The sequence below is a fragment of the Burkholderia sp. PU8-34 genome (assembly GCF_053427725.1).
In genome coordinates this window covers 56896-170726 of record NZ_JBSAXC010000003.1, presented here as the reverse complement: position 1 = coordinate 170726, position 113831 = coordinate 56896, and the positions used below count along the sequence as shown (strand labels likewise).

General features: G+C 67.3%; 99 protein-coding genes, 2 tRNA genes and 3 pseudogenes (2 of these 104 only partly in view). 32 read left to right on the top strand and 72 right to left on the bottom strand.

The annotated features are described in order from the left end of the window. Both cysE and ACV22Z_RS09060 read right to left on the bottom strand, forming a co-directional pair. Positions 1 to 376, bottom strand: the beginning of a protein-coding gene (cysE, locus tag ACV22Z_RS09065) for a serine O-acetyltransferase (RefSeq protein ID WP_448075979.1). The gene continues 398 nt to the left of window position 1, outside the view; the window shows 376 of its 774 coding nt (coding positions 1-376); the start codon lies at positions 374 to 376; its stop codon lies off the left edge, out of view. Between the two features lie 187 nt (positions 377 to 563). Further along, a complete protein-coding gene (locus tag ACV22Z_RS09060) occupies positions 564 to 1385 on the bottom strand; it encodes an RNA methyltransferase (protein WP_448076380.1) in 822 nt (273 codons plus the stop codon). Positions 1386 to 1661: 276 nt separating this feature from the next. Here ACV22Z_RS09060 and ACV22Z_RS09055 point away from each other — a divergent pair, with 276 nt between their 5' ends. The 3 genes from ACV22Z_RS09055 (at position 1662) to ACV22Z_RS09045 (ending at position 6813) form a co-directional block, all read left to right on the top strand. Further along, positions 1662 to 2465, top strand: a complete 804-nt coding sequence (locus ACV22Z_RS09055) for an inositol monophosphatase family protein (RefSeq protein ID WP_448075978.1) — start codon at positions 1662 to 1664, stop codon at positions 2463 to 2465. A 453-nt stretch (positions 2466 to 2918) separates the two neighbouring features. Further along, the gene (gene mutS / locus ACV22Z_RS09050) at positions 2919 to 5531 is read left to right on the top strand and encodes a DNA mismatch repair protein MutS (RefSeq protein WP_448076379.1); all 2613 of its coding nucleotides are present in this window, start codon (positions 2919 to 2921) and stop codon (positions 5529 to 5531) included. Next, positions 5512 to 6813: a hypothetical protein gene (locus ACV22Z_RS09045; protein ID WP_448075977.1), complete on the top strand. Its 1302-nt coding sequence runs from the start codon at positions 5512 to 5514 to the stop codon at positions 6811 to 6813. The genes mutS and ACV22Z_RS09045 overlap by 20 nt, the downstream gene beginning before the upstream one ends. On the opposite strand, the gene ACV22Z_RS09040 is transcribed toward ACV22Z_RS09045, so the two are convergent. After that, the gene (locus tag ACV22Z_RS09040) at positions 6793 to 7335 is read right to left on the bottom strand and encodes an FKBP-type peptidyl-prolyl cis-trans isomerase (protein WP_448075976.1); all 543 of its coding nucleotides are present in this window, start codon (positions 7333 to 7335) and stop codon (positions 6793 to 6795) included. The genes ACV22Z_RS09045 and ACV22Z_RS09040 overlap by 21 nt on opposite strands. A 32-nt stretch (positions 7336 to 7367) precedes the next feature. Here ACV22Z_RS09040 and ACV22Z_RS09035 point away from each other — a divergent pair, with 32 nt between their 5' ends. Further along, positions 7368 to 8591 (top strand): JmjC domain-containing protein, encoded by a 1224-nt coding sequence (locus ACV22Z_RS09035; protein ID WP_448075975.1) that lies wholly within the window; start codon positions 7368 to 7370, stop codon positions 8589 to 8591. Positions 8592 to 9195: 604 nt separating this feature from the next. Here the strand turns inward: ACV22Z_RS09035 and ACV22Z_RS09030 are convergent. The 10 genes from ACV22Z_RS09030 to ACV22Z_RS08985 all read right to left on the bottom strand — a co-directional run bounded on the left by ACV22Z_RS09030 (position 9196) and on the right by ACV22Z_RS08985 (position 18191). Beyond that, positions 9196 to 9969, bottom strand: coding sequence for an MBL fold metallo-hydrolase (locus tag ACV22Z_RS09030; RefSeq protein ID WP_448075974.1), 774 nt, complete (start codon positions 9967 to 9969; stop codon positions 9196 to 9198). 4 nt (positions 9970 to 9973) lie between these two features. Beyond that, positions 9974 to 11119: an outer membrane protein assembly factor BamC gene (gene bamC / locus ACV22Z_RS09025; protein WP_448075973.1), complete on the bottom strand. Its 1146-nt coding sequence runs from the start codon at positions 11117 to 11119 to the stop codon at positions 9974 to 9976. 105 nt (positions 11120 to 11224) lie between these two features. Beyond that, positions 11225 to 12130 carry a 4-hydroxy-tetrahydrodipicolinate synthase gene (dapA, locus tag ACV22Z_RS09020; RefSeq protein ID WP_448075972.1) on the bottom strand — a complete coding sequence of 302 codons (906 nt, stop codon included), beginning with the start codon at positions 12128 to 12130 and terminating at the stop codon, positions 11225 to 11227. Between the two features lie 46 nt (positions 12131 to 12176). After that, positions 12177 to 12779 (bottom strand): class I SAM-dependent methyltransferase, encoded by a 603-nt coding sequence (locus tag ACV22Z_RS09015; protein ID WP_448075971.1) that lies wholly within the window; start codon positions 12777 to 12779, stop codon positions 12177 to 12179. A gap of 16 nt (positions 12780 to 12795) precedes the next feature. Further along, complete coding sequence (locus ACV22Z_RS09010) at positions 12796 to 13998, bottom strand: tryptophan--tRNA ligase (protein WP_448075970.1); 1203 nt, start codon at positions 13996 to 13998, stop codon at positions 12796 to 12798. Between the two features lie 8 nt (positions 13999 to 14006). Continuing rightward, on the bottom strand, positions 14007 to 14669 hold the full coding sequence (locus ACV22Z_RS09005) for a site-2 protease family protein (RefSeq protein ID WP_448075969.1): 663 nt from the start codon (positions 14667 to 14669) through the stop codon (positions 14007 to 14009). 50 nt (positions 14670 to 14719) lie between these two features. Continuing rightward, positions 14720 to 15352, bottom strand: coding sequence for an L-threonylcarbamoyladenylate synthase (locus ACV22Z_RS09000; protein ID WP_448075968.1), 633 nt, complete (start codon positions 15350 to 15352; stop codon positions 14720 to 14722). Between the two features lie 67 nt (positions 15353 to 15419). Next, positions 15420 to 16250 carry a 3',5'-nucleoside bisphosphate phosphatase gene (locus tag ACV22Z_RS08995; protein WP_448075967.1) on the bottom strand — a complete coding sequence of 277 codons (831 nt, stop codon included), beginning with the start codon at positions 16248 to 16250 and terminating at the stop codon, positions 15420 to 15422. A 93-nt stretch (positions 16251 to 16343) separates the two neighbouring features. Then, a complete protein-coding gene (locus ACV22Z_RS08990) occupies positions 16344 to 17234 on the bottom strand; it encodes an alpha/beta fold hydrolase (protein ID WP_448075966.1) in 891 nt (296 codons plus the stop codon). Between the two features lie 99 nt (positions 17235 to 17333). Continuing rightward, positions 17334 to 18191, bottom strand: coding sequence for a ferritin-like domain-containing protein (locus ACV22Z_RS08985; protein WP_448076378.1), 858 nt, complete (start codon positions 18189 to 18191; stop codon positions 17334 to 17336). 151 nt (positions 18192 to 18342) lie between these two features. Between ACV22Z_RS08985 and ACV22Z_RS08980 the strand changes: the two genes are divergently transcribed. From ACV22Z_RS08980 to ACV22Z_RS08970, 3 genes are all read left to right on the top strand, one after another. Next, positions 18343 to 18867, top strand: coding sequence for a gamma carbonic anhydrase family protein (locus ACV22Z_RS08980; RefSeq protein ID WP_448075965.1), 525 nt, complete (start codon positions 18343 to 18345; stop codon positions 18865 to 18867). Between the two features lie 25 nt (positions 18868 to 18892). Next, positions 18893 to 19843 (top strand): Hsp33 family molecular chaperone HslO, encoded by a 951-nt coding sequence (hslO, locus tag ACV22Z_RS08975; RefSeq protein WP_448075964.1) that lies wholly within the window; start codon positions 18893 to 18895, stop codon positions 19841 to 19843. Positions 19844 to 19964: 121 nt separating this feature from the next. Then, positions 19965 to 20324 carry a hypothetical protein gene (locus ACV22Z_RS08970; protein WP_448075963.1) on the top strand — a complete coding sequence of 120 codons (360 nt, stop codon included), beginning with the start codon at positions 19965 to 19967 and terminating at the stop codon, positions 20322 to 20324. 89 nt (positions 20325 to 20413) lie between these two features. On the opposite strand, the gene ftsB is transcribed toward ACV22Z_RS08970, so the two are convergent. The 9 genes from ftsB to ACV22Z_RS08925 form a co-directional block, all read right to left on the bottom strand. Next, positions 20414 to 20839 carry a cell division protein FtsB gene (gene ftsB, locus ACV22Z_RS08965; protein WP_448075962.1) on the bottom strand — a complete coding sequence of 142 codons (426 nt, stop codon included), beginning with the start codon at positions 20837 to 20839 and terminating at the stop codon, positions 20414 to 20416. A gap of 80 nt (positions 20840 to 20919) precedes the next feature. Further along, the gene (gene eno, locus ACV22Z_RS08960) at positions 20920 to 22203 is read right to left on the bottom strand and encodes a phosphopyruvate hydratase (protein WP_011885396.1); all 1284 of its coding nucleotides are present in this window, start codon (positions 22201 to 22203) and stop codon (positions 20920 to 20922) included. A 106-nt stretch (positions 22204 to 22309) separates the two neighbouring features. Then, the gene (kdsA, locus tag ACV22Z_RS08955) at positions 22310 to 23164 is read right to left on the bottom strand and encodes a 3-deoxy-8-phosphooctulonate synthase (protein WP_448075961.1); all 855 of its coding nucleotides are present in this window, start codon (positions 23162 to 23164) and stop codon (positions 22310 to 22312) included. Continuing rightward, entirely contained in the window at positions 23161 to 24819 is a 1659-nt protein-coding gene (locus tag ACV22Z_RS08950) for a CTP synthase (RefSeq protein ID WP_448075960.1), read from the bottom strand. The genes kdsA and ACV22Z_RS08950 overlap by 4 nt, the downstream gene beginning before the upstream one ends. Positions 24820 to 25008: 189 nt before the next feature. After that, positions 25009 to 25839, bottom strand: a complete 831-nt coding sequence (locus tag ACV22Z_RS08945) for an alpha/beta fold hydrolase (RefSeq protein WP_448075959.1) — start codon at positions 25837 to 25839, stop codon at positions 25009 to 25011. 84 nt (positions 25840 to 25923) lie between these two features. Then, positions 25924 to 28395: a DNA internalization-related competence protein ComEC/Rec2 gene (locus ACV22Z_RS08940; RefSeq protein ID WP_448075958.1), complete on the bottom strand. Its 2472-nt coding sequence runs from the start codon at positions 28393 to 28395 to the stop codon at positions 25924 to 25926. 58 nt (positions 28396 to 28453) lie between these two features. Further along, positions 28454 to 29242, bottom strand: coding sequence for a TatD family hydrolase (locus ACV22Z_RS08935; protein ID WP_448075957.1), 789 nt, complete (start codon positions 29240 to 29242; stop codon positions 28454 to 28456). 79 nt (positions 29243 to 29321) lie between these two features. Beyond that, positions 29322 to 30080, bottom strand: coding sequence for a lipoprotein-releasing ABC transporter ATP-binding protein LolD (gene lolD, locus ACV22Z_RS08930; RefSeq protein ID WP_448075956.1), 759 nt, complete (start codon positions 30078 to 30080; stop codon positions 29322 to 29324). Further along, on the bottom strand, positions 30073 to 31326 hold the full coding sequence (locus ACV22Z_RS08925; protein WP_448075955.1) for a lipoprotein-releasing ABC transporter permease subunit: 1254 nt from the start codon (positions 31324 to 31326) through the stop codon (positions 30073 to 30075). Before ACV22Z_RS08925 ends, lolD begins: the two co-directional genes overlap by 8 nt. Before the next feature lie 166 nt (positions 31327 to 31492). Between ACV22Z_RS08925 and ACV22Z_RS08920 the strand changes: the two genes are divergently transcribed. The 5 genes from ACV22Z_RS08920 to ACV22Z_RS08900 all read left to right on the top strand — a co-directional run bounded on the left by ACV22Z_RS08920 (position 31493) and on the right by ACV22Z_RS08900 (position 38187). Beyond that, complete coding sequence (locus ACV22Z_RS08920; protein ID WP_448075954.1) at positions 31493 to 32569, top strand: regulator; 1077 nt, start codon at positions 31493 to 31495, stop codon at positions 32567 to 32569. A 21-nt stretch (positions 32570 to 32590) separates the two neighbouring features. Beyond that, positions 32591 to 34288: a single-stranded-DNA-specific exonuclease RecJ gene (gene recJ, locus ACV22Z_RS08915; protein ID WP_448075953.1), complete on the top strand. Its 1698-nt coding sequence runs from the start codon at positions 32591 to 32593 to the stop codon at positions 34286 to 34288. Positions 34289 to 34627: 339 nt separating this feature from the next. After that, on the top strand, positions 34628 to 35524 hold the full coding sequence (prfB, locus tag ACV22Z_RS08910; RefSeq protein ID WP_448075952.1) for a peptide chain release factor 2: 897 nt from the start codon (positions 34628 to 34630) through the stop codon (positions 35522 to 35524). 72 nt (positions 35525 to 35596) lie between these two features. Continuing rightward, a complete protein-coding gene (lysS, locus tag ACV22Z_RS08905) occupies positions 35597 to 37123 on the top strand; it encodes a lysine--tRNA ligase (protein WP_448075951.1) in 1527 nt (508 codons plus the stop codon). 308 nt (positions 37124 to 37431) lie between these two features. After that, positions 37432 to 38187, top strand: a complete 756-nt coding sequence (locus ACV22Z_RS08900) for a glycine zipper 2TM domain-containing protein (protein ID WP_448075950.1) — start codon at positions 37432 to 37434, stop codon at positions 38185 to 38187. Positions 38188 to 38306: 119 nt separating this feature from the next. On the opposite strand, the gene iscX is transcribed toward ACV22Z_RS08900, so the two are convergent. The 12 genes from iscX to ACV22Z_RS08840 form a co-directional block, all read right to left on the bottom strand. After that, positions 38307 to 38516: a Fe-S cluster assembly protein IscX gene (gene iscX / locus ACV22Z_RS08895; RefSeq protein WP_448075949.1), complete on the bottom strand. Its 210-nt coding sequence runs from the start codon at positions 38514 to 38516 to the stop codon at positions 38307 to 38309. Between the two features lie 16 nt (positions 38517 to 38532). After that, positions 38533 to 38874 carry an ISC system 2Fe-2S type ferredoxin gene (fdx, locus tag ACV22Z_RS08890; protein ID WP_448075948.1) on the bottom strand — a complete coding sequence of 114 codons (342 nt, stop codon included), beginning with the start codon at positions 38872 to 38874 and terminating at the stop codon, positions 38533 to 38535. An 88-nt stretch (positions 38875 to 38962) separates the two neighbouring features. Further along, positions 38963 to 40831 (bottom strand): Fe-S protein assembly chaperone HscA, encoded by a 1869-nt coding sequence (gene hscA / locus ACV22Z_RS08885; protein ID WP_448075947.1) that lies wholly within the window; start codon positions 40829 to 40831, stop codon positions 38963 to 38965. Positions 40832 to 40886: 55 nt separating this feature from the next. Beyond that, positions 40887 to 41414 (bottom strand): Fe-S protein assembly co-chaperone HscB, encoded by a 528-nt coding sequence (gene hscB, locus ACV22Z_RS08880; protein ID WP_448075946.1) that lies wholly within the window; start codon positions 41412 to 41414, stop codon positions 40887 to 40889. Positions 41415 to 41502: 88 nt separating this feature from the next. Further along, complete coding sequence (iscA, locus tag ACV22Z_RS08875; protein WP_010091953.1) at positions 41503 to 41826, bottom strand: iron-sulfur cluster assembly protein IscA; 324 nt, start codon at positions 41824 to 41826, stop codon at positions 41503 to 41505. A 66-nt stretch (positions 41827 to 41892) separates the two neighbouring features. Then, positions 41893 to 42300 (bottom strand): Fe-S cluster assembly scaffold IscU, encoded by a 408-nt coding sequence (iscU, locus tag ACV22Z_RS08870; RefSeq protein ID WP_448075945.1) that lies wholly within the window; start codon positions 42298 to 42300, stop codon positions 41893 to 41895. Between the two features lie 56 nt (positions 42301 to 42356). Then, entirely contained in the window at positions 42357 to 43580 is a 1224-nt protein-coding gene (locus tag ACV22Z_RS08865) for an IscS subfamily cysteine desulfurase (protein WP_448075944.1), read from the bottom strand. A gap of 65 nt (positions 43581 to 43645) precedes the next feature. Beyond that, complete coding sequence (gene iscR / locus ACV22Z_RS08860) at positions 43646 to 44185, bottom strand: Fe-S cluster assembly transcriptional regulator IscR (protein ID WP_448075943.1); 540 nt, start codon at positions 44183 to 44185, stop codon at positions 43646 to 43648. Positions 44186 to 44307: 122 nt separating this feature from the next. Next, positions 44308 to 44790, bottom strand: a complete 483-nt coding sequence (locus ACV22Z_RS08855) for a low molecular weight protein-tyrosine-phosphatase (RefSeq protein ID WP_448076377.1) — start codon at positions 44788 to 44790, stop codon at positions 44308 to 44310. A gap of 101 nt (positions 44791 to 44891) precedes the next feature. Then, positions 44892 to 45119, bottom strand: coding sequence for a hypothetical protein (locus tag ACV22Z_RS08850; RefSeq protein ID WP_448075942.1), 228 nt, complete (start codon positions 45117 to 45119; stop codon positions 44892 to 44894). Between the two features lie 135 nt (positions 45120 to 45254). Beyond that, positions 45255 to 46667 (bottom strand): lactate utilization protein B, encoded by a 1413-nt coding sequence (locus tag ACV22Z_RS08845; protein WP_448075941.1) that lies wholly within the window; start codon positions 46665 to 46667, stop codon positions 45255 to 45257. 34 nt (positions 46668 to 46701) lie between these two features. Continuing rightward, on the bottom strand, positions 46702 to 47424 hold the full coding sequence (locus tag ACV22Z_RS08840; protein WP_448075940.1) for a (Fe-S)-binding protein: 723 nt from the start codon (positions 47422 to 47424) through the stop codon (positions 46702 to 46704). A gap of 179 nt (positions 47425 to 47603) precedes the next feature. Between ACV22Z_RS08840 and ACV22Z_RS08835 the strand changes: the two genes are divergently transcribed. After that, entirely contained in the window at positions 47604 to 48413 is an 810-nt protein-coding gene (locus ACV22Z_RS08835) for an IclR family transcriptional regulator (protein WP_448075939.1), read from the top strand. A 101-nt stretch (positions 48414 to 48514) separates the two neighbouring features. On the opposite strand, the gene pbpG is transcribed toward ACV22Z_RS08835, so the two are convergent. After that, positions 48515 to 49657 (bottom strand): D-alanyl-D-alanine endopeptidase, encoded by a 1143-nt coding sequence (gene pbpG, locus ACV22Z_RS08830; protein WP_448075938.1) that lies wholly within the window; start codon positions 49655 to 49657, stop codon positions 48515 to 48517. 378 nt (positions 49658 to 50035) lie between these two features. Further along, positions 50036 to 50287, bottom strand: coding sequence for a hypothetical protein (locus ACV22Z_RS08825; protein ID WP_448075937.1), 252 nt, complete (start codon positions 50285 to 50287; stop codon positions 50036 to 50038). A 24-nt stretch (positions 50288 to 50311) separates the two neighbouring features. Here ACV22Z_RS08825 and ACV22Z_RS08820 point away from each other — a divergent pair, with 24 nt between their 5' ends. Further along, positions 50312 to 50878: a phasin family protein gene (locus tag ACV22Z_RS08820; RefSeq protein WP_448075936.1), complete on the top strand. Its 567-nt coding sequence runs from the start codon at positions 50312 to 50314 to the stop codon at positions 50876 to 50878. 280 nt (positions 50879 to 51158) lie between these two features. On the opposite strand, the gene lpdA is transcribed toward ACV22Z_RS08820, so the two are convergent. The 4 genes and pseudogenes from lpdA to ACV22Z_RS08800 form a co-directional block, all read right to left on the bottom strand. Next, entirely contained in the window at positions 51159 to 52922 is a 1764-nt protein-coding gene (gene lpdA, locus ACV22Z_RS08815) for a dihydrolipoyl dehydrogenase (protein ID WP_448075935.1), read from the bottom strand. 276 nt (positions 52923 to 53198) lie between these two features. Continuing rightward, positions 53199 to 54854, bottom strand: a complete 1656-nt coding sequence (gene aceF / locus ACV22Z_RS08810) for a dihydrolipoyllysine-residue acetyltransferase (protein WP_448075934.1) — start codon at positions 54852 to 54854, stop codon at positions 53199 to 53201. A 70-nt stretch (positions 54855 to 54924) separates the two neighbouring features. After that, positions 54925 to 57621 carry a pyruvate dehydrogenase (acetyl-transferring), homodimeric type gene (aceE, locus tag ACV22Z_RS08805; RefSeq protein WP_448075933.1) on the bottom strand — a complete coding sequence of 899 codons (2697 nt, stop codon included), beginning with the start codon at positions 57619 to 57621 and terminating at the stop codon, positions 54925 to 54927. Positions 57622 to 57757: 136 nt separating this feature from the next. Continuing rightward, positions 57758 to 57975: pseudogene (locus ACV22Z_RS08800) on the bottom strand (hypothetical protein); the annotation flags it as partial. Here ACV22Z_RS08800 and fixL point away from each other — a divergent pair. From fixL to ACV22Z_RS08780, 4 genes are all read left to right on the top strand, one after another. Next, the gene (fixL, locus tag ACV22Z_RS08795) at positions 57895 to 60411 is read left to right on the top strand and encodes an oxygen sensor histidine kinase FixL (protein WP_448075932.1); all 2517 of its coding nucleotides are present in this window, start codon (positions 57895 to 57897) and stop codon (positions 60409 to 60411) included. The pseudogene ACV22Z_RS08800 and the gene fixL sit on opposite strands and share 81 nt — an antisense overlap. Beyond that, complete coding sequence (gene fixJ, locus ACV22Z_RS08790; RefSeq protein ID WP_448075931.1) at positions 60408 to 61046, top strand: oxygen response regulator transcription factor FixJ; 639 nt, start codon at positions 60408 to 60410, stop codon at positions 61044 to 61046. Before fixL ends, fixJ begins: the two co-directional genes overlap by 4 nt. A gap of 260 nt (positions 61047 to 61306) precedes the next feature. Then, on the top strand, positions 61307 to 62164 hold the full coding sequence (gene folD / locus ACV22Z_RS08785) for a bifunctional methylenetetrahydrofolate dehydrogenase/methenyltetrahydrofolate cyclohydrolase FolD (protein WP_448075930.1): 858 nt from the start codon (positions 61307 to 61309) through the stop codon (positions 62162 to 62164). 353 nt (positions 62165 to 62517) lie between these two features. Continuing rightward, positions 62518 to 64605, top strand: a complete 2088-nt coding sequence (locus ACV22Z_RS08780; RefSeq protein ID WP_448075929.1) for a M3 family metallopeptidase — start codon at positions 62518 to 62520, stop codon at positions 64603 to 64605. A 60-nt stretch (positions 64606 to 64665) separates the two neighbouring features. On the opposite strand, the gene dinB is transcribed toward ACV22Z_RS08780, so the two are convergent. Beyond that, a complete protein-coding gene (dinB, locus tag ACV22Z_RS08775; protein ID WP_448075928.1) occupies positions 64666 to 65829 on the bottom strand; it encodes a DNA polymerase IV in 1164 nt (387 codons plus the stop codon). A gap of 135 nt (positions 65830 to 65964) precedes the next feature. Between dinB and ACV22Z_RS08770 the strand changes: the two genes are divergently transcribed. Next, the gene (locus ACV22Z_RS08770; protein WP_448075927.1) at positions 65965 to 66657 is read left to right on the top strand and encodes an aspartate/glutamate racemase family protein; all 693 of its coding nucleotides are present in this window, start codon (positions 65965 to 65967) and stop codon (positions 66655 to 66657) included. Between the two features lie 297 nt (positions 66658 to 66954). Here ACV22Z_RS08770 and ACV22Z_RS08765 read toward each other — a convergent pair. Beyond that, positions 66955 to 67031, bottom strand: a tRNA-Met gene (locus ACV22Z_RS08765). Positions 67032 to 67063: 32 nt separating this feature from the next. Then, positions 67064 to 67192: a hypothetical protein gene (locus ACV22Z_RS08760; protein WP_448075926.1), complete on the bottom strand. Its 129-nt coding sequence runs from the start codon at positions 67190 to 67192 to the stop codon at positions 67064 to 67066. 18 nt (positions 67193 to 67210) lie between these two features. Here ACV22Z_RS08760 and xth point away from each other — a divergent pair, with 18 nt between their 5' ends. Then, on the top strand, positions 67211 to 67999 hold the full coding sequence (xth, locus tag ACV22Z_RS08755) for an exodeoxyribonuclease III (protein WP_448075925.1): 789 nt from the start codon (positions 67211 to 67213) through the stop codon (positions 67997 to 67999). 117 nt (positions 68000 to 68116) lie between these two features. Here the strand turns inward: xth and ntrC are convergent, their stop codons facing one another. The 3 genes from ntrC to glnA form a co-directional block, all read right to left on the bottom strand. Then, positions 68117 to 69634, bottom strand: coding sequence for a nitrogen regulation protein NR(I) (ntrC, locus tag ACV22Z_RS08750; protein WP_448075924.1), 1518 nt, complete (start codon positions 69632 to 69634; stop codon positions 68117 to 68119). 38 nt (positions 69635 to 69672) lie between these two features. Continuing rightward, the gene (gene glnL, locus ACV22Z_RS08745; RefSeq protein ID WP_448075923.1) at positions 69673 to 70815 is read right to left on the bottom strand and encodes a nitrogen regulation protein NR(II); all 1143 of its coding nucleotides are present in this window, start codon (positions 70813 to 70815) and stop codon (positions 69673 to 69675) included. Positions 70816 to 71005: 190 nt separating this feature from the next. Continuing rightward, on the bottom strand, positions 71006 to 72421 hold the full coding sequence (gene glnA / locus ACV22Z_RS08740) for a type I glutamate--ammonia ligase (protein ID WP_448075922.1): 1416 nt from the start codon (positions 72419 to 72421) through the stop codon (positions 71006 to 71008). Between the two features lie 417 nt (positions 72422 to 72838). Between glnA and ACV22Z_RS08735 the strand changes: the two genes are divergently transcribed. Next, positions 72839 to 73303 (top strand): rhodanese-like domain-containing protein, encoded by a 465-nt coding sequence (locus ACV22Z_RS08735; protein ID WP_448075921.1) that lies wholly within the window; start codon positions 72839 to 72841, stop codon positions 73301 to 73303. A gap of 127 nt (positions 73304 to 73430) precedes the next feature. Here ACV22Z_RS08735 and ACV22Z_RS08730 read toward each other — a convergent pair whose 3' ends face one another. The 5 genes from ACV22Z_RS08730 to hrpA form a co-directional block, all read right to left on the bottom strand. Continuing rightward, a complete protein-coding gene (locus ACV22Z_RS08730; protein ID WP_448075920.1) occupies positions 73431 to 74246 on the bottom strand; it encodes a competence/damage-inducible protein A in 816 nt (271 codons plus the stop codon). Then, positions 74243 to 75070, bottom strand: coding sequence for an EI24 domain-containing protein (locus ACV22Z_RS08725; RefSeq protein ID WP_448075919.1), 828 nt, complete (start codon positions 75068 to 75070; stop codon positions 74243 to 74245). Before ACV22Z_RS08725 ends, ACV22Z_RS08730 begins: the two co-directional genes overlap by 4 nt. A gap of 160 nt (positions 75071 to 75230) precedes the next feature. Further along, positions 75231 to 76205 carry a sterol desaturase family protein gene (locus ACV22Z_RS08720; protein WP_448075918.1) on the bottom strand — a complete coding sequence of 325 codons (975 nt, stop codon included), beginning with the start codon at positions 76203 to 76205 and terminating at the stop codon, positions 75231 to 75233. Between the two features lie 17 nt (positions 76206 to 76222). After that, on the bottom strand, positions 76223 to 77212 hold the full coding sequence (locus ACV22Z_RS08715) for a YVTN family beta-propeller repeat protein (RefSeq protein ID WP_448075917.1): 990 nt from the start codon (positions 77210 to 77212) through the stop codon (positions 76223 to 76225). Between the two features lie 301 nt (positions 77213 to 77513). Beyond that, positions 77514 to 81737, bottom strand: coding sequence for an ATP-dependent RNA helicase HrpA (gene hrpA / locus ACV22Z_RS08710; protein ID WP_448075916.1), 4224 nt, complete (start codon positions 81735 to 81737; stop codon positions 77514 to 77516). 23 nt (positions 81738 to 81760) lie between these two features. On the opposite strand from hrpA, the gene argA reads away from it, so the two are divergent. Beyond that, positions 81761 to 83140: an amino-acid N-acetyltransferase gene (gene argA / locus ACV22Z_RS08705; RefSeq protein ID WP_448075915.1), complete on the top strand. Its 1380-nt coding sequence runs from the start codon at positions 81761 to 81763 to the stop codon at positions 83138 to 83140. A gap of 50 nt (positions 83141 to 83190) precedes the next feature. Then, positions 83191 to 83466, top strand: coding sequence for an oxidative damage protection protein (locus tag ACV22Z_RS08700; protein ID WP_009692666.1), 276 nt, complete (start codon positions 83191 to 83193; stop codon positions 83464 to 83466). A gap of 124 nt (positions 83467 to 83590) precedes the next feature. On the opposite strand, the pseudogene ACV22Z_RS08695 reads toward ACV22Z_RS08700, so the two are convergent. Then, positions 83591 to 83980, bottom strand: a pseudogene (locus ACV22Z_RS08695) (MFS transporter); the annotation flags it as partial. Here ACV22Z_RS08695 and ACV22Z_RS08690 point away from each other — a divergent pair. Then, a pseudogene (locus ACV22Z_RS08690) lies at positions 83980 to 84489 on the top strand (LysR substrate-binding domain-containing protein); the annotation flags it as partial. The pseudogenes ACV22Z_RS08695 and ACV22Z_RS08690 overlap by 1 nt on opposite strands. A 29-nt stretch (positions 84490 to 84518) precedes the next feature. Here the strand turns inward: ACV22Z_RS08690 and ACV22Z_RS08685 are convergent. The 4 genes from ACV22Z_RS08685 to ACV22Z_RS08670 form a co-directional block, all read right to left on the bottom strand. Continuing rightward, positions 84519 to 85937 carry an amino acid permease gene (locus ACV22Z_RS08685; RefSeq protein WP_448075914.1) on the bottom strand — a complete coding sequence of 473 codons (1419 nt, stop codon included), beginning with the start codon at positions 85935 to 85937 and terminating at the stop codon, positions 84519 to 84521. Positions 85938 to 86030: 93 nt separating this feature from the next. Further along, positions 86031 to 87071: a porin gene (locus ACV22Z_RS08680; RefSeq protein WP_448076376.1), complete on the bottom strand. Its 1041-nt coding sequence runs from the start codon at positions 87069 to 87071 to the stop codon at positions 86031 to 86033. 89 nt (positions 87072 to 87160) lie between these two features. Beyond that, positions 87161 to 87547 carry a RidA family protein gene (locus ACV22Z_RS08675; RefSeq protein ID WP_448075913.1) on the bottom strand — a complete coding sequence of 129 codons (387 nt, stop codon included), beginning with the start codon at positions 87545 to 87547 and terminating at the stop codon, positions 87161 to 87163. Positions 87548 to 87580: 33 nt separating this feature from the next. Then, complete coding sequence (locus tag ACV22Z_RS08670) at positions 87581 to 88792, bottom strand: amino acid aminotransferase (RefSeq protein WP_448075912.1); 1212 nt, start codon at positions 88790 to 88792, stop codon at positions 87581 to 87583. Positions 88793 to 89018: 226 nt separating this feature from the next. Between ACV22Z_RS08670 and ACV22Z_RS08665 the strand changes: the two genes are divergently transcribed. The 3 genes from ACV22Z_RS08665 (at position 89019) to ACV22Z_RS08655 (ending at position 91333) form a co-directional block, all read left to right on the top strand. Further along, positions 89019 to 89501: an Lrp/AsnC family transcriptional regulator gene (locus tag ACV22Z_RS08665; protein WP_448075911.1), complete on the top strand. Its 483-nt coding sequence runs from the start codon at positions 89019 to 89021 to the stop codon at positions 89499 to 89501. An 83-nt stretch (positions 89502 to 89584) separates the two neighbouring features. Continuing rightward, positions 89585 to 89659, top strand: a tRNA-Val gene (locus ACV22Z_RS08660). 354 nt (positions 89660 to 90013) lie between these two features. Beyond that, positions 90014 to 91333, top strand: a complete 1320-nt coding sequence (locus tag ACV22Z_RS08655; protein ID WP_448075910.1) for an MFS transporter — start codon at positions 90014 to 90016, stop codon at positions 91331 to 91333. 133 nt (positions 91334 to 91466) lie between these two features. Here the strand turns inward: ACV22Z_RS08655 and ACV22Z_RS08650 are convergent, their stop codons facing one another. Further along, positions 91467 to 92354 carry a LysR family transcriptional regulator gene (locus ACV22Z_RS08650; RefSeq protein ID WP_448075909.1) on the bottom strand — a complete coding sequence of 296 codons (888 nt, stop codon included), beginning with the start codon at positions 92352 to 92354 and terminating at the stop codon, positions 91467 to 91469. 100 nt (positions 92355 to 92454) lie between these two features. Between ACV22Z_RS08650 and ACV22Z_RS08645 the strand changes: the two genes are divergently transcribed. Next, positions 92455 to 93675, top strand: a complete 1221-nt coding sequence (locus tag ACV22Z_RS08645; protein ID WP_448075908.1) for an alpha-hydroxy acid oxidase — start codon at positions 92455 to 92457, stop codon at positions 93673 to 93675. Between the two features lie 183 nt (positions 93676 to 93858). Here ACV22Z_RS08645 and ACV22Z_RS08640 read toward each other — a convergent pair whose 3' ends face one another. From ACV22Z_RS08640 to ACV22Z_RS08585, 12 genes are all read right to left on the bottom strand, one after another. Beyond that, positions 93859 to 95253, bottom strand: a complete 1395-nt coding sequence (locus ACV22Z_RS08640) for an aspartate aminotransferase family protein (RefSeq protein ID WP_448075907.1) — start codon at positions 95251 to 95253, stop codon at positions 93859 to 93861. A 51-nt stretch (positions 95254 to 95304) separates the two neighbouring features. Next, positions 95305 to 96642, bottom strand: coding sequence for a glutamine synthetase family protein (locus ACV22Z_RS08635; protein WP_448075906.1), 1338 nt, complete (start codon positions 96640 to 96642; stop codon positions 95305 to 95307). A 12-nt stretch (positions 96643 to 96654) separates the two neighbouring features. Beyond that, positions 96655 to 97464: a gamma-glutamyl-gamma-aminobutyrate hydrolase family protein gene (locus tag ACV22Z_RS08630; protein WP_448076375.1), complete on the bottom strand. Its 810-nt coding sequence runs from the start codon at positions 97462 to 97464 to the stop codon at positions 96655 to 96657. A gap of 615 nt (positions 97465 to 98079) precedes the next feature. Beyond that, positions 98080 to 98877 (bottom strand): N-formylglutamate deformylase, encoded by a 798-nt coding sequence (hutG, locus tag ACV22Z_RS08625; RefSeq protein WP_448075905.1) that lies wholly within the window; start codon positions 98875 to 98877, stop codon positions 98080 to 98082. A 60-nt stretch (positions 98878 to 98937) separates the two neighbouring features. Further along, positions 98938 to 100314, bottom strand: a complete 1377-nt coding sequence (locus ACV22Z_RS08620) for a formimidoylglutamate deiminase (protein WP_448075904.1) — start codon at positions 100312 to 100314, stop codon at positions 98938 to 98940. Positions 100315 to 100465: 151 nt separating this feature from the next. Then, on the bottom strand, positions 100466 to 101689 hold the full coding sequence (gene hutI, locus ACV22Z_RS08615; RefSeq protein ID WP_448075903.1) for an imidazolonepropionase: 1224 nt from the start codon (positions 101687 to 101689) through the stop codon (positions 100466 to 100468). Positions 101690 to 101693: 4 nt separating this feature from the next. Beyond that, the gene (locus ACV22Z_RS08610) at positions 101694 to 102317 is read right to left on the bottom strand and encodes a HutD/Ves family protein (RefSeq protein ID WP_448075902.1); all 624 of its coding nucleotides are present in this window, start codon (positions 102315 to 102317) and stop codon (positions 101694 to 101696) included. Between the two features lie 2 nt (positions 102318 to 102319). Further along, positions 102320 to 104008, bottom strand: a complete 1689-nt coding sequence (gene hutU / locus ACV22Z_RS08605) for a urocanate hydratase (RefSeq protein WP_448075901.1) — start codon at positions 104006 to 104008, stop codon at positions 102320 to 102322. Between the two features lie 39 nt (positions 104009 to 104047). Beyond that, entirely contained in the window at positions 104048 to 104743 is a 696-nt protein-coding gene (gene hutC, locus ACV22Z_RS08600; protein WP_448075900.1) for a histidine utilization repressor, read from the bottom strand. Between the two features lie 4 nt (positions 104744 to 104747). After that, a complete protein-coding gene (gene hutH / locus ACV22Z_RS08595) occupies positions 104748 to 106271 on the bottom strand; it encodes a histidine ammonia-lyase (protein WP_448075899.1) in 1524 nt (507 codons plus the stop codon). A gap of 359 nt (positions 106272 to 106630) precedes the next feature. Then, the gene (locus tag ACV22Z_RS08590) at positions 106631 to 107398 is read right to left on the bottom strand and encodes a 4'-phosphopantetheinyl transferase family protein (RefSeq protein ID WP_448075898.1); all 768 of its coding nucleotides are present in this window, start codon (positions 107396 to 107398) and stop codon (positions 106631 to 106633) included. Between the two features lie 179 nt (positions 107399 to 107577). Further along, positions 107578 to 108609, bottom strand: coding sequence for an alpha/beta hydrolase family protein (locus ACV22Z_RS08585; protein WP_448075897.1), 1032 nt, complete (start codon positions 108607 to 108609; stop codon positions 107578 to 107580). A gap of 144 nt (positions 108610 to 108753) precedes the next feature. Here ACV22Z_RS08585 and ACV22Z_RS08580 point away from each other — a divergent pair, with 144 nt between their 5' ends. From ACV22Z_RS08580 to ACV22Z_RS08570, 3 genes are all read left to right on the top strand, one after another. Next, a complete protein-coding gene (locus ACV22Z_RS08580; protein ID WP_448075896.1) occupies positions 108754 to 109695 on the top strand; it encodes a LysR substrate-binding domain-containing protein in 942 nt (313 codons plus the stop codon). A 142-nt stretch (positions 109696 to 109837) separates the two neighbouring features. After that, the gene (locus ACV22Z_RS08575; RefSeq protein ID WP_448075895.1) at positions 109838 to 111067 is read left to right on the top strand and encodes an MFS transporter; all 1230 of its coding nucleotides are present in this window, start codon (positions 109838 to 109840) and stop codon (positions 111065 to 111067) included. Beyond that, entirely contained in the window at positions 111058 to 111180 is a 123-nt protein-coding gene (locus tag ACV22Z_RS08570) for a hypothetical protein (RefSeq protein ID WP_448075894.1), read from the top strand. The genes ACV22Z_RS08575 and ACV22Z_RS08570 overlap by 10 nt, the downstream gene beginning before the upstream one ends. A gap of 14 nt (positions 111181 to 111194) precedes the next feature. Here the strand turns inward: ACV22Z_RS08570 and ACV22Z_RS08565 are convergent, their stop codons facing one another. Beyond that, positions 111195 to 111323 (bottom strand): hypothetical protein, encoded by a 129-nt coding sequence (locus tag ACV22Z_RS08565; RefSeq protein WP_448076400.1) that lies wholly within the window; start codon positions 111321 to 111323, stop codon positions 111195 to 111197. A 314-nt stretch (positions 111324 to 111637) separates the two neighbouring features. Between ACV22Z_RS08565 and ACV22Z_RS08560 the strand changes: the two genes are divergently transcribed. Next, positions 111638 to 112117 carry an SRPBCC domain-containing protein gene (locus tag ACV22Z_RS08560; protein WP_448075893.1) on the top strand — a complete coding sequence of 160 codons (480 nt, stop codon included), beginning with the start codon at positions 111638 to 111640 and terminating at the stop codon, positions 112115 to 112117. Between the two features lie 251 nt (positions 112118 to 112368). Here the strand turns inward: ACV22Z_RS08560 and ACV22Z_RS08555 are convergent, their stop codons facing one another. Together ACV22Z_RS08555 and ACV22Z_RS08550 are read right to left on the bottom strand one after the other, a co-directional pair. Then, positions 112369 to 113385: an acetyltransferase gene (locus ACV22Z_RS08555; RefSeq protein ID WP_448075892.1), complete on the bottom strand. Its 1017-nt coding sequence runs from the start codon at positions 113383 to 113385 to the stop codon at positions 112369 to 112371. 18 nt (positions 113386 to 113403) lie between these two features. Further along, positions 113404 to 113831: the 3' portion of an SDR family oxidoreductase gene (locus tag ACV22Z_RS08550; protein ID WP_448075891.1), read on the bottom strand. 364 nt of this gene lie beyond the right edge of the window; the window shows 428 of its 792 coding nt (coding positions 365-792); its start codon lies beyond the right edge, outside the window — the gene reads right to left on this strand; it ends in the stop codon at positions 113404 to 113406.

The following is a 113831-nucleotide window of genomic DNA, read 5'->3' as shown; positions in this document are numbered from 1 at the left end:
TCACGCCGGCCTCGAGCGTCGGGTGACGCTTCGCGCCGCGCGTCAGCGACGTGCCGCCGAGCGTCACGCCCTGGTAGATCGTGCAGTCGTCGCCGACGATCGCCGTCTCGCCGATCACGACGCCCATCCCGTGGTCGATGAACACGCGCCGGCCGATCGTCGCGCCCGGATGAATTTCGATGCCGGTCAGGAACCGACCGACCTGCGACGCGAAGCGCGCGACCCAGTAGCGCTTCGCGCGCCAGCATGCATGCGCGAAGCGATGCAGCACGAGCGCATGCAGCCCCGGATAACAGGTCAGCACTTCCCAGGCACTGCGAGCGGCGGGATCCCGCTCGCGAATCGTCGCAACGTCTTCGCGCAGTCTCGTGAACATGATCTGATCTGGGGAAAAGGACCGGCGCGCACCGCCGGCAATGGCCGGCCCTTATCGCGCCGGCTGCTTTGTTTATGACGTTCGGCGATTGTAGGTCGAGTCGCGCGCGCCCGCACGGCGCCGCGCGTTCACCCCGGTGCTGGCGCGGGTATTCGCGCCGGCACCGGCGGTGAATGCGCGGCCTGGGTCACGCGTCGCCGTCGGGCGTGCGCGACTTCAGCAGGATGTGCTTCGCGATCCCGCGCAGGATGTTGACTTCCTCGCGCTCCAGCCCGGTGCGCGAGAACAGGCGCCGCAGCCGAGGCATCAGCTTCTTCGGATTGCGCGGATCGAGAAAATCGAGCGCGATCAGCGCGTTCTCGAGATGCATGTACATCCGCTCGATCTCGTCGCTTTGCGCGAGCGTGCCGGCTTCCGCCTGCGGCAGCGGCACGCTCGCGTCATCGAGAAACGCGATACGCAGTTCATAGGCGAGCACCTGCACCGCCTGCGCAAGGTTCAGCGAGCTGTAGGCCGGGTTCGCCGGGATGTGCGCGAGCGCACTGCATTGCTCGACATGCTCGTTCGACAGGCCGGTGCGCTCGTTGCCGAATACGAGCGCGATGTCGCCGCCTCCGACCTGCCGGCTCGCCTGCTCAGCTGCCGCCCGCGGCGCAAGGCGCGGCGGGCCGTATTCGCGCGTGCGCGCGGTCAGCGCGATCGACCAGTGGACACCGGACAGCGCGTCGCCGAGGGTCGGCACGACGTGCGCGGACGCGAGCACGTCATCGGCGCCGCTGGCCATCGCGATTGCGTCGGGATCGCTCTGCACGTGCGGCACCCGTGGCGCGACCAGCACCAGCCGCGAGAAGCCCATCGTCTTCAGCGCGCGCGCGGCGGCGCCGACGTTGCCGGGGTGGCTCGGCTCGACGAGCACGAAGCGGGTGGACGTAAAGCCGCCGCGCAGCGGCCCGGACGACTGCGCCGCGTCAGACACGGACGGCGCAGCGGTGTTCTGCAAGGTTTCCACTACCATACGACTCGATTACCAGAATGGCCGTATGGTATCGCCAACGCACGGACAAGCCCACCCGTCCCGACGGCCAGTGGGGTTTCCCCGCATTCCGACCACCTAAAACTGCCGAAAGTCGGGTAAAATCATGCCCTTATGCGCGCCGCACCATCTGCGGCGCGAGTCGTTCCCGCTCTTTGTCAATTCGCGTCTCATCTCGCCCGTGCGCGCCGTCCCGGGCGAGTCGTTCCACTTCGTGGCGGCTTGTCGCCGCCGGCTACAGGATCCAGGCTCATGCATCCCATGCTCAACATCGCTGTCAAGGCTGCGCGCCGCGCCGGACAGATCATCAACCGCGCATCCCTCGATCTCGACCTGATCGAAATCCGCAAGAAGCAGCAGAATGACTTCGTCACCGAAGTGGACAAGGCCGCCGAAGACGCGATCATCGAGACGCTGAAGACTGCCTACCCCGATCACGCGATCCTCGCGGAAGAGTCGGGCGCATCCGAGAACGAATCCGAATTCCAGTGGATCATCGATCCGCTCGACGGCACGACCAACTTCATCCACGGCTTCCCGTACTACTGCGTGTCGATCGCGCTCGCGCACAAGGGCGTCGTCACGCAGGCGGTGGTCTACGACCCCAACAAGAACGACCTGTTCACCGCCACGCGCGGCCGCGGCGCGTACCTGAACGACCGCCGCATCCGCGTCGGCCGCCGCGACCGCCTGTCGGAATCGCTGATCGGCACCGGCTTCCCGTTCCGCGAAAAGGACGGCCTGGACGCATACGCGCGCCTCTTCACCGAAATGACCCAGGCCTGCACGGGCCTGCGCCGCCCGGGCGCCGCGGCGCTCGACCTCGCGAACGTCGCGGCGGGCCGCCTCGACGGCTTCTTCGAGCAGGGCATCAACGTGTGGGACATGGCCGCGGGCAGCCTGCTGATCACCGAGGCCGGCGGCCTCGTCGGCAACTACACGGGCGACGCCGACTTCCTGCATCGCCATGAGATCGTCGCGGCGAACCCGAAGGTCTACGCGCAGATGATCCCGATCCTGAACCGCTACAGCCGCGTGCACCCGGCCGCGGAATAAGCCTCCGCGCCGCGTTGCCGCCCCGACGGCCCGTGCCTGCTTCCCGCAGGCCGGGCCGTGTTCTTTTCCGGCGGCCGGGGCCCCGGCGGCCGGCGCTCCGGCGACCGGCGCCGCCTTCTTGCCGGACATGGCCTTGCGTCGCTTCGCGCCGCACCCACATCGTCCTGACGGCTCGCACGCAGCACGGCGGCCTGCTTCCGCCATTGGTCGAACGGATGACGGCGCCCCACTCGCTCGCCCATGTAAACTAGCGGCTGAGACGCGCGCCGGATTTCGCCGCATCCCCGGCGCGGTCAAACTCGATACACCGCATTCAAACAGATGGAAAACACGCCTGTGAGTGAAGAAACGCAAATGAACTCAGCATCGCTCGAACACTCGCCGGCCGCGGGGTCGGGCGATACCCAGGCGTCGGCGTCCCGCATCGCGCGCGGACTCGAAAACCACACGCCGATGATGCAGCAATACCTGCGCATCAAGGCCGACCACCCCGACACGCTCGTCTTCTACCGGATGGGCGATTTCTACGAGCTGTTCTTCGAGGATGCAGAGAAGGCCGCGCGGCTGCTCGACCTGACCCTCACGCAGCGCGGCGCGTCGGCCGGCACGCCGATCAAGATGGCGGGCGTGCCGCATCATGCGGTCGAGCAATACCTCGCGAAGCTCGTCAAGATGGGCGAATCGGCCGCGATCTGCGAGCAGATCGGCGACCCTGCCACGTCGAAGGGCCCGGTCGAACGCAAGGTCGTACGCGTCGTCACGCCGGGTACGCTGACCGACGCCGCGCTGCTGTCCGACAAGAACGATGTCTACCTGCTCGCGATGTGCGCAGGCCACAACAAGCGGGGCGTCGCGGTCAACGTCGGCCTTGCATGGCTCAACCTCGCGAGCGGCGCGCTGCGCCTCGCCGAGATCGAGCCCGACCAGCTCGGTGCGGCGCTCGAGCGTATCCGTCCGGCCGAGATCCTGACCGCCGACGGCGCGGCCGATGGCGTGCCGGCCGCCGCAGGCGCGATCAAGCGCGTGCCGGCATGGCATTTCGATATCGCGTCAGGCATCCAGCGCCTGTGCGACCAGCTCGACGTCGCGGGCCTCGACGGTTTCGGCGCGCATTCGCTGACGAGCGCCTGCGGCGCGGCCGGCGCGCTGCTGCTGTACGCGGCGGCCACGCAGGGCCAGCAGTTGCGGCACGTGCGCAGCCTGAAGGTCGAGAACGAAACCGAATACATCGGGCTCGATCCGTCCACGCGCCGCAACCTCGAATTGACCGAAACGCTGCGCGGCACCGAATCGCCGACGCTGTATTCGCTGCTCGATACCTGCTGCACGACGATGGGCAGCCGCCTGCTGCGCCACTGGCTGCACCATCCGCCACGCGCGTCGGTGGCTGCGCAGTCGCGCCAGCAGGCAATCGGCGCGCTGCTCGACGCGCCCGCCAACGCGAGCCTCGATGCACTGCGCAGCGCACTGCGGCAGATTGCCGACGTCGAACGGATCACCGGGCGCCTTGCGCTGCTGTCCGCGCGGCCGCGCGACCTGTCGAGCCTGCGCGATACGTTCGCCGCGCTGCCGGCGCTGCGCGAGCGCATCGAGCCGATCGTCGGCAACGCGGATGCGCTCGCCCGCCTCGACGCGGCGCTCGTCCCGCCTGCCGAATGCCTGGACCTGCTGACGAACGCGATTGCCCCCGAGCCCGCGGCGATGGTGCGCGACGGCGGCGTGATCGCGCGCGGCTACGACGCGGAGCTCGACGAGCTGCGCGACATCTCGGAAAACTGCGGGCAGTTCCTGATCGACCTCGAAGCACGCGAGCGTACCCGTACCGGCATTGCGAACCTGCGCGTCGAATACAACAAGGTGCACGGCTTCTATATCGAAGTCACGCGCGGGCAGACCGACAAGGTGCCCGACGACTACCGGCGCCGCCAGACGCTGAAGAACGCCGAGCGCTACATCACGCCGGAACTGAAGACCTTCGAGGACAAGGCGCTGTCCGCGCAGGAGCGTGCACTGGCACGCGAGCGCGCGCTGTACGACGCGGTGCTGCAGGCGCTGCTGCCGTTCATTCCGGAGTGCCAGCGCGTCGCGTCCGCACTCGCGGAACTCGACCTGCTCGCCGCGTTCGCCGAGCGCGCACGTGCGCTCGACTGGGTCGCCCCGACGTTTTCCGACGAGATCGGCATCGAGATCGAGCAGGGCCGGCATCCGGTCGTCGAGGCGCAGGTCGAGCAATTCATCGCGAACGACTGCACGCTCGGCGCCGACCGCAAGCTGCTGCTGATCACCGGCCCGAACATGGGCGGTAAGTCGACGTTCATGCGGCAAACCGCGCTGATCGCGCTGATGGCCTACGTCGGCAGCTACGTGCCGGCCCGCTCGGCCCGTTTCGGCCCGATCGACCGGATCTTCACGCGGATCGGCGCAGCGGACGATCTCGCCGGCGGCCGCTCGACGTTCATGGTCGAAATGACCGAGGCCGCAGCGATCCTCAACGACGCGACACCGCAAAGCCTCGTGCTGATGGACGAAATCGGCCGCGGCACGTCGACGTTCGACGGCCTTGCGCTCGCGTGGGCGATCGCGCGGCATCTGCTCGCGCACAACGGCTGCTACACGCTGTTCGCGACGCACTACTTCGAACTGACGCAGTTGCCTGCCGAATTCCCGCATGCGGCCAACGTCCACCTGTCGGCGGTCGAGCATGGTCACGGCATCGTGTTCCTGCACGCGGTCAACGAAGGCCCCGCGAACCAGAGTTACGGGCTGCAGGTTGCACAGCTCGCGGGCGTGCCCGCGCCGGTGATCCGCGCGGCGCGCAAGCACCTCGCGTATCTCGAGCAGCAGTCGGCCGCGCAACACACGCCTCAGCTCGACCTGTTCAGCATGCAGCCGGCCGCCGACGATCTCGAATGTGCCGACGCGCCGACGGCGCCGAGCGCACCGAACCCGGCGCTCGAGCGGCTGCGCGACATCGATCCCGACGACCTGAAACCGCGTGAAGCGCTCGACCTGCTGTACGAACTGCGCACGCTCCTCCAGGCACACGATGCCGACGGGCACGCGTAAGCGCACGGCGTCCGCGCCGCGGACACCGCGGGCACGCGTGGCGGTCGCGCTCGCGATCGCCGCGGCGTTCGCGATATCGCAGCCCGGCGCGCACGCGGCGCCCGAGAAGCGCGCCGGTGCGCCCTATTCGTTCGCGGTCGTCTCTGGCGTGTTCGGCTCACCTGCCGACGAGGCCGCGGCACAGCGGATGCTCGAAGCGATGGCGCGCGAGCGCAACCTCGCGTTCGTCGTGTACGCGGGCGATCTCAAGGGGGCGAAGGAAGCGTGCCGGGACACGCTGTACATGCAACGCGGCGCGATCCTCGACGCGTCGCGCGTGCCGCTCGTGTTCGTTCCCGGCCACGACGACTGGGTCGCATGCAACACCGCCGCGGGTGGCGGCTACGACCCGGTCGAGCGGCTCGACTTCCTGCGCCAGACACTGCTCTCCGACGCAGTATTACCCGGCCCAGGCGCGCTGCCGATCACGCGCGAAAGCGAAATCGCACGCTTTCGGCCCTATCGCGAGAATGCACGCTGGATGCGCGACGACATCGTATTCGTCGCGCTCAACGCACCGGCACCGAACAATCACTTTCTGACGGCCGGCGGCCGCAACGGCGAATTCGAGGATCGGATCATCGCGAACGGCTTCTGGATCGATCATGCGGCCGAATACGCGAAGCGGCGCGACGCGCGCGCCATGGTGCTGATCCTTGAAGGCGACCCGCAGTTCGACCGCTACGAACGCGCGGAACGCTTTGCGTGGCTGCGCTTCAACCGGCCGCGCGTACGCGACGGCTTTCGCGAACTGAAACGCACGCTGATCAAGGCTGCGGCGGCCTTCCGCGGCCCGATACTCGTAATCCATGCGAGCAGCGAACCGCTCGCGAACGGCTTCGTCATCGACCGCCCGCTGCATGCGGATAATGGAGAACTCGTGGGGAACGTGACGCGCGTCGCGATCGGACCGCGCCAGCCTGCCAATCAATGGGTCAGGGTCGGCGTCTCGCCGGCACGGCAGACGCTCTTCAACATCAGCTTGCAGGACGTGCCGAAAAACCTGCCGGTGCCGCCGGCACTGCCGACGCCGTCGCACGACGACGTCCCGGTGCCGCAGATGCCGGAAATCCCGGCGCTGCCGGCGCTGCCCGATTCGTCGTCGGTCGCCCCGCCGCTGCCGGGCGACAATGTGGCGCCGAATGGTGTATCGGGCGCACCGGGTGCTTCGGCGCCCGCGCCGGCACCGTCAATCGGCCCGGCGCCCGACTTTCCCGCCAGCTCAGTGCAGCGTGCGCCCTGACGGTTCGCCGTCTTCGTCGTCCTCATCCTCGTCGACGATTTCGAGCCCTTCCGCGCCATGCGCGTGCTCGTGTTCGATCTCGTCCTCGGTGGCTTCGCGGACGTCCTTCACCGTCAGCGAGAAACGCAGCGCCATGCCGGCGAGCGGATGGTTACCGTCGAGCACGACCTTGTCCTCGGCGATGTCGGTGACCGTGTAGATCAGCGAGTCGACCTCCTCGTCGCCGTCCTCCGGCGTGCCCTCGAACTGCATTCCCACTTCCAGCGGCTCGGGAAAACGATCGCGCGGCTCGATCTTCACGAGCTCCGGGTCGTAGTCGCCGAACGCGTCCTGCGGCTCCAGCTGAATCTGTGCCTGGTAGCCCGGCTCCTGGCCATCGAGCTGTTCCTCGATCTTGGGGAACGTGCCATCATAGCCGCCGTGCAGATAGACCATCGGCTCGTCGCTTTCCTCGATCAGATTGCCTTGCGCATCCGACAGCTTGTAGGTGACCGATACGACGGTGTTTTTTGCGATTTTCATCCAATTCTCCCAAATACAACTCTCATTATACGATGCGCAAACGGTCTCAAGCCGAACCGCAGGACGGCACTGCTGCCGCGTTCGGCGCGCCGCCACCCGATCTTCCCACACCGCTGCTCGGCGGCCTCACGCCGGCGCAATTCATGCGCCGCTACTGGCAGAAGAAACCGCTGCTGATCCGTCAGGCGATCCCTGCCGTCACGTCCCCGGTTTCGCGCGACGCGCTGTTCGAGCTGGCCGGCGACTACGACGCCGAATCGCGGCTGATCACGCATTTTCGTAACAAGTGGCAACTTGCGCACGGTCCGTTCGAGACCGATGCGCTGCCGCCCGTTACGCGCAGCGCATGGACGCTGCTCGTGCAGGGTCTCGACCTGCATGTCGATGCGGCACGCACGCTGCTCGAACGCTTCCGCTTCATCCCCGATGCACGCCTCGACGACCTGATGATTTCGTATGCGACCGACGGCGGCGGCGTCGGCCCGCATTTCGATTCATATGATGTATTCCTGCTGCAGGTCGAAGGCAAGCGCCGCTGGCGGATCGGCGCCCAGAAGGACCTGTCGCTGCAGCCGGGCGTGCCGCTCAAGATCCTCGAACACTTCGAGCCGAGCGAAGAATGGGTGCTGGAGCCAGGCGACATGCTCTACCTGCCGCCGCACATTGCGCACGACGGCATCGCCGAAGGCGAATGCATGACCTGCTCGATCGGCTTCAGAGCCCCGTCGGCCGGGGAATTGAGCGCGCAGTTCCTGTATTACCTCGCGGAACGCGGCGGTGTGGCGAGCGGTGCCCGCAGCGACGACCTCTACCGTGACCCCAAACAGCCTGCAGTCGATGCGCCGGCGCAACTGCCGCCGGCGCTGGTCGAACGGGTCGCCTCAATCGTCAACGGCATCAAGTGGCGCGAACGGGACGTGGCCGAATTCCTCGGCTGCTACCTCAGCGAGCCGAAGCCGAACGTCGTGTTCGACCCGCCCGCACGCACGCTTTCCGAAACGGCGTTCGCCGCGCAGGCGGCCCGCCGCGGCGTGCATCTCGACAGACGCGCCGCATTGTTGTATAACGCGCGCTCGTACTTCATCAACGGCGAGGAAGGGCCGCTCGATCAGGTTGCCAAATGGCTGCCCGAACTGGCCAATCAGCGTCGGATGGAAGCGAAACGGTTTGTAACACTATCCCGGGATCCCTCAATGACAGCATTACTGCACGAATGGTATCGTGCGGGCTGGATACGGGTCGGAAACCGCGATTAACGTGTATGATCCGTACGCCCATGCAAATCAAATTTTGTATGGGAAAGACAACGTATTGACCCCGCATTTGTCGACGGTCGATTGGAAAGTGCATATAATTTCCGCCCAAGCCGTAGGGAAGATTCACGCTCTAGAAGTGCGTCTCCACCAGCGGCCCAGGTCGGTGTTGGAGCACATTACCGGTATTGTTTCGCGCTGTTGCTTACCTTTAACCATAAAAGGACGTGATCATGAAGAAATCCCTCCTCGTAGCTTCCCTGCTGGCTGCTGTTGCACTGGCTGCTTGCAACAAGAGCGCAGACCAAGCTGCTGCGCCGGCTGCTAGCGACGCTGCTGCTGCTGCTTCGTCGGCTGCTTCGGCTGTTGCTGGTGCTGCGAGCGAAGCGACGACCGCTGCTTCGTCGGCTACGGCTGCTGCGAGCGACGCAGCTGCTGCTGTGGCGTCGGCTGCTTCGGCAGCGACGGCTGCTCCGGCTTCGGGCGCAAGCCAGTAAGCCTCAGCATCAGCTGAAAAAAAACCGGCCTGCGGGCCGGTTTTTTTACGTCGGTACCTTTTGCTGCGCCGGTCGGCGCCCGCGACGGGCCCGCAAGGCGGCGAACCGCCTCACACCCCCAGCCAGTCGAAGCCCGCGTCCTGCGTGGCCACGATCACGTCGCTCCCGTCCGTGCCCAGCACGGCCGCCAGCGCCTCGCTGGCCAGTTCCGGCCGGTTGTTCTGCTGGCTCAGGTGGGCCGCCACGAGGTGCCGCAGGCGACTGCGCTCCAGCGACGCGAGGATGTCCGCTGCCGCGTCGTTGCTCAAATGGCCGTGGCTGCCGCCGATCCGCGCCTTCAGAGACTTCGGATAGCGGCTTGCAGCCAGCATCGCGGTATCGTGGTTGGATTCCAGCACCAGCGCGTCGCAGCCGCTCAGAACGGCCGTAATGTGCGGCGTGGACGTCCCGACGTCGGTCAGCACGCCGAGGCGGTGGCAGCCGTCGAGAAAGACGAACTGAAGCGGTTCCCGGGCGTCGTGCGGGACCGTATAGGGCAACACGGCCAGATCGCGGATCTGGACCGTCTCGTCGCCCCACAGCACGTGAAGCTCGACGTCCGCCTCATCCGCGCCGACCGCACGCGCGGTGCCCCAGCTCATGTACAGCGGCAGCGACGCTCGCCTGGCGAGCGTCAACGCGCTGCCGACATGGTCGCTGTGTTCATGGGTAATGAGGATCGCATCGAGATCGTCGATGCCGAGATTCAGGCGGCCGAGCCGACGCTCGACCTCCTTGGCCGAAAAGCCGCAGTCGAGCAGCACGCGGGTCGTGGTCGTGCCGCTCGCGGCCTCGACCACCAGCGCATTGCCCTCGCTGCCGCTTCCGAGGCTGGCGAATCGCACGCGCTCAGTTCAATTGCGCGTGAAGCAGCGAAATGATCCGCTGGGCGTCCGACGAGCTGTCGATCTGGCCGTTTGCGTCGACCACGGCGACCTGCGTGCCGCCGCCGTTCTGCGCGCGCACGTTGACGACGAACTCCTTGCCCGGCTTCGCCGCCGCCGGACCGCCGTAGAACAGCTTGCCGAACAGACCGTCACGCTTGAGTTCTTCCATCGAATTCGCGTAGCGCACGTAGTACAGGCCCTTTTCGCGGTCGCGGTTGTCAACGGTGAAGTTGGTGCGGTCGAGCGCGAGGCCGACGCGCAGCCACGCGCGATCGAACGACTCGGCGAGCTGCAGCGTCGCCGCGCCGCCGTTCGTGTCGCTGATCTTGGCCGGCGCCGTCGCCGGTCGCGCGTCGGTCAGCAGTTGCTTCGCCTGCGCTTCGGTCAGGCCGAACTTCTCCATCAGCTTCGCGAGGAACACGGCTTCCAGCACCGGGTTGCGCGGACGCTCTTCCCAGCGCGACGACGTGCCGCCCTGCGGCCCGACCATCATCTCTTCCATCGCGCTGTGCGTGATCGAAATGTCGGTGTTGCCGTCCGGCGTGCGGTTCACGAGCGTGCGGAAGCTGTCGCGCGTGCCCGACGAGTAGGCAAAGTCGATGACCTTGCCGATCGTGCGGCGGAACCAGTCGTCCGGAATGTTCGCGCGGTTCTCGGCCCAGTCGGTCGTCATGATGCCCGTCGACGGTGCGTCGGTCTTCAGCGAGAAGCCGTTGTCCTGCCAGAAATCCTTCAGCAGCGGCCAGAGCTGCTCCGGCGTGCGGCCGTCGACGACGAGCCAGCGGCGGTCGCCGTCGCGCTCGATGTGCATGCCGAACGGATCCTGCGCGCTCGGCACGCCGTCGGTCGACGTGCCGGCGGCCGTCTGGGCCCGCGGCGGCAGCGTGCCGAGCCCGGCGTTCGACGGCGGCGCGACGAACTGCTGGTTCGTCGGCACCGGCTTCAGGTCGCTCGGCACCGCAAGCGGCGGCGCCGAGCCGGTGTTCTTGTAGTTGACCTTGTCGGGGGCCAGGTAGTCGTTCAGCGTATCGCAGCCGGCGAGCGCGCCCAGCGCCAGCGCCACCACCGAAACCTGGATGGCGCGAGAGGAAAAGGCGAAACGTTTCATGAAATCCTTCGTCTTGCTAAAACGCTCGTCACGAGCGGCGCCGGACGGGCCGGCCGGTGCGGGTTGATCAGGGAATGGCGGCCGCCGGGCGCGGCCGCCGCGACATCAGGCGAGGATGCCGGCTTCGGCGAGTGCCGAGCGCACTGCGTCGTGGCAACGCTCGTCGAGCGGCGTGAGCGGCAGGCGGATGCCGCCCTGCATCTTGCCCATCACCTGCAGTGCCCACTTCACCGGGATCGGATTCGCCTCGATGAACAGGTTCTTGTGCAGCGACAGCAGCTTCATGTGCAGCTCGCGCGCCGTCTTCACGTCGCCCGCGAGGGCCGCGCGGCACAGCGCGCTCATCGCGCGCGGCGCGACGTTCGCCGTCACCGAGATGTTGCCGTGGCCGCCGAGCAGCATCAGCGCGATCGCGGTCGGATCGTCGCCGCTGTAGATCGCGAAGTGCTCCGGCGCGGCCTTGATCAGGTGCGCGGCGCGGTCGATGTTGCCGGTCGCTTCCTTCACACCGACGATGCCCGGCACCTGCGCGAGACGCAGCATCGTCTCGTTCGCCATGTCCGCGACCGTGCGGCCCGGCACGTTGTACAGGATCACCGGCAGGTCGACCGCTTCGGCGATCGCCTTGAAGTGGCGGTACATGCCTTCCTGCGTCGGCTTGTTGTAGTACGGCACGACCTGCAGCGTCGCGTCCGCGCCGACCGCCTTCGCGTGCTTCGTCAGCTCGATCGCTTCGGCGGTCGAGTTGCCGCCCGCGCCCGCGATGATCGGGATGCGCTTCGCCGCGTGTTCGACGGCGGTGCGAATCATCAGGATGTGTTCTTCGACGTTGAGCGTCGCCGATTCGCCGCTCGTACCGACCACGACCAGCGCATCGGTGCCTTCCTCGATGTGCCAGTCGATCAGTTTGCGAAATGCCGGCAGGTCGAGACTGCCGTCTTCGAGCATCGGGGTGACGATCGCGGGGATGCTGCCGCGGATTTGAATGCCGTCTTGAGTGCCGTTAGCCATGAAACGCGATTGATTTAGAACCGGTAAACGTTGAGATTGTAGCGGATTAGCCGCGCAGTTCGTAACGCGAAATTCCCGCCTCCGACCCCGCAGCCGCGCGCTCACGCACCGCGCAGATGCGCTGGATGAATGCCGCGCGCGGCGCAGCGATGAAACCGTCTTCGTACGCCACCACCCGCAGCCGGCCGCGCACGGCGTCCAGCAGCTCGCCCGGCGCGAGCAGGAACGCGGGATTGGACGGCTTGCCGACCGTTTCGTTTCCTTGCGCGAACGTTTCGTACACGAGCACGCCGCCCGGCGCCAGCGCGTCGAGCAGATGGGGCCAGAGCGGCCGGTGCAGATAGTTCGTGACGATCACGGCCGCGAACGGCTCGCCGGCCGGCAGCGGCCACGGCGCGCCCTCGAGGTCGGCCTCGCGGGCGTCCACGCCCGGGATCGCGCGCAACGCGGCGAGCGCGGCCGGATCGCGCTCGAGCGCGACGACCGGATGGCCGCGCGACGCGAACCAGCGCGCATGCCGCCCGCCGCCCGCGGCGACGTCCAGCACCGCGCCGCCTGCCGGCACGAGCCGCGACCAGTCGGCCACCCAGCCCGACGGCTCGGCGAGCCCGACGTGCGCGCCGCTCGCGGCCATGGATGATTCGCGCATGACGATCAGATGCGCATCAGGTGTAAGACAGGCCCATCGCGTCACGCACGTCGCGCATCGTCTCCGTTGCGTACTTGCGTGCCTTGTCGCAGCCGTCGGCGACGATTGCGCGCAGCAGCGACGGATCGTCCATGTACTTCTGCGCGCGCTCGAGCATCGGCTGCTGTTCGCGCAGGATCCCTTCGACCACCGGCTGCTTGCAGTCGAGGCAGCCGATGCCCGCCGAGCGGCAGCCCTTCTGCACCCACTCGTGCGTCTTTTCGTCCGTGTAGACCTGGTGCAGCTGCCATACCGGGCACTTGTCCGGATCGCCCGGATCGGTGCGGCGCACGCGCGCCGGGTCGGTCGGCATCGTGCGGACCTTCTTCGTGATCGTCTCCGCGTCCTCGCGCAGGCCGATCGTATTGCCGTACGACTTCGACATCTTCTGGCCATCGAGGCCCGGCATGCGCGACGCTTCCGTCAACAGCGCCTGCGGCTCGACGAGAATGATCTTGCGCGCGCCTTCGAGATAGCCGAACAGGCGCTCGCGGTCGCTCATCGACAGGCTTTGCGATTCCTGCAGCATCGCGCGCGCCTGCTCGAGCGCCTCGTCGTCGCCTTCCTGCTGGTAGGCGATGCGCAGCTCGTGGTACAGCTTCGCACGCTTGCCGCCGAGCTTCTTCGCCGCGTCGAGTGCCTTCTCCTCGAAGCCCGGCTCGCGGCCGTACAGGTAGTTGAAGCGGCGCGCGATCTCGCGCGTCATCTCGACGTGCGGCACCTGGTCCTCGCCGACCGGCACGAGCGAGCCGCGGTACAGCAGGATGTCCGCCGCCATCAGGACCGGATAGCCGAGGAAGCCGTAGGTCGACAGATCCTTGTCCTTCAGCTTCTCCATCTGCTCCTTGTAGGTCGGCACGCGTTCGAGCCAGCCGAGCGGCGTGCTCATGCCGAGCAGCAGCGCGAGCTCCGCATGCTCGGGCACCTTGCTCTGGATGAACAGCGTCGCCTGTGCCGGGTCGATGCCGGATGCGAGCCAGTCGATCAGCACATCCCACACGTTCTTCTCGATGATCTCGGGCGTTTCGTAGTGCGTCGTCAGCGCGTGCCAGTCGACGACGCAGAAGAAGCACGGGTACTCGGACTGCAGCTTCACCCAGTTTTTCAGCACGCCGTGGTAGTGGCCGAGGTGCAGCGACCCGGTAGGTCGCATGCCGGAGAAAATACGATCTGGGAACATGATTGTCGTTAGAAAAGCGAGGCGAAAGGAGTCAGGATGGCTGCCACGACGCGATAACCCACGTTGACGAGCGGACGCAGCCAGAAATTCGTCAGCACGCCCGTCGTGACCAGCACGAGGACGATGATGAAACCGTACGGCTCGATGCGCGACAGCGCGATCGACTGCTTCGGCGGCAGCAGCGCCGCCAGGATGCGCCCGCCGTCGAGCGGCGGCAGCGGGAACAGGTTCAGCACGCCGAGCACGAGATTCACGCTGATGCCGGCCGCTGCCATGCCCGTGAAGAACGGTTCGTCGACGCCCGCGCCGTGCAGCGCGATGCCGAACACGCCCCACACGAGCGCCTGCACGAAGTTGCAGGCCGGGCCCGCGAGCGACACCCACAGGCTCCCCCAGCGCGGATCGCGCAGGTTGCGGAACGCGACCGGCACCGGCTTCGCATAGCCGAACAGGAACGCGCCGCCAGTCAGGAAATACATCGCCAGCGGAATCGCGATCGTGCCGATCGGGTCGATGTGGCGCATCGGGTTGAACGACACGCGCCCCATCATGTAGGCAGTGTTGTCGCCGAGAAGGCGGGCGGCGTAGCCGTGCGCGGCCTCGTGCAGCGTGATCGCGAAGATCACGGGCAGCGCGTAGACGGCGATGGTCTGTATCAGGGAAGCATCCATATCGCGTTATTGTAACAAGCGCAATCGTGCGGCAACGGAACGATGCCGGCTCAGGCCGCCGTCAGTCCGAATGGCTCGAGCGGCCCGCGCCCGACGCGCACAAGCTGCGGTTCGTCGTCCGTCAGGTCGATCACCGTCGACGGTTCGGCCGGGCACGCGCCGCTGTCGATCACGAGGTCGACCTGCTTTTCGAGCCGCGTGCGGATTTCCTCCGGATCGTTCAGCGGATCCGTGTCCGGCGGCAGGATCAGCGTCGTGCCGAGCAGCGGCTGGCCGAGCGATTCCAGCAGCGCGAGCGTGATCGCATGATCCGGCACCCGCAGCCCGATCGTCTTGCGCGACGGGTGCGACAGCCGCCGCGGCACTTCCTTCGTCGCCTGCAGGATGAACACGTACGGGCCGGGCGTCACCGACTTGATCAGCCGGTACTGCCGGTTGTCCACCATCGCGAAGTTGGCCAGCTCGGACAGGTCGCGCACCAGCAGCGACAGGTGCTGCTTTTCGTCGAGGCCGCGAATGCGGCGCACGCGTTCGACCGCATCCTTGTCGTCGAGGTGGCATGCGAGCGCATAGCTCGAGTCGGTCGGCATCGCGACCACACCGCCCTTGTTGACGATCTCTACCGCCTGCTTGATCAGGCGCGGCTGCGGATTATCCGGATGAATCCTGAAGAACTGGGACATGGGGACAGGTAAAGAGGGAGTGAACGGACGCACGCCGCATCGGCGCACGCACGGCCTGCGGCACGCGTCAGAGCCAGCGTTCCCAGACGGGTTTCAGGTCGGACGGCAGCGGCGGCAAGCTGCCCAGCTCGATGCGGCCTTCACCCGGCGCGTGAAAATCGGAACCGGATGACACTTCGAAGCCGAAACGGCGTGCAACGTCCGCATACTCGCGGTACTGGTCCGGCGTGTGACTGCCGGTCACCACCTCGATCGCCCGGCCGCCGAGATCGATGAATTCACCGAAGAACGCGTCGAACTCGACCGGCGTATAGCGATAGCGGCCCGGATGCGCGACTACCGCCTCGCCGCCCGCGCCGCGGATCCATTGCACTGCGTCGGACAGCTTGGCCCACCGGTGCGGCACGAAGCCGGGCTTGCCGTCGCCGAGCAGGCGGTCGAACACGTCGGAAGTCGATTCGGCGTGGCCGTTCTCGACGAGAAAGCGCGCGAAATGCGTGCGCGAGATCAGGTCGGGGTTCGACACGTACTTCAGCGCGCCGTCGTAGGCGCCCGGGATGCCGAGCTTGTCGAGTTGCGCGGCGATGGCCTGCGCGCGAGCCGCGCGGCCATGGCGCGTGCGGTACAGGCCGTCGACGAGCGCCGGATTCTCCGGATCGATGTGCAGGCCGACGATGTGCACGGTACGCGATGCCCAGGTCACGGAAATCTCGACGCCGTTCAGGTATTGCATGCCGAGCGCCTCCGCCTCGCTGCGCGCCGCCGCCTGGCCGCCGACCTCGTCGTGGTCGGTGAGCGCCCAGAGGGTGACGCCGCCAGCATGGGCTCGGCGCGCAACGTCGACGGGCGACAGCAGCCCGTCGGAAACATTCGAATGGCAGTGGAGATCGGCGTTCATTGTCGGCATCGGAGTGAAGCTTCATTCTACTGCAATGCGGCATTCCGCCGCCGCGCCCCAGCCCTGCCCGTCCGTCCGCGCCCGCCGCGCGCGCTATGCGCAGAACGCCTCGATCAGCGCCGCGATCTGCTCCGGCTGGTCGTGGTGAACCATGTGGCCGGCGTCCTCGACGAGTTTCTCGCGCCAGTCCGGGAACGCGTTGAAGCGCGCCTTGAATTCCGGCAGCGGGATGTCGCCGGCCAGATGCGCGAGCGTCGGCGAATTGACCGCCTCGACGTGCAGCACCTTCGCACGCACCTGCGACCAGGTCGCCATCACCTCGTCCAGGCGGTACAGCAGCGGCCCCATCATCTTGTGCGCGGGATCCGCGAGCAGATGGAAGCGCCCGTCGTCGCCGCGCTTCGACCAGTGCGCGGCCAGGAACGCGGCGCGGCGCGGATCGAGCCGCGGGTTGGTCTTGATCAGGCGGGCGGCCACTTCGTCGAGCGACACATACGGTTTCAGCGCCGGCGGCTCGCGCAGGTCGTCGAGCCAGCCGCGCAGCCGGCGCGGCGCCTGTTCGGCCCGCGCGGGCGCGAGGCCGAAACCTTCGAGGTCGACGACACGCCGCACGCGCTCCGGCCGCGCGCCGGCATACAGGCACACGACGTTCGCGCCCATGCTGTGACCGACCAGGTTGACCTCGCCAGCGGGTGCGTAGTGGTCGATCAGCGCGTCGAGGTCGCCGAGATATTCATGGAACCAGTAATGGCCGCCGCCCTGCCGCGCGACCGGCCAGTCGGACAGCCCGAAGCCGCGCGCGTCCGGCGCGATCACCTGCCAGTCACCCGCGAGCGCGTCGACGACGAACTGGAACGATGCCGCGACGTCCATCCAGCCGTGGAGCATGAACAGGGTCGGCGCATCCCGCCGGCCCCAGCGCCGCACATGCAGCTTGACGCCACGCACCGTGACGAAATCGGAAACAGAACTCGACGCACTCATCGCAGCCGCCCCAAAAAAAGAATGATCGTTCGATTATAGCGATGCTGCGTGTGCTGCGCCGACGTCCCCGGCAATCGGCACGCGTATCGAGGCACTTCTCTACGACGCGGCACCTGCGTCGGCGCCGTCCTGCGCCGCGAGCGCGTCCAATTCGGCCGGCTCGAAGCCGGCGCTGCGGCGCGCGTCGAAATTGAACGGCCCACGCAGACGCGGCGCTTGGTACTGTTCGGCCAGCTGCTGGTAGGTCGGCACCGGATCGCGCCCCGCCTCGCTACACAGATGCCGGAACCAGCGGTTGCCAATCGCGACGTGACCGATTTCGTCGCGCAGGATCACGTCGAGGATCGCGGCCGACGCATGATCGCCCGCCTGCGCGAGCCGCGCGCGGATCGGCGGCGACGCATCGAGCCCGCGCGCCTCGAGCGTACGCGGCACGAGCGCCATGCGCGCGAGCACATCACCCGCGGTGCGCTCGCACATCTCCCACAGGCCGTTGTGCGCCGGGAAATCGCCGTACGCATGCCCGAATTCGTTGAGCCGGCCGGCCAGCAGCGAGAAGTGATACGCCTCCTCGGCCGCGACCTTCAGCCAGTCCGCATAGAAGTCTTCCGGCTGGCCCGCAAAGCGCCACACCGCATCGAGGGCCAGATTTATCGCGTTGAATTCGATATGCGCGAGCGCGTGCAGCAGCACTGCGCGGCCCTCGGGCGAACGCATGCTGCGCCGCTCGAGCTGGCGCGGCTCGACCAGCGCCGGACGTGCGGGGCGCCCGGGCAGACCGGCGGGCTCGGCGAGGACGAGCGGCGCGTCAATCGTCGCCTGGCCGGCCCTCAGCGCCTCGTGCAGCGCGCACACCTGCGCGGCCTTGGCCGCCGGCTCGGGCTCGCGCAGCGCGTCGAGCGCCGCGCGGCGCACGCAGACCGACGCGTCGGAAGAGGAAGGAAACACCATGCTCATAAACGGGGACACCACGGAATACGCGGCGGGAGCCTGCGCCCGCAACGGTTTACAATACGCGTCTGTGCCACGGCGGCGACCGCCGGGCCAAACGCGCCATTTTACCGGCGCGCACCGAACGAGACCCACGAACGAGACCCAAGGAGACTCCGTGACGATCTACAAGCTGGGCGAAACCGCCCCGACGATCCACGAAAGCGTGTTCGTCGCCGATACGGCGGCCATCATCGGCAAAGTCGTGCTCGAGGAAAATTCGAGCGTATGGTTCGGCGCGACGATTCGCGGCGACAACGAGCCGATCACGGTCGGCGCGGGCAGCAACGTGCAGGAAGGCGCGGTGCTGCATACCGATCCCGGCTATCCGCTGACGATCGCGGAGAACGTGACGATCGGTCACCAGGCGATGCTGCACGGCTGCACGATCGGCGAAGGTTCGCTGATCGGCATTCAGGCGGTGGTCTTGAATGGTGCGGTGATCGGCCGCAACTGTCTGGTTGGTGCCGGCGCGGTCGTAACGGAGGGCAAAACGTTCCCGGACAATTCGCTGATTCTCGGCGCACCGGCAAAGGTGGTGCGCGAGCTGTCGGCCGAAGACGTCGCGCGGCTGCGCAAGAACGCCATGACGTACGTCGAGCGGCGTGCGCATTTCAAGGAGCAACTCGTGCGAATCGGCTGATTCGCGCGATTTTCAAGGAAGAAGAGTGAGCGACCAGTTACAGAAATTCATGTTCAATGCGGCGCCCGTGCGCGGCGAGATCGTTTCGCTGCGCAATACGTGGCAGGAAGTGCTCACGCGCCGCGATTATCCGGCCCCCGTCCGCACGGTGCTTGGCGAGATGATGGCCGCATGCGCGCTGCTGTCGGCGAACCTGAAATTTCACGGCACCCTCGTCATGCAGATCTTCGGCGACGGGCCGGTGAAGATGCTGGTCGTGCAATGCAGCTCGGACCTGTCGATGCGCGCAACCGCGAAGTTCTCCGGAGACGTCGCGCAGACGATCGGGGACGACGCGCAGTTCGCCGAACTCGTCAACGCGAGCGGCCACGGCCGCTGCGTGATCACGCTCGATCCGGCCGACAAGCTGCCGGGCCAGCAGCCGTACCAGGGCATCGTGCCGCTGAACGGCGAACACGGCCCGCTGGAATCGGTCGCGCAGGTGCTCGAGCATTACATGCACCACTCGGAGCAGCTCGACACGCGCCTGTGGCTCGCCGCCGATCGCGATCGCGCGGTCGGCATGCTGCTGCAGAAGCTGCCCGGCGACGGCGGCATCGTGCCGCGCGCCGCGGAAACCGATATCGACACGTGGGAACGCGTGTGCACGCTCGGCGGCACGCTGTCCGCGCAGGAGTTGCTCGAGGTGGAGCCGGAAGTCGTGTTCCGGCGGCTGTTCTGGCAGGAAAACGTGCAGCACTTCGAACCGGCCGGCACGCGCTTCCATTGCACGTGTTCGCGCGAGAAGGTCGGCGCGATGCTGCGCATGCTCGGCCGCGACGAAGTCGAAGGCGTGATCGCCGAGCGCGGCCACGTCGAGATCCATTGCGAGTTCTGCAATCAGCGCTACGAATTCGATCCCGTCGACGCCGCGCAACTGTTCGCGACGCCCGAGCATGCGAGCGGAGTGGCGCCTGCCGCCGAGCAGCGTCACTGAGCGTCGCGCGCCCCGCCCGCATGCGCGGGCGCATAATGACGGACGAGCGTCGAGCGCACCGCCCCGGCGCCGAAGGAGGCTGCAACCTTCGGTGCCCGCCGCCGCCCCGCTGGAGAAGGACATGAATCACCTGAAGCGCCTGGTCAGCACCATCGTCACGACGAGCGCCGCAGCCGGCGCGCTCGCCCTCGCCGGCTGCGCGGTGCAGCCGTCCTCCACGATCCTGAGCCGCCTGCCGGAGTCCGGCGCATCGGGTGGCCAGCCGCGTGTGCTGACGCCCGCCGAGCGCAAGCGCTACGACGAAATCGACCGACAGGCATTGCGCGAGCAGAACGATGCAATGGCCGCGGAAGCCGCCGCGCGCGCATGGTCGTACTACGCACCGCCGCCCGTCACGGTGTATGGCGGCTATTACGGCGGCGGCTGGGGGCCGCGCTGGGGAACCGGCGTCACGTACGGCTATCCGGGCTGGTGGTGGTGACGGTGGCGCCCGGTCGATTGACGACCGTCAGGAAATAAAAAAAGCGCGGAATTTTCCGCGCTTTTTCAATGGGTGTCCGTTTTCGGCAATCAGTGGTGAACTGCCTTGCCCTTCTCGCCGCCGTGATGCCGCGACGGCTTCGCGATCGACTGCGGGTTCGGCACGACGCGCACCGGCGCTGCCGACACTTCGCCGCGCGTCGACGTGTTGTTGGCCGTACTGTTGACCGGCGTTACCGGCGCGTTCGGCGACACGAACTGCACGAACACTTCGCCGTCCTTCACCATCCCCATCTCGTAGCGCGCACGCTCCTCGATCGCTGCCGTGCCGCCCTGCAGATCCTGCACTTCACCGGAGATCCGCTCGTTGCGCAGCTTTTCGTCGGTGTTCTTCTGCAGTTGGCCGTCGAGCTGCTGACGCAATTCGTGCACCCGCAACCAGCCGCCATGCCCCCACCATAGGGGATACTGAATGAGCGCCAGCAAGGCAATCAGGACGACAGTAACAAGGCGCATGTACGAGACGCAGATATAAGAAGCGCCGCTCCACGCATCACGCAGAGCGGCGTCGAAGTAACTAACCCGATGGTAGCGCGTTAGCGCAGGTTATAGAAAGCCGATTTGCCCGGGTAGCTCGCGATGTCGCCGAGATCTTCCTCGATGCGCAGCAGCTGGTTGTACTTCGAGATGCGGTCGCTGCGCGACAGCGAACCCGTCTTGATCTGGCCGGCGTTCAGGCCGACCGCGATGTCCGCGATCGTCGAATCTTCCGTTTCGCCCGAGCGGTGCGAGATCACGGCCGTGTAGCCCGCGCGCTTCGCCATCTCGATCGCCGCGAACGTTTCGGTCAGCGTGCCGATCTGGTTGATCTTGATGAGGATCGAGTTCGCGATGCCCTTCTCGATGCCTTCCTTCAGGATGCGCGTGTTCGTGACGAACAGGTCGTCGCCGACGAGCTGCACTTTCTTGCCGAGGCGCTCGGTCAGCAGCTTCCAGCCGTCCCAGTCGCCTTCATGCATGCCGTCTTCGATCGACACGATCGGGAACTTGTCCGCGAGCGTCGCGAGGTAATCGGTGAACTCGGCCGACGACAGCTGCAGGCCTTCGCCCGCGAGCTGGTACTTGCCGTCGTGGTAGAACTCGGATGCCGCGCAGTCGAGCGCGAGCAGCACGTCTTCGCCCGCACGGTAGCCGGCCTTCTCGATCGCCTGCAGGATCGTCGACAGGCACTCGTCGTTGCTGCCGAAGTTCGGCGCGAAGCCGCCTTCGTCGCCGACTGCCGTGCTCATGCCGCGGTCGCTCAGGATCTTCTTCAGTGCGTGGAACACTTCGGCGCCGCAACGCAGGGCTTCACGGAACGTCGGCTGGCTCACCGGAACGATCATGAATTCCTGGATGTCGAGGCTGTTGTTCGCGTGCGCGCCACCGTTGACGATGTTCATCATCGGCACCGGCAGCTGCATCGCGCCCGAACCGCCGAAGTAGCGGTACAGCGGAAGGCCGGCCTCTTCGGCGGCCGCCTTCGCGACGGCCATCGACACGGCCAGCATCGCGTTCGCGCCGAGGCGCGACTTGTTGTCGGTGCCGTCCAGCTCGAGCAGCGTCTTGTCGAGGAACGCCTGTTCCGACGCGTCGAGGCCCATGATGGCTTCGGAGATTTCGGTGTTGATGTGCTCGACTGCCTTCAGCACGCCCTTGCCGTTGTAGCGGCCGGCTTCGCCGTCGCGCAGTTCGATCGCTTCACGCGAGCCGGTGGATGCGCCCGACGGCACCGCCGCGCGGCCCATCGTGCCCGATTCGAGCAGCACGTCGCATTCGACGGTGGGGTTGCCGCGCGAATCCAGAATCTCGCGGCCGATGATATCTACGATTGCACTCATGGGTTTCCTCTGAGAATGACGATGGATTCTTCAAACTGCGACGGCGTACGCGCCGGAGCCGCTTCCGCTACTGACGCGCGAAGCCGCCGCAAGGTTCATTCGGTCTTTAGTTGAAATCGTTTTCCAGGAACGGATTGCGCTTCACCGCCTGGTCGAGCGTGACGAGCGTCTCCAGCAGCGCGCCCATCCGGTTCAGCGGCACCGCGTTCGGGCCGTCCGACTTCGCTTCGGCCGGCTTCGGGTGCGTCTCCATGAACAGCCCCGCGACGCCCGTCGCAACTGCCGCCCGTGCGAGCACCGGCACGAATTCGCGCTGACCGCCCGAGCTCGTACCCTGCCCGCCCGGCAATTGCACCGAGTGGGTCGCGTCGAACACGACCGGCGCATTCGTCTCGCGCATGATCGCGAGCGAACGCATGTCCGACACGAGATTGTTGTAGCCGAACGAGACGCCGCGCTCGCACGCCATGAAACGGTCTTCCGACAGCCCCGCTTCACGCGCCGCGTCGCGCGCCTTGTCGATCACGTTCTTCATGTCGTGCGGCGCGAGGAACTGGCCCTTCTTGATGTTGACGGGCTTGCCCGAGCGCGCGCACGCATGGATGAAATCGGTCTGGCGGCACAGGAACGCGGGCGTCTGCAGCACGTCGACGACCGATGCGACCGGCTCGATCTCTTCGATCGAATGCACGTCGGTCAGCACCGGCAGGCCGAGCTGGCGCTTCACCTCGGACAGGATCCGCAGGCCCTCGTCCATTCCGAGGCCGCGAAACGACTTGCCCGAGCTGCGGTTCGCCTTGTCGTAGGACGACTTGTAGATGAACGGAACGTTCAGCTTCTCGCAGATCTCCTTCAGGCGGCCCGCCGTGTCGATCGTCATTTGCTCCGATTCGACGACGCAGGTACCCGCGATCAGGAAGAAAGGCTTGTCGAGACCGACCTCGAAATCGCACAGCTTCATGCTTTCACTCCGCGCGCTTGCTTGTTGGCCAGCGCGGCTTCGACGAACGACTTGAAGAGGGGGTGACCGTCACGCGGCGTGGACGTGAATTCCGGGTGGAACTGCACGCCGACGAACCACGGGTGCATCGAGCGCGGCAGCTCCATCATTTCCGGCAGATCCTCGCTCGGGGTACGGGCGCTGATGATAAGGCCGCCGGCCTCGAGCTGGGGCACGAAGCGGTTATTGACTTCATAACGGTGGCGATGACGTTCGTTCACGTCCTTGCCATAGATCTCTTCAGCCAGCGTGCCGGGCTTGATCGGGCAGCGCTGCGAGCCGAGACGCATCGTGCCGCCGAGATCGGACTCCTCGGTGCGCTTCTCGACCTTGCCTTCGCGGTCGTACCACTCGGTGATCAGCGCAACGACGCGTTCCGGCGTGTCCTGATCGAACTCGGTGCTGTTTGCGTGCTTGAGGCCGGCGACGTCGCGCGCGAACTCGATCACCGCGAGCTGCATGCCGAGGCAGATGCCGAGATACGGCACCTTCGCCTCGCGTGCATGGCGGATCGCCGCGATCTTGCCTTCCGTGCCGCGACGGCCGAAGCCGCCCGGGACGAGCACCGCATCCAGGTGCTTCAGGCTGTCGACACCGTTCGCCTCGATCTCTTCCGAGTCGATGTACTCGATGTTGACCTTGGTCGACGTGTGCAGCGACGCGTGACGCAGCGCCTCGATCAGCGACTTGTACGATTCGGTCAGTTCGACGTACTTGCCGACCATGCCGATCGTCACTTCGTGCTTCGGGTTCTCCAGCTTCTCGACGAGCTCCGACCACATGCTCAGATCGGCGTCATGCGGCGACAGCTTCAGCTCTTCGCAGATGATCCGGTCGAGGCCCTGGTCGTGCAGCATCTGCGGAATCTTGTAGATGCTGTCGGCGTCCCACACCGAGATCACGGCGTCTTCCGGCACGTTCGAGAACATCGAGATCTTCTTCGATTCGTCGTCCGGAATGCGGCGGTCCGCACGGCACAGCAGCACGTGCGGCAGGATGCCGATCTCGCGCAGCTTCTGCACGCTGTGCTGGGTCGGCTTCGTCTTCAGCTCGCCGGCCGTCGCGATGTACGGCACGAGCGTCAGGTGCACGAAGCACGCGCTGTTGCGGCCGAGGCGCAGGCTCATCTGGCGCGCGGCCTCGAGGAACGGCAGCGACTCGATGTCGCCGACCGTGCCGCCGATCTCGACGATCGCGACGTCCGGCTCGCCGCAGGTGGCCGATGCCGCCCCGCGCTCGATGAACGCCTGGATTTCGTTCGTGATGTGCGGAATGACCTGCACGGTCTTGCCGAGATAGTCGCCGCGGCGCTCCTTGCGGATCACCGATTCGTAGATCTGGCCGGTCGTGAAGTTGTTGGCCTTGCGCATCTTCGTGCTGATGAAGCGCTCATAGTGGCCGAGGTCGAGATCCGTCTCCGCGCCGTCTTCCGTCACGAACACTTCGCCGTGCTGGAACGGGCTCATCGTGCCGGGGTCGACGTTGATGTAGGGATCGAGTTTGAGGAGGGTGACTTTCAGACCGCGCGATTCGAGGATCGCGGCGAGGGAGGCGGCGGCAATCCCCTTGCCAAGGGACGAAACTACGCCGCCGGTGACGAAAACATATTTGGTCATCGCTGGATGCTCGCGGGAAAAACGGATTATACCGTAAAGCCCGCCCTTCTCTCAGCAATTGACGTGATGATAGTGCCCTTCCGTCGGCTGCCCGTGCAGCGCACCGGACGGACGGCGACCGGCCGCCTGGTCGGGTCGCGTCGCGCGACGGGCCGCGGTCATGAGCGGCGTGCGGTCGCGATCGGCGCGTCAGGCGCTCTTCTCGAGCGGTGCCACATCCTCGTGTGCGCGCAGCGTATTCAGCATTCGCTGCAATGCACGGGCTGTCTCGAGCGGCCGCTCCATCGGGAACAGGTGGCTGCCTTCGAGCCACTCGATGCGCCCGTGCGTCGCGCGCCGCGTCGCATCGAGCCCGACCTGGCGCACTTCACGCGAACGCGTGCCGGCGAGGAAGCCGAGCGGCACCGGCGCGCCGTGCGCGAGCCGCGGGCCGAGCGTGTGCGGCAGCGTCCGGTAGATCAGGTATTCGACCTGCCGGTCGAATGCGAGCGCGCGCTCGCCGTCGGCCGCTGCCTGCGGGATGCCGTAGTCGATATAGTCGGCGAGCATCCGTTCGTCCCAGCGCGCGAACGCCGGTTTTTCATGGAAGTGGCGCCATACTTCGTCGCGGCTCGCCCAGTGCGTGCGGCGGTTGCGTGTCGCCGCGGCCGGCGACAGCCGCTCGTCGAGCCCCGCCCACTGGCTCGCGCGCAACGCGCCGCTGCGCCAGCCGGCGATGATCGGCGAATCGAGCATCACGACGCCGCGCACCCACTGCGGCTTCTTCAACGCGGCCATCAGCGACAGGTAGCCGCCGAGCGAATGGCCGACGAGCCACACCGGCCGCTCGTAGCGGCTGCCGATGTCGTCGAGCAATTGCTCGACGAGATGCGGCCAGTCGCGCGTGACGGGATAGCGCCGGTCGTGGCCGATCCGCTCGATGTAGCGCAGTTCGTAGTCGTCGGCCAGTTCGGCGAAGATCGTCCGGTATGTCGATGCCGGAAAACCGTTCGCATGCGAAAAGTGGAGGATGTCCTTCAAACCCCTGTGTCTCCTTTGTCGGCCTGAGTTAGTGCTTCAGCACTTACTCAGGCCCCATGCTTCGCGGTCGGCCCGCGCATCGCGTCATCGATCCATCCAGTAGCGGCGCTGCGCATCGCGATGAGTTTCGAACGTGAACCCGCCTTCCGCCGGCGCGACGTCGAACCGCACGGCGCCGTCGCGATCGGTGCGCGGCAGCGGAATCCCGCGCGCCGCGTAGCGCGCGAGGACGGTCCGGTGCGGGTGCCCGAAACGATTGCGATAGCCTACAGGAAAAGCCGCGACGCGCGGCCCCACCGAATCGAGGAAAGGCTCGACCGACGACGAGCGGCTGCCGTGATGCGGGACGATCAGGATCTGCGCGGCGAGCGCATCGCGGTCCGCGTCGACGAGCTGGCGCTCGACGCGCGCGTCGATGTCCCCCGTCAGCAGCGCGGACGTGCCGCCCGCGTCGACGCGCAGCACGCACGACTGCCCGTTCGTCGCGCCGGCGCCCGGCCCGCCGCGCGGCCATAGCATCGTGAACGTCACGCCGTCCCAGGCCCAGCGCTGCCCGGCCGCACATGGCACGCGGTCGGTCACGCCGGCCGCCTGCGCGTCGCGCCACAGCCGGCTCGCGGCCGGTATCCCGGCCAGCAACTGACGCACGTCGACGGCCGCATAAACCGCGCTTGCCCCGCCCGCATGATCGGCGTCGGCATGGCTGAGCGCGAGCGTATCGAGCGTCCGGATGCCGCGGGCGCGCAAGAACGGCGCGACGATCCGCTCGCCGGCATGGGTCGATTCCGGCCCCGGCCCCGCATCGAACAGCAGCGTCCGCCGCGCGGTTTCGATCAGCACCGCCGCGCCCTGCCCGACGTCGAGCACGGTCAGCCGGAAGCCGCCTTCCGGCGGCCGATCCGGCGCCGGCGCGACGAGCGGCAGCCACGTGAGCGGCGCCGCCCAGCGCAGCGGCCAGCCGCGCGGCAGCAACACCCACACCACGCCCACGCACGCAAGCACCAGCACCGGCCAGCCCGGCATCGGCAGCCAGAACACGCTGCGCGGCCAGCCGGCGAGCCACGCGAGCGCCGCCATCATCGGTTCAAGCAGCGCGTGCGCGAGCCGGAACGCATGGGCGTCGACCGGTGCGGGCAGCGCGATGCCGGCCAGCACGACGGGCGTGACGACGCTGCCGACCCACGGAATCGCAAACGCGTTGGCGAGCGGCCCCGACACGGAGATCTGCGCAAACCACGCGGCCGTCAGCGGTGCAAGCCCGATCGTGACTGCATACTGCACCCGGGACGCTTCCGCCACGCGGCGAGCCGCGAGGCGATACCCCGCACGCAATCGTTCGCCGATCCCGCCATCGGCCGGATCGCCGCGGGGCTCACGCGCCGCGCGCCAGCCCGCCACGGACAGCAGGATCACGGCGACCGCGCCGAACGACAGCCAGAAGCCGGCCGACAGCACGGCCCACGGATCGGCCAGCAGCACGCCGCCCAGCGCCACGCACAGTACCGACGACGAAGGCACGCTGCGCCCCGCCAGATACGCGCTGCCGCCCGCCGCGATCATCCACCACGCGCGCTGCGCCGGCACGTTGAAGCCGGCAAGCGACGCATAGCCCAGCGCCCCCGCCAGGGCTGCGAGCGCGGCGACGTAAGGCGCCGGCACGACGAGCGCGGCCGCCCGATGCCGCCAGCGGATGCGGCGCCAGACGGCCGACGCGAGCCAGCCCGCGATCCCGCCGACCAGGCCGACGTGCAAGCCCGAGATCGCGACGAGATGACTGGTGCCGGTGTCGCGCAACACGCGCCAGTCGCCGATGCCGATGCCGGACTGGTCGCCGATCGCGAGCGCGGCAACGATGCCGCGGTGGCGCGCGTGCGGCCCGAGCGTCCCAGCGATGCGTTCCCGCAACGCGTCGCGCAACCAGTCGACCGATGCCTGCACACCGCGCGCCCGCGCGTCGATCCGTGCGGCCCGCTGCGGCGCGCTCACGTAGCCGAGCGCGCGAATCCCGGCGCCGAGCCACGCGGCCTCGCTGTCGCGCACGCCGGGATTGGCCTCGCCGTGCGGCCGCTTCAGGCGCACTGTCAGGCGCCAGCGTTGCGCGGCACGCAGGTCCGGGATCGCCGCCTCCGGACGAGCGCCGTAAGTGCGCCAGGACAGACGGATCAGCGGGGGGAAATCGGCAAGACCGGCATCGTTCGACTCGACGGCGAACAGGAACCGGGTGCCCGCGTCGTCGGCGACCGGCAACCCCTTGATCGTGCCCGTGACGGTGATGTCGCGCCCTTCCCACGCGGCGGGCAGATGATCGCGCAGCCGCCACTCGGCCCGCGCGGCCGCATACCCGAATCCCGCCACACCGGCCGCGGCCGCACACAACAGCCAACCGAGGGCCATGGTCGCCCGCGTGCGCGGGCGCCGTCGCGCACACGCGATGCCGGCTGCCGTGAACATTGCCAGCGCCGCCGCTCCGCCACACCACCCCACCGCGCCAGGCAACGCCGCCTGCCGCTGCAGCATGACGACGCCGAGCGCGAATGCCACCCACCACACACGCATCCCGCCTCCTCGCCAACCCGGCGCCGCGCTTGGCAGCCGCCGCGCCGTCCGGAAACGATTATGCGGACGAAAGCGCGAGTCGGGGCAGCGCGGCGCGCGCGTTAGCCGAAGTGCATAGGGCCAGCGTGGCCGCGTCGACGCCGCGCAGCTCGGCGAGCACGTCGCCGATGCGAGGCACCTGGTCGGGCGTATTGCGGGATCGGTACGCCCATTCGGGCGCGATGTCCGGCGCATCCGTCTCGACGACGAGCGCGTCGATGGGCAATTGCGCCGCGAGCCGGCGGATCTGCAGCGCGCGCGTGAACGTCACGTTGCCGCCGAAGCCGAGATGCAGGCCCTGCGCGAGGTACGCTTCGGCCTGCTGGAAGCTGCCGTTGAATGCATGCGCGATGCCGCGCTGCACGCCGAAGCGGCGCAGCCCCGCGAGCACGCGATCCTGCGACTTGCGGACATGGCACAGCACCGGCAGGTCGAACTCGCGCGCGAGCTCCAACTGGCCCTGGTAGAACAACTGCTGCCGCGCCTCGTCGAGCCCCGGCACGAAGTAGTCGAGGCCGATCTCGCCGATCGCGACGAAGCGCGGATCGTCCAGGCTCGCCTCGATTTCCATGCGCAGCAGGTCGAGATCGCCATCACGCGCATGCGGCGTATACATCGGATGGATGCCGAGCGCATAGACCGCGCCCGGCGTGCGGTGCGCGAGCTCGCGCACCGTCGCGAAGTTGTCGCGCCCGACGCTCGGGATCACGACGCGCGCCACCCCCGCGTCGCGCGCCGCCTGCGCGACCGCATCGCGGTCGGCATCGAATTCGGCGGCATCGAGATGGCAATGCGTGTCGATCCACATATCAGACCTCGCCGGGCCGCCCCGCCCGCTGCGGCCTCCAATCGGAAGGCTGCCTGCGCGCGGGACGCGGATGGATGTTTCAGACCGGTACGGCCGGCTCTTCGTGCAGCAGGCCGTCGCGCAGCCGCATGATGCGGTCGCAGCGCGCGGCAAGATCCGGGTCGTGCGTGACGATCACGAAGCTCGTGTCCAGCGTTTCCGACAGTTCGAGCATCAGGTTGAACACCGTGTCGGCCGTCGTGCCGTCGAGGTTGCCGGTCGGTTCGTCGGCGAGCACGCACGCGGGCTTCGTCACGAGCGCGCGCGCGATCGCGACACGTTGCCGCTCGCCGCCCGACAGCTCGCCCGGCCGGTGCTTCGCGCGCGGGCCGAGACCGACGCGCGCGAGCATCGCATGCGCCTCTTCACGTGCGGCCTCGGTCGTCATCCGGCGGATGCGCAGCGGCATCGCGACGTTGTCGAGCGCGGTGAACTCGGGCAGCAGGTGGTGGAACTGATAGACGAAGCCCAGCGCACGATTGCGCAGGTCGTTGCGCTCGCGCTCGGCGAGCTGCGTAAACGGCTTGCCGAGCAGCGACACCTCGCCTGCGCTCGGCTCGTCGAGACCGCCCAGCACGTGCAGCAGCGTGCTCTTGCCGGACCCCGACGCGCCGACGACTGCCAGCTTCTCGCCGCGCCGCACCGACAGCTCGGTGTTGTTGAGCACCTGCACGTTGAAGCCGCCCTGCACGAACGCCTTCGTGATTCCGCGCGCCTGAAGCACGTATTCCTGCATACCTGCCGAATCCTGTTTGATGAGTTGTCGTGTATCCGCGAGCGCGGTGGCGCGGTCATTCATAGCGCAGCGCCTCCGCCGGCTTCACCTTCGCACCGCGCCAGCTCGGATAGAGCGTCGCGACCGCCGACAGCGCGAACGCGATCAGGCCGATCCTGATCACGTCGCTCGCGACGAGCTCGGACGGCAGCTCGCTGATGAAATACACCGACGGCGGCAGGAACTGCACGCCGAACAGATGCTCGATCATCGGGATCAGCCACGGGATGCTCCACGCGATCAGGCAGCCGAGCGCGACGCCCGTCGCGGTGCCGACGAAGCCGATCGTCACGCCCTGCACGACGAAGATCTTCATGATCGAGCCCGGCTGCGCGCCGAGCGTGCGCAGGATCGCGATGTCGGCCTGCTTGTTGGTGACGGTCATCACGAGCGACGACACGAGGTTGAACGCCGCCACCGCGATGATCAGCGTGAGGATGATGAACATCATCCGCTTCTCGATCTGGACGGCCGAGAACCAGGTCTTGTTCTGCTGCGTCCAGTCGCGGATATACAGGCTGCCCGACAGCGAATGCGACAGCTCGACGGCCACCTCCGGCGCCTTCTGCATGTCCTTCAGCCGCAGCCGCACGCCGGTCGGCGCGGGCAGGCGGAACAGCGCCTGGGCATCCTGGATGTTGATCATCGCGAGCGTGCTGTCGTACTCGTAATGGCCGGACTCGAACACGCCGACGACCGTGAACTGCTTCAGCCGCGGCATCATCCCGGCCGGCGTGATCGTTCCCTCCGGCGCGACGAGCGTGACCTTGTCGCCGACCGTCACGCCGAGATTGCCGGCAAGCGCGTCGCCGAGCACGATCCCGAACTGGCCCGGCACGAGCGCGGTGAGCTGGCCCGCCTTCATGTCCTTGCCGATTTCCGACACCTGCGGCTCGAGCGTCGGCTCGACGCCGCGCAGCATCACGCCGCTCACCGCGTCCTGGCGCGTGAGCAGCGCCTGCGCGTCGACGTACGGCGCGGCGCCGATCACCGATTGATTGCGGCGCGCTTCCTGCGCGGTCAGTTGCCAGTCGGGCATCGAGCCCGTCGGCGAGAACACTTCGACGTGCGCGAGCACCGACAGCATACGGTCGCGCACTTCCTTCTGGAAGCCGTTCATCACCGACAGCACGACGATCAGCGCCGCGACACCCAACGCGATGCCGAGCATCGAGACGAGCGCGATGAAGGAAATGAAGCCGTTACCGGTCGTGCGTTTGCCGGCGCGCGTGTAGCGCCAGCCGATCTGCCATTCGTACGGAAGTTTCAAGCGAATCCTTTCTGCTGGTTGCGGCATGGGCGGCGGCCTGCGGACGGGATGCCGCCCGACGGTTTGCCGCCCGACGGTTTGCCGCCCACCCGGACGGGGACGAATCCGGTCGCCGGACGCAAGCGGGCCGCCGGCCCGCCCGAATACGCGCGCAGTTTGCCATACAATGCGCACCATCATGCACGACCGACGCCTCCATTTTCTCGTTCCGTTCGCGCTGCCATCGGCGGCCGATGCGGCCTCGTCCCTGCACACGCTGGACAGTCCGGCGCTCGAAAAGTTGCTTTCGCGCGCAAGCCTCGTCGAGCGGGTGGCCGGCGAGGACTTCCAGCGCACGCTGCCGCACGAGCGCTGGCTGGCCCGCCAGTTCGGCGCGACCCACGGCAGCGCCGCCGACGAGGCACCGCTCGCGCCCTACATGCTGCTCGCCGACGGCGGCAACCCGGGCGACCACGCATGGGCCTGCGTCGAACCCGTGCACGTCGAGATCGCGCACGACCATCTCGTGCTCGTCGATCCGGCCACGCTGGCGCTCGAAGACGGCGATGCGGCCGCGCTGCTCGCGGTCGCGCGCCCGCTGATCGAGGAGCTCGGCGTCCGGCTCGAAGCACCTCGCCCGACCCGCTGGTACCTGTCGAGCGAACAGCTCCGCCACCTGGCCGGCGCCGCGCCGTTGCGCGCGAGCGGCCGCAACATCGAGATCTGGCTGCCGCACGAGGCGCACACGGGCGAACGCTCGCGGATGTGGATGAAGCTGCAGAACGAAGTGCAGATGGCGTGGTTCCAGCATCCCGTCAACGAAGCGCGCGAGGCGCGCGGCCTGCCCGCCGTCAACTCGATCTGGTTCCACGCGCAAGGCGCGCTGAAGCCGGTCGGCCAGCCGTTCGCGCGCGTGCTGTCGGCGTCGCCCGCGGCGCTCGGCCTCGCGCGCGCGGCCCGAGCCGACGCCGGCGCGCCGCCCGCCGCATTCGGCCAGCTCGCCGCCGCCGACGGTGCGACGCTCGTCGAACTGTCGGCGCTCACGACCCCATTCATAGAACAGGACTGGGCGCGCTGGCATGACGCGCTCGCCGCGCTGGAGCGCGACTGGTTCGCGCCCGCCCTGGCCGCGCTGCAGCGCGGCGAACTGGCGAGCGTCGACGTCACGCTGTGCGGCGACACCAGCTCCGCGACCCTGCGCGCGACGCGCGGCGACCTGCGCAAGTTCTGGCGCCGCCGCGCGCTCGCCTCACTGTTCGAATAAAGCCGAAAAAAGCGACTCCGCATGACCCACATCGTTACCCGCCCCGCCGCGCCCGCCGACGCCGAAGCGCTCGCGCGGCACGGCCTGCACCCCGTGCTCGCGCGCCTGTATGCCGCACGCGGCGTGCAGTCGCCGTCCGACATCGAGACCGCGCTCGCGCGCCTCGTCCCGCCCACCGAGCTCAAGGGCTGCGCCGACGCGGCCGCGCTGCTCGCCGACGCGATCGCCGACCAGCGGCGCCTGCTCGTCGTCGCCGACTACGACTGCGACGGCGCGACCGCCTGCGCGGTCGCGGTGCGCGGGCTGCGGATGTTCGGCGCGCAGATCGACTATCTGGTGCCGAACCGCTTCGAGTACGGCTACGGCCTCACGCCCGAGATCGTCGAGCTGGCGGCCGCGCGCAAGCCGGACCTGCTGATCACCGTCGACAACGGCATTGCGAGCGTTGCGGGCGTCGAGGCCGCGAACGCGCGTGGCATCGACGTGCTCGTGACCGACCATCACCTGCCCGGCGACGCGCTGCCCGCCGCGCGCGCGATCGTCAACCCGAACCAGCCGGGCTGCGCATTCCCGAGCAAGCACATCGCCGGCGTCGGCGTGATGTTCTACGTGCTGCTCGCGCTGCGCGCCGAGCTGCGCCGCCGCGGCGCGTTCGCGAGCAAGGACGCCGAGCCGCGTCTCGACGGCCTGCTCGACCTCGTCGCGCTCGGCACCGTCGCCGACGTCGTGCGGCTCGACGGCAACAACCGCGTGCTGGTCGCGCAGGGGCTGCAGCGGATCCGCAACGGCCGGATGCAGCCGGGCGTCGCCGCGCTGTTCCGCGCGGCCGCCCGAGAAGCCCGCAGCGCGTCGGGCTTCGACCTCGGCTTCGGGCTCGGCCCGCGGCTGAACGCCGCCGGGCGGCTGTCCGACATGTCGCTCGGAATCGAGTGCCTGATCACCGACGACGTCGGCCGCGCGTGGGAACTCGCGCAGCAGCTCGATACGATGAACCGCGAACGCCGCGAGATCGAGGCCGGCATGCAGCAGCAGGCGCTCGCCGATCTCGCGCAAGTCGATCCGGCCGACGCGTGCACGATCACGCTGTTCAACCCGGAATGGCACCAGGGCGTGATCGGCATCGTCGCCGGGCGCCTGAAGGAGAAATTCCACCGGCCGTCGTTCACGTTCGCGCATGCGGACGAACAAGGCGCACGCGTCAAGGGTTCCGGGCGATCGATCCCCGGTTTCCACCTGCGCGACGCGCTCGATCTCGTGTCGAAGCGCGAACCGGACCTGCTCGTCGCGTTCGGCGGCCATGCGATGGCGGCCGGCGTCACGCTCGACACCGCGAACGTGCCGCGTTTCGCGGCCGCGTTCGAGGCGGTCGCGCGCGAGTGGCTGTCGGACGACGCGCTCGCGCGCGTGATCGAGACCGACGGCGAGCTCGAGGACGCGTACTTCACGCCGCAGTTCGTCGAACTGCTCGACGCGGCGGTGTGGGGCCAGGGCTTTCCGGCGCCGCTCTTCTCCGGCGAATTCGACGTCGTGTCGCAGTCGCTCGTGAAGGACAAGCACCTGAAACTCCAGCTCGCCCGTGGCCGCCAGCGCTTCAACGCGATCTGGTTCAACCACACCGAGCCGCTGCCGCCGCGCGCGCTCGTCGCATACCGCCTCGTCGCCGACACCTGGAACGGCGTGACGCGCGTGCAGCTGATCGTCGAGCACGCGGCCGCCTGAGCCCACCGGGCCGCGCGCCGCCTCGCGCAGGCGGGGCGCCGGCGCGCGTTCGCCCCCGCCGGCGACACCGGGACGCCCCCCCGATCGGCTATAATTCCGCTTTTTTACGAAGCACGAAAAGCGAAACGATCATGGAAGCGGAACGTCTCAACGCGATCGAAAGCTCCCTGCTCGACCTGCGCAACCGCGCGGGCGAGCTTCGGGGGTATCTTTGACTACGACGCCAAAGCTGCGCGTCTGACCGAAGTCAACAAGGAACTCGAGGACCCGAACGTCTGGAACGATTCGAAGAACGCCCAGGCGCTCGGCCGCGAAAAGAAGCTGCTCGAAGGCGTCGTCATGACGCTGACGGCGCTCGATAGCGACCTGCACGACGCGCTCGACCTGTTCGAGCTGGCACGCGAGGAAGGCGACGAAGACACCCTCGTCGCGTCGGAAGACGACGCCGCGAAGCTCGAGGCGCGCGTCGGCGACATCGAGTTCCGCCGGATGTTCTCGAACCCGGCCGACCCGAACAACTGCTTCATCGACATCCAGGCCGGCGCCGGCGGCACCGAGGCGTGCGACTGGGCGTCGATGCTGCTGCGCCAGTACCTGCGCTACTGCGAGCGCAAGGGCTTCAAGGCCGAAGTGCTCGAAGAATCCGACGGCGACGTCGCCGGCATCAAGAACGCGACGATCAAGGTCTCGGGCGAATACGCATACGGCTACCTGCGCACCGAAACCGGCATCCACCGCCTCGTGCGCAAGTCGCCGTTCGACTCGTCGGGCGGCCGCCATACGTCGTTCTCGTCGGTGTTCGTGTATCCGGAAATCGACGACTCGATCGAAGTCGAGGTCAACCCGGCCGACCTGCGGATCGACACGTACCGCGCATCGGGCGCGGGCGGCCAGCACATCAACAAGACCGACTCGGCGGTGCGGATCACGCACATGCCGACCGGCATCGTCGTGCAGTGCCAGAACGACCGCTCGCAGCACCGCAACCGCGCGGAAGCCATGGCGATGCTGAAGTCGCGCCTGTACGAAGCCGAGATGCGCAAGCGCCAGGCCGAGCAGGACAAGCTCGAATCGAGCAAGACCGACGTGGGCTGGGGTCACCAGATCCGCTCGTACGTGCTCGACCAGAGCCGCGTGAAGGACCTGCGTACGAACGTCGAAATGAGCAACACGAAAGCGGTGCTCGACGGCGATCTCGACGACTTCATCAGCGCGAGCCTCAAACAGGGCGTGTAAGCGCCGCGGCGCGGCCTGGCCGCGCCGCCTTCCCCGTTTGCGTTGCCGCACCCACACCGAATCCCGACCATCATGAACGAATCAACCCAAACGCAGCCCGCCGTCGCGGCGGACGAAAACCAGATCATCGCCGAGCGCCGCGAGAAGCTGCGCGCGTTGCGCGAGCAAGGCGTCGCCTACCCGAACGATTTCCGCCCGACGCACCACGCCGCCGATCTGCAGACGCAATTCGCCGACTCGGACAAGGCTGCGCTCGAAGCGAACCCGTTCGAGGTCGCGATCGCCGGCCGCATGATGCTCAAGCGCGTGATGGGCAAGGCGAGCTTCGCGACGGTGCAGGACGGTTCGGGCCAGATCCAGTTCTTCGTGACGCCGAACGACGTCGGCGCGGAAACCTACGACGCGTTCAAGAAATGGGACCTCGGCGACATCGTCGCCGCGCGCGGCGTGCTGTTCCGCACCAACAAGGGCGAGCTGTCGGTCCAGTGCAAGGAGCTGCGCCTGCTGTCGAAGGCGCTGCGTCCGCTGCCGGACAAGTTCCACGGCCTCGCCGACCAGGAAATGCGCTATCGCCAGCGCTACGTCGACCTGATCGTCACGCCGGAAACGCGCGACACGTTCCGCGCGCGCACCAAGACGATCGCGTCGATCCGCAAGTTCATGGACTCGGCCGAGTTCATGGAAGTCGAGACGCCGATGCTGCACCCGATCCCGGGCGGCGCGGCCGCGAAGCCATTCGTCACGCATCACAATGCGCTCGACATGCAGATGTTCCTGCGCATCGCGCCGGAGCTGTACCTGAAGCGCCTGATCGTCGGCGGCTTCGAGCGCGTGTTCGAGATCAACCGGAATTTCCGTAACGAGGGCGTGTCGCCGCGCCACAATCCGGAATTCACGATGATGGAGTTCTACGCCGCGTACACCGACTACCGCTGGCTGATGGACTTCACCGAGCAGCTGATCCGCCAGGCGGCGATCGATGCGCTCGGCACCGCGACGATCCAGTACCAGGGCCGCGAGCTCGACCTCGCGAAGCCGTTCCATCGCCTGACGATCACGCAGGCAATCCAGAAGTACGCGCCGCAATACACGGACGGCCAGCTGTCCGACGACGCGTACCTGCGCAGCGAACTGAAGCGCTTCGGCGTCGACGTCACGCAGCCGGCGTTCCTGAACGCGGGCCTCGGCGCACTGCAGCTCGCGCTGTTCGAGGAAACCGCCGAAGCGCAGCTGTGGGAGCCGACGTACATCATCGACTACCCGGTCGAGGTGTCGCCGCTCGCTCGCGCATCGGACACGGTGCCGGGCATCACCGAACGCTTCGAGCTGTTCATGACCGGCCGCGAGATCGCGAACGGCTTCTCGGAGCTGAACGACCCGGAAGACCAGGCCGCGCGCTTCAAGAAGCAGGTCGAGCAGAAGGACGCCGGCGACGAGGAAGCGATGTTCTTCGACGCCGACTACATCCGCGCGCTCGAGTACGGGATGCCTCCGACGGGCGGCTGCGGGATCGGCATCGACCGTCTCGTGATGCTGCTGACCGACAGCCCGACGATCCGCGACGTGCTGCTGTTCCCGCACCTGCGCCGCGAAGACTGACCCGCATCGCCTGCGCGCCCCCGTGGCGCGCAGGCGTCAGCTTTGTAACCGCGCGTAAATCCCGCCTGCCGGCGTTCGCCGGCAACTGATCATCCCCCGTTATATCTCCTTGTCGAATCGGCCTCCCGCGGGTTTTCCCGGTGTTGCCTGACGTTTTCCCGCTGCGAATCGTTACAACTTGATACGGCGGTTCGCTCGCGCCTGGACGACACTGCCTTTGCAAAATAAACGCACGATTGCGTGCGAGCTTTGCATGGGACCGGAGCAAGCGCTGAAGCGCCCACGCCGGTCGACATAGGAGAGCAAAAATGGATAACCAGAACCAGACCACGCCGCAAAAGCAACGCCTCCACCCGCTCGTCGCCACCGCGGCGGGCGCCGTCATCGTCGCGAGCCTCGCGGCGACCGCCGCCATCACCGGCGTGTTCCCGAAGGCCACCGGCAACAACGAGCAGAACGGCCAGACCCAGGCCGCGCTGATCGCGTCGCAGCCGGCCGTCGACACGGCGGTGGCAGCCAGCGCGGCACGCGCCGCGCAAGCGCAACAGATCGCGGCCGAGCAAGCCGCACAGCAGCAGCAACAGCAGCAGCCGGTCGCCCAGGCCCAGCCGCAACCCGCACCGCGCCCGGCGACGACGCACCATCGCCATCATGCGTCGACGGTGCCGCAGCCGCCTCAATACGCGCAGCAGGGCGGCGGTTATGCTCAACAACCGTCGCCGTCCTACTGCCAGACCTGCGGCACGGTCGTCGCGATCAACCAGATGCGCACGCCCGGCCAGAGCTCGGGTATCGGCGCAGTCGGCGGCGCCGCGGCAGGCGGCCTGCTCGGCAACCAGTTCGGTCGCGGCAATGGCCGTACCGCGATGACGCTGCTCGGCGCGCTGGGCGGCGGCCTCGCCGGCAACCAGGTCGAGAAGCAGGTGCGCGCGGAAACCGACTACCAGGTCCAAGTGCAGATGGAAAACGGCACGACGCGCACGTTCACGTACCACAACAACCCGCCGCCGTTCGGGCAGGGTCAGCGCGTGCGGATCGAGAACGGGACGCTGGTCGGCGCGTGATCGCCCTACTGCCCGCGTACGAAGCGCGGGCAGCCCGACACACAAACGAAAACGGCTCGTGATCGCTCACGAGCCGTGTTTCTTGCGGGGGCCGCGTACGATGCAACGCGCCGCGCCGTTCAGTCTTCTTCGTCGAAGTCGGATTCGTCGATCCAGTGCGCCTGAATCGCTTCGAGAATCTTCTCGCCCGAGTGCTTCGGGTCGTCACTGAACCCGTCGAGTTCGAGCACCCACTGACGCAGATCGACGAAGTTGATCCGCTGCGGATCGATGTCGGGGTGCTTTTCCGCCAGCGCGATCGCGATCTCGCGCGAATCGGTCCATTTCATCGCCTGCCCTCCTCGGTCAGTGACCTTCCTTCGCGTGATTGATCGAGTACTTCGGGATCTCGACCACCAGGTCCGAATCTTCCTGCACGATCGCCTGGCACGACAGACGCGACGTCGGCTCGAGGCCCCACGCCTTGTCGAGCAGGTCGTCCTCGTCCTCCTCGGACGGCTCCAGATCGTTGAAACCCTCGCGGATCACCACGTGGCACGTCGTGCACGCGCACGACTTCTCGCACGCGTGTTCGATGTCGATGCCGTTGTCGAGCAGGTTGTCGCAAATACTCTTGCCGGGCGTCGCGTCGATCACTGCGCCGTCCGGGCACAGTTCGACGTGAGGCAGCACCACCAGTTGAGGCATGTCCGTTCCGTCAGTCCAGGTGCGGCGGCCTGCGCCGCACGATTCATCATAGCGCCGGCCGTCGCCGGCCGGCGCGCACGTCATTCGTTCAGATCTCGTCGAGCCGCCGGCCCGCCAGCGCGCGCTTGATGCTCTTGTCCATCCGGCGCGCGGCGAATTCGTCGGTGCCTTCCGCAAGCGCCTTGGTTGCCGCTTCGATCGCGTCCGTGTCGTCGCCCTGCGCGACCGTACGCAGCGTCGCGACGTGCGCATCGACGTCCGCGCGCTCGGCATCATCCAGCAGTTCGCCGTCGGCAGCGAGCGCCGCTTCCGTCGCCTCGATCATCCGCTCGGCCTCGACCTGCGCCTCGCGCAGCGCACGCGCCCGCATGTCGATCTCGGCGGTCTTGAAGCTTTCCTCGAGCATCTTCGCGATGTCGTCGTCGGCCAGGCCGTACGACGGCTTCACGACGACCGACGCTTCGACACCGGAATGCTGTTCGCGCGCGAACACCGACAGCAGCCCGTCCGCATCGACCTGATAGGTCACGCGGATCCGTGCGGCGCCAGCCGTCATCGGCGGAATGCCGCGCAGCTCGAAGCGCGCGAGCGACCGGCAGTCGGCGACGAGCTCGCGCTCGCCCTGCACGACGTGGATCGCCATCGCGGTCTGGCCGTCCTTGAAGGTCGTGAATTCCTGCGCGCGCGCGATCGGGATCGTCGAATTGCGCGGGATGATCTTCTCGACGAGCCCGCCCATCGTCTCGACGCCGAGCGACAGCGGGATCACGTCGAGCAACAGCCAGTCGTCGCCGCCGCCGCGGTTGCCCGCGAGCAGGTCGGCCTGGATCGCCGCGCCGAGTGCGACGACCTGGTCCGGATCGAGATTCACGAGCGGCGGCTGCCCGAAATGCTTCGCGACGGCGTCGCGGATCACCGGCATACGCGTCGCGCCGCCGACGAGCACGACACCCTTGATGTCGGCCGGCGTCACCTGCGCGTCGCGCAGCGCCTTGCGGGTCGGCGTCAGCGTGCGCTGCACGAGCGGCTCGACGAGCGCGGCGAACGCGTCGTGCGTGACCGTCTGCGCGAGCTGTGCGCCCGTCGACAACATGACGTCGAGCGACGCCTGCGGCGCCGCCGACAGCGCTTCCTTCAGCACGCGCACGCGGTCGAGCAGCAGGCGCACATCTTCGGGCGCGAGCGTCTGCGCGTCGATGCCGGCCTGTGCGAGCACGTGGGCGAACAGCGCGTGATCGAAATCGTCGCCGCCGAGCGCCGAATCGCCGCCCGCGGCGAGCACTTCGAACACGCCCTTCGTCAGTTTCAGGATCGACAGGTCGAACGTGCCGCCGCCGAGGTCATACACCGCATAGAGGCCTTCGGCCGCGTTGTCGAGGCCGTAGGCGATCGCCGCCGCGGTCGGCTCGTTCAGCAGGCGCAGCACGTTCAGGCCGGCGAGCCGCGCGGCGTCCTTCGTCGCCTGGCGTTGCGCGTCGTCGAAATAGGCCGGCACCGTGATCACCGCGCCGACCAGTTCGTCGCCGAGCGTATCTTCCGCGCGCTGGCGCAGCGTCGCGAGAATCTCGGCCGACACCTCGACCGGGCTCTTCACGCCGTCGACGGTGCGGATCTGCACCATGCCCGGCGCGTCGACGAATTCGTACGGCGCATTGGCCGCGCCTTCGACCTCGGCCTTGCCGCGGCCCATGAAGCGCTTGACCGACACGATCGTGTTGCGCGGATCGGTGGCGGCCTGCTCCTTCGCATCGTGGCCGATGCGGCGGCCGCCCTTCTCCAGGTAACGCACCACCGACGGCAGCAGCATGCGGCCCGCGTCGTCCGGCAACACTTCCGGCACGCTGTTGCGCACGGCCGCGACGAGCGAGTTCGTCGTGCCGAGATCGATCCCGACGGCGAGCCGCCGCTGGTGCGGCGCCGGCGCCATGCCCGGTTCGGAAATTTGCAGTAAAGCCATCTTGGTTCGTTCGGGCGTTCGCGCCCGTTTGCTGCGCGTGCCGCGAGGCACGCGGTTAATGTTCGAGCCGCTCGATCTGCGCGCTCACTTCCGACGCAACCCGCTCGATGAACATCAGCTGGCGCACCGCCTCGGCGGCAGCCTGATCGGCGCCGCTGTCGAGCAGCGTGCCGAGGCGCTCGAGCCGCAAGCGCTTCTCGTCGCGCAGTTCGGCGAGCAGCGCGTCGAGCGCATCGATGTTGCGCGCGGCAGCGGCATCCTCGATGCCTTCGCGCCACTCCATCTGCTGCATCAGGAACGCCGGCTCCATCGCGGTGTTGTTTTCCGCGCCGATATCCACGCCGCGCAGCGACAGCAGATAGGTGCCACGCTTCAGCGGATCGCGCAGCGTCCGGTACGCCTCGTTCGCGCGGGTCGCCCATTGCATCGCGATGCGCTTCTGTGCATCGCCGGCCGCCGCGAAGCGGTCCGGATGCACCTGCGTCTGCACGGTCCGGTACGCGGCGTCGAGCGCCGCGTCGTCGATCGCGAACTGCGCCGGCAGGTGGAACAGGTCGAAGTGGCTGTCTTTCAGCGAGACCATCGTCGCGTTCAATCCCAGTTCGTGCGCGGCAATCGCCGCGCATTAAAAAGGCGGCATGTGCCGCCTCTTGCCCGCATCGCGCGGTGCGTCACACGCGGAACGATTCGCCGCAGCCGCACTCGTCCTTCACGTTCGGGTTGTTGAACTTGAACCCTTCGTTCAGGCCTTCGCGCGCGAAATCGAGCTCGGTGCCGTCGATATACGCGAGGCTTTTCGGATCGACGACGACCTTCACGCCATGGCTCTCGAACACCTGATCCTCGGGTGCGAGATCATCGACATACTCGAGCTTGTACGCGAGGCCGGAACACCCGGTCGTGCGAACGCCGAGCCGCAGGCCCAGCCCCTTGCCGCGCCGGACCAGATACTTCTGGACGTGCTGCGCTGCTTTTTCGGTCAGTGTAATTGCCATGATGTCCTTGCCGCGGCGCACCGATCGCGGTGCGTCGCGCGTTCCAGCTTAGTCGCTCGATGCCGCTCAGGCCGCTGCCTGATCGCCTTCCACGCCGTCGTGGCGCTTCTTGTAGTCGGCCACCGCCGCCTTGATTGCGTCTTCCGCGAGGATCGAACAGTGGATCTTCACGGGCGGCAGCGCCAGCTCTTCGGCGATCTGCGTGTTCTTGATCGCGAGCGCCTCGTCGAGCGTCTTGCCCTTCACCCACTCGGTCACGAGCGAGCTCGACGCGATCGCCGAGCCGCAACCGTAGGTCTTGAACTTCGCGTCCTCGATCACGCCGTCCGCACCCACGCGGATCTGCAGCTTCATCACGTCGCCGCACGCCGGCGCGCCGACCATGCCGGTACCGACCGCGTCGTCGTCCTTCGCGAACGAGCCGACGTTACGCGGGTTTTCGTAGTGATCCAGAACCTTGTTGCTGTAAGACATGACTCAGACTCCTTGACTCGTTACGTCTGCGTGCGCCAATCCGCCCGCGAATGTGTTTAGTGCGCGGCCCATTCGATCGTCGACAGATCGATGCCTTCCTGGTGCATTTCCCAAAGCGGCGACAGTTCGCGCAGCTTCGCGATCTTGCTGTTCAGCAGATTGATCACGTAGTCCACCTCCTGCTCCGTCGTGAAGCGGCCGACCGTGAAGCGGATCGAGCTGTGCGCGAGTTCGTCGTTGCGGCCGAGCGCACGCAGCACGTACGACGGTTCCAGCGACGCCGACGTGCACGCGGAGCCTGACGACACCGCGACGTCCTTGATCGCCATGATCAGCGACTCGCCTTCGACGAAGTTGAAGCTGATGTTCAGGTTGTGCGGGATCCGGTGCTCCATGTCGCCGTTCACGTACGTTTCCTCGATCTGCGACAGGCCGCGCAGCAGCTTGTCGCGCAGCATGCGGATCCGCTCGTTCTCGGTCGCCATTTCTTCCCTGGCGATGCGGAACGCTTCGCCCATGCCGACGATCTGATGCGTCGCCAGCGTGCCCGAGCGCATCCCGCGCTCGTGGCCGCCGCCGTGCATCTGCGCTTCGATGCGCACGCGCGGCTTGCGGCGCACGTACAGCGCGCCGATGCCCTTCGGGCCGTAGGTCTTGTGCGCGGAGAACGACATCAGGTCGACCTTCAGCTTCGCGAGGTCGATCTCGACCTTGCCCGTCGACTGTGCCGCGTCCACGTGGAAAATGATGCCCTTCTCGCGGCAGATCTCGCCGATCGTCGCGATGTCCTGGATCACGCCGATCTCATTGTTCACGTGCATCACCGACACGAGGATCGTGTCCGGACGCAGCGCGGCCTTGAGCGCGTCGAGGTCGATCAGGCCGTTGTCCTTCACGTCCAGATAGGTAACTTCGAAGCCGTCGCGTTCGAGCTCGCGGCAGGTGTCGAGCACGGCCTTGTGCTCGGTCTTCACCGTGACGATGTGCTTGCCCTTGCCCTGGTAGAAGTTCGCTGCGCCCTTGATCGCGAGGTTGTCCGACTCGGTCGCGCCCGACGTCCAGATGATCTCGCGCGGATCCGCGTTCACGAGCGCGGCCACCTGCTCGCGCGCCTCTTCGACCGCACGTTCCGCATCCCAGCCGTACGCATGGCTGCGCGACGCCGGATTGCCGAACTGCTCGCGCAGGTACGGCACCATCTTGTCGACCACGCGCGGGTCGACCGGCGTCGTCGCGCTGTAATCCATGTAGATGGGCAGGTGGAGAGTCTCTTGGGTCATCTGTCGCTCCGGGTATTCTGTGCAGGGACTATGCGTTGTTGGATGTCGGCGGGCCGCGTCGGCGCTCACGAACTGGCGATGTTGAACACCGAATTCGGACCGAGCGGCATCGTGCGCATCGGCTCGGCCGGTGCGGCGACGGGCTCCGGCGCGCGCCGGTCGCGCAGCACCGCGGGCGCGCCTTCGCGCGTGCGCTGCTGATCGACGAGATCCTGCAGCGACACCGAATCGAGGTATTCGACCATCTTCTGATTGAGGGTTGCCCACAGCTCGTGCGTCATGCAGTGGCCGTCGGGCTGCTTCGAGCCGTCGCACGTGCCCTTGCCGCCGCATTGCGTGGCATCGAGCGGTTCGTCGACCGCGATGATGATGTCGGCAACGGTCACGTCCTGCGCGCGGCGCGCGAGGTTGTAGCCGCCGCCCGGGCCGCGCACGGATTCGACGATTTCATGTCTGCGCAGCTTGCCGAACAGCTGTTCGAGGTACGAGAGCGAAATCCGCTGGCGCTGGCTGATGCCTGCAAGCGTCACCGGGCCCTGCTCCTGGCGCAGTGCCAAGTCAATCATCGCCGTGACGGCGAAACGACCTTTCGTGGTGAGTCTCATGGTGTTAGGGGACCGCAATCTTGACGATTTTGGTCAAGTATAAAAATATTTGACGATTTTAGTCAAGTATCCCTGTCTTCAACAGGGTATTCGCAAAGCAATTAACAAATCCGCTTCGGAAGTCAGCGAGACACGCGCTCGCGCAGCGTATCCAGAAGGCCGCGGCAGGCGTCCTCGCACTGGTCGAGCACGCGCTCGAAGCCCTGAGCGCCGCCGAAATAAGGGTCGGCGACCTCGGTTTCCGGCACGCCCGGCGCGAACTCCATCAACAGCCGCACCTTGTCGCGGTGCTGCGACGGGCAGCGCCGGCGCAATTCGGCGAGATTGGCCTCGTCCATCGCGAGCAGCAGATCAAAGCGCTCGAAATCCGCTGCGCGCACCTGTCGCGCGCGCAGCGCCGACAGGTCGTAGCCGCGGGCGCTTGCGGCCGCCTGCGCCCGCGTGTCGGGCGGCTCGCCGACATGCCAGTCGCCGGTACCGGCCGAATCGACGTCGACGTGATCCGACAGCCCGGCGGCGTGCACCTGATGGCGCATCACGCCTTCTGCCGTGGGCGAGCGGCAGATGTTGCCGAGACAGACGAAACAGATCGCTACGCGGGTCATCGCACTACCGGAAAGCCGCGGCGGACCGCGCATGGAAAGAACGCGCCATTATATAAAGGCACGCGGATTCGCGCGGCCGCGCCGCGCGACGGCGAACTGCCTCAGAGCGCCTTCGGCGCGGCCAGTGCAACGTCGCCCGACGCCGCGGGCAGCGACTTCGCCGTCTCGCCGACGAGACCGAACGACACGGTGCGCGCCAGCTCGGCCGACGCCTGGTGCGCCGCGAGCGGGCCACGCGACGCGGCGCCGCCGACGGCATGCAGATACGCGGCAGCCGCGAGCGGCACGACGATCGCCAACGGCCAGTACATCGATATTGTCTTTCTCATGATGCGACCTCCTTGACCTGACGCCCCGAAACTCTCTTCCGGGGACTACAGGGTGAATTCTATAGATCGCACCTATCGGGATAAATACATGAATAGCGAACGCAGTGTTGCGGCCGGATGAACAGTCGCGCGCGCTCAGCCGAGGTGGCTGCGGGACGCCGCGTACAGCTCGCGGAACGTGCGCCCCGTCGGCACCGGCATGTCGCGCGTATCCATCCAGCCGCCCATCATCGGCAGGCGCCGCAGCATCCCGCCGTCGCCGCCGAGCCGCTCGAGGATGCGCACCGCGAGTTTCGTCGTCAGTGCGTACAGCGTCGGCCGGCGCGCGACGAACCCCCATACGGCGAGCCCCGCCCGCTCGCGCCACGGCCGCAGATGCCGCTCGACCTGCTTTTCGCGCAGTGTGCGCAACAGGTGCGACAACGGGATGCCGACCGGACACACGCTGTCACACTCGCCGCACAGCGTCGCCGCCTGCGGCAGGTCGAGCGCGCGGTCGAGCCCGACGTAGCTCGGCGTCAGCACCGAGCCCATCGGCCCCGGATAGACCCAGCCGTACGCGTGGCCGCCGACCTTCTGGTATACCGGGCAGTGGTTCATGCACGCGCCGCAGCGGATGCAGCGCAGCATCTCCTGGAACTCGCCGCCGATGAGGCCCGTGCGGCCGCCGTCGACGAGCACCACGTAGTTGTGCTCGGGGCCGTCCTCGTCGCCCGGCTGGCGGGGGCCCGTCAGCAGCGAGAAGTAGTTCGACGTTTTCTGGCCGGTTGCCGAGCGCGGCAGCAGGCGCATTGCGGTCGCGAGATCCTCGAGCGTCGGCAGCACCTTCTCGATGCCCGTCACCGCGACGTGCACGCGCGGCATCACCGTGCACATGCCCTCGTTGCCCTCGTTCGTCACGAGCACGACCGAGCCCGTCTCGGCGATCACGAAGTTGCCGCCCGTTACGCCCATGTCGGCCGACAGGAATTGCGGACGCAGCATCTCGCGCGCCTCGCGCGTCATGTCGGGAATCTCCGTCAGCCGCTCGCGGTGGTGGGTGCGCGCGAACAGGTCGGCAATCTCGTCCTTGTCCTTGTGCACGACGGGCGCGATGATGTGGCTCGGCGGCTCGTTGTCGTTGATCTGCAGGATGTATTCGCCGAGATCCGTCTCGATCGACTGTACGCCCATCTGGCCGAGCACCTCGTTCAGGCGCATTTCCTCGGACACCATCGACTTGGTCTTGATGACCTTCTTCACGTCGTGACGGCGCGCAATGTCGGCGACGAGCCGCGCGGCGTCGGCGGTCGTCTGCGCGTACAGCACCGTCGTGCCGCGCCGCACCGCCTCGAGCTCGAACGCCTCGAGCCAGACGTCGAGATTCTCGAGCGCGCGGTTGCGGCGTGCCTTCAGCGCCGCGCGCGTTGCCGGGAAGTCGATCTGCGCGATCGCGTCGGCGCGTGCCGACACGAACTTCGTCGACAGCTTCTTCAGGTTCTGCTGCAGGCGCTGGTCGGCGAGCTTCTGGCCGGCGCGCGCCTTGAAATGCATCGATTGGACTTGCATCGCGGTATCGGGGGAAAGTGAGCGGAACCGGGCGTCAGACGTCGCCCGCCAGCACCTGCGCGACGTGCAGCACGCGCGTGTCGCGGTCGCCCGTGCGGCGCAACCGCCCTTCGATGTTCAGCATGCAGCCGAGATCGCCGAGCACGACGGCGCCCGCACCCGACGCGCGCACGTTCGCGCACTTCTCGTCGGCGATCGCCGTCGAGATGTCGCCGTACTTGACCGCGAACGTGCCGCCGAAGCCGCAGCAGTGCTCGCAATCCTTCATCTCGGTGACCGCGACGCCGCGCTGCGCGAGCAGCGCGCGCGGCTGGGCCTTCACGCCCAGCTCGCGCAGCCCCGAGCACGCGTCGTGGTACGTGACCGGGCCCGCGAATTCGCCCGGCTCGAGCTTCACCTTCGCGACATTCACGAGGAAGTCGGTCAGCTCGTAGACCTTTTGCTGGAACCGGGAAAAACGCCCCATCAGTTCGGGGTCGTCGCGAAACAGGTCGCCATAGTGCGTGCGGATCATTCCACCGCACGAGCCCGACGGCGCGACGACATAGTCGAACTGCTCGAACTCGCGCAGCGTCTTCTCGGCGAGGTCGCGCGCAAGCGCGCGGTCGCCCGAGTTGTAGGCCGGCTGGCCGCAGCAGGTCTGTGCCGGCGGCACGATCACCTCGAAGCCGGCGCCCTGGATCAGCTTGAGCGCGGAAAAACCGATTTCGGGACGCATCAGATCGACCAGACAGGTCACGAACAAACCGACTCGCATACGCGCTCCTTCGAGAAAACGGCTCTCATTATCCGCCGTTTGCCCGGCAAGACCAACGCCGGACACGACGCGGCCCGCCCGGCGCGAAAACGAGGACTTCCTCGAACGCCGTTCGCTTTTTTCACGATACGAGATACAATCGCCACAATAGCGTTTGACGCATCAACCGATTCCCCGACATGACCAACCCGACCCCGGATTCCAAAACGTCGATCCAGGTGATCGAACGCATGATGCGGTTGCTCGACGCCCTTGCCGAGCACACCGACCCTGTCAGCCTGAAGGAGCTCGCGCAGCGCACGGAGTTGCACCCGTCGACTGCGCATCGCATCCTGAACGACATGGTGACCTGCCGCCTCGTCGATCGCTCCGACCCGGGCACATACCGGCTCGGCATGCGGCTGCTCGAGCTCGGCAACCTCGTGAAGGCGCGCCTGTCGGTGCGCGACGCGGCGCTGATGCCGATGCGCGAGCTGCACCGCCTGACCGGCCAGACGGTGAACCTGTCGGTGCGCCAGGGCGACGAGATCGTCTATATCGAGCGCGCGTACTCGGAGCGTTCCGGGATGCAGGTCGTGCGCGCGATCGGCGGCCGTGCGCCGCTGCACCTGACGTCGGTCGGCAAGCTGTTCCTCGCGGCGGACGAAACGGCGCGGGTGCGTGCGTATGCGACACGCACAGGGCTCGCGGGCCACACGCAGAACAGCATCACCGACATCGCGAAGCTCGAGCGCGAGCTGACGATCGTCCGGCAGCAATCGTGCGCGCGCGACAACGAGGAGCTCGAACTGGGGGTGCGCTGCATTGCCGCGGGCATCTACGACGACTCGGGTAAGCTCGTCGCGGGCCTGTCGCTGTCGGCGCCGGCCGATCGCCTGCAGGACGCATGGCTCGGGCAGTTGAGCCGCACCGCGCTGACCATCTCGGAATCGCTCGGCTACCGGCCCGAAAACGGGAAAGACGCGGAAGGCCTGCAGCGCCAGGCCTGAACGGCCGCTACGCGATCCGCCGAACGAAAAAAGCCCCGCAATCGCGGGGCTTTTTGCTGGCTTCGGTGCAGCGGCGTCGAAACGCCGCCGCGGAAGCACGATCAGGTACCGCCGTTCGGCGAATTGGATGCCGTCAGGCGTTCGCCGCCGCCGGCGTCGAGCCAATTTCGCAGCCGCGCCGCATCGGCGAAGCGCGAATACTTGCCGTACGAGTCCAGCAGCACGATCACCATCGGACGGCCATGGATCGTCGCCTGCATCACGAGGCACTCACCCGCCTCGTTGATGAAGCCGGTCTTCTGCAGGCCGATGTCCCACGAGCCGTTGCCGCGGATCAGCGCATTCGTGCTGTTGTAAGCCAGGTTCCGCTTGCCCGTGTTCACCTCGTAGCTGCGGTCGGTCGAGAACTTGCGGATCAACGGGTACTGGTACGCCGCGTTGACCATCTTCACGAGGTCGCGCGCGCTCGATACGTTCTGGCTCGACAGCCCGGTCGAATTCTCGAAGTGGGTGTCGGTCATGCCGAGCGCCTTCGCCTTTGCGTTCATCGCCGCGATGAAGGCCGGACGGCCGCCCGGGTAGTAGCGCGACAGCGCCGCCGCCGCGCGGTTCTCGGACGCCATCAGCGCGATGTGCAGCATGTCGTCGCGCGACAGCACCGAGCCGACCGACAGGCGCGAGCCCGTGCCCTTCTCGTAGTCGCGATCTTCGTCGGTGACTTCGATCTGGTCGGTCAGCGGCAGCTTCGAGTCGAGCACGACCATCGACGTCATCAGCTTCGTGATCGACGCGATCGGCACGACCGCGTGCGAATTCTTGTCGAACAGCGGCTCGCTGGTGTTCTGGTCGACGACATACGCGACGCTCGAGCGCAGCGCGAGCGCGTCCGGCGTGTCGTGCAGGCCGAATGCCTGGCCGACCGACGGCTGGCGCGGCTGGAACGCGACCCGGCGCAAGGCGCCGTGGTGGCCGCGCACGTGCCCGTTGGCGGTGAGCGTCGCGCGCTTGCGCGTCGCCTTCGCGCTCGGCGCGTCGGCGGTGGCGGACGCCGATTTCACCGACTTCTTCGCGGACGAAGCAGTCGCTTTCTTCTTGGCGGCTTGGTGAGTGGTCGCAGTGGCGGCAAAGGCATCAGCGGGCGCAACGGTGGCAGTGGCCGCCAGCAAGGCGACGGCGACCGACACCGCCGTGCCGAGCGTTATGCTCTGCAACATTCTGCGCGGTGAAAACGATTCGGCTTTCATTGGGGTCTGGACAAAGCGGCGGGAGTTTCCGCAAGTGTAGTTAAGGCTGAAAAAATAAGCAATATTAGGCACTTACCGATCGTCGTTAAACCGGAATGTAAGCGTCGACGAAAACACGATCGATCGACACCCCCGCTCCCATCGGAAAAATTCATGATGGGCGCACAGCCTCACAGTGCTCGCCTCGCGATGACCTCTCGGTTAATTGAGATAACGTCACTTTGAGGGCGTTTTAAAGCGGGGAAACTACGTATCCGGCGCTCGGCAGGCCAAGCGGCACGTGTGCAGGCAGCGGCGAGGCACATCGCCGCTGCGCGCATCGAAACGGCGCGCTTTTCGACAAGAACAAGAGCACAACGTTCCACCCCCCTGTCAGGTTTACCTGCGCGCGATCCTGGTGCGCCGCGCGTGCCCGCCGAGCGTGCGCACCATGTGGGAGACGGCGCCTGAAACCGTTTCCGAAACCGGCAGATAAGTCGTTGTTTTGTCGATAAATTGTCGGCATTGTGCGACGCACAAAAAATGCTTGACATCGGCTTCTTCTGCCCTAAAATAGCTTCCATTGCTGCGTTGCACAAAGCGCGCACAACCGAGGTTCCCCAGCGTAGTGCCCTTTATCCTTGCGATCATGCGATCGCTTTTCAGGAGCTTGACATGTCCTTGCTGACCCCCGAGCAAATCGCCGCCGCACAGAAAGCCAACCTCGAAAGCCTGTTCGGTCTGACGACCAAGGCATTCGAAGGCGTCGAAAAGCTGATCGAACTCAACCTGCAAGTCGTGAAGTCGTCGCTGGCTGAATCGCAGGAAAACGCACAGCGCCTGCTGTCGGTGAAGGACGCGCAGGAACTGATCGCGCTGCAGGCGAGCCTCACGCAGCCGGTCGCGGAAAAGGCGCTGGCATACGGCCGTCACCTGTATGAAATCGCGTCGGCTACGCAAGCCGAGTTCGCGAAGGTTGCCGAAGCGCAATTCGAAGAGCAGAACAACAAGATCCAGGCGCTCGTCGACAACGTCGCGAAGAACGCCCCGGCCGGTTCGGAAACGGCTGTCGCCGCGCTGAAGTCGGCGCTGAACGCCGCGAACACGACGTACGAAACGGTCCAGAAGGCTGCGAAGCAAGCCGTCGAGATCGCCGAGACGAACTTCAACGCCGCCGCCGCCGTCGCGACGAAGGCTGCCAGCGCAGCGGCTTCGCGCCGTGCGACCAAGCCGGCTGCGTAAGCCTGCTTAAAAGCGCTCCACGCGCTCAGGAAAAGCCGCGCTCAGCGCGGCTTTTCTTTTTCCGGGAGGTGGCCGATACGACTGCGGGGGCTTGCCGGACTGTCAGCCCGGCTGATCCGGCCCTCTCGCATTCGATCCGCAAGCGGCTGCCCCCGCCGGCGCGATCCGAGTGGCGGGGGCAGCGTGCAGTCCGCACCCGCGTAAAAAAGCGGCGCTTCCCCACTTCGGGGAAGCGCCGCTTTTGCATGGCCGGCGCGCGGCGCCGGCATGGCTGCGCGTGTTACTTCTTGCGCTGCGGCGGCAGGTCCGTGCAGACGCCTTCGTACAGCTCGGCGGCCATCCCGACCGATTCGCCGAGCGTCGGGTGCGGATGGATCGTCTTGCCGATGTCTTCCGCGTCCGCGCCCATCTCGACGGCCAGGCACACTTCGCTGATCAGGTCGCCCGCGTTCAGGCCGACGATGCCGCCGCCGATCACGCGATGGGTTTCCTCGTCGAAGATCAGTTTCGTGAAGCCTTCGTCGCGGCCGTTCGCGATCGCGCGGCCCGATGCGGCCCACGGGAACACCGCCTTGCCGTACTTGATGCCTTCGGCCTTGCACTGCTCTTCGGTCTTGCCGGCCCACGCGACTTCCGGATCAGTGTAGGCCACCGACGGAATCTGCAGCGCGTCGAAGTAGGCCTTCTCGCCGTGCGCCGCTTCCGCCGCGACGTGGCCTTCGTGCACGGCCTTGTGCGCGAGCATCGGCTGGCCGACGATATCGCCGATCGCGAAGATGTGCGGGACGTTCGTGCGCATCTGCTTGTCGACGTCGATGAAGCCGCGATCCGTCACCGCAACGCCTGCCTTGTCCGCGCCGATCTTCTTGCCGTTCGGGCTGCGGCCGACTGCGACCAGCACGAGGTCGTAGCGCTGCGGCTCCGCCGGTGCCTTCTCGCCCTCGAACGTCACGTAGATGCCGTCTTCCTTCGCTTCCGCGCCGACCGTCTTGGTCTTCAGCATCACGTTGCCGAAGCGCTTCGCGTTGTACTTTTCCCAGACCTTGACGAGGTCGCGGTCCGCGCCGTTCATCAGCACGTCGAGCATTTCGACGACGTCGATCTCGGCGCCGAGCGTCGCGTAGACGGTCGCCATTTCGAGGCCGATGATGCCGCCGCCGATCACGAGCATCCGCTTCGGCTGCTGGCGTAGTTCCAGCGCGCCGGTCGAATCGACGATGCGCGGGTCGTCCGGCAGGAACGGCAGCTTCACCGATTGCGAGCCCGCGGCGATGATCGCCTGCTTGAACCTGACGACCTTCTTGCCGCCTTCGCCCTGCACTTCCATGTGATACGGATCGACGAACGTGCCGACGCCCGTCACGACTTCGACCTTGCGCGCCTTCGCCATGCCGGCGAGGCCCGTAGTCAGCTTCTTGACGACGCCGGACTTGAAGTCGCGCAGCTTGTCGAGGTTGACTTCGGGCTTGCCGAACGTGATGCCGTGCGCGGCGAGCGCTTCGGCCTCTTCGACGACAAGCGCCGTATGCAGCAGCGCCTTCGACGGAATGCAGCCGACGTTCAGGCAGACGCCGCCGAGCGTCGGGTAGCGCTCGACCAGCACAGTCTTCATGCCGAGATCGGCTGCGCGGAACGCGGCCGAGTAGCCGCCGGGGCCGGCGCCGAGCACGAGCATGTCGCACTCGATGTCGGCGGCGCCGCTGTAGCTGCCGGCTTGCGGCGCCGGAGCCGGTGCGGCTGCAGGCGCGGCGGCCGGTGCTGCGGGCTTGGCCGGTTCGGCGGCCTTTGCGGGTGCGGCGGCACCCGCCGATGCCTCGACGAGTGCGATCACGGTGCCTTGCGAGACCTTGTCGCCGGCCTTGACCTTGATTTCCTTGACCGTGCCGGCGACGTCGCTCGGCACTTCCATGGATGCCTTGTCCGATTCGAGCGTGATGAGCGTCTGCTCTTTTTCGATCACGTCGCCCGGCTGGACGTTGACTTCGATGACATCGACGCCGCTGAAATCGCCGATATCCGGAACCTTGACTTCGATGAGACTCATGTACTGTCCCCTTCTTGTTTAGCTGCTGACAGACGGAGGGAGACCCGCGAGTTGAACGAGACTACGGCTTGACTGGAGAACGGGGACATGGGCAGGACCACCTTTGCCGTCCGCCCAAGGACGCGCCTTTCTTTTGGTTACTTTTCTTTGGAAGACAAAGAAAAGTGACCGCCGCCCCGCGCAGGGGCGACGCCAATCGACCGTTAGCAAAACAGGTTCAACGACAGGGCGGGATGACCGACAAAAAATCCACGCCCCCGCGAGACTCCCTGCTCATCAAAGAATCACACGACGGAAGTCGCCGAGAATCGCGCCGAGATACGCATTGAACCGCGCGGCTTCCGCGCCGTCGATCACGCGATGGTCATACGACAGCGACAGCGGCAGCGTGAGGCGCGGCACGAACTGCTTGCCGTCCCACACCGGCTTCATCTGGCCGCGCGACAGGCCGAGGATCGCGACTTCCGGCGCATTGATGATCGGCGTGAAGTTCGTGCCACCGATCCCGCCGAGCGACGAGATCGAGAAGCAGCCGCCCTGCATCTGGTCCGGCTTCAGCTTGCCGTCGCGCGCGGCCTTCGACAGCTCGCTCATTTCCTTCGCGATGTCGACGAGCCCCTTCTTGTCCGCATCGCGGATCACCGGCACGACGAGGCCGTTCGGCGTGTCGGCGGCAAAACCGATGTGGTAGTACTGCTTGAACACGAGGTTGTCGCCGTCGAGGCTCGCGTTGAAGGTCGGGAACTTCTTCAGCGCCGACACGACCGCCTTGATCACGAACGCGAGCATCGTGAACTTCACGCCCGCCTTTTCGTGCTCCTTGTTCAGCTGCACGCGCAGCGCCTCGAGATCGGTGATGTCCGCTTCGTCGTTGTTCGTGACGTGCGGGATCATCACCCAGTTGCGATGCAGGTTCGCGCCCGAGATCTTCTTGATCCGCGACAGCGGCTTCGCCTCGAACGGGCCGAACTTCGCGAAATCGACCTTCGGCCACGGCAGCAGGTTCAGCTCGCCGCCGCCTGCCGGCGCGGCTGCTGCGACCGGTGCCGCACGCTGGCCCGTCATCACGCCCTTCACGAAGTTCGTGACGTCTTCCTTCGTGATGCGGCCCTTCGGGCCGCTGCCGCCAACGCGCGCGACGTCGACGCCGAGTTCGCGCGCGAACTTGCGCACGGACGGCGATGCGTGGCTTGCGCGGTATTCGCCGGCCGGTGCCGGTGCGGGTGCGGGTGCGGCAGCCGGAGCCGGTGCAGCCTGCGGCGCGGGCGCCGCGGCGGCCGGGGCCGGAGCGGCAGCGGGCGCCGGTGCGCTTGCCTGCGGCGCGGCGGCGGCAGATGCGCCGGCGGCCTCGAGCAGCACGATCAGCGTCCCTTCGGACACTGCGTCACCGACCTTCACCTTGATTTCCTTCACGACGCCGGCGGCCGGGCTCGGCACGTCCATCGTCGCCTTGTCCGACTCGAGCGTGACGAGCGACTGTTCCTTCTCGACCGTGTCGCCGACCTTCACGCCGATCTCGATCACCGGCACGTCCTTGTAGTCGCCGATGTCCGGCACCTTCACTTCGAGCGTGCCGCCTGCTGCTGCCGATGCTGCCGGTGCTGCCGCCGGCGCCGCTGCGGGCACTGCAGCCGCCGGTGCGACGACTGGCGCTGCGGCCGGCGCGGCCGCGCCGTTCGGCTGCGCCGCGGCGCCGCCTTCGAGCAGGATGATCAGCGAGCCTTCCGACACCGAATCGCCGACCTTGACCTTCACTTCCTTGACCGTGCCGCCCGACGGGCTCGGCACGTCCATCGTCGCCTTGTCCGATTCGAGCGTGACGAGCGACTGCTCGGGCTCGACCGTGTCGCCCGCCTTCACGAGCACTTCGATGACGGGCACGTCCTTGTAATCGCCGATATCCGGCACCTTCACTTCGATCGCTTGACTCATCTTTTTGTGTCTCCAGAGCCGCGCGCGCCCCTCCCGGAAGCGGCGCGCGGCATCACACGGCGCGTGTGCGTTAAACCGTCATCGGGTTGGGCTTGGACGGATCGAGGTTGTACTTCGCGATCGCGTCGGCGACGACCTTGCGGTCGATCGTGCCTTCGTCCGCGAGCGCATTGAGCGCCGTGACCGTGACCCAGTAGCGGTCCACCTCGAAGAAGTGACGCAGGTTCGCGCGGGTGTCCGAGCGGCCGTAGCCGTCGGTACCCAGCACGACGAAGCGGCGATCGATCTGGCCGCGGATCTGGTCGACCAGCGCACGGACGTAGTCGGTCGATGCGATGACCGGGCCCTGCGTGTCCTTCAGGCACTTCTGCACGTGCGACAGGCGACGCTCGTCGGTCGGATGGAGCAGGTTCCAGCGCTCGACTTCATGGCCTTCGCGCGCGAGCTCGGTGAAGCTCGGCACGCTCCACAGGTCGGCGGCGACGCCCCAGTCTTTCTCCAGCAGGTCGGCGGCGGCGATCACTTCGTTGAAGATCGTGCCCGCGCCGAGCAGCTGCACGCGCGGCGCCTTCTTGCTCGCGTCGGCCTTCTTGAACGCGTACATGCCCTTGATGATGTCGGCCGCCACGTGCTCGCCCTGCGGGATCGCCGGGTGCTCGTAGTTCTCGTTCATCACCGTGACGTAGTAGTACACGTCTTCCTGGTCCTGCACCATGCGGCGCAGGCCGTCCTGGATGATCACCGCGAGTTCGTAGCCGAACGTCGGGTCGTAGCTCACGCAGTTCGGCACCGATGCCGCCCACAGGAGCGAGTGGCCGTCCTCGTGCTGCAGGCCTTCGCCGTTCAGCGTCGTGCGGCCCGCGGTGCCGCCCAGCAGGAAGCCGCGCGAGCGCATGTCGCCCGCTGCCCATGCCAGATCGCCGATCCGCTGGAAGCCGAACATCGAGTAGAAGATGTAGAACGGCACCATGATCTCGCCGTGCGTCGAATACGACGTCGCCGCCGCGATCCAGTCGCACATGCCGCCCGCTTCGTTGATGCCTTCCTGCAGGATCTGGCCGGTTTCCGATTCCTTGTAGAACATCAGCTGGTCGGAATCTTCCGGCACGTACTTCTGGCCTTCCTGGTTCCAGATGCCGATCTGGCGGAACAGGCCTTCCATGCCGAACGTGCGCGATTCGTCCGGGACGATCGGCACGACGCGCTTGCCGAGCGCCTTGTCCTTCAGCAGGATGTTCAGGATCCGCACGAACGCCATCGTCGTCGAGATCTCGCGGCCTTCGCCCGTGCCCTTCAGCAGCGGCTCGAACGCGTCGAGCGCCGGCACCGGCAGCGACGTCGCCTTCTCGCGGCGCTGCGGCAGGTAGCCGCCGAGGTCCATGCGCTGCTTGCGCATGTATTCCAGTTCCTTCGAACCTTCCTCGAACGTCAGATACGGCACGTCGGCGATCTGCTCGTCGGTGATCGGCAGGCGGAATTGATCACGGAACTTCTTCAGTTGCTCGACCGGCAGCTTCTTCTGCTGGTGCGTGATGTTCATCGCCTGGCCCGACTCGCCCATCCCGTAGCCCTTGATGGTCTTCGCGAGGATGACGGTCGGCGCGCCCTTCGTGTTGCTGGCCTCGTGGAACGCCGCGTAGATCTTGTGCGGATCGTGGCCGCCGCGGTTCAGTGCCCAGATGTCGTCGTCGGACCAGTCGGCGACGAGCGCCTTCAGTTCCGGCGAGTTGAAGAAGTGCTCACGGACGAACGCGCCCGATTCCGACTTGTACGTCTGGTACTCGCCGTCGACCACTTCCATCATGCGGCGCATCAGCACGCCCGACTTGTCGCGCGCGAACAGCGCATCCCAGCGGCTGCCCCAGATCACCTTGATCACGTTCCAGCCCGCGCCGCGGAATTCCGATTCCAGTTCCTGGATGATCTTGCCGTTGCCGCGCACCGGGCCATCGAGACGCTGCAGGTTGCAGTTGATCACGAACACGAGGTTGTCGAGCTTCTCGCGGCTCGCCATGCCGATCGCGCCGAGCGATTCCGGCTCGTCCGTCTCGCCGTCGCCGAGGAACGCCCAGACCTTGCGGCCCTGCGTCTTCGCGATGCCGCGTGCTTCGATGTACTTCATGAAGCGGGCCTGGTAGATCGCCATGATCGGGCCGAGACCCATCGACACGGTCGGGAACTGCCAGAAGTCCGGCATCAGCCACGGGTGCGGATACGACGAGATGCCGTTGCCGCCGACTTCCTGACGGAAGTTGTCGAGCTGCTCTTCCTTCAGGCGGCCGAGCAGGAACGCGCGCGAGTAAACGCCCGGCGACGAGTGTCCCTGCACGAACACGAGATCGCCGCCGTGGTTCTCGGACGGCGCATGCCAGAAGTGGTTGTAGCCGACGTCGTACAGCGTCGCGGCCGATGCGAACGACGCGATGTGGCCGCCGACGTTCGTATCCTTGCCCGCGCGCAGCACCATCGCAAGTGCGTTCCAGCGCGTGTACGAGCGGATCTTGTGCTCGATTTCCTGGTCGCCGGGGATCTTCGCCTGGGCGTCGACCGGAATCGTGTTGATGTACGGGGTGTTCGCGGAGAACGGCAGATGCTCGCCGCGCACGCGCGCGAATTCGATCTGCTTTTCGATCAGGTAGTGCGCCCGGCCCGTGCCGACGGAGGAGATCACGCCGTCGAGCGCCTCGAGCCATTCAACGGTTTCTTGCGGATCGTCGTCACGCTCGGCGGCGACATACTTCATCACTTCGTTAGGTACAGCGGACATTCTCGTCTCCTGGTCCGGAAATGTGAGGATCGCTCTTCATGCAGACGACGCGGCGCGACCGGCTGCGGGCAAGCTCCAGCGGATTGTAATGATCGCGTACCGCCACGCGCAACAGAATTTTCGAATTATGAGATCTTTTCTCGCAATGCGGAATATTGCTGCGCCGCACCCTTGTTTCGGGGCGCCAGGGCGCGTCACCGCGCGGTAAATTCGTTTCCGTTCAACATATCCGGTATAGGTTTTCCATCAATTGCGCTGCGCTACAATCCTGCCATGTTGACCGATCGGCTTTTCGCACGCTCGGCGCGACCGTCGGGCCCGCCGGCGGAGTCGCAGCCGTCCCGTTGGCACCACGGACCGTGGTGGTCCAATTCCTATTTGCTGACGCCCCTGCTGTCGATCCTGGTGTTCCTCGTGGTGATGAGCCTCATCCTATGGAGCCTCAACCGCCGCGAGCAGCAGCAGCAGGAAGACACGCTGTTCCGCAACGTCGCATGGGCGCAGCAGCAGATCCGCCTGTCGATGACGGGCGCGCAGGAGCAGCTGCAGGCCCTCTCCCGTGACCTGGCGTCCGGCCGCCTCGACCAGAACGCGTTCCAGATGGCGGTCGCGGACGTGATGCAGACGCATCCGGAGATCCTCTACCTGAACTGGTACACGGCGCCCGGCACGCAGCGCTGGCCGACCGTGCATCCGCCGCTGCTCGGCCAGCGGCTCGCGAAGCCGAACGATGCGCAGATGCAGGACGCAGTGCGCGGCGCGTACGACGACGCGCGCAACTCGCGCCGCCAGGCCTACTCGCCGCTGACCTACGACGACTTCGGCAACGGCTACATCACGCTGCAGACGCCCGTGATGCGCGGCGACCGCGAATACCTCGGGTCGATCGCCGCCGTGTTCTCGGTCGAAGGCATCCTGAAGCACGACATCCCGTCCGAGCTGTCGTCGAAATACAAGATCTCGATCACCGACGCGAACAACCGCGAACTGTCGTCGACGTCGTCGCGCCCGCGCCTGCCGCGCGACTCGCACTACGACCTGCCGCTCGACCCGCCCGGCCAGGGCCTGACCGTGCGCGTCTACGCGTTCCCGCAGCTCACGAACCTGACCAACAATACGCTCGTCTGGCTCGTCGCGGGGCTGTCCTGCTTCGTGCTGTGGAGCCTCTGGAGCCTGTGGAAGCACACGCGCCAGCGCTTCGAGGCGCAGCAGGCGCTGTACGCGGAAGCATTCTTCCGCCGCGCGATGGAGAACTCGGTGCTGATCGGCATGCGCGTGCTCGACATGCACGGCCGCATCACGCACGTGAACCCGGCGTTCTGCCGGATGACCGGCTGGGACGAGAGCGACCTCGTCGGCAAGGTCGCGCCGTTCCCGTACTGGCCGCGCGACGCATATCCGGAAATGCAGCGGCAGCTCGACATGACGCTGCGCGGCAAGGCGCCGAGCTCGGGCTTCGAGCTGCGCGTGCGGCGCAAGAACGGCACGCTGTTCCATGCGCGCCTCTACGTGTCGCCGCTGATCGACAGCTCGGGCCGCCAGACCGGCTGGATGTCGTCGATGACCGACATCACCGAGCCGAAGCGCGCGCGCGAGGAACTCGCCGCCGCGCACGAACGCTTCACGACGGTGCTGGAAAGCCTGGACGCGGCAGTGTCGGTGCTCGCGGCCGACGAAGCCGAGCTGCTGTTCGCGAACCGCTACTACCGCCACCTGTTCGGGATCCGCCCGGACGGCCACCTCGAGCTGTCCGGCGGCGGCTTCGACCGTGCGCAGGCGTCGTCCGACTCGATCGACATGGTCGACACGTTCGCGGGCCTGCCCGCTGCCGCGCTGACGAGCAGCACCGCGGACGCGCAGGAAGTCTATGTCGAGAGCATCCAGAAGTGGTTCGAGGTGCGCCGCCAGTACATCCAGTGGGTCGACGGCCACCTCGCGCAGATGCAGATCGCGACCGACATCACGACCCGCAAGAGGGCACAGGAACTCGCGCACCAGCAGGAAGAGAAGCTGCAGTTCACGAGCCGATTGATGACGATGGGCGAAATGGCGTCGTCGATTGCGCACGAATTGAACCAGCCGCTCGCGGCGATCAACAACTACTGCTCGGGCACGCTCGCGCTCGTGAAGAGCGGCCGCGCAACCAACGAAACGCTCGCGCCCGCGCTCGAGAAGACCGCGCAACAGGCGCTGCGCGCGGGGATGATCGTCAAGCGGATCCGCGAATTCGTGAAGCGCAGCGAGCCGAAGCGCCAGCCGGCGCGCGTCGCCGACATCGTCGCCGATGCGGTCGGACTCGCCGAAATCGAGGCCAGGAAGCGCAGGATCCGGATCGTCACGGAAATCCTCGCAAGAATGCCTATTATTTATGTCGACCCCGTGCTCATCGAGCAGGTGCTCGTGAACCTGATGAAGAACGCCGCCGAAGCGATGGCGGACGTGAAGCCGGCGTCGGCGGACGGCGTGATTCGCGTCGTCGCCGACATCGAGGCGGGTTTCGTCGACATCCGTGTGATCGATCAGGGCCCGGGCGTCGACGAAGCGACCGCCGAGCGCCTGTTCGAGCCGTTCTACAGCACCAAGTCCGACGGCATGGGCATGGGGCTGAACATCTGCCGCTCGATCATCGAATCGCATCGCGGGCGTCTGTGGGTGGTGAACAACGTCGAGCCGGATGGCCGCATCTCCGGCGCGACGTTCCACTGCAGTCTGCCCATTGGGGAACCCGCTGATCTCGGCCAAGGGGGGTCCGGGATTTCGGCATCACATACCGTTACGGGAGAACTATGAATAGCCCTGTCACCACCACTCAGGAAACCGTCTTCGTCGTCGACGACGACGAGGCCGTACGGGACTCGCTGCGCTGGCTGCTGGAGGCGAACGGCTATCGCGTGCAATGTTTCTCGAGCGCCGAGCAGTTCCTCGATGCGTATCAGCCGGGCCAGCAGGCCGGCCAGATCGCGTGCCTGATCCTCGACGTGCGGATGTCCGGGATGAGCGGCCTCGAACTGCAGGAGCGCCTGATCGCCGACAACGCCGCGCTGCCGATCATCTTCGTGACCGGCCACGGTGACGTGCCGATGGCCGTGTCGACGATGAAAAAGGGTGCGATGGACTTTATCGAGAAGCCGTTCGACGAGGCGGAACTGCGCAAGCTCGTCGAGCGGATGCTCGACAAGGCCCGAAGCGAAAGCAAGAGCGTCCAGGAACAGCGTGCCGCGAGCGAGCGCCTGTCGAAGCTGACCGCCCGCGAGCAGCAGGTGCTCGAGCGGATCATCGCGGGCCGCCTGAACAAGCAGATCGCCGACGATCTCGGCATCAGCATCAAGACGGTCGAAGCGCACCGCGCGAACATCATGGAAAAGCTCAACGTCAACACGGTGGCCGACCTGCTGCGCCTCGCGCTGTCGAAGAAGCAGGCGTAAGTGCCTGCACGGCCCGGCGCCTGCCGGGCCTGCTCCGCGCCGCGCGACGCGACACGTGCGCGCGGCGGCGCCCTCGCTTTCAAGCGGCTGGCGCGTCGGCGGTTCGTTCCGGCACCTGCGCCGCGGCGTCTCGCCGATGACGCATCCCACGCATTCGCTGTCGGACGATGGCAGGCGGACGGTATAATTCCGTGCTTTGCTGCGGCGCAACCCGATGCGCCGCACGCCCGCATTCCAACTTCCCGGCAGAACCCACCACCATGACAGCCCTCCTCATCGACGGCAACGCCCTTTCGAAGACCTTGCGCGCCCAGGCCGCCGAACGCGCCGCCGCATTGACCGCACGCGGCCACCAGCCCGGCCTCGCGGTGATCCTCGTCGGCGACAATCCGGCCAGCGAAGTCTACGTGCGCAACAAGATCAAGGCGTGCGAGGACAACGGCTTCTTCTCGCTGAAGGACCGCTACCCGGCGTCGCTGTCCGAGGCGGACCTGCTCGCGCGCATCGACGAACTGAACCGCGACCCGCAGATCCACGGGATCCTCGTCCAGCTGCCGCTGCCGAAGCACATCGACAGCCACAAGGTGCTCGAGGCGATCGCGCCGGAGAAGGACGTCGACGGCTTCCACGTCGCGAATGCGGGCGCGCTGATGACCGGCAAGCCGCTGTTCCGCCCGTGCACGCCGTACGGCGTGATGAAGATGTTCGAAGCGCACGACATCCCGCTGCAAGGCGCGAACGCAGTCGTGATCGGCCGCTCGAACATCGTCGGCAAGCCGATGGCGATGCTGCTGCTCGAAGCGGGCGCGACCGTGACGATCTGCCACAGCAAGACGCGCGACCTCGCCGCGCACACGCGGCAGGCCGACATCGTCGTCGCCGCGGTCGGCAAGCGCAACATCCTGACCGCCGACATGGTGAAGCCGGGCGCGACCGTGATCGACGTCGGCATGAACCGCGACGACGCCGGCAAGCTGTGCGGCGACGTCGATTTCGCGGGCGTGAAGGAAGTCGCCGGCCACATCACGCCGGTGCCGGGCGGCGTCGGCCCGATGACCATCACGATGCTGCTGATCAACACGATCGAAGCCGCCGAGCGCGCCGCCGCAGCCGCCTGACCCCCGCTGTCTGCCGGCGCGTGCCAGCGCGCCGGCGCTTCTGCCGTACTTCTGCCGTACTTCTGCCGTACTTCTGCCGTACTTCTGCCGTACTTCTGCCGTACTTCTGCCGTACTTCTGCCGTACTTCTGCCGTACCTCTGCCGTACTTCTGCCGTGCTTCCGCCGTGCTTCCGCAACACTTCCTCAGCACTTCCGCCAGGCGCCCGTCGGCCCCATGCGACCCCGCCCCAATCGCGCCGTTAGAAACTAACGATTGGAAAGCGTGCGATGCGCCCCAATAATGTCGGTATCGGGCGCCACAGCGCCCTACCCTCATCACCCCGGTTCATCCGGCAACAGACAGGGAGTCTTATGTCCGCAAGCGCCAATACCAATCCGCTCCTCGATTTCTCCGGCCTGCCCCGCTTCGGCGAGATCCGCCCGGAACATGTGACGCCCGCGCTCGACACGCTGCTCGACGACGCCAATCGCGCGGTCGACGCCGCCAGCGCACCCGCGACGCCGGCTACGTGGGCAGACATCGTCGAGACGGTCGAACGCGCGTCGGAGCCGCTCGGCCGCGCGTGGGGCATCGTCGGCCACCTGAACGCGGTCGCCGACACGCCGGAGCTGCGCGCCGCGTACGGCGAGAACCTGCCGCGCGTCACCGAATTCTGGTCGAGCGTCGGGCAGAACCTTGCGCTGTACGAGAAATACAAGGCCATCGCCGCGAGCGCCGAATACGCGACGCTGTCCGCCGAGCGCCGCAAGATCCTCGACAACGCGCTGCGCGACTTCCGCCTGTCGGGCGCCGAGCTGCCCGAGGAGCAGAAGCCGCGCTTCGCCGAACTGCAGGAGCAGCAGGCCGCACTGTCGAAGTCGTTTTCCGACCACGTGCTCGACGCGACCAACGCGTACGCGTACTTCGTGCAGGACGAAGCCGAGCTCGCCGGCCTGCCCGGCGACGCGATCGAAGCCGCCCGCGAAGCCGCGCAGAAGGAAGGCAAGGACGGCTGGAAATTCACGCTGCACTTCCCGTCGTATTTCCCGGTGCTGCAGTACGCGGACAACCGCGCGATGCGCGAGACGCTCTATCGTGCGTACTCGACGCGCGCGTCCGAACTCGGCCCGCAATACGGCGCCGGCAACGCGGATTGGGACAACACGGCGATCGTCGCCGACGAACTGAAGCTGCGCCGCGAAGAGGCGCAAATGCTCGGCTACCGCAACTTCGCCGAAGTGTCGCTCGCGCCGAAGATGGCCGAATCGCCGCAGCAGGTGATCGCGTTCCTCGAGGATCTCGCGACGCGCGCGCGTCCGCATGCGGACAAGGACTGGGACGAGCTGCGCGCCTTCGCCGCGAAGGAACTCGGCCTGACCGAGCTCGCGCCGTGGGACGTCGCGTATGCAGCCGAGAAGCTGCGCCAGCAGCGCTATGCGTTCTCGGAAAACGAGGTCAAGCAGTACTTCCCGGAACCGGCCGTGCTGAAGGGCCTGTTCACCGTCACCGAAACGCTGTTCGGCGTGCGCATCAAGCCGGACGACGCGGCGGTGTGGCACCAGGACGTGCGCTTCTTCCGCGTCGAGAACCACGACGGCTCGCTCGTCGCGCAGTTCTATCTCGACCTGTATGCGCGCGAAGGCAAGCGCGGCGGCGCGTGGATGGACGACGCGCGCTCGCGTGCGAAGCGCGGCGGCGATGTGCAGACGCCGGTCGCGTACCTGACCTGCAATTTCTCCGCGCCGATCGGCGGCAAGCCCGCGTGCTTCACGCACGACGAAGTGATCACGCTGTTCCACGAATTCGGCCACGGCCTGCACCATATGCTGACGCGCGTCGACGAGCTCGGCGTGTCGGGCATCAACGGCGTCGAGTGGGATGCGGTCGAACTGCCGTCGCAGTTCATGGAGAACTTCTGCTGGGAATGGGACGTGCTGTCGTCGATGTCGTCGCACGTCGACACGGGCGCGACGCTGCCGCGCGCGCTGTTCGACAAGATGATCGCCGCGAAGAACTTCCAGAGCGGGCTCGGCACGCTGCGGCAAATCGTGTTCTCGATGTTCGACATGCTGCTGCACGTCGACTTCGATCCGGCGGGCGCGGTCGCCGTGAACGCGTTCGCACGCGAGATCAACGAGCGCTACCACGTGATCCCGCAGGCGCCGTTCTCGCGCTGGCCGAACACGTTCAGCCACATCTTCGCGGGCGGCTACGCGGCCGGCTACTACAGCTACAAGTGGGCGGAAGTGCTGTCGGCCGACGCGTATGCGGCATTCGAGGAAGCCGCCGAGGCGGGCGGCAGCGTGCTTGATACTGAAACCGGCACGCGCTATCGCCGCGAGATCCTCGAAGTCGGCGGCAGCCGCCCGGCGATGGATTCGTTCAAGGCGTTCCGCGGCCGCGAACCGAACATCGACGCGCTGCTGCGCCACAACGGAATGGCGGCGCCCGCGCACTGAGCGCCCTGCCGGCCTTTCCCGTATCGATGACGACGGCACCGTATTTTGCGGTGCCGTTTTTCATCGCGCCAGCGGCTCGGGTTCGAACAGCGCGATCTGGCCATGGCGCTCGGGCGTATCCTCGTCGATGCGCACGCCAACGCCGAGCAATCGCACGGGCTGCGCACGCCGCATCAAGCCCTTCGCGAGCAGCGCGACGGCCGTCTCGGCGTTCGTCGCATCGGCAACGCATTCGACCGTCGTGCGCTGGAAATCGGCGAAGCGGATCTTCACGTACAGCTTGCGGATCGATCGCGCGGCGTCCGCACGAGCGACGCGTGCATCGAGCTGGACGACGAGACGGCGGATCTCGGCCGCGCATTGTTCGAGCGTCGTCAGGTCGGTCACGTAGGTCGTCTCGACGCTGACCGACTTGCGCTCCTGGTCCGCCTGCACGGAGCGCTCGTCGATGCCGCGCGACAGCTCGTAGAGACGCCGCCCGAACGCACCGAATTCGCGATGCAGATCGATCAGCGACCATTCGCGCAACTGCGCGCAGGTCTGGATGCCGAGCCGGTCGAGACGCGCGGCCGTCACCTTGCCGACGCCGTGCAGCTTGCGCACCGGCAGCGCCGCGACGAAAGCGTCGACTTCATGCGGACGCACGACGAACAGGCCGTCGGGCTTGTTCCAATCGGATGCGATCTTCGCGATGAACTTGTTCGGCGCGACGCCAGCCGACACCGTCACGCCGACCGTTTCGAACACCCGCTGGCGAATCTCGCGGGCGATCAGCGTCGCACTGCCCTGGCACCGCTCGGAGCGGCTCACGTCGAGATACGCCTCGTCGAGCGACAACGGCTCGACGTCGGCCGTGTAGTCTCGATAGATCGCCATGATCTGGCGCGACGCTGCGCGGTACTTGTCCATCGCGGACGGCAGGATCAGCAGATCGGGGCACTTGCGCATCGCGAGCGCCGACGACATCGCCGAATGCACGCCGTAGCGCCGCGCCTCGTAGTTGCAGGTCGCAATCACGCCGCGCTGGTCGGGGCGGCCTCCGACCGCGAGCGGACGCCCGCGCAGCGACGGGTCGTCGCGCATCTCCACCGACGCGTAGAAGCAGTCGCAATCGCAGTGGATGATCTTGCGCACGCGCGTCGGCGCGTCGCTCGCTGGCGGCGCGCTCGAATCGGCAGGCGGGATGACGGTTGGGCTCACGGTGCCGATACTGTACAAAAACACAGTGCCCATTTCAACTGCCGCGTGCCGCCATGCGAAGCGGCGCCGTACCGGCCCGCTTTGCGCGGATCGTACCGCCGCGCGGGCGCACCGGCCCCTATACTCGTTCCCCGTGACACACGAAAGCAAAGGTAACGGATGAAAACGATCGGACTGATCGGCGGGATGAGCTGGGAATCGTCGGCCGAATACTACCGGCTGCTGAACCGCTATTCGAAGGCGCGGCATGGCGGTCATCACAATGCGAAGAGCGTGATGGTGACCGTCGACTTCGCGGAAATCGAAGCGCTGCAGCGCGCACACGACTGGCCGGCGCTCGGCGCGCAGATGGCCGCCGCCGCGCGGCAGCTCGAAGCGGGCGGTGCGGAGCTCGTCGTCCTCACGACCAATACGATGCATCGCGTGCACGACGCGATCGAAGCGGCGGTCGCGCTGCCGTTCCTGCACATTGCCGATCCGACCGGCGACGCGTTGCGCGCAGCCGGCGTCACGCGCGTCGGCCTGCTCGGCACGCGCTATACGATGGAACTGCCGTTCTACGCGGACAGGCTGCGCGAGAAGTTCGGGCTCGACGTGCTCGTGCCGGACGCGCGCGAGCGTGAAGACGTGCACCGGATCATCTACGACGAGCTGTGTCATGGTGTCGTCGAACCGGAATCGCGTGCGACGTATGTGCGGATCATCGAAGCGCTCGCGCAGCGCGGCGCGCAGGGCGTGATCCTCGGCTGCACGGAAATCACGCTGCTGATCGGGCCGGAAGACTCGCCGTTGCCGGTGTTCGATACGACTGCACTGCATGCGCAGGCAGCGGTTGAGTGGGCGGCGGACTGATTCGCGCGAAACGCGTCACCGCAATGCGCTCAAGCGGACTGTTTGCACGCGCTTTCCTGAACCGCAGGATGCAGCGCATCGGCAGCACCTGATCGCGATCGTCACAAGAGGAACGTTGACGCGAGCATGCATCGGCACGGCACGGCACGGCACGGCACGGCACGGCACGGCACGGCACGGCACGGCACGGCACGGCACGCGAATCGCACACGCAGATAACAAAAAACCCGGCCTGGGCCGGGTTCTTGTTGGCGAGGTGCGCATCGGTCACTTGCGCTGCACATCGCCAGATGTGCTTGGTTGCGGGGGTAGGATTTGAACCTACGACCTTCGGGTTATGAGCCCGACGAGCTGCCAGACTGCTCCACCCCGCGTCAGAGAAATAAATTATAGGGGTGTTAGGCATTCACGTCAATAGGTTTGTCACGATTTCTTCTTGTTCGCGCATCGTCGCCATCGCACCGGCATCGTCGAACCCCGCATCGCGCACGACCGCACATCGTGCACGCGGTAAGATGGCGGCCTTTGCAATCACGCTGCTCTCGCCCTTTCCATGAAGATCGCCACCTGGAACGTCAACTCGCTCAACGTCCGCAAACAGCACGTGCTCGACTGGCTCGCGCAAAGCGAAACCGACGTGCTGTGCCTGCAGGAGCTGAAGCTGCCGGACGACAAATTCCCGCGCGCCGATCTCGAGGCGGCCGGCTACCGTGCCTGGTTCACGGGCCAGAAGACCTACAACGGCGTCGCGATCCTCGCGCGCGATACGCTGACGTTCGACGAATCCGACGTGACCCGCAACATCCCGGGCTTCGACGATCCGCAGCAGCGCGTGGTCGCGGTGACGATCGCCGGCACCCGCATCATCTCCGCGTACTTCCCGAACGGCCAGGCGCCCGACTCCGACAAGTTCGTCTACAAGATGCAGTGGCTCGACGCGCTGAACGCATGGCTGCGCTCGGAGCTGCAGCGCTATCCGAAGCTCGCGCTGCTCGGCGACTACAACATCGCGCCCGAAGATCGCGACGTGCACGATCCCTCGAAATGGGAAGGCCAGAATCTCGTGTCGCCGCAGGAGCGCGCGCACTTCGCGGGCCTCGTCGAACTCGGGCTCGTCGACGCGTTCCGCCGCTTCGAGCAACCGGAGAAGACCTTCACGTGGTGGGACTACCGGATGATGGCGTTCCGCCGCAACGCGGGGCTGCGCATCGACCACATCCTGCTGTCGGCACCGCTCGCGGACGCCTGCACGTCGTGCGAGGTCGATCGCACGCCGCGCACGTGGGAGCAGCCGTCCGACCACACGCCCGTCGTCGCGCAGCTCGACCTGCCGAGCGCTTGACCAAGTACTTGTCGCGCGGCGGCACGGCACGATGAAAAAAAACGGGGCGCTGCAGTGAACAGCGCCCCGTTTCGTTTGATCGCGCGCACATGCGCACGTTGCTCGTGACGCCGCCGCTCACGGCTCCAGATGCAGCTCCTGGATCTTGCGCGTGATCGTGTTGCGGCCGATGCCGAGCCGCTCCGCCGCCTCGACCTTGCGGCCGCGCGTGAAGTCGAGCGCCTCGCGGATCACCGCGGCCTCGAAGCGGCGCGCGAGCTCATCCATCACGTCCGCCGAGTTCTCGCGCAGCAGCCGCGCAACTTCGGTGCGCAAACCGTGCTCCCACATCGGATAGCCGGCCGGGCCGCTGCCGGGCGCAACCGCGACGGGCGCGCTCATCACGCTCGTCGTGCCTGCCGCAACCGGCGCCGCCGCTTCGCCGCCCGCCGCATGGACGTGCAAGTCCGCGCCGTCGCCGGTCGCCGCGACCGCAGTGCCGGACGGCACGAGATCGGGCGGCAGATCCTTGATCTCGACCGTCTGCGCAGGCGCCATCACGGTCAGCCAGTTCGCGAGGTTCTCGAGCTGCCGCACGTTGCCGGGAAACGGCAGCGACGTCAGGTACGCGAGCGCTTCGTCCGACACGCGCTTCGGCTCGACACCAAGATCGCGCGCGCTCTTCTGCAGGAAGTGACGCGTGAGCAGCGCAATGTCTTCGCTGCGTTCGCGCAGCGGCGGCAGGCGCAGCCGGATCACGTTCAGCCGGTGATACAGATCCTCCCGGAACAGCCCCTGCCGCACGCGCGACTCGAGGTTCTGGTGCGTCGCCGCAATCACGCGCACGTTCGCGCGCAGCGGGCTGTGGCCGCCGACGCGGTAGAACTGCCCGTCCGACAGCACGCGCAGCAGGCGCGTCTGCAGGTCGAACGGCATGTCGCCGATTTCATCGAGGAACAGCGTGCCGTTCTCGGCCTGCTCGAAGCGGCCCTGACGCGTCGTCTGCGCACCGGTGAACGCGCCGCGCTCGTGGCCGAACAGCTCGGATTCGAGCAGGTCCTTCGGAATCGCCGCGGTGTTGAGCGCGATGAACGGCCCGTTCGCCCGCGGGCTGTGACGGTGCAACGCGCGCGCGACGAGTTCCTTGCCGGTGCCCGATTCGCCGGTGATCAGCACGGTCGCGGCCGAATGCGACAGCCGGCCGATCGCGCGGAACATGTCCTGCATCGCGGGCGCCTGGCCGAGCATCTCGGGCGCTTCGGCGATGCGGTCGTCCTCGGGCACGCCGCCGCGCAGGCTCTCTTCGACCGCGCGGCGGATCAGCTCGACCGCCTTGTCGACGTCGAACGGCTTCGCGAGATATTCAAACGCGCCGCCCTGGAACGCCGCGACGGCGCTGTCGAGATCGGAGAACGCGGTCATGATGATCACGGGCAGGCCCGGCATCCGCTCGTGCATCGCCTGCAGCAGCTCGAGGCCCGAGCCGCCGGGCATCCGGATGTCGGACACCAGCACCTGCGGCGTCTCGTGATCGAGCGCATTGAGCGCATCGCGCACGTTCGCGAAACTCTTCGTCGCGAAGCTGTCGCGGGCGAGCGCCTTTTCGAGCACCCAGCGGATCGATTGGTCGTCGTCAACTATCCAGATCGGCTTCATAGGTCGGTCAGATGTATCGGTGAATCGCATGTCGCCGCTCAGTGATCGAGCGGCAGCAAAATCTGAAATTCGGTGCGGCCGGGCCTGCTTTCGACCTCGATCATCCCGTCGTGCTGCTGCACGAACGTCTGCGCGAGTGTCAGGCCGAGGCCGCTGCCGTCGTCGCGCCCGGACACGAGCGGATAGAAGATCCGGTCGCGGATCTCTTCCGGAATGCCGGGCCCGTTGTCGATCACGTGCAAGTCCAGTGCCAGCTTGTACAGGCGCTTCGCGATCGTGATCTTGCGCGCAACCCGCGTGCGCAGCTCGATCTTCGCGTCGCCCTGGGCGATCCGTTCGCGCAGCGCCTGCGCGGCGTTGCGCACGATGTTCAGCAACGCCTGGATCAGTTGCTCCTTGTCGCCGCGCAGGTCCGGCACGCTGACGTCGTAGTCGCGCTCGATCGTGAGGCCGCGCGGGAACTCGGCGAGCATCACCGCGCGCACGCGCTCGCACACTTCATGGATGTTCACGTCGCCGACGATGTGCGGATGCCGGTGCGGCTCGAGCAGCCGGTCGACGAGCGTCTGCAGGCGGTCGGATTCCTTGATGATCACCTGCGTGTATTCGCGCAGCTCGCCGCGCTCGCGCTCGCCGAGCTCGAACTCGAGCAGCTGCGCGGCGCCGCGAATCCCGCCCAGCGGGTTCTTGATCTCGTGCGCGAGATTGCGGATCAGCTGCTTGTTGACCGCGGTCAGGTCGTGGATCCGCTCCTCGCGGTCGGTGCGCGACTGGCGCTCGTTCTCGAACAGCTCGACGAGCACGAAGTCCGGCGCGCTCTCGAGAAAGCCGACGATCGCATGCACGTGCAGCGGCTCGCGGCCGGGCCGGTCGAGCACTGTGTCGAGGTGCGTCGCGTGAAAGCGCTCTTCGCCGATCGCGGTGATCGTCGACGCGAGCTCGTTCGCGTTCGGGAAGATCTCGCCCCACGGACGCTGCGCGAGCTGCCTGCGCGAGATGTCGAGCATCGCCTCCGCGGACGGATTCGCGAACGCGATCCTGAGCGTCTTGCGGTCGAGCACCAGCACGACCGTCGGCAACGCTTCCAGTCCGCCGAGCAGCCCCGAGCGGGCGAGCCGCTCGTCATCCGTCAGACGCTCAGGCTGCCCCGTCTTCGCCTTGATCAGATTCTTCAGAACCATCTTGCGTGCTTGTCGTGACCAGAATGCGCCCAGAATGCGCAAAAAGTGGTGAATTTCGCGGAACAAAAAGGGGACGGCTGGGCGCCGTCCCCTTTTTTCAGATTCCGCCGCTTGCGCCGGGAACTGCGCAGCGCAAACGAACCGGCGTGACGGCGCTTCGCCCGCATACGCGTCGAAGCGCCATCGCCGCTTACAGCGAGTAGTACATCTCGAACTCGATCGGATGCGTCGTCATGCGGAACTTCGCCAGTTCCTGCTCCTTCAGCGCGAGGTACGCATCGATCATGCCGTCGGTGAACACGCCGCCGCGCGTCAGGAACTCGCGATCCTTGTCGAGCGCTTCGAGTGCCTGGTCGAGGCCCGCGCAGACGGTCGGGATCTTTGCATCCTCTTCCGGCGGCAGGTCGTACAGGTTCTTGTCGGCAGCTTCGCCCGGGTGGATCTTGTTCTGCACGCCGTCGAGGCCCGCCATCATCAGCGCCGTGAAGCACAGGTACGGGTTCGCCATCGGGTCCGGGAAGCGCGTTTCGATGCGGCGGCCCTTCGGGTTCGACACGTGCGGAATGCGGATCGACGCCGAACGGTTGCGCGCGGAGTACGCGAGCTTGACCGGTGCTTCGAAGTGCGGAACCAGACGCTTGTACGAGTTCGTCGTCGGGTTCGTGATCGCGTTCAGCGCACGGGCGTGCTTGATGATGCCGCCGATGTAGAACAGCGCGAATTCCGACAGGCCGGCGTAGCCGTTACCCGCGAACAGGTTCTGGCCGTCCTTCCAGATCGACTGGTGAACGTGCATGCCCGAACCGTTGTCGCCGACGACCGGCTTCGGCATGAACGTCGCCGTCTTGCCGTACGAGTGCGCGACGTTGTGGATGATGTACTTCGACCATTGCGTCCAGTCGGCACGCTGCACGAGCGTCGAGAACTTCGTGCCGATTTCGTTCTGGCCCTGGCCCGCCACTTCGTGGTGGTGCACTTCGACCGGGATGCCGAGCTGTTCGAGCAGCAGGCACATTTCCGAACGCATGTCCTGGAACGTGTCGACCGGCGCGACCGGGAAGTAGCCGCCCTTCGTGCCCGGACGGTGGCCCGTGTTGCCGCCTTCGAATTCCTTGCCGGCCGACCACGGCGCTTCTTCCGAGTTGATCTTCACGAAGCAGCCCGACATGTCCGTGTTCCACTGGACCGAGTCGAAAATGAAGAATTCCGGCTCCGGACCGAAGTAGGCGGTGTCGCCCAGGCCCGTGCTCTTCAGGTACGCTTCGCCGCGCTTCGCGAGCGAGCGCGGATCGCGTTCGTAGCCCTTGCCATCGGCCGGCTCGACCACGTCGCAGGTCAGCACGAGCGTCGACTCTTCATAGAACGGGTCGACGAATGCGGCGCTCGGATCCGGCATGAGCAGCATGTCCGACGCCTCGATGCCCTTCCAGCCGGCGATCGACGAGCCGTCGAACGCATGGCCGCTCTCGAACTTGTCTTCGTCAAACGCCGAAACCGGCACCGACACGTGCTGCTCCTTGCCGCGCGTATCCGTGAAGCGGAAATCGACAAACTTGACGTCCTCGTCCTTCACGAGCTGCATGACGTCCGCGACGGTTTTACTCATAACCTCTTCTCCTGATTGAACAATTCCGGCGGACTGGGAACCGCCTCGTTTATCGAGCTGCTCGGGGTCAGGCTTTGGCGCAGCGCGCCCCGATTCGACCGAATTCTATAAAGCAGCTTCCGTGCCATGTGTGCGCAAATCTGGCGCGAATCTGCCGCAAATCGCGCTGGGGCTCGCCGCGACAGGGCTTCGCCGCGCGATTTCGGGGCCTCGTGCGCGATGGGCGGTCCGGCGCGCGCACCCCGATGGTGCAATCTGCGTTGTCAGGCGTTCGGAAGGAAATGTTTTGGTGCATTCGCACCATTCTGCACCTTTTTGGTGAGCGCGTGTGCGGTGCACACGTGGCGTCGTGCACGGGCATCGGGCGGCAGACGGCACGCTAGAATGTTCGTTTGATCGATACGGAGACCTCCTGCCATGAGTACGCTCGAACAGCTTTACGCGAAGGCCGGCGAACGCCGCGCGCAAGGCTCGCTCAACTACGCCGGCGCGCTGCTGCCGGCCGAGGCATTCGAACTGCTGCAGCTCGATCCGTCGGCGCGCCTCGTGGACGTGCGCACCCGCGCCGAGCTCGACTGGGTCGGCCGCCCGCTCGTCGGCGACGGCCAGTACCTGCATCTCGAATGGACCCGCTACCCCGGCGGCGTGCCGAACGCCGAATTCGTCGACGCGCTGAAGGCGGCGATCGAACCCGGCGCACCGGTGCTGTTCCTGTGCCGCAGCGCCGCGCGCTCGAAACTCGCCGCCGTCGCCGCCACGCAAGCCGGCTTCACGAAGGCGTACGACCTGCTCGAAGGCTTCGAGGGCGCGAAGGACGCGGAAGGCCACCGCAAGACCGTCGACGGCTGGTGCTTCCGCAAGCTGCCGTGGATCGGTGCATGACGGCACCCGTGCGCCGCGCCTGGGCACTGCGCCATCGTCGAGCCGCGCGATGACATGCCGATGACGGGCCGCCCGTTGTGAACGGCTGCGGCCCGTTGCTTGTTTGAAGATCCTGGCAGCGTCGCGCTCAGACACGCGGCGCGTCGGGCTCGACGATGTCGCCGCCGAGCAGGTGCACGCCCTCGCGCAGCTTCACGAACGCGGCCGCGACCGCCTCCGGCTCGCCCTTCACGCCGAGGTCGATGTGGCGGCGCGCGTAGATCCCGCCACGCTCCGCATCGCCGACGCTCGGCAGGCTGAACACCCGCACGCCCGGAAAGTCGTGCTCGATCTTCTCCATCAGCGGCGTGAGCGTCGATTCCGGCAGCTCGAACACGTATAGCGACCGCTCCGCGTGCGGCGTCGCGTGATGCAGGTGCGCGTACTTCGTGTCGAGCACCCATTCGATCATCGGCCACGCCATCACCGGGAAGCCCGGCACGAAGTGGAGATCGCCGACCGAGAAGCCCGGAATCCGGTTGTAGCCGTTCGGGATGATCGTCGCGCCGTGCGGGAACACGCCCATGTTGAAGCGGTGCTGGTTCTCGGGCGACTCGAAATCGACCGGCTTGTCCGGATCCGTGTGCGTCTCGCGGATGCGCTCCTCGATCAGCCGCTTCGCTTCCGGGTGCAGCTCGAGCGGCACGCCGAGCGCCGCGGCCGCGCACTGGCGCGTATGGTCGTCCGGCGTCGCGCCGATCCCGCCCGTCGAGAACACGATGTCGCCCGATGCGAGCGCGCGCGCGAGCGTCGCGGTGATGCGCGACGGATCGTCGCCGACGTACTCGGCCCAGTCGAGCGCGAGGCCGCGCGCGCCGAGCAATTCGATGAGCTTCGCCAGATGCTTGTCCTGTCGGCGGCCCGAAAGGATTTCGTCGCCGATGATGATGATGCCGATACTCATGCCTGCCCCATGTCGATTGTGGTGGCGCGCGGCGTCGCGCGCAGGTCCTCGAGCGCGCGCAGGCAATAATGGCCGAACCACAGCGCCGAGAACACCAGAATGAATGCATAAACCCAGATCATTGCCGCCGCGACGAACGGAAACAGCACCATCATCCAGACCGACGACACCCAGATGAAGGTCGGCACCGTGCCGAGCAGCCCGGTCGCGATGCCGATGCCGACGAGCGGCCAGCGGTGCTGCCGCACGAGCGCGCGGCGCTCGTCGCGGCTCGCGTGCTGCGCGAGCGCGTCGTAGGTCATCACGCGGTACGTGAGCCAGCCCCAGATCACGGGCGGCAGCAGCGCGAAGAACGGCGGGATCAGCCACAGCGGCAGCGTGACGACGAGCACCACGATGCCGGCGAGCGCCGTCCACAGAGAATTGAACACACTGCCGAAGAACGTGCCGCCCCGCTTCATTTCGAGCGACGAGAACTGGCGGTTCGACAGGTGCTTGACGACGACCGGCATCGAAATCGACGCGATCAGCAGCAGCACCGTCAGCACGATCAGCGGGATCGCGAGCGACACGACGACGAACGGCGCGACGACCGCATGCAGCTGCGACATGCCGACCACGTCGAACACCCGGTAGAGCGCCGCCGTCAGCGCAAAGCCGTCGAGCGCGCCGCGCGCGGCGTCGACGAGCGCCTGCCACGAGAACCACAGCAGCACGCCCCAGAACACGGCCGACACGACAAACGGCATCAGCGTGAGCCACAGCATGCGCGGGTGCAGCGCACTCGCGAACGCGCGGACGAAGGAACGCAGCAAATCGTTCATGCGGGCCTGTTTCGACGGAGAAAAACCGGGAAAGGATAAACCACGCGGCCCGCATGCGCCAAAACGCATGCGGGCCGCGGGTGGAGGATGCCCGGCGCCGGAACGGACATCGGCAGGCCGGGACGGATGGCGGGAATGGCCGAAATGGCGCGCGCCGCGCTCAGGCCGATGCCGCGCCGCGCTTCGCGGGGAACAGGCGCCGGAAGATCCGCACGAACGCGAGCCCGTGCTGCGCCCAGAAGCCCTCGCCGTACGACACGCCCTCGATCTGCTCGCGGATGCCGGTCGGCTCGACCGTGCGGTTCCACGACGCGGTGCCGAACATCATGTCCCACCACGGGAACAGCACGCCGAAGTTGCAGCCGTACTTGGTGCCTTCGTGGCCGTAGCCGACCGCATGGTGGCGCCGGTGGAACGTCGGGCTGACGAGCAGGCGCTCGCCGAGCCAGCCGAACGACAGCCGCGCATTGATGTGCTGAATGCTCTGCGCGAAGTTGGTGAGCGCGGTCAGCACGACGAACTGCGACGGCGTCACGCCGATCACGAGCGCGATCGCTGCGAAGAAGCACGACTGGATCACGTCGTCGAGCAGGTGGTTGCGGTCGTCGCACCACAGCGACATCTGCCGCTGGCTGTGATGCACCGCGTGCAGTTCCCACCAGACGCCGATCTTGTGCTGCCAGCGGTGATACCAGTAGCCGGCGAAGTCGAGCACGACCAGATAGATCGCGAACGCGACGATCGGCTTCGACGTGACGCCCGGCCACAGGTAGTCGAGGTTCACGTTCGAGATGCCGTGCAGCCGCAACCACGCCTGGAGGTTGTCGAACAGCGGCTGCAGCGCGAAGAAGAAGGCCAGCGAGTAGATGCCGAGCTTCGCGATCAGCGTGTAGATCACGTCGACTCGCACCGCCTTGCGGTTCGCCCATTTCTCGACCGGCCGCAGCGCCTCGAGCGGGCGCAGCAGCACGAACATCGCGACGATCTGCAGCGCGCCGACGATCACCCAGTACAGCGCGTCGTAGGTGTCCTCGTCATAGTCCATCACGTTGAACTTGAAGAGGAGCGGCTGCACGATATCGACGTACAGCCAGGTCTGGATGTCCGACACGAACGCATCGATCAGGTGCAGCATCGTTCTGCCCTCGCCCGTTACGCGCCGTTCGCGGCCTTCCACGGCGCGCGGTCGTAGAAGTAGATCCCGTGCGGCGAGCGGCCGACGGAAATCGTCTGCACCAGCTTGCGCGACGGCAGGTCGATGATGCCGACCTTCTTCGCGAAGCGGAACGTCACCCACAGGGTCTTCTTGTCGGCCGACAGCTCCATGTCGTCGGGGCCGGGCAACAGGCCCGTGATGTCGCCGACGTTCGTGAGCGTGTTCTCGTCGATGATGCTGATCGTGTTCGCAACCCGGTTCGTGACCGCGACATGCGTGCCGTCGGCGAGCGAGCGGAAGTTGTGCGCGCCCTTGCCCGTCTGGATCGTCTTCACGACCTTCTGGTTGCGCCAGTCGACGACCGCGACGTAATCGGCGCCCGTCATCCCGACCAGCAGGTACTTGTCGTCCGGCGTCAGCCACAGGCCCGCCGGCACCTTGCCGACCGGCATCTTCCACTTGACCGTCTGCGTCGCGAGGTCGACCGCCGCGATCTCGCCGGACACCTGCAGCGACACGAGCACCGTCTTGCTGTCCTTCGTGAACGCGAGGTGGCTCGGCATCACCGCGAGCGGCAGGCGCTTCGCGATCTTCACGTCACGGCCGTCGTAGCTGTAGATGTCGAGGCGATCGAGGCGCAGCCCGGTCGACACGAACCACTTGTGATCGGGCGAGAAGCCGAGCTGGTAAGGATCCTCGATTCCTTCGACCGTGCGTTGCAGCTTGCCCGTCTTCGGATCGACGAACATCAGGCTGTTCGAGACCGAATTCGCGACGATCAGCGACGAGTTGTCGGGCGTCGCCATCAGGTGGTGCGGCTCCTTCCCCGTCGGAATCGTCGTGATCACCTGGCGGGTCTGCTGATCGATCAGGGACAGGGTGGCTTCTGCCGAATTGAGGATGATGACGTTATTCGCGTGGGCGGCGGGCGCCAGCACGGCTGCGGCCAGCACGAGCGTGCGGCCGAGAGAAAGGAAAGTGCGCATGAAGACTCACGTCGTGGAACAGGCGTCATTGTAGAACGGGCGACCCACCCCGCCGGTTGACGGGAACGGGAATTGCGCCACTTGGACGCAGGGTCCGAGCGCCGCGTTCCCGCAACCATGAAAATCTTTCTTGGGGCCGGCCACCAGAAGGGCCCGATCGCAGCGTCATGCTCGCCGCCCTCACTGCCCTCACTGCCCTCGCTGCCCTCACTGCCAATGCGCCCGGTATTCGCTTCGCCCCATTCCTTGCGCGCGACCGTTCCGGCGGTCAGCGCAAGCCCGTTATCAGCGGGAACAGGCCTTAGCGCTGCATCGACTCCCAGACCTTGTACAGCCGCTTGACCGACACCGGCATCGGCGTGCGCAGCTCCTGCGCGAACAGCGAGATCCGCAGCTCCTCGAGCAGCCAGCGGAATTCCGCGAGCCGCGCATCGGCCACGCCGCCGCGCTGCGACACCGCGCGCTGGTACTGCTGCACGAGCGGCTGCAGCTCCGCGAACTGCTTCGCGTCGCGGGCCGGATCGGCCTTCAGCTTGTCGATCCGCAGCGCGATCCCCTTCAGGTAGCGCGGGAAGTGCGCAAGCTGCGCGTACGGCGTGTCGATCACGAAGCGCTTGCCGACGAGCGCGGCGAGCTGCTGCTGCAGGTCCGCATGCGCGGACGCGAACGGCTTCGCCTGCGCGAGCTTTTTCGCCAGCCCCGCATATTCGGCGAGGATCTGCCCGACGAGCCGCGCGATCTCCTGCGCGAGCAGGTTCAGGCGGCTGCGGCCCTCGTCGCGGCGCGCGTGGAAGCTCGCGTCGTCGTCGGGCAGCGGATCCTGCAGGCACGCGCGATCGAGCGCGGTGTCGATCACCTGGTCGCGCAGCTCGTCCTGCGTGCCGAGCGACATGTACTGCATCGCCATCTCGCGCAGGCCCGGCAGGTTCTTCTCCAGGTACTTGATCGGCTCCTTCAGCTGCAGCGCGAACAGCCGCCGCAGCCCCGCGCGATGGATGCGCGCGGCCTCCTCCGGCGAATCGAACACCTCGACGTCGCAATGCGTGCCGCGGTCGACGAGCGCCGGGTAGCCGTACAGCGTCTGCCCGCGCCGGCGGATTTCCAGCAGCTCGGGCAGCTTGCCGAAGTTCCACGTCGTCAGGTTCTCGTAGAGCGCCGTCGCGCCTGCGTCGGCCGGCGCGGGCGCGGGCGGCGGCACGCCCTTCCCGCTCTTGCCCCCCTTGCCGGTGCCGGCAGCAGCGGACAGCGCGGCGGACGATGCAGCAGACGGGGCCACATCGGCGTCGCCGCCGGCCGTGATCGTCGCCGCGGCGGCGATCTTCTGGAACTGCTGCTGCGCCTGTGCGCCGAGCTCCTGGCGAAGCTGCGCGAGATTGCGCCCCATCGCGAGCTGACGGCCGTGCTCGTCGATCACCTTGAAGTTCATGAACAGGTGCGCGGCCAGCGTCTCGAGCTTGAAGTCGCTCGTCTTCATCGCGACCTGCGTTTCATTGCGCACGTCGGCGATCAGCGCCTCGACGAGCCCGCCCGCACCAAACCGCTCGCGGCCCGTGCGCTCGACGAAGCCGGCCGCGTACTCGGGCAGCGGCACACAGTGACGGCGCAGCTTCTGCGGCAGCGATTTCAGCAGCAACTGCACCTTTTCCTTCAGCATCCCCGGCACGAGCCACTCGCAGCGGCGCGCATCGACCTGGTTCAGCGCGTAGAGCGGCACTGCGAGCGTCACGCCGTCGCGCGGCGCGCCCGGCTCGAAGTGGTACGTGAGCGCCATCTCGACACCCGCCATCGTCGCGCGCTTCGGGAACAGCTCGGTCGTCACGCCCGCCGCCTCGTGACGCATCAGGTCGTCGCGCGACAGGTACAACAGGCGCGGCTTGTCTTCCGGCTGGCCCGACTTCTTCACCTCGTCGCGATACCAGCGCTCGAACGCGACGCCCGTGTGGATCCCTTCCGGAATCGCCTGGTCGTAGAACGCGTGGATCAGCTCGTCGTCGACCAGCACGTCCTGCCGGCGCGACTTGTGCTCGAGCTGCTCGATGTCGGCGAGCAGCTTGCGGTTGTGCGCGAAGAACGCGAGCTTCGTGTCGAACTCGCCGTCGACGAGCGCACCGCGGATGAACAGCTCGCGCGCGCGCGCCGGATCCTGCTTGCCGAACGCGACACGCCGCCGGTGGTAGACGGGCAGCCCGTACAGCGTCGCGCGCTCGAACGCGCTCACCTGCGCCGGGCGCTTTTCCCAGTGCGGCTCGGACAGAGATTTCTTCAGCAGGTGCGCGCCGACCTTCTCGATCCATTCGGGCTCGATCTTCGCGAGGCAGCGCGCGTACAGCCGGCTCGTCTCGACGAGTTCGGCCGCCATCACCCAGCGCCCCGCCTTCTTCGCGAGCGCCGAGCCCGGCCACAGGAAGAACTTGATCCCGCGCGCGCCGAGGTAGTGCGGCTCGTCCTCGGCCTTCAGGCCGAGGTTGCCGAGCAGGCCCGTCAACAGGGCCAGATGGACCTGCTCGTAGGTCGCGTCGGCTTCGTTCAGGCGCCAGCCATGCTCGCGCACGACGGTCAGCAGCTGCGAATGCACGTCGCGCCATTCGCGCAGGCGCAGGTGCGACAGGAAATTCTGCCGGCACGCGTCGATCAGCTGGCGGTTCGACTTCTTGTGCGCAACCGCGTCCTCGAACCACGCCCAGATCTTCAGCCACTGCAGGAACTCGGAGCGCTCGTCGGCGAACCGGCGGTGCGCCTGGTCGGCCTGCTCCTGCGCGTCGATCGGCCGGTCGCGCGGGTCCTGCACGGACAGCGCGCTCGCGATGATCAGCACTTCGCGCAGCGACTGCTGGTCGCGCGCGCCGAGGATCATCCGGCCGACCCGCGGATCGAGCGGCAAGCGCGCAAGCTCGCGGCCGAGCGGCGTCAGCGCGTTGTCGTCGTCGACCGCGCCGAGTTCGTTCAGCAGCTGGTAGCCGTCCGCGATCGCGCGGCCCGGCGGCGGCTCGAGGAACGGGAATGCCTCGATCGCCGTCAGGTGCAGCGACTTCATCCGCAGGATCACCGACGCGAGCGACGAGCGCAGGATTTCCGGATCGGTGAAGCGCGCACGCGCCTGGTAATCCGTTTCTTCATACAGGCGGATGCAGATGCCGTCCGCCACCCGGCCGCAGCGGCCCGCGCGCTGGTTCGCGGCGGCCTGCGAGATCGACTCGACCTGCAGCTGCTCGACCTTGTTCCGGTACGAATAGCGTTTCACGCGCGCCAGGCCCGTATCGACGACGTAGCGGATGCCCGGCACCGTCAGCGACGTCTCGGCGACGTTCGTCGCGAGCACGATGCGGCGCGCGTTCGACGGCTTGAACACCTTGTCCTGCTCGGCCGCGGACAGCCGCGCGAACAGCGGCAGGATCTCGGTGTGCGGCGGGTGATGCTTGCGCAGCGCCTCGGCCGCGTCGCGGATCTCGCGTTCGCCGGGCAGGAACACGAGCACGTCGCCCGAACCTTCGCGGCACAGCTCGTCGACCGCGTCGACGATCGCGTCCATCAGGTCGCGCTCGGCTTCGCGCGCGGTCTTCACGCGGTCGCGGCTTGCCGTGCCCTCGGCGTTCTTCACGGCCGGACGGTCCTCGGCCACCGGGCGGTAGCGCATCTCGACCGGATACAGCCGGCCGCTCACCTCGATCACCGGCGCCGGCCGTTCCTCGCTGCCGAAATGGCGCGCGAAGCGGTCGGCGTCGATCGTCGCGGACGTGACGATCAGCTTCAGGTCCGGGCGCTTCGGCAGGATCTGCTTCAGGTAGCCGAGCAGGAAGTCGATGTTCAGGCTGCGCTCGTGCGCCTCGTCGATGATCAGCGTGTCGTACGCTTTCAGCAGCGGGTCGGTCTGCGTCTCGGCGAGCAGGATCCCGTCCGTCATCAGCTTGACGGACGCGCCCGGCGCGAGATTGTCGGTGAAGCGCACCTTGTAGCCGACCACTTCGCCGAACGGCGTGCCGAGCTCCTCGGCGATGCGGCGGCCGGTCGACGACGCGGCGAGCCGGCGCGGCTGCGTATGGCCGATCAGGCCCGTGCCGCCCGCGCCGAGGCCGCGGCCAAGCGCGAGACAGATCTTCGGCAACTGCGTGGTCTTGCCGGAGCCCGTCTCGCCGCAGACGATGACAACCTGATGACCGGCGATCGCGCGGGCGATTTCGTCGCGCTTGCCCGACACCGGCAGGCTTTCCGGGAACGTGATCGGCGGGACGGGGTTAGGTGTGACGGCTGCACGCGGCGAGCGCTCGCGGCGCGGCGGGCGCGCGTCCGGCGCGGCGGACTCGCGCGGCGCGTCGCGCCGTTCCCGTTGCGGCTCGCGCTGTGGCTGGCGCTGCGGCTGGCCCTGCGACTCGCTGCGTCGTTCGCGTTGCGGCCCGCCCTGCGGATTGCCGGTCGGCGTGCGTGGCGTCTGGCCCTCGGACTGGCGCGCGTCGGCTGCACCATCCGGGTGCCGGCCCGACGGCGCGTTGGCCCGCGTCGGCGCGGGACTTTTAGGTACATTCGACATGGGGGCGCATTATAATCCCGGCCATGAATTCCCAAACCGACCTCCCCCCCGCCCAGTCCGGCGCCGCGCCCCCCGCGGCCCCCGACGATTCGGACGCCAGCCACGCCCAGTTCGTGGACTGGATGCGATCCGTCGCGCCCTATATCCACAAGTTTCGCAACAACACGTTCGTCGTCGGCTTCGGCGGCGAGGTCGTTCAGCAGGGGCTCCTCAACGCACTGGTGTCCGACATCGCGCTGCTGCAGGCGATGGGCATCCAGATCGTGCTCGTGCACGGTTCGCGGCCGCAGGTCGAGGAGCAGCTGAACCTGCATGGTGTCGAATCCGAGTTTTCGCACGGGCTGCGCATCACCGATGCGCGCGCGCTCGAATCCGCGAAGGAAGCGGCCGGCGAAGTGCGTCTCGACATCGAGGCCGCGATCAGCCAGGGCCTGCCGAACTCGCCGATGGCGCACGCGCACATCAGCGTCGTGTCCGGCAACTTCGTGACGGCGCGGCCGGTCGGGATCCTCGACGGGGTCGATTTCGCGCATACGGGCATCGTGCGCAAGATCGACGCCGAATCGATCCGCCATTCGCTCGCGAGCCGCAAGCTCGTGCTGCTGTCGCCGCTCGGCTTCTCGCCGACGGGCGAGGCATTCAACCTGTCGATGGAAGACGTCGCGTCGGCTGCGGCGATCGCGCTGCGCGCCGACAAGATCGTGTTCCTGACCGACGGGCCCGGCATCGTCGACGACGAAGGCGAGCTGATCCGCGAAATGTCGCTCGACGCGGCGGCCGATCTGCTCGACTCCGGAAACGTCCAGGGCGACGACGCGTTCTTCCTGAAACACTCGATCCGCGCGTGCCGCGGCGGCGTGACCCGCGCGCACCTGATTCCGCAGTCGCTCGACGGCAGCATGCTGCTCGAACTGTTCCTGCACGACGGCGTCGGCACGATGATCTCGTACGAGAACCTCGAGAGCCTGCGCGAGGCGACGCCGGACGACGTCGGCGGCATCCTGTCGCTGATCGAGCCGCTCGAGACCGACGGCACGCTGGTGCGCCGCGGCCGCCACCAGATCGAACGCGACATCGACCACTTCTCGGTGATCGAGCACGACGGCGTGCTGTTCGGCTGCGCGGCGCTGTATCCGTACCAGCAGGAGAAGATCGGCGAGATGGCGTGCCTGACCGTCGCGCCCGAGGCGCAAGGCTCCGGCGACGGCGAGCGGCTGCTCAAGCGCGTCGAGCAACGCGCGCGGGCGCGCGGCCTCACGCACATCTTCGTGCTCACGACGCGCACCGAGCACTGGTTCCTCAAGCGCGGCTTCGTCAAGGCAAACGTCGACGATCTGCCGGAGGACCGCCGCAAACTCTATAACTGGCAGCGCAAGTCGCTCGTGCTGATGAAGCAGCTCTGAGCGCAGGCACGACTGCCCTCCCCCCAGACCGATTACAGGAGAAGTACACGATGGCTCGAATGATCCAATGCGCGAAGCTCGGCAAGGAAGCTGAAGGTCTCGATTTCCCGCCGCTGCCGGGCGAGCTCGGCAAGCGCATTTACGAAAGCGTGTCGAAGGAAGCCTGGCAGGGCTGGCTCAAGCAGCAGACGATGCTGATCAACGAGAACCGCCTGAACATGGCCGACCCGCGCGCGCGCCAGTACCTGATGAAGCAGACCGAGAAGTACTTCTTCGGCGAAGGCGCGGACCAGGCGTCCGGCTACGTGCCGCCGACGGAAGGCTGACGACACGCGTTCGCGCGCCGGCCCGCGGTCGGCCTCGCGGCGAGAACAAAGCGGCACCGTGCGATTGCACGGTGCCGCTTTCACTTGGGACGGACGAAATCGGCGCGATCGCGTCCCGCGCGACTCACCCTGCCGGCTTCAGTGCACGGCCTTCCTCCGCCTGTGCCGCCCCGCTCGCGGCGGCTTCGGCGCCCCACTCCGCCGCGTCGCTGCGCTCGGCTGTCGACAGCTCGTCCGCGCGATAGCCGGTGCGGTTCAGCAGCGCCAGCATGCAGACGAGCGACACGAACGCATAGAGCCCCGACGCGATCGCGACGCCGACGATGCTGCCCGTCGCGTTGAGGATCGCCTGCGCGAGCACCGGCGTGCCGCCGCCGACGACGAGCGCGCTCAACTGGTCCGCAAGCGACAGCCCCGTATAGCGGACGTTGGCCGAAAACACGCGCGCGAGCACGCCGCCAACCGCCCCGTAGAACATCGCCGACGGGATCGTCGAGATGCACATGCCCGCGACAGGCGGCCGAGGCCGAACGCCTGACGGTGCGCTCGGCGCCCGGCCTCGCGGGCCGGCTGCGGATCGGCTTCGTCCATTCGATGCTGTACCGCGGATTGCCCGATGCGGCGCGGCGCTTCGAGGCCGACTATCCGGGCGTCGAGATCGTGCTGTCGGAAATGAACACGCAGGCGCAGATGCAGGCAGTCCAGCGCGGCCAGATCGACCTCGGCTATGCGCACTGGGGGCACTTTCCGCCCGAGGTCGATTCAACGCCGATCTATGCGGAGCCGTTCGTCTGCTGCCTGCCCGCCGCGCACCGGCTCGCGCGGCGCCGGCAGGTCGCGCTCGTGCCGCGCGTGTTGCAGCAGGTGAAGAGCGAACGGCTCGCATTCCGGCCGCTGAAGGATGGGTCGCTCGAATCGCGCACGTTCGAGCTGAAGCGCAGCGGGACCGCGGAGCCGGTCGCGCTGCGCTTTGCCGACTACCTGCGCGCGTCGATCGGCGCGCTGCCCGCGCTCGCGGGCTGACCGCGGACCCGCTGCTCCCGCTGCTCCCGCTACTCCGCGCCAGGCTGCAGCACCGGCTGCGCGCGCCGGTACCAGACGCCGTACACGACGGACAGCACGGCAAGGAACGGGATGCCGAAGATCAGCGTCATTTGGAATTCCGGCGTGAAATACGTCGTCACCATCACCGCGAGCATCAGGCCCGCGCCGAGCAGCGTCAGCAGCGGAAAGCCGCGCATCCGGAACGCGGGCGGCGGCAGGCCGTTCGCGCTCCGGCGGCGCCGGAAGAAATAATGCGTGACGAAGATCATCATCCACGTGAACAGCGCGCCGAACATCGACACCGCCATCATGATCGTGAACGATGCATCCGGATACAGCACGCTCAGGACCGTCGCGAGCGCGATGCCGAGTGTCGACAGCATCAGCGCGCCGAGCGGCACGCCGCGCGCGTTCACTTCACCGAGCGCCTTCGGTGCGTGGCCCGCCCGCGACAGGCTGAACATCATCCGCGTCGTGATATAGAGCTGGCTGTTCATCGCGGACAGCGCGGCGATCAGCACGACGAAGTTGATCAGCCCCGCGGCACCAGGCAAGTGGATCGCCTCCATCACCTTGACGAACGGGCTCTCGTCCCGCCCGGCCGCCGTCCACGGCACGATCGCGAGCATCAGCGCGAGCGTCACGAGATAGAACAGCACGAGCCGCACGATCGTCGAGCGGAACGCATGCGTGACCGCCCGTTCGGGATCCTGCGCTTCGCCGGCCGCCACCGCAATCATCTCGATGCTCAGGTAGCTGAAGATCGACACGATGACGGCCACCCACATCCCCCATACGCCTTTCGGGAAGAAGCCGCCACGATCGACGTAGTGATGAAAGCCCGCCCGCGCCGCGCCGCCGCCGACCAGTTCCGGATTGCCGAACACGACGTACGCGCCGAGCAGGATGAAACCGACGATCGCCGCGATCTTCACCACCGAGAACGCGTATTCGACGGAGCCGAACACGTCGACGCTGCGCGCGTTGACGAACACGAGCAGCGCCGAGAAGCCGACGATCCACAGCCAGCCCGGCACGCCCGGGAACCAGTACTTCATGTACAGCGCGATCGCGGTCACTTCGGTGCCGACCGCGAGCACGATGCACGCCCAGTATGCGTAGCGCACGAGAAAGCCCGCCCACGGGCTCACGTAATGCTCGGCATACGCGCCGAACGAACCGGACGTCGGATGCGCGACCGTCATCTCGGCGAGACAGCCCATCAGCAGCAGCGAGATGAACGCGCCGATCGCATAGCTGACGAGCACGCTCGGGCCGGCGAAGCCGATCGCGAAGCCGCTGCCGAGAAAGAGCCCGGTGCCGATCGCGCCGCCGATCGCGATCATCGCCATCTGGCGCGCGGAAAGCGTGCGGCGCAGGCCCTGCTCGCGCGCCGCGATGTGATGGAATTGCCCTTCTGAATTCATCGAATGACCTCGTTCGAAATCGATTGTCGTCGCGAAACCGTGGCGGCGCGGGGCGCCTGACGGAGCGGCCGCCATGCGCCACACGCCGCGCACTCAGAACATGTGGCGCAGGCCGAGCGCGACGCCCGTCTGGTTGCCGCGGCCCGGCATTTCGGTGAACGCACCGCCCGACACCTTGTTGTAGTCGACCGTCGCATAGACCTGCGTCGCCTTCGACAGCGCATACTCGGCTTCCAGCACGCCCGTGTAGCGCTTGCCGCCGTTGCCGGCGACGCCGTTCACGTTCCTGATGTCGTCGTAGTAGACCACGCCTGTCACCGATACGGCAGGCGTGAACTGATAATTGGCGCCCGTATAGAAGATCCGGTCGCGGCGCGGGTTGTCGGCGAACGAGCCGTAGGCCACCTGACGGTTCGGCGCGTTCAGCAGCGCCTCGTCGAGCACGCCCGAACGGTCCGCGCCGCCGAGATAGCCCGCGTACAGCGTCGCCGCGCCGAACGCGTAGCGCGCGCCCGCACCCCACGCCTGCTGCGCGCGGCTGTTCGTGTCCCGAACCTGCTGGTAGGTCGCGCCGACCATCAGCCCGCCGAGCGTGTACGACACGTGCGTGCCCCAGTACGCGTTCGCGCTCATGCTGCCTGCGACGCCGCCGAAGCCGTAGCTCGCGCCGACGTTCACCCCGCCGAACGTGCCGTCGTAGCTGACGACGTTGCTCGCGCGGCCCTGCGTGAGGAAGTACGCCCACATGTTCGCCGTATAGTTGCCGACCGTAAGCGGATCGAGATCGCCGAACAGGTTGAATGCCTCGGTCGCCTGCCGGCCGAGCTTGACCGTTCCCCAGTCGCTCGACAGCCCCACGTATGCGTAGCGGCCGAACAACGCGCCGTCGACCTGCCCGTTCTGCGGCTCGAAGCCGCTTTCGAGCTGGAAGATCGCCTTCAGTCCGCCGCCGAGCGCCTCGCTGCCCTTCAGGCCCCAGCGGCTGTTCGTGATCGCGCCGTTGGTCATTTGCACGCTGGCTTCGTTCGATGCGTTCGCGTGCGTCGTGTAGCGGACGCTCTGGTCGACGATCCCGTACAGCGTGACGCTGCTTTGCGCAAGCGCGCTGCCCGATGCGAGCAGGCCTGCAATCATTTGCACTGCAAATCGATGATGCTTTTCCAACTTCTCCTCCAGTCCTTGTTGTCGTGATGTGTGTGGGGTAATGCGGTTGCCGTCTCGCGCTACGCGCGCGGCGGCGGCAGCGCGACGTAGGCGACGAGTTCGACGCGCATCGCCGGATGCGCGAAGCCCTGCACGCCGACGCACGTGCGGTTCGGGTACGGCTCGCGGAAATGACGCCGGTATTCGGCATCGAATTCGGGCATGTCCTTCACGTCGGACAGGTAGACGAGCACCTGCGCGACGTCGCCCATCGTCGCGCCAGCGGCCGCCACCGCCTTCGCGAGGTTCGACAGCGTGACGCGCGCCTGATCGGCCATCGTGTCGCCGGCAATCGCGCCGGCCGCGTCGACCGGGCCGTGGCCCGTAAACATCAGGCCGCCCGCGCGGGTCGCCCATGAAAACGGCTGGCCGAGCTTCGGCAGGTCGACCGGAATCAGTTCTGGCATCGTGAACTCCGTTTCTGGTGTCGAACGATCCGCTCAGGCCGCATCGCGCATGGCGCCGAGCACGTCGGCGATTGCGTTCGCGACACGGTCGACGTTCGCGTCGTTCAGGCCCGCGAGGCACATCCGGCCCGAGCGCAGCAGATACACGCCGTGCGCTTCGCGCAGCCGGTCGACATCGGCCGCGCCGATGCCCGTGTAGCTGAACATTCCGCGCTGCGTGACGAGCGCGTCGAACGCGCGGCCCGGCAGCCGCGCATCGAGCCGCGCCTTCAGCGCGCCGCGCATCCGCTTGATGCGCGCGCGCACGCCGGCGACCTCTTCCTCCCAGCGCGCGCGCAACGCGTCGTCGTTCAGTACCGTCGCGACGAGCTGCGCGCCGAACAGCGGCGGGCTCGAATAGGTGCGGCGCACGCCGGCCTGCATCTGGCTCAGCACGGTCGCCGCCTCGCCCGCGCTCGCGCAGACGACCGACAGGCCGCCGACGCGCTCGCCGTACAGCGAAAAGTTCTTCGAGAACGAGTTGCCGACGATCACCGGCAGCCCGGCGTCGGTCATCGCGCGCACGGCCCACGCGTCGTCGGCAAGACCGTCGCCAAAGCCCTGGTAGGCCATGTCGAGGAACGGAATCAGCCGGCGCCGCGCGAGCACGTCGATCACCGCGCGCCACGCGTCGCGGCTCAGGTCGAGACCCGTCGGGTTGTGACAGCACGGCTGCAGCAGCACGACGCTGCGCGCGGGCAGCGCGTCGAGCGTTGCAAGCATTGCATCGACGCGAAGGCCGTTGGTCTGCGCGTCGTAGTACGGATATTCATGCACGTCGAGACCCGCCGCCGAAAAGATCACGCGGTGGTTGTCCCAGGTCGGATCGCTGATCCAGACCGCGCTGTCCGGGAAATATCGCTTGATGAACTCCGCGCCGAGCCGGATCGCGCCGGACCCGCCGAGCGTCTGCAGCGTCGCGATGCGCCCTTGCGCCAGCGCCGCGCAGTCGGCGCCGAACACGAGACGCTGTACGCCCTGCCGGTAGGCGGCGAGACCTTCCATCGGCAGATAGGTGTGCGGCGCGCCGGCGGTGCGCAAGCGCTCGGCCGCGATCCGCGTGCTGTCGAGCACCGGAATCTTGCCCGCGTCGTCGTAGTAGAGGCCGATGCTGAGATTGACCTTGTGCGGATGCGCATCCTGCTGGAATGCCTGGAACAGCGACAGGATCGGATCGCCCGGATAGGCGGGAATGTGATCGAACATGACGGGAAGACGATTGAGGTTGGAAGGGGTCGCTGCGCGTTTCGCCGCATTCAGCCGCACCGGCCGGCGACGCTTGCGCATCCGGCGGCGCGATCGACGTGCGGTTGACGTATGAGCGGCATGTTATCGAGGACGAAATAGAATGAGCTTCATATTTCGATGACGATTCCCGTCGTTTGCAGTAGAGTCTGCGACACCCATCTCAAAATCTCACGGAATCTGCGACATGCACCTCGACCGAACCGACATGCGGATCCTGCGGCAGCTCGAGCGGGACGGACGGATCAGCAACCAGGACCTCGCGAACGCCGTCGCGCTGTCGCCGTCCGCGTGCCTGCGGCGCGTGAAACTGCTCGAGGAGCGCGGCGCAATTGCCGGCTACCGCTGCACGATCGAGCCGAAGGCGGTCGGGGTCGCCTTCGAGGCGCTCGTGCACGTGTCGATGCGGCCGGACGTGCCCGAGTGGCACGACCGGTTCGTCGACGCGATCCGGCAGTGGCCGGAGGTGGTGTCCGCGCAGATCGTCACGGGCGGCTCGAACTACGTGCTGACGGTGCGGGCACGCGACCTCGACCACTACTCCGATTTCGTGATCAACAAGCTGCACCGCGCGACGGGCGTGATGTCGATCAATTCGAGCATCGTGCTCGCGACGCTCAAGCGCGACGGGTCGATCCTCGACCTGATCGAGCCGTCCGCGGGCGGCTGACGGACTTGTGCGAAGGTCAGGAAAAAAATTTGCAGAAAGTGCTTTACGAACCCGAAAAGCTCTGACATAATTTCATCTTCTTCGGGCGGTTAGCTCAGCGGTAGAGCACTGCCTTCACACGGCAGGGGTCACTGGTTCGATCCCAGTACCGCCCACCAGGATTCATCGGTGTGTGTGCCCGAAAGAACAAAGGCCCTCTGGCGAAAGCCGAGGGCCTTTTTCTTTTCCCGGCCCCGAGAACCTCACTCCGAACGTGCCCAGGCGAAATCACCGGGCACGACGGCCCGCAGGCACATCAAGTATTGGACGAACAGGCGCGACGCGCGCCACGCCAATGGCGGCTCGCCGCCCTCGCCCTTTCAGACTTTCCATAAAGCGAACAGACTTGTTCCGGTTATTTCGCTTTCTGCCGATCGCTGCCGCCCTTACCCTTGCTGCACCCGATTGCGAGCGTCTCGCCCGCCGCTGGCACTCGCGCGGGCCATGAAGACAATCGAAACCGGAGACCTTACGTGTCGCAAGTCCGTCCCCTTGCAACTGCCCCCGACGTCCGGCAAGCCGGAACCTTCACCCGGCTTCGCTCGATTTTCAGCGGATCGGTCGGCAACCTCATCGAGTACTACGACTGGTACGTGTATTCGGCCTTCTCGCTGTATTTCGCCAAGGTGTTCTTTCCGAACGGCAGCCAGACAGCGCAGCTGCTCAATACCGCGGCCATCTTCGCCGTCGGTTTCATCATGCGGCCGATCGGCGGCTGGCTGGTCGGCATGTACGCGGATCGCAAGGGTCGCAAGGCGGCGTTGCTCGTCTCGGTGCTGGCCATGTGCATGGGCTCGCTGATCATCGGCCTGACGCCGGGCTACAACAGCATCGGCCTGGCTGCGCCCGTTCTGCTGGTGCTCGCGCGGCTGCTGCAGGGCCTGAGCCTGGGCGGCGAATACGCGAGCTCGGCCACCTATCTGAGCGAAATGGCCGACAAGACGAACCGCGGCTTCTATTCCAGCTTCCTGTTCGCGACGCTGTCGCTCGGCCAGCTGCTGGCCATGGCGGTGCTGGTGATGCTGCAGCAGTTCTTCCTGAGCACCGCGCAGCTCGAGAGCTGGGGCTGGCGCATTCCGTTCCTGATCGGATCGCTGATGGCCTGCGTTGCGATCTTCCTGCGCCGCAATATGGAAGAAACGGAATCGTTCGAGCAGCACCGGCACAGCAAGCGCCGCCAGGCGTCCGTTGCGCAACTGCTCAGGCACAAGCGCGAATGCCTGATCGTCGCGGGCCTGACGCTCGGCGGCACGGTCGCGTTCTACGCGTATACGACTTACATGCAGAAATTCCTCGTCAACAGCGCAGGCATGAGCAAAGCGGACGCGTCGATGGTATCGGTGATCAGCCTGCTGTTCTTCGTGCTGGTGCAACCGGTGTTCGGCGGCCTGTCGGATCGGGTCGGCCGCCGCCCGCTGCTGATCGCCTTCGGCGTGCTCGGCACGCTCTGCACCGTACCGATCTTCCAGGCACTGCAGACGGTCGAGACCATCGGGAGCGCGCTCGTGCTGATCTCGGCCGCGCTGCTGATCGTCAGCCTGTATTCGTCCGTCAGCGCGGTGGCCAAGGCCGAATTGTTTCCGGTCGGCATCCGCGCGCTCGGCGTGGGCCTGCCCTATGCGATCACGGTCTCCCTGTTCGGCGGCACGGCCGAGTACATCGCGCTGTGGACCAAAAGCATCGGACACGAAACCTGGTTCTTCTGGTACGTGTCCGCGTGCGTGCTGGTGTCGCTGCTGTGCTACCTGTGGATGCCCGACCCCAAGCAAGTCTCCTGCATCGATCAGGATTGAATCCGGATCACGGCAGGCGGCGCGCGAACCCGACGCATGCGCAGACGTCGCCTGTCCGATCCTGTCGATCACCGCGCCGCGTCCGCCCGAAGCGAAAGGCAGCACGTTCGCCTGACGCGCGACACCGCCCCGGTCAGCGAAAATCGGCGTGCTGCCGCACCAGCGACAGCATCGACGGAATCAGCCCGCGCATGTCGCCGCGCCGCCACTGGAACGCATAGTGAAGCGGCGACAACGGCGGTTCGCTCGTCAACTGCACGAGGCCGCTGCCCGTTCGCGCAGCGGCCCAATCGGCGGGCAGGAAGCCGATGCCGACGCCTTCGCGCAGCATGCCGGCCACCGCACTCCAGTTGTTGCAGGTCACGCGTCGAGGATGGTCGATGCCGCGGGTCAGCAGCCATTCGTCGAGGATGCGCGTGACCCCCGATCCGGACGGCAGGATGACGAGCGCATGGCTCGCGATCAACGCCGGCGTCAGCGTGCGCTCGCCGCCGACCAGCTTGTCGGCAGCCATCCAGGCGAACCGGGCTTCCGCCACCGGCTGCGACAGGATGCTGCCGCGCGACGAACGGCCCGCGACCACCGCAAAGTCCAGTTCCCCCGAATCCACCTTCTCCTCAAGTGCCGCGCCGACGTCGACGTACGGCTCCAGCATCAGCTTCGGATGCAGCTTTTGCACGGCCGCGACGAAACGAGGCAGCCAGGTCAGCGCCGACAGCTCGCCGACGCCGAAGCGCAGGCGGCCGGTCAACCCCTGGTCGTTCGAGAACGCATCCTGCAGCGCCGCCACGGACTCGAGCACCCGGACCGCGGCCGGCAGCAGCGTTTCACCGTCCTCGGTCAACACCGCCCGGTGGCCGCTACGGTCGAACAACATGCGCCCGATCGCCTGTTCCAGTTCGTTGATGCGCTTGGACAACGACGAGATCGACAGGTGCAGGCGCTGCGCCGCGGTCGAGAAATTCGCGCATGTCGCCGCCCAGTAGAAGGCGTCGAGTTGCTTGAGCGTGGGAGTGGTCATGTTTATTCGCTTTTATCGAACGATATCCTTTAAAGATTATCGCTTTTTATCGATACACCGGGTGCATAGAATGACCGTGTCGATTCAGGAAAGCGCATAGATGACCACCATTCCCCTCCCGATCCCGGAAGCAAGCCGGCCCGAGGCCGGCACTGGCAAGCCGCCGCGCACGCTGCAGCACGTACTGAGCCTGCACGATTTCGAGGCCAAGGCGCGTCGCATCCTGCCGCGCCCGATCTTCGGTTACGTCAGCGGCGCAGCGGAAGACAACTGCACGCGTGACGACAACCGTGCGGTGTTCGACGAATACGGCCTCATCACCCGCGTGCTGCGCAACGTTTCCCAACGGCAGCAGAGCGTCGAACTGTTCGGACGACGCTATACGTCGCCGTTCGGCGTCGCGCCGATGGGCATCCATGCCCTGTCGGCGTATCGCGGCGACATCGTGCTCGCGCGTGCGGCGCAGTGCGCGGGAATCCCGTCGATCATGAGCGGCTCGTCGCTGATCCCGCTGGAAGACGTTGCCGCGGCCGCGCCGGGAACGTGGTTCCAGGCGTACCTTCCGGGCGATGCCAACCGCATCCGCGCGTTGCTCGAGCGCGTCGCGCGCGCGGGCTACCGTACGCTCGTGATCACCGTGGACATTCCGGTGTCCGCCAACCGCGAGAACAACGTGCGCACGGGCTTCTCCACGCCGCTGCGCCCAAGCCCGCGCCTTCTCTGGGACGGACTGACGCGACCGCGTTGGCTGTTGCGCACCTTCGCGCGCACGCTGCTCAGGCACGGCATGCCCCACTTCGAGAATTCCTTTGCAACGCGCGGCGCGCCGATCCTCTCCGCCAACGTGCTGCGCGATTTCTCCGCGCGCGACCACTTCGACTGGACCCACCTGCGGCAGATCCGCCAGCAATGGCAGGGCGACCTGGTGATCAAGGGCATCCTCAGCGTCGACGATGCCGTCACCGCGCGCGACATGGGCGCCGACGGGATCATCCTTTCCAACCACGGTGGCCGCCAGCTGGACGGCGCCATCTCGCCGATGCGAATCCTGCAGGACGTGGTGCAGGCCGTGGGCGCCGATTACCCGGTGATGATCGACAGCGGCTTTCGCCGCGGTGCGGACGTGCTGAAGGCGTTGGCGCTGGGCGCCCGCATGGTGTTCGTCGGACGGCCCTTCAATTACGCCGCGGCCGTGGCAGGCGAAGCGGGTGTTGCGCACGCCATCCGTCTGCTGCGCGAGGAGGTCGACCGGAACATGGCCATGATGGGCGCCAACAGCTGCAGCCAGCTCACACCCGAATGGCTGATCCGCAAACGCTGAGCGCGTCGGACGATATCCAGCCCGTTCGGTGCGGCGTGTGTCATGCCTGCCGTGTCATCGTCGACCGAACGCGTGACGGCATTCGAGCAAGCGCCTTTCGCACTCGAGTGATTCCCGCGCGCACAACCGTTTGCGGCGTGGCCCGGTCCGTCGCGGCAAACGCATGACCGCGCCGCGCACGCTTCAGACGCCCACCCGCTGCGCCGTCGCATCGAATGCGCGCGTCGCCTTCTCGACGATCTCGTCGACCTCGCCTTCGCCGATCACGAGCGGCGGCGACAGCAGCATCCGGTCGCCGGTTGCACGCATGATCAGGTTGCCGTTGAAGCAGAAGTCGCGGCAGATCATGCCGACTTCGCCACCATTGTCGAATCGCACGCGCCGCGCCGGATCGCGCGCAAGCTGAACGCCCGCGACGAGTCCCGCGCCGGCGATCTCGCCGACGAGCGGATGATGCCCAAGCGCATCGCGCAGCCGGCGCTGGAAATACGGCCCGATATCGCGCTTCACGCGCGCGACGATCCCGTCATCGCGCAACAGCTTCAGGTTCGCGATCGCGACTGCCGCCGCGACCGGGTGACCCGAATACGTCATCCCGTGATTGAATTCGCCGTGCTCGATCAGCGCCTGCGCGACCCGGTCGTGCAGCGCGACCGCCCCCATCGGCACATAGCCGCTCGTCAGCCCTTTCGCGAGCGTCATCAGGTCCGGCTCGAAGCCGAAGTGCTGGTGCGCGAACCACTCGCCGGTGCGGCCGAAAGCGCCGATCACTTCGTCCGCGACGAGCAGGATGTCGTACTGGCTGCAGATCCGCTGGATTTCCGGCCAGTACGTCGACGGCGGGAAGATCACGCCGCCCGCGCCCTGGAATGGCTCGCCGATGAACGCGGCCACGTTCTGCGCGCCGAGCTCGAGGATCTTCGCTTCGAGCTGCTGCGCGCGCGCGAGGCCGAACGCTTCGGGCGTCATGCCCGCTTCCGCTTCGCCGAAGAAATACGGCTGGTCGATGTGCGCGACATGCTCGACCTTCGACGACATCTGCTCGTGCATGTAGTCCATCCCGCCGAGCGTCGCGCCCGCGATCGTCGAGCCGTGATAGCCGTTCCTGCGCGAGATCACGAATTTCTTCTGCGGCTTGCCGTGCACGCGCCAGTACTGGTGCACGACGCGTAGCACGGTGTCGTTGCCTTCCGAGCCGCTGTTGCAATAGAAGAAGTGGTTGAAGCCCGGCGGCGCCAGGTCGGCGAGCAGCGCGGAGAGTTCGATCACCGGCGGGTGCGTCGTCTTGAAGAACGTGTTGTAGAACGACAGTTCGCGCATCTGGCGCGCCGCCGCATCGATCAGCTCCGCACGGCCGTAGCCGACGTTCACGCACCACAGGCCCGCCATCCCGTCGATGATCCGGTTGCCGTCCGAATCCCACAGGTAGACGCCGTCGGCCTTCACGATCACGCGGCTGCCTGCGCGGTTGAGCGCGCCCATGTCGGAGAACGGATGAATATGGTGCGCGGCGTCGAGCGCACGATACTGCGCGGTCGTGCGCGGTGCGGCGCTCGAGTGTGCAAGGCGGTCGGTCATGCTGTCCTCCTCGGTTCCTGAATGCCTGGACGTCGCGGCCTGCGCCGCGCGTCACACGTGCAGCAGCAGATGCCTGCGCTCCCACGAGCTGATCACGCGGAAGAACGCTTCGTATTCGGTTTCCTTCAACGCGAGATACGCCTTCACGAACTTGTCGCCGAGAATCGCGGCGAGCGGCGTGGATGCCGCCATCAGCGAGATCCCCTCCTCCAGGTTGCGCGGCAGCTGGTACGGCAGGTCGTAGCCGTCCGACGCGAGCGGCTCGGTGGGATCCAGCCGCTGCGTGATGCCGAGATAGCCGGCTGCGAGCGTCGCCGCGAACGCGAGGTACGGATTGCAGTCGACGCCCGGAATGCGGTTCTCGATGCGCCGTGCGACGGGGCTCGACTGCGGGATGCGGAAGCCGACCGTGCGGTTGTCGTAACCCCACTGCACGTTGATCGGCGCGGCCATGAAACGCGACAGCCGGCGATACGAATTGATGTAAGGCGCGAAGATCGGCATCAGCGCCGGCGTGTACTTCTGCAGCCCCGCGAGATAGCTGCGGAACAGCGGCGTCGCGTCGCCGTTCGCGTCGGAGAACAGGTTCATGCCGGTCTGCGGATCCGCGAGGCTCTGATGAATGTGCATCGCGGAGCCGGGCTCGTGCTCCATCGGCTTCGCCATGAACGTCGCGTACATGTTGTGGCGCAGCGCCGCTTCACGCACCGTGCGCTTGAACAGGAACACCTGGTCCGCGAGCGACATCGCGTCGCCGTGCACGAAGTTGATCTCCATCTGCGCGGCGCCGACTTCGTGGATCAGTGTTTCGATGTCGAGCCCCTGCATGTCGCAGTACTCGTAGATATCCTCGAACAGCGGATCGAACTCGTTGACGGCCTCGATCGAGTACGACTGGCGGCCCGTCTCCGCGCGCCCGGTGCGGCCGACGGGCGGACGCAGCGGCAGGTCGGGGTCGGCGTTCATGTCGACCAGGTAGAACTCGAGCTCGGGCGCGACGACCGGCTGCCAGCCTCTCGCGCGATACAGGTCGAGCACGCGCCGCAGCACGTAGCGCGGCGAGATCTCGACGGGCGAGCCGTCGAAGTGCACGCAGTCGTGAATCACCTGTGCGGTCGGATCGACGGCCCACGGGACCAGGCAGATCGTCGACGGGTCCGGCACGCACACCATGTCGGGATCGGTGACGCCGGTCAGCGTGCCGTCTTCCGGGTAGTCGCCGGTGACGGTCTGCACCATCACGGCCTGCGGCAGGCGCATCGATTCGCCGGACTCGAACTTGTTGCGCGGAATGATCTTGCCGCGCGCAATGCCGGCCATGTCCGGAATGATCGCCTCGACCTCGGTGATGCGATGCTGTCTCAGGAATTCGCCCAGTTCGGGTTGCATGATCGGCCTCTTTCAGTCGACGTCAGGTACGGCCGGCAGCGCGATGTCGCCGCGCTGGGCCGCGTGGATACGATGCGTCATGCGCGCACGGCACGCCGCGCCGAATGCCGCGAAAATGTCGCGCGACAGCGGCTGCTCGGCGTAGCGCCATTCGGGATGCCATTGCACGCCGAGCGCGAACGCGCGCGCGCCGCGCACGCTGATCGCCTCGATCAGCCCGTCGGGCGCGGTAGCCTCGACGATCAGGCCCGCGCCGAGCCGCGCGATGCCCTGGTCGTGCAGCGAATTCACCGTCGCGTCAGGCGCGCCGCGCGCGATCCGCTGCAGCATGCCGTTGGTCGCGAAGCGCACGACGTGCGCGGGTCCGTATTGCGACTCGAGCGGATCGGCCGGCCGCTCGCGATGGTCGGCGAAACCCGCGGTCGCATGCAGCCGTTGATGCAGCGTGCCGCCGTAGACGACGTTCATCTCCTGCATGCCGCGGCAGATCGCAAGCACGGGCACGCCGGCGTCGATCGCCGCGCGCATCAGCGGCAGCGCGGTCGCATCGCGCGCAGGATCGTGCAGCGTGCCGGGCGCGCTCTCGGCCCCGCCGTAACGATGCGGCTCGACGTTCGAATAGCTGCCCGTAAACAGCAGCCCGTCGACCGCGGCGACCAGCGCATCGATCGGCTGGCGCACGCCGAGCGCAGGCAGCACGAAGGCGAGCACGCCGGCGCCATCGACGAGCGCGGCAAGGTACTTCTCGCCCGCCGCATGGCTCGGATGCGCGCCGCGCATCGTGCGATCGGCGGTCACGGCGACGACGGGACGCGGACGCATCATCGCCTCTCCTCCCGTGCCGGAGCGCTGACTTGCAGCGTCAGGCGACGCAATGCGCCGCCCGTGCGCGAACGTTCGCGACGCCGCTCGGGCGGACCGCCGTACACCGTCGACGCACACACGCGTGCCACCCCGCCGCACGCACGACGCCGCGCAGCATGCTGGTACGACCCGGAACGGACGAAGCAAAGGACGCTAGGGCAACAACGACGCGCTGCCGTCGCACTGAACCGCGCTGAACGCGCGAGTGGCCACGAGATTGAAGCGGCGCAGGCCGCGGCGGGACATGACGATGACGCGGGGCGGGCTGGAGGGGGCGAACCGCGCACCGCGATCGGCATGCCGGATGGGACCGGTGCGATGCGGCGCGCCCGCCGACGGACTTCGCGTCCGGCGTTTCGAAGGGCTTGCGGCTTTCACGATCGTACTCGACTGACTGATTGATGTAGGCACATGTGACGACTGCCTGACATTCAGCTTATATCACCTGGAAATTGCGTCAAATTTCCGGTGTCAGCGTCGGTATTAACCCTGAACCAAACAAAAGCGGCATCGATCTGGAGAATCGATGCCGCTTGTCTCGGTGCGGGCGCGCAAGCCCGTTCTGCGTCGCGCTCAGCGATAGGCGAGCGCCGTTTCGACGAGCGTCTGCAACAGCGGCGACACCCGTGCGGCGCGCGCTTCGTCGTACGCATAAGGGCGCGTCTCTTCCATGTAGGTGATCTGCGCGAGCTCGAGCTGCACGGCCTGCACGCCCGTGTCGGGCATGCCGTAGTGACGCGTGATGTAGCCGCCCTTGAAGCGGCCGTTCGCGACGGCCGTAAAGCCGCCGTGTGCGATCACGCACTCGGCCAGCGCTTCAGCCAGGCCGGACGCCGCGCTCGCGCCGTTCGCGGTGCCGAAGTTGAAGTCCGGCAGCCGCCCGTCGAAGAAGCGCGGCACGTGCGAACGGATCGAGTGCGCCTCCCACACGAGCGCGCGGCCGTGCTCGCGCTTCAGGCGCGCGACCTCGCCCTGCAGCGCGTCGTGGTACGGCCGCCAGTAGCGGTCGCGGCGGCGCATGATCTCGTCGTTGCCCGGCAACGCGCCCGCCGGATAGAGCGGCGCCTTGTCGAACGTGTCGACCGGCACGAGCCCGGTCGTGTCCTGCCCCGGGTACAGGTTCTCGTTGTCGGGCGGCCGGTTCAGGTCGACGACGTAGCGCGCGTGCGACGGCACGAGCACCGATGCGCCGAGCGCGACGGCAAAGCCGTACAGGCGTTCGAGGTGCCAGTCGCAGTCGTCGACGAAGCGCGCGTCGGGCGTCATCGTCGCCGCGATGTCGTCGGGAATGAACGTGCCCGCATGGGGAATCGAGATCAGCAGCGGCAGCGTGCCCTGCTTCAGCGTGAATACAGCCGGTTGGTCGGTCATGTCGGTTCACCGTGTCGGTCGGACGGCTCGCGCCCCGCGGCGCGCGCCGGGTGCCGCGCGTCAGCGCAGCAGTTGCGCCAGCGCGGCGCGGTAATCGGCATACGCGGCGGCTTCGTCGCGATGGCGGCGTTCGCGCACGACGCACTCGCCGCCCGTATAGACGTCGCGCACCGGCGTGTCGCCGTGCTCGGCGAACACCGCACCGGACAGCCATGCGGCGCTGTCATGCTCGGCGATCGCCGGATGATCGGGGTCGAGCACGAGCCAGTCGGCGCGGCAGCCCGCGCGCAGCGCGCCGATGTGCCGCCCGCTTGCCTGCGCGCCGCCTGCGAGCGACGCGTCGAACAGGCGATCCGCGACGTAAGGCTGCGTGTCGCTCGCCAGCACGTTGCGCGCGCGATGCACGAGACGCTGCCCGTATTCGAGCAGGCGCAGCTCCGCGCGCCAGTCGACCGACGCATGGCTGTCGGAGCCGATGCCGATCACGCCGCCTTGCGCGAGATAGTCGACGGCCGGGAACACGCCGTCGCCCAGGTTCGCTTCCGTCGTCAGGCACAGGCCCGCGACCGCGCGACGCTTGGCGAGCTCGGCGGTCTCGGCCGCGTCGACGTGCGTCGCATGCACGAGGCACCAGCGCGCATCGACGTCGAAGCGATCGAGCAGCCATTGCACGGGCCGCGCGCCATGCGTGCGCACGCAGTCGTCGACTTCGGCCGTCTGTTCGGCGATGTGGATGTGCACGGGCGCATCGTCGGGCAGCCCGTCGAGCAGCGTGCGCAGCCCGGCTTCGGACACCGCGCGCAGCGAATGCGGCGCGACGCCATAGCGCAGCGCGCCGTTCTCGGGCGCGACGCGGCGCATCGCGTCGAGCAGCTCGAGCAGGCCGTCGGGCGTGTTGATGAAGCGGCGCTGGTCGTCGCGCGGCGGCTTGTTGCCGAAGCCCGCGAACTGGTACGACACGGGCAGCATCGTGATGCCGATGCCGGCCGCGCGCGCCGCGTCGATCACGCGGGTGCCGAGCTCGGCGATCTGCGGATAGCGCGCGCCGTCCTGCGCGTGATGCACGTAATGGAATTCGCACACCGACGTGTAGCCGCACTTCAGCATCTCGACATACAGCCAGCGCGCGACCGCCGCGAGCGCTTCGGGCGTGATCTTCAGCGCGAAGCGGTACATCAGGTCGCGCCAGCTCCAGAAGCTGTCGGACGGGTTCGCGCGGTATTCGGTCAGCCCCGCCATCGCGCGCTGGAACGCGTGCGAGTGCAGGTTCGGCATGCCGGGCAGCACGGGGCCCGCCGCGCGCGCGACGCCGGCGGGCGCGTCGGTGTCGGGCGTCACCTCGGTCAGCGTGCCCGCCGCATCCCAGCGCAGCAGCACGTTGCGGCGCCAGCCGTCAGGCAGATACGCGTGCGCCGCGAACAACGTCATTTCGGTCATCGTGTGTCCTATGTCGACCAGACCTGGTGCTTTAGCGCTTGGTCTGGTCCCATGCCGCGATTGGCCCGAGTGAGCGCTTCAGCGCTTGCTCCAGCCCCGTGGCGGTCGACCAGACTTCGCGCGTCAGCGCTTGGTCCGGTCCCATGCAATGCTATCCGTTCGTGCGGCGAAACACGGTCGTCCCGCCGCGCACGACCTGCTCGCACAGCGGGCGGCCGATCCAGTAAGCGAGTTCCGCGAGCGAGCCGACCGACCACACCGCGAAATCAGCCTGGCGGCCGACTTCGAGCGCGCCGTGCCGGTCCGCGCGGCCGAGCGCCGCGGCCGCGTGTCGCGTGACGCCCTGCAGCACTTCAGGCACCGTCATGCGGAACAGCGTGCAGCCGAGGTTCATCGTCAGCAGCAGCGACTCGAGCGGCGACGTGCCGGGGTTATGGTCGGTCGCGAGCGCGATCGGCACCTGGTGCTTGCGCAGCAGGTCGAGCGGCGGCAACTGCGTCTCGCGAATGAAGTAGTACGCGCCGGGCAGCAGCACGGCGACCGTGCCGGCCGCCTTCATCGCTTCGATGCCCGCTTCGTCGAGGAATTCGAGGTGGTCGGCGGACAGCGCGCGGTAGCGCGCGGCGAGCGCGGTGCCGCCCGCGTTCGACAGCTGTTCCGCATGCAGCTTGACCGGCAGCCCGCGCCGCGCCGCGGCCTCGAACACGCGTTCGGTCTGCGCGAGCGAAAAGCCGATGCGCTCGCAGAACACGTCGACCGCGTCGACGAGGCCTTCGTCGGCCAGCGCCGGCAGCATCCGCTCGCACACTTCGTCGATGTATGCATCCGCGCGCCCCGCGTATTCGGGCGGCAGCGCGTGCGCGCCGAGGAACGTCGTGTAGACCGTCACCGGGAAGCGCTCGCCGAGCAGTCGCGCGACGCGCAGCATCTTGCGCTCGCTCGCGAGGTCGAGCCCGTAGCCCGACTTGATCTCGATCGCGGTCACGCCTTCCGCGAGCAGCGGCTGCAGGCGTGCTGCGGCCTGCACGAACAGCGTCGCCTCGTCGGCATCGCGCGTCGCGCGCACCGTCGACACAATGCCGCCGCCCTGCCGCGCGATTTCCTCGTAGCTGACGCCCGCGAGGCGCTGCGCGAATTCGTCCGCGCGCGTGCCGCCGTACACGAGGTGCGTGTGGCAATCGACGAGGCCCGGCGTCACCCACGCGCCGTGCAGGTCTTCGCGCGTCCAGTGCGCATAGTCGTGCGGCAGCGCGGAGAACGCGCCGAGCCAGACGATCGTGCCGGTTTCGTCGACAGCGATCGCCGCGTCGTCGATCGACTCGTCGGGATGGCCGTGCGGACACAGCCTCAGGTGATGCCAAACAGTCGGTTTCATGCGTTCAGTCTGATCCGGCGGCCTCGAGCGACACGGCGAGCAGCGCGCCGTCGCCGCTCACCGCGACGTCAAACGCACGCTGCGGCCCGTCGAGTCGCAGCGTGTCCATTTCTTCCAGCGTAAAGGTGGCGCCGTCGGTGGCGCCGTCGATCACGACCTGCACCGTGCCCGTCGCGCAGTACAGCAGCACGGTGTCGGCGCGTGCCACGCGATGCGTACCGGCGTGCCACGCGGCGACCGTCCCGCGCGTCGTCGCGCGGCGCGTCATCAGGTTGAAGTCGCGCGTCGGGCCGTCATGCAGCGTCGCGTCGATCGCCGTCTCGCCCGCGAAATCCGCGCGCTCGAGCGGCGCATCGAGCACGTGGCGGGCGCCGTCGGCGACCGCGAGCGTCATGCCCGCGCCGGACAGCAGCACCAGCGTGCGGTCGATCCCTTCAAAGCGCGAAAACGGCCCCGCCGCGGCGACGTCCGCGACGCTCACGCGCCACGCGAACGCGTCGAGCGCGGCGCCGGGAGGAAAGGCGGCGATCTCGCGCGTCACGCCGCCGCCGTTCTTCCACGGCGACGCAACGAGATCCGCCGCGCGGATCAGCGCGGCGGCCACCGGCGCCTGGTCGAGCGCCGTCATGCTCAGCGGCCGAGCATCGGCAGCTTCAGGCCGGCTTCGCGGGCCGTCTGCTGCGCGAGTTCGTAGCCGGCGTCCGCATGGCGCATCACGCCCGTCGCCGGGTCGTTCAGCAGCACGCGGCCGAGACGCTCGTGCGCTTCAGCGGTGCCGTCAGCGACGATCACGACGCCCGAGTGCTGCGAGAAGCCCATGCCGACGCCGCCGCCGTGGTGCAGCGACACCCACGATGCACCGCCCGCGGTGTTCAGCAGCGCGTTCAGCAGCGGCCAGTCGCTGACTGCGTCCGAACCGTCCTTCATCGCTTCCGTTTCGCGGTTCGGGCTGGCGACCGAGCCGGTGTCGAGGTGATCGCGGCCGATCACGATCGGCGCCTTCAGTTCGCCGTTCTTCACCATCTCGTTGAACGCCTGGCCGAGGCGATAGCGATCCTTCACGCCAACCCAGCAGATCCGTGCCGGCAGGCCCTGGAACGCGATGCGTTCGCGCGCCATGTCGAGCCAGTTGTGCAGGTGCGGATCGTCGGGGATCAGTTCCTTGACCTTCTGGTCGGTCTTGTAGATGTCTTCCGGATCGCCGGACAGCGCAACCCAGCGGAACGGGCCCTTGCCTTCGCAGAACAGCGGGCGGATGTATGCCGGTACGAAGCCCGGGAAGTCGAACGCGTTCTCGACACCCATCTCGAGCGCCATCTGGCGGATGTTGTTGCCGTAGTCGAGCGTCGCCGCGCCGCGTTCCTGCAGCGCCAGCATCGCGCGCACCTGGACGGCCATCGACTGCTTCGCGACCTTCACGATGCTTTGCGGATCGACCTTCTGCGCTTCGCGCCATTGCGCGACGGTCCAGCCTTGCGGCAGGTAGCCGTTGATCGGGTCGTGCGCGCTCGTCTGGTCGGTCACGCAGTCCGGCGTGATGCCGCGCGTGACGAGTTCCGCGAACACGTCGGCCGCGTTGCCGAGCAGGCCGATCGACACCGGCTTGCCGGTGCGCTTCGCTTCCTCGATCATACCGAGCGCTTCGTCGAGGGTCGTCGCCTTCTTGTCGACGTAGCGGGTCTTCAGGCGGAAGTCGATGCGCGTTTCGTCGCATTCGACCGCGATCATCGAGAAGCCTGCCATCGTCGCCGCGAGCGGCTGCGCGCCGCCCATGCCGCCCAGGCCGCCCGTCAGGATCCAGCGGCCCGACGGGTCGCCGTTGAAGTGCTGGTTCGCGACCGAGAAGAAGGTTTCATAGGTGCCCTGCACGATGCCCTGGCTGCCGATGTAGATCCAGCTGCCGGCCGTCATCTGGCCGTACATCATCAGGCCCTTGCGGTCGAGCTCGTGGAAGTGGTCCCAGTTCGCCCAGTGCGGCACGAGGTTCGAGTTCGCGAGCAGCACGCGCGGCGCATCCTTGTGCGTGCGGAACACACCGACCGGCTTGCCCGACTGAATCAGCAGCGTTTCGTTCTCTTCGAGATCCTTCAGCGACGCGAGGATCTGGTCGTAGCATTCCCAGTTGCGCGCCGCACGGCCGATGCCGCCGTACACGACGAGCGCGTGCGGGTGCTCGGCGACTTCCGGATCCAGGTTGTTCTGGATCATCCGGTACGCTGCTTCCGCGAGCCAGGTCTTGCAGGTCTTCTCGCTGCCGCGCGGCGCGCGGATCGTGCGCGTCGGGTCGAGACGGGGATCGATGTGTTTCGGATGGTTCATGACGACTGCTCCCGAAGGAAAAGGAATATCAATAAGGAATCAGAAATGCCCGGTGAAGCGATAACGGCTGCCGGGGTGCCACAAGTTCGCCACCGAGGCGACGACGCCCTGCGACCAGGTGCGCCGATGTAAAACCAGACACGGTTCGACGTCGTCCATCCGAAGCTGCTCGCGCCGCTCGGGCGCCGGAGCCGCCGCTTCGATCCGGTACTCGACGCGCTGCAGCGGAGCCGCGCGCATCAGGTACTGGTTCGGCGTCGTATTCGTGAAATCCTGCTCGGCGTAATCCGGCGCAACCGCCGGATTCACCCACCGTTCTTCGAGCTGCACCGGCTCTTCGTTCTCGAAGTGCAGCACCTGCGAATGGAACAGCTTCGCGCGCACCGCCACCTGCATCTCGTCCGCGAGCGCCTCGTCGGCCTTCACGGTGTCGAGGCCGAGCACGCTGGCGTGATACGCATGCCCGCGCGCCGCGACTTCCTCCGAAATGCTGCGGATCGCCACCAGGGTCGACTCGTACTTCGGCCGCGCGACGAAGGTGCCCGCGCCTTGCACGCGCGTGATCACCTGCTCGGCCGTCAACTCGCGCAGCGCGCGGTTGACGGTCATGCGCGCGACCTTGAACTCGCGGGCCAGCTCGTTCTCGGACGGCACCTGATCGCCCTCCGCCCACTCGCCGGCATGAATGCGAGCCAGGATGAAATCCTTGATCTCCTGGTAGACCGGTGCGCTCATCGCCTTACTGTTCCGATGCGAACGAGAACGGGCTGACCTTCGCGAACGCGCGCTCGCCGACGAGCTTCGCGATCACCGCGATGTCCGGCGCGAAGTAGTGGTCGAGTTCATAGTGCGCAACCTTGCCGCGGATCGTTTCCATCACGGGCGCCAGCTTCGGGCTCGTGTGATACGGCGCGCGCAGGTCGACGCCCTGGGCAGCGGCCAGCAGTTCGATCGCGAGGATGTGCTTCGTGTTGTCCGCGATGTCGGCGAGCTTGCGTGCGGCGAACGTCGCCATCGACACGTGGTCTTCCTGGTTCGCCGAGGTCGGCAGCGAGTCGACCGACGCCGGGTGCGCGAGCGTCTTGTTCTCCGACGCCAAGGCGGCTGCCGTCACGTGCGCAATCATGAAGCCCGAGTTCACGCCACCATCCTTCACGAGGAACGGCGGCAGGCCCGACAGCGTCGCGTCGATCAGCAGTGCGATGCGGCGCTCGGCCAGCGCGCCGATTTCCGATGCGGCGAGCGCGAGGTTGTCGGCCGCGAACGCGACGGGTTCAGCATGGAAGTTGCCGCCCGACAGCACTTCGCCGGTATCCGGGAAAATCAGCGGGTTGTCCGACACGGCGTTCGCCTCGACGAGCAGCACGTCGGCCGCGTGGCGCATCTGGTCCAGACACGCGCCCATCACCTGCGGCTGGCAGCGCAGGCTGTACGGATCCTGCACCTTGTCGCAGTCGCGGTGCGACTGGTTGATCGGCGAGCCTTCGAGCAGGTCGCGATAGGCCGCGGCCGCGTCGATCTGGCCTTGATGGCCGCGCAGTTCATGAATGCGTGCGTCGAACGGCTTCACCGAGCCGGCGGCCGCGTCGACCGACAGCGCGCCCGCGACGAGCGCGGTGCGGTACAGGTCTTCGATCGCGAACATGTTGTCGAGTGCCAGCGCCGTCGATGCCTGCGTGCCGTTCAGCAGCGCGAGGCCTTCCTTCGCCTGCAGCGTCAGCGGCGCGAGGCCCGCAACGCGCAGACCGTCGACCGCGCTCGCACGCTCGCCGCGGATGAACACTTCGCCGACGCCGAGCAGCACCGCCGACATGTGCGCGAGCGGCGCGAGGTCGCCCGATGCGCCAACTGAGCCCTTCACCGGGATCAGCGGCAGCACGTCCGCGTTGAACAGCTTGATCAGCGCGTCCATCACTTCGCGGCGGATGCCCGAGTGACCGCGGCCGAGGCTCGACAGCTTCAGCGCCATCAGCAGACGCACCGACGAGCGCGCCATCGGCTCGCCGACACCGACTGCATGCGACAGCACGAGGTTCTTCTGCAGCAGTTCGAGCTGGTCGTGCGGGATGTGCGTGCTGGCCAGACGGCCGAAGCCCGTGTTGATGCCGTATGCCGGCTCGCCCTTCGCGGCGATGTCGGCGACGGCCTTCGCGCCTGCGTCGATCTTCGCGAAGCTCGCCGGGTCGAGCGCGAGCTGGACGGGTTCGCGGGCGATCTTGCGCAGTTGCGGGAGGGTCAGGTGGCCGGGGGTGAGCGTAATCATGTGAGCAATCCTGTCTAGACAAGTTCGGAATGGATGCAGTGTAGCCATCCCAACTTGTATAGACAACCAGTTTTCACCGATTTCGACTCGGGAGTTTCCCTGATGCCCGGAATCGCCTGCCGGATCGCGCTGCGCGGTTCCGGATTCATCATATGTTGCGGCAATTTTGTTTTTTGGCAACATACGAATCACCCCCGCACGCTACGGAGACGCTGACATGAATACCCCGCCGCGGCTCGCCGCCCCGCTCGCCCGCTGGACGCTCGTCGCCGCCTGCGCCGCGGCCTGCGCGCCGCTCGAATGAGCGGGTGTTGGCCCGTATTTCATCCCGTATTTCAGCCCGGGTATCGGGTCGGGAATCAGCCGCCGCGTGTCCACGCGACACACGACGCGTAGCCGGAGGCCGCGTCGAGCCACGCGGCGTCGAACGCGGCGACGCCGGCCGCCGGCGCCGCGGGCGCGACGACCAGCATCGACGGCGTCGCCGCATCGCGCGGCGGCACGACCGCAAACGCGCGCAGCCCTCCGACGATGCCGGTGCCGAGCGCCTTCAGCAGTGCTTCCTTCGCGGCCCATATGCGCATGAACGCGTCGGCGCGCGCGGGGGCCGCCAGGCTGTCCAGATACGCGGCTTCGGCCGACGTGCAGACCTCGCGGGCCAGTGCGCGCCAGTCGAGCGTGCGGCCGCAGCGTTCGATGTCCACACCGACCCGGCAGGCAGGCGACCACGCGATCAGCGCGTGATCGCCTGCATGCGACACGTTGAAATCGAGCGGCGCGCGATGCGCGTGATCGAGCGCCGGACGGCCGGACTCGCCGACGACGAGCGCGACCGCATGCGGTGCGACGCCGAGTTGCGGACCGAGCACGTCGCGCAGCGCGGCGCGCGTGGCGGCGCTGCGCACGGTGTCCTCCCAGCGGAGGAATCGGCCGGCTCGCGCGCGCTCTGCGTCGCTCAGCGCCGCATACGCAGGCGACGCGAGCGGCACGCGCCAGTCGAAATCGATGCGCACGACCTGTACGCCCGCGCGGCGCGCGGCCGGCGGCACGTCGAGCGCATGCGCGCCATATGCACGATGGGCACGCTGCGTGACGGAGCCGGAATCGGGAGCGGACGGGATAGACATCGACGCGTGGCCTGCGGAGCGAAACGCCCGATGTTAATCGATTGCGATGGGAGCGGGCGCCGCGCGGTCTGCTGTGCAGAAGCTCGCGGCGCCCGCCGTATAGCCGTATAGCCGTATAGCCGTGTAGCCGTGTAGCCGTGTAGCCCTGTAGCCCTGTAGCCCTGTAGCCCTGTAGCCGTTCAGCCGTTCGCGGCCACCCCGCCGTGTTCATGCCGCGTGCGCGCCGCGTCATGCCGCGCATGGACGACGCCCGGTGCATCGGCCGGCAGCGCGCCATGCTGCAGCCAGTGCAGCGCAACGGGCCACAGCGTATCGGCGAAGCGGCTGTGAAAGAACGCGAAGTGCCCGATCGCGTCGACGCCGATATCGCGCGGCGCGATCCGCAGATGCGTCACGTCGCTGCCCGTGTAGTAGCCGATCAGCCGCTCGATGGCGGCGACGGTGCCGAACGCGTCGTCGTCGAGGCCGATCGCGAGCATCGGCGCGCTCAGCGCCGCGAAGCGCGCGGGCAGTTCCGCGCGGCTCGCGACGCTCTCCGCATGCGGGCCGCGCGTGTAGCCCTCCTCGAAACGCGGCTGCGAGCGCGCCCACGATAGCGCGACGCCGCGCGGCGTGTCCTCCATCCAGCCGAGACGCTTCGCGGGCACATACCCGCAGACCGCCGCGAGCGCCGGCATCGCGACGTGCCACTTCCACCACATGCGGCGCCGCTCCAGCGGCAAGTAGTCGCGCCAGTACGCGTACTGCGCGCCGACCGTCAGCACGCACCGCACATGCACGTTCGACGGCGCGAGCCCGAGCGCGAAACCGCCGATGCTGTGCGCGACGACATCGATCGGCTGGCCGGGAAACCTGTCGCGTGCATGCTGCAGCGCGGCCTCGCAGTCGAGCCGCCCCCAGTCGAGCCAGTTCGCGCGCAGGCCCGCGAGCCGCGCAGGACGCGACCCGCCGATGCCGCGATAGTCGTAGACGAGCACATCGTGCCCGTGCGCATACAGCCACGCGGCAAAGCGGAAGTAATAGTCGCAACGCACCGACGTCGCGCAGTTCACGACCGTGACCGGCCGCCCCGCCGCGCCGGCGCGATGCCGCCATACGTGGCCGCGCAGCGCATAACCGTCCGCCGCGTGCAGCGTCACCGGCTCCGGCGGCAACGGGTCCGCGGGGCGGTCGTCGCGCCGTTCGCGGACCGTCTGGTTCGAATTCATCATCTTGTCTCCAGGCTCGAGCCGGATGCCCGGCTCATCGTGGCTGCCATCGGCCGCCTGTGCGCGCGGCCCCGTCCGCCTCCATTGAACTTGACGCGGCGCGCGATCTCAACCAATCTTCCTGCTCCGTTCGCATGAGTCCGACGCATGTCAACGCCTCTCGTCCGTCTCCCGTCGCTGGATCTCGTGCGCGGCTTCGTCGCGGTCGGCCGCCGCATGAGCATCACGCTCGCCGCACAGGATCTGTGCGTGACCCAGTCCGCCGTCAGCCGCCAGGTGCATGCGCTCGAGGCACACCTCGGCGTCGCGCTGCTCGAGCGCGGCTACCGGAAGATCGCGTTCACGCCCGAGGGCGAACGCCTGTTCCGCATCGCCGACGCGGCGCTGCGCAGCCTGCAGGACACCATCGGCACGCTCGCCGCCGCGCGCGAGCGCCAGCCCGTCACGATCACCGCGAGCATCGGCGTCACCGCGCTGTGGCTGCTGCCGCGGCTCGGCCGGCTGCAGGCGCGCCTGCCGGACGTCGACCTGCGCGTCGCCGCGAATGACAAGGTACTCGATTTGCCCGCCGAAGGCATCGACCTCGGGATCCGCTACTGTCCGCGCGATCGCGCGCCGGCGGGCGCCCGGCACCTGTTCGACGAGACCGTGCTGCCGGTCGCGCACCCGGCGCTCGCCGCGCGGCCGATCGCGGATGCCGCCGCGCTGTCGGGCCACGTGCTGCTCGAATTCGACGGGCCGCCGCTCACGCAGCTGCGCTGGCTCGACCACCTGCGCGCGGCCGGGCTCGGCGACGCGCGCCCGAAAGGCGTGCTGCGCTTCAACCAGTACGACCAGGTGATCCAGGCGGCGATCGCCGGCCAGGGCATCGCGCTCGGGCGGCTCGCGCTCGTCGCGCCGATGCTCGCGGACGGCCGCCTCGCGGTGCTCGGCCCGCGCGCGCCGGTGCCGCAGAACAGCTACGGCTACTGGCTGTTCCAGCGCGATCCCGCGCCGCGGCGCGAGGTGGCTGAGGTGCGCGACTGGATCTGTGCGGAGGCCGCCGAATGCGATGCGGTGATGCGCGCGCACGATGCGGCACGGGGCTGAGCGGGCACGCGACCCGTCACATGCGCCGCACGCATGCGAACCTGACCGAATGATCGCTTGAGCGTCGCGGCGGGCGCGCCGTCTAATCGAACCGTTCGCGCGCCCTTTCCGCCGCGCGCCGCCGACCTCCCGGAGACGCCCGATGACCCCGCTCACGCACGAGTTCCGAACCCGCTGGCTACCCGTCCTCGCCGGCGGCCTGATCATGGGCGCCGCGCTCGGCATCCGCCACGTGCAGGGCCTGTTCCTCGCGCCCGTCACGCTCGATCACGGCTGGTCGCGCGAAGCGTTCGGCCTCGCGCTCGCGCTGCAGAACCTGGTCTGGGGCGTCGCGCAGCCGTTCACCGGGATGATCGCCGACCGCTTCGGCTCGCCACGCGTGATCGTCGTCGGCATGCTGCTGTATGCGCTCGGGCTCGTGACGATGGCGCATGCGGCATCGCCCGGCCTCTTCACGGTCGGCGCCGGGCTCGTGATCGGCATGGCGCTGTCGGGCTCCGCGTTCGCCGCGATCTACGGCGCGCTGAGCCGCCTGTTCCCGGCCGAGCAGCGCGGCTGGGCGCTCGGCGTCGCGGGCGCGATCGGCGGGCTCGGCCAGTTCTGCATGGTGCCGGTCGCGCAGGGCCTGATCGGCGGCATCGGCTGGATGCATGCGTTCGTCGCGCTCGCGCTCGTCGCCGTCGTGCTCGCGCCGCTCGCCGCGCTGCTGCGCGACCGTCCCGCGCATGCGGCCGGCGCGCGCGAGCACGAGCAGTCGATTGCCGATGCGGTGCGCGAGGCGTTCTCGCACCGCGGCTTCTGGCTGCTCAACGCCGGCTTCTTCGCGTGCGGCTTCCAGCTCGCATTCATCGCGACGCACCTGCCCGCCTATCTGCTCGATCACGGGCTGCCGGCCCGCCACGCGAGCGTCGCGCTCGCGCTGATCGCGCTGACCAACGTCGCCGGCACCTATGCGTGCGGCCACCTCGGCGGGCTGCTGCGCCGCAAGTACGTGCTGTCCGTGCTGTACCTCGTGCGCGCGCTCGCGATGGCCGCGTTCGTCGCGGTGCCGCTGTCGCCGGCGAGCGTCTATGCGTTCGCGGCCGTGATGGGATTCACGTGGCTCGGCACGGTGCCGCTGACGAACGGCGTGGTCTCGCAGATGTTCGGCGTGCGCTACATCGCGACGCTGTTCGGCTTCGTGTTCTTCGGGCACCAGCTCGGCAGCTTCTTCGGCGTATGGCTCGGCGCCGTCGTGTACGACGCAATGCACTCGTATCTGCCGCTGTGGATCGGCTCGATCGCGCTCGGCGTGCTCGCCGCGCTGCTGCACCTGCCGATCGACGATGCGCGTGTCGCCCGCGCGGCGCAGGGCAAGCCGGCATGGGCGTGATCCGCGCCGCGCTCGCGGCCGGCGCGCTCGCGTTCGTCGCGTGGTGCGGCGCCGCGTACTTCGAGCCGGGCGTCGCGTTCGCGGTGCTCGAGCACGTCGCGTTCTGCACCTGAAAACCGACACCGCGTCAGCGGCTCAACGGCAGCGTGGCCAGTGCGTCGAGTGCGCGCCGCCGTGCCGCTTCGTGGTCGACGAGCGGCGCCGGATAGTCGACGCCGAGCCGGATGCCGGCCGCCGCGAGCCCCGACGTCGACACGGTCCAGGCGCGTGGATCGCCGCGGCGCCGTGGGCCACGCCCCCTCCCCCGTAAAACGCCTTAGTCCATTCCGACGATTTTTGGCGGCGTGCGACAGCCTACGCTCGACGTCGGGCATGTCGCGATGTGCGGCGCGCGCCGGCCAATGCCGCGCGCCGCACTCCGCACGTGCCCGCCAGGCGCGCCGGCGCCGGCGGCATGCAAACGCTGCCCGCCGCACCCGCGCATTCGATCCCGACTGCCGTGGCAGCACGCGCCAATTCCGCACCGTTTTCGCGCCACTGCCGCGACCCTACCCGACCCATCTCGCCGCCATGACCAAAGCCGCCAATCTCGTCACCTCGATCACCGTCGACATCGACGCCCCCGCGTCGGTCGTCTGGGAAGTGCTGACCGACTTCCCGCGCTATGCCGAATGGAACACCTTCTGCGTCGGCCTCGAAACGACCGGCCGCCTCGGCGATCTCGTCTGCATGCAGGTGCGGATTCCGGGCACCGGCGACGTGATCCCCGTCAACGAAACCCTCGTCGCGTACGAGCCCGAACGCCTGCTGTCATGGGAACAGCGCCCGACCGACGACAACAAGGACGCCGCACGCCGCGACCAGTACATCGACGCAGATGGCCCCGGGCACTGCCGCTACTTCACGACCGACCAGTTCCTCGGCGTCAATGCGGACACGATCATGCGCAACCACGGCGCGTGGGTGAAGCGCGGCTTCGACCAGTGCGCGCTCGACGTGAAGGCGCGCGCCGAAGCGCTGAACGCGGCGCGCAGCCGCAAGCGAGCGTGAGTGAAGACACGTGCCGGCCGCGTTCGCGACCGGTTGAGCAAGGGACTCGCGCCGCGCGGAGGCCGCGCGGCGCGACGCGGTGCGACCTGACCTGCCCTGACGTGGGTGGCGCGGCGCGGCGTGGCGTGGCGTGGCGTGGCGTGGCGTGGCGTGACGTGGCGCGGCGCGGCGTGGCGTGACGGGGCGTGACCTGACGCAACGCAACGCAACGCGACGCGACGCGACGCAACGCAACGCAACGCAACGCAATGTCAGTCGATCCTGAACGCAGCCTCGAAACGTGCGACGAACGCGTCGAACTCCGTTTCCGGCAGGTGGTTGATGCCACCCGCCCGTTTGCGGCCGCCACCCGTCGCGAAGCCGCGGCAGAAATCGTCGGCGCCGAGCGCGCGGCCGTCGGGCACGCGCACGCTGACGACGAGCCCGCCGTCCGCGCGCGGCGACAGCACCGCGAGCGCGGCGCCCGGCTGGCTGCGCATCCGCTCGTTCGCGAGCATCCCCGTTGCGCGCCGCGCCCACGCGTGATCTGGCATCCGGATCAGCGTCGCGCCCGGCACGTCGCGCAGCGGCGCGAGCGCGGATGCGCGTGCCATGTCATCGCGGTAGCCGTCGCGCAGCGCGGCGAACACCGGCGTGCCGCGCACGAAGTCGAGCGGATCCGCGCACGGCAGCATCGCATCGGCAAGCGCCGCCGGATCGAAGTGCAGATCGCCGACGCAATCGCCATACGCGTTGTAGTTCAGGTAATGCCCGAGCTCCGCGAACGTGCGCGTGTCCGCTTCGCCGATCCCGTGCGCGCGCGAGAGCGCGTCGCCGAGCGCCGGCAGCTCGTCGCCGAACGTCGCGACGATCGCCCAGCGTACATGCCGGCCGCCGAGGCGGCGGTTCACGAGCATGCTCGTGCACACGTCCGCCGCCGTGTCGATGTGCGCGTCGAAACGCGGATCGTCCGGCAGGTCGCCCGCGAAGTGATGGTCGAAATAGCGGATCGCGACGCCGTCGTTCAGCAGCTTCGCGACGGCCTCGCGATTCTGGTCGTGCGACACGTCCAGCACGGTGATCCGGTCGCCCGCGCGCGCGTCGATGCGTGCGACGAGGCGCACGTCGCGCTTCACGCCGGTGACGAGCGTGCCCCGCCCGCCTTCGGCGAGCCGAAGTTGCTGAAGCGCGCACAGGCCGTCCGCGTCGCCGTTGAACGCGAAGAAGTGCTGCCCGCCGTCGTTTGCGTGATCATGTGCGTGATCATGTGCCTGATCGTTTGCCTGCATCGTCTGCTTCTCCATTCGTCAGGGCATGAAATCGCCGCCGTTCGCGTCGAGCGTCGCGCCCGTCACCGCGTTCGCGTAATCGGACGCAAGGAACAGCGCGGCACGCGCGCAGTCGTCGTCGGTCGGCAGGCGCGCGAGCGCGAGGTTCGACGCGATCGGCGCGATGATCTGCTCGTCGGTCATCCCGTGCTCGGCCGCCGCCTGGCGGAAGTAGGTCTGGGTCGGCACGCCCCACATCCACCCCATGTGGATGCTGTTCGCGCGGATCCCGTGCGCGCCGAGCTCACGTGCCAGGTATTTTGCAGCAACCGCGAGCGCGCCCTTCGATACAGCGTAGCCGGCTTCGCCTGCAAACGGCTTTCTGGTCGCCTGCGTGTTGATCATCACGATCGCGCCGCGCCGCTGCCGCTTCATCTGCGGCACGATTTCCTGCGTGAGCGTCATCG

Excerpts from the sequence above, each read along its gene's own strand:
- ACV22Z_RS09055 (WP_448075978.1), top strand. The coding sequence starts at position 1,662 with ATGCATCCCATGCTCAACATCGCTGTCAAGGCTGCGCGCCGCGCCGGA.
- mutS (WP_448076379.1), top strand. The coding sequence starts at position 2,919 with ATGATGCAGCAATACCTGCGCATCAAGGCCGACCACCCCGACACGCTC.
- ACV22Z_RS09045 (WP_448075977.1), top strand. The coding sequence starts at position 5,512 with ATGCCGACGGGCACGCGTAAGCGCACGGCGTCCGCGCCGCGGACACCG.
- ACV22Z_RS09040 (WP_448075976.1), bottom strand. The coding sequence starts at position 7,335 with ATGAAAATCGCAAAAAACACCGTCGTATCGGTCACCTACAAGCTGTCG.
- ACV22Z_RS09035 (WP_448075975.1), top strand. The coding sequence starts at position 7,368 with ATGCGCAAACGGTCTCAAGCCGAACCGCAGGACGGCACTGCTGCCGCG.
- bamC (WP_448075973.1), bottom strand. The coding sequence starts at position 11,119 with ATGAAACGTTTCGCCTTTTCCTCTCGCGCCATCCAGGTTTCGGTGGTG.
- dapA (WP_448075972.1), bottom strand. The coding sequence starts at position 12,130 with ATGGCTAACGGCACTCAAGACGGCATTCAAATCCGCGGCAGCATCCCC.
- ACV22Z_RS09015 (WP_448075971.1), bottom strand. The coding sequence starts at position 12,779 with ATGCGCGAATCATCCATGGCCGCGAGCGGCGCGCACGTCGGGCTCGCC.
- ACV22Z_RS09010 (WP_448075970.1), bottom strand. The coding sequence starts at position 13,998 with ATGTTCCCAGATCGTATTTTCTCCGGCATGCGACCTACCGGGTCGCTG.
- ACV22Z_RS09005 (WP_448075969.1), bottom strand. The coding sequence starts at position 14,669 with ATGGATGCTTCCCTGATACAGACCATCGCCGTCTACGCGCTGCCCGTG.
- ACV22Z_RS09000 (WP_448075968.1), bottom strand. The coding sequence starts at position 15,352 with ATGTCCCAGTTCTTCAGGATTCATCCGGATAATCCGCAGCCGCGCCTG.
- ACV22Z_RS08995 (WP_448075967.1), bottom strand. The coding sequence starts at position 16,250 with ATGAACGCCGATCTCCACTGCCATTCGAATGTTTCCGACGGGCTGCTG.
- ACV22Z_RS08990 (WP_448075966.1), bottom strand. The coding sequence starts at position 17,234 with ATGAGTGCGTCGAGTTCTGTTTCCGATTTCGTCACGGTGCGTGGCGTC.
- ACV22Z_RS08985 (WP_448076378.1), bottom strand. The coding sequence starts at position 18,191 with ATGAGCATGGTGTTTCCTTCCTCTTCCGACGCGTCGGTCTGCGTGCGC.
- ACV22Z_RS08970 (WP_448075963.1), top strand. The coding sequence starts at position 19,965 with ATGAATCACCTGAAGCGCCTGGTCAGCACCATCGTCACGACGAGCGCC.
- ftsB (WP_448075962.1), bottom strand. The coding sequence starts at position 20,839 with ATGCGCCTTGTTACTGTCGTCCTGATTGCCTTGCTGGCGCTCATTCAG.
- eno (WP_011885396.1), bottom strand. The coding sequence starts at position 22,203 with ATGAGTGCAATCGTAGATATCATCGGCCGCGAGATTCTGGATTCGCGC.
- kdsA (WP_448075961.1), bottom strand. The coding sequence starts at position 23,164 with ATGAAGCTGTGCGATTTCGAGGTCGGTCTCGACAAGCCTTTCTTCCTG.
- ACV22Z_RS08950 (WP_448075960.1), bottom strand. The coding sequence starts at position 24,819 with ATGACCAAATATGTTTTCGTCACCGGCGGCGTAGTTTCGTCCCTTGGC.
- ACV22Z_RS08940 (WP_448075958.1), bottom strand. The coding sequence starts at position 28,395 with ATGCGTGTGTGGTGGGTGGCATTCGCGCTCGGCGTCGTCATGCTGCAG.
- ACV22Z_RS08935 (WP_448075957.1), bottom strand. The coding sequence starts at position 29,242 with ATGTGGATCGACACGCATTGCCATCTCGATGCCGCCGAATTCGATGCC.
- lolD (WP_448075956.1), bottom strand. The coding sequence starts at position 30,080 with ATGAATGACCGCGCCACCGCGCTCGCGGATACACGACAACTCATCAAA.
- ACV22Z_RS08920 (WP_448075954.1), top strand. The coding sequence starts at position 31,493 with ATGCGCACCATCATGCACGACCGACGCCTCCATTTTCTCGTTCCGTTC.
- recJ (WP_448075953.1), top strand. The coding sequence starts at position 32,591 with ATGACCCACATCGTTACCCGCCCCGCCGCGCCCGCCGACGCCGAAGCG.
- prfB (WP_448075952.1), top strand. The coding sequence starts at position 34,628 with ATGACGCTGACGGCGCTCGATAGCGACCTGCACGACGCGCTCGACCTG.
- lysS (WP_448075951.1), top strand. The coding sequence starts at position 35,597 with ATGAACGAATCAACCCAAACGCAGCCCGCCGTCGCGGCGGACGAAAAC.
- ACV22Z_RS08900 (WP_448075950.1), top strand. The coding sequence starts at position 37,432 with ATGGATAACCAGAACCAGACCACGCCGCAAAAGCAACGCCTCCACCCG.
- iscX (WP_448075949.1), bottom strand. The coding sequence starts at position 38,516 with ATGAAATGGACCGATTCGCGCGAGATCGCGATCGCGCTGGCGGAAAAG.
- fdx (WP_448075948.1), bottom strand. The coding sequence starts at position 38,874 with ATGCCTCAACTGGTGGTGCTGCCTCACGTCGAACTGTGCCCGGACGGC.
- hscA (WP_448075947.1), bottom strand. The coding sequence starts at position 40,831 with ATGGCTTTACTGCAAATTTCCGAACCGGGCATGGCGCCGGCGCCGCAC.
- hscB (WP_448075946.1), bottom strand. The coding sequence starts at position 41,414 with ATGGTCTCGCTGAAAGACAGCCACTTCGACCTGTTCCACCTGCCGGCG.
- iscA (WP_010091953.1), bottom strand. The coding sequence starts at position 41,826 with ATGGCAATTACACTGACCGAAAAAGCAGCGCAGCACGTCCAGAAGTAT.
- iscU (WP_448075945.1), bottom strand. The coding sequence starts at position 42,300 with ATGTCTTACAGCAACAAGGTTCTGGATCACTACGAAAACCCGCGTAAC.
- ACV22Z_RS08865 (WP_448075944.1), bottom strand. The coding sequence starts at position 43,580 with ATGACCCAAGAGACTCTCCACCTGCCCATCTACATGGATTACAGCGCG.
- iscR (WP_448075943.1), bottom strand. The coding sequence starts at position 44,185 with ATGAGACTCACCACGAAAGGTCGTTTCGCCGTCACGGCGATGATTGAC.
- ACV22Z_RS08855 (WP_448076377.1), bottom strand. The coding sequence starts at position 44,790 with ATGACCCGCGTAGCGATCTGTTTCGTCTGTCTCGGCAACATCTGCCGC.
- ACV22Z_RS08850 (WP_448075942.1), bottom strand. The coding sequence starts at position 45,119 with ATGAGAAAGACAATATCGATGTACTGGCCGTTGGCGATCGTCGTGCCG.
- ACV22Z_RS08845 (WP_448075941.1), bottom strand. The coding sequence starts at position 46,667 with ATGCAAGTCCAATCGATGCATTTCAAGGCGCGCGCCGGCCAGAAGCTC.
- ACV22Z_RS08840 (WP_448075940.1), bottom strand. The coding sequence starts at position 47,424 with ATGCGAGTCGGTTTGTTCGTGACCTGTCTGGTCGATCTGATGCGTCCC.
- ACV22Z_RS08835 (WP_448075939.1), top strand. The coding sequence starts at position 47,604 with ATGACCAACCCGACCCCGGATTCCAAAACGTCGATCCAGGTGATCGAA.
- pbpG (WP_448075938.1), bottom strand. The coding sequence starts at position 49,657 with ATGAAAGCCGAATCGTTTTCACCGCGCAGAATGTTGCAGAGCATAACG.
- ACV22Z_RS08825 (WP_448075937.1), bottom strand. The coding sequence starts at position 50,287 with ATGATCGCAAGGATAAAGGGCACTACGCTGGGGAACCTCGGTTGTGCG.
- ACV22Z_RS08820 (WP_448075936.1), top strand. The coding sequence starts at position 50,312 with ATGTCCTTGCTGACCCCCGAGCAAATCGCCGCCGCACAGAAAGCCAAC.
- lpdA (WP_448075935.1), bottom strand. The coding sequence starts at position 52,922 with ATGAGTCTCATCGAAGTCAAGGTTCCGGATATCGGCGATTTCAGCGGC.
- aceF (WP_448075934.1), bottom strand. The coding sequence starts at position 54,854 with ATGAGTCAAGCGATCGAAGTGAAGGTGCCGGATATCGGCGATTACAAG.
- aceE (WP_448075933.1), bottom strand. The coding sequence starts at position 57,621 with ATGTCCGCTGTACCTAACGAAGTGATGAAGTATGTCGCCGCCGAGCGT.
- fixL (WP_448075932.1), top strand. The coding sequence starts at position 57,895 with ATGTTGACCGATCGGCTTTTCGCACGCTCGGCGCGACCGTCGGGCCCG.
- fixJ (WP_448075931.1), top strand. The coding sequence starts at position 60,408 with ATGAATAGCCCTGTCACCACCACTCAGGAAACCGTCTTCGTCGTCGAC.
- folD (WP_448075930.1), top strand. The coding sequence starts at position 61,307 with ATGACAGCCCTCCTCATCGACGGCAACGCCCTTTCGAAGACCTTGCGC.
- ACV22Z_RS08780 (WP_448075929.1), top strand. The coding sequence starts at position 62,518 with ATGTCCGCAAGCGCCAATACCAATCCGCTCCTCGATTTCTCCGGCCTG.
- ACV22Z_RS08770 (WP_448075927.1), top strand. The coding sequence starts at position 65,965 with ATGAAAACGATCGGACTGATCGGCGGGATGAGCTGGGAATCGTCGGCC.
- xth (WP_448075925.1), top strand. The coding sequence starts at position 67,211 with ATGAAGATCGCCACCTGGAACGTCAACTCGCTCAACGTCCGCAAACAG.
- ntrC (WP_448075924.1), bottom strand. The coding sequence starts at position 69,634 with ATGAAGCCGATCTGGATAGTTGACGACGACCAATCGATCCGCTGGGTG.
- glnL (WP_448075923.1), bottom strand. The coding sequence starts at position 70,815 with ATGGTTCTGAAGAATCTGATCAAGGCGAAGACGGGGCAGCCTGAGCGT.
- glnA (WP_448075922.1), bottom strand. The coding sequence starts at position 72,421 with ATGAGTAAAACCGTCGCGGACGTCATGCAGCTCGTGAAGGACGAGGAC.
- ACV22Z_RS08735 (WP_448075921.1), top strand. The coding sequence starts at position 72,839 with ATGAGTACGCTCGAACAGCTTTACGCGAAGGCCGGCGAACGCCGCGCG.
- ACV22Z_RS08730 (WP_448075920.1), bottom strand. The coding sequence starts at position 74,246 with ATGAGTATCGGCATCATCATCATCGGCGACGAAATCCTTTCGGGCCGC.
- ACV22Z_RS08725 (WP_448075919.1), bottom strand. The coding sequence starts at position 75,070 with ATGAACGATTTGCTGCGTTCCTTCGTCCGCGCGTTCGCGAGTGCGCTG.
- ACV22Z_RS08720 (WP_448075918.1), bottom strand. The coding sequence starts at position 76,205 with ATGCTGCACCTGATCGATGCGTTCGTGTCGGACATCCAGACCTGGCTG.
- ACV22Z_RS08715 (WP_448075917.1), bottom strand. The coding sequence starts at position 77,212 with ATGCGCACTTTCCTTTCTCTCGGCCGCACGCTCGTGCTGGCCGCAGCC.
- hrpA (WP_448075916.1), bottom strand. The coding sequence starts at position 81,737 with ATGTCGAATGTACCTAAAAGTCCCGCGCCGACGCGGGCCAACGCGCCG.
- argA (WP_448075915.1), top strand. The coding sequence starts at position 81,761 with ATGAATTCCCAAACCGACCTCCCCCCCGCCCAGTCCGGCGCCGCGCCC.
- ACV22Z_RS08700 (WP_009692666.1), top strand. The coding sequence starts at position 83,191 with ATGGCTCGAATGATCCAATGCGCGAAGCTCGGCAAGGAAGCTGAAGGT.
- ACV22Z_RS08685 (WP_448075914.1), bottom strand. The coding sequence starts at position 85,937 with ATGAATTCAGAAGGGCAATTCCATCACATCGCGGCGCGCGAGCAGGGC.
- ACV22Z_RS08680 (WP_448076376.1), bottom strand. The coding sequence starts at position 87,071 with ATGATTGCAGGCCTGCTCGCATCGGGCAGCGCGCTTGCGCAAAGCAGC.
- ACV22Z_RS08675 (WP_448075913.1), bottom strand. The coding sequence starts at position 87,547 with ATGCCAGAACTGATTCCGGTCGACCTGCCGAAGCTCGGCCAGCCGTTT.
- ACV22Z_RS08670 (WP_448075912.1), bottom strand. The coding sequence starts at position 88,792 with ATGTTCGATCACATTCCCGCCTATCCGGGCGATCCGATCCTGTCGCTG.
- ACV22Z_RS08665 (WP_448075911.1), top strand. The coding sequence starts at position 89,019 with ATGCACCTCGACCGAACCGACATGCGGATCCTGCGGCAGCTCGAGCGG.
- ACV22Z_RS08650 (WP_448075909.1), bottom strand. The coding sequence starts at position 92,354 with ATGACCACTCCCACGCTCAAGCAACTCGACGCCTTCTACTGGGCGGCG.
- ACV22Z_RS08645 (WP_448075908.1), top strand. The coding sequence starts at position 92,455 with ATGACCACCATTCCCCTCCCGATCCCGGAAGCAAGCCGGCCCGAGGCC.
- ACV22Z_RS08640 (WP_448075907.1), bottom strand. The coding sequence starts at position 95,253 with ATGACCGACCGCCTTGCACACTCGAGCGCCGCACCGCGCACGACCGCG.
- ACV22Z_RS08635 (WP_448075906.1), bottom strand. The coding sequence starts at position 96,642 with ATGCAACCCGAACTGGGCGAATTCCTGAGACAGCATCGCATCACCGAG.
- ACV22Z_RS08630 (WP_448076375.1), bottom strand. The coding sequence starts at position 97,464 with ATGCGTCCGCGTCCCGTCGTCGCCGTGACCGCCGATCGCACGATGCGC.
- hutG (WP_448075905.1), bottom strand. The coding sequence starts at position 98,877 with ATGACCGACCAACCGGCTGTATTCACGCTGAAGCAGGGCACGCTGCCG.
- ACV22Z_RS08620 (WP_448075904.1), bottom strand. The coding sequence starts at position 100,314 with ATGACCGAAATGACGTTGTTCGCGGCGCACGCGTATCTGCCTGACGGC.
- hutI (WP_448075903.1), bottom strand. The coding sequence starts at position 101,689 with ATGAAACCGACTGTTTGGCATCACCTGAGGCTGTGTCCGCACGGCCAT.
- ACV22Z_RS08610 (WP_448075902.1), bottom strand. The coding sequence starts at position 102,317 with ATGACGGCGCTCGACCAGGCGCCGGTGGCCGCCGCGCTGATCCGCGCG.
- hutU (WP_448075901.1), bottom strand. The coding sequence starts at position 104,008 with ATGAACCATCCGAAACACATCGATCCCCGTCTCGACCCGACGCGCACG.
- hutC (WP_448075900.1), bottom strand. The coding sequence starts at position 104,743 with ATGAGCGCACCGGTCTACCAGGAGATCAAGGATTTCATCCTGGCTCGC.
- hutH (WP_448075899.1), bottom strand. The coding sequence starts at position 106,271 with ATGATTACGCTCACCCCCGGCCACCTGACCCTCCCGCAACTGCGCAAG.
- ACV22Z_RS08590 (WP_448075898.1), bottom strand. The coding sequence starts at position 107,398 with ATGTCTATCCCGTCCGCTCCCGATTCCGGCTCCGTCACGCAGCGTGCC.
- ACV22Z_RS08585 (WP_448075897.1), bottom strand. The coding sequence starts at position 108,609 with ATGATGAATTCGAACCAGACGGTCCGCGAACGGCGCGACGACCGCCCC.
- ACV22Z_RS08580 (WP_448075896.1), top strand. The coding sequence starts at position 108,754 with ATGTCAACGCCTCTCGTCCGTCTCCCGTCGCTGGATCTCGTGCGCGGC.
- ACV22Z_RS08575 (WP_448075895.1), top strand. The coding sequence starts at position 109,838 with ATGACCCCGCTCACGCACGAGTTCCGAACCCGCTGGCTACCCGTCCTC.
- ACV22Z_RS08570 (WP_448075894.1), top strand. The coding sequence starts at position 111,058 with ATGGGCGTGATCCGCGCCGCGCTCGCGGCCGGCGCGCTCGCGTTCGTC.
- ACV22Z_RS08560 (WP_448075893.1), top strand. The coding sequence starts at position 111,638 with ATGACCAAAGCCGCCAATCTCGTCACCTCGATCACCGTCGACATCGAC.
- ACV22Z_RS08555 (WP_448075892.1), bottom strand. The coding sequence starts at position 113,385 with ATGCAGGCAAACGATCAGGCACATGATCACGCACATGATCACGCAAAC.